The organism is Moraxella haemolytica (assembly GCF_030177935.1).
GTDB lineage: Bacteria > Pseudomonadota > Gammaproteobacteria > Pseudomonadales > Moraxellaceae > Moraxella > Moraxella haemolytica.
Map to the genome: position 1 here is coordinate 1211099 of NZ_CP089974.1, position 115343 is coordinate 1326441.

General features: G+C 42.0%; 103 protein-coding genes and 3 tRNA genes (2 of these 106 running past the window's edge). 44 read left to right on the forward strand and 62 right to left on the reverse strand.

The genetic code is table 11. From position 1 onward, the window contains the following. On the reverse strand, nucleotides 1-103 hold the start of the coding sequence (locus tag LU276_RS05715; RefSeq protein WP_284672918.1) for a two-partner secretion domain-containing protein. 4913 nt of this gene lie to the left of the window's left edge; the window shows 103 of its 5016 coding nt (coding positions 1-103); its start codon is at nucleotides 101-103; its stop codon lies beyond the left edge, outside the window. A 128-nt stretch (nucleotides 104-231) separates the two neighbouring features. Between LU276_RS05715 and LU276_RS05720 the strand changes: the two genes are divergently transcribed. The 4 genes from LU276_RS05720 (at nucleotide 232) to rimO (ending at nucleotide 4514) form a co-directional block, all read left to right on the forward strand. Next, nucleotides 232-2262, forward strand: a complete 2031-nt coding sequence (locus LU276_RS05720) for a ShlB/FhaC/HecB family hemolysin secretion/activation protein (protein WP_284672919.1) — start codon at nucleotides 232-234, stop codon at nucleotides 2260-2262. Between the two features lie 390 nt (nucleotides 2263-2652). Next, nucleotides 2653-2728 (forward strand) — tRNA-Val (locus tag LU276_RS05725). Between the two features lie 36 nt (nucleotides 2729-2764). Beyond that, nucleotides 2765-2841, forward strand: a tRNA-Asp gene (locus LU276_RS05730). Nucleotides 2842-3029: 188 nt separating this feature from the next. Next, complete coding sequence (gene rimO, locus LU276_RS05735; RefSeq protein ID WP_284672920.1) at nucleotides 3030-4514, forward strand: 30S ribosomal protein S12 methylthiotransferase RimO; 1485 nt, start codon at nucleotides 3030-3032, stop codon at nucleotides 4512-4514. 214 nt (nucleotides 4515-4728) lie between these two features. Here the strand turns inward: rimO and LU276_RS05740 are convergent, their stop codons facing one another. Both LU276_RS05740 and LU276_RS05745 read right to left on the reverse strand, forming a co-directional pair. Then, nucleotides 4729-6066, reverse strand: a complete 1338-nt coding sequence (locus LU276_RS05740) for a glyceraldehyde-3-phosphate dehydrogenase (RefSeq protein ID WP_418001260.1) — start codon at nucleotides 6064-6066, stop codon at nucleotides 4729-4731. Nucleotides 6067-6177: 111 nt separating this feature from the next. Beyond that, nucleotides 6178-7227, reverse strand: coding sequence for an NUDIX domain-containing protein (locus LU276_RS05745; RefSeq protein ID WP_284672921.1), 1050 nt, complete (start codon nucleotides 7225-7227; stop codon nucleotides 6178-6180). A 287-nt stretch (nucleotides 7228-7514) separates the two neighbouring features. On the opposite strand from LU276_RS05745, the gene hemP reads away from it, so the two are divergent. Then, nucleotides 7515-7676: a hemin uptake protein HemP gene (gene hemP / locus LU276_RS05750; RefSeq protein WP_284674596.1), complete on the forward strand. Its 162-nt coding sequence runs from the start codon at nucleotides 7515-7517 to the stop codon at nucleotides 7674-7676. Between the two features lie 198 nt (nucleotides 7677-7874). Here hemP and LU276_RS05755 read toward each other — a convergent pair whose 3' ends face one another. Continuing rightward, nucleotides 7875-12944 carry a translocation/assembly module TamB domain-containing protein gene (locus tag LU276_RS05755; protein WP_284672922.1) on the reverse strand — a complete coding sequence of 1690 codons (5070 nt, stop codon included), beginning with the start codon at nucleotides 12942-12944 and terminating at the stop codon, nucleotides 7875-7877. Nucleotides 12945-13010: 66 nt separating this feature from the next. Continuing rightward, a complete protein-coding gene (locus LU276_RS05760; protein WP_284672923.1) occupies nucleotides 13011-15821 on the reverse strand; it encodes an autotransporter assembly complex protein TamA in 2811 nt (936 codons plus the stop codon). 128 nt (nucleotides 15822-15949) lie between these two features. Here LU276_RS05760 and LU276_RS05765 point away from each other — a divergent pair, with 128 nt between their 5' ends. Both LU276_RS05765 and LU276_RS05770 read left to right on the forward strand, forming a co-directional pair. Beyond that, the gene (locus tag LU276_RS05765; RefSeq protein ID WP_284672924.1) at nucleotides 15950-17275 is read left to right on the forward strand and encodes an MFS transporter; all 1326 of its coding nucleotides are present in this window, start codon (nucleotides 15950-15952) and stop codon (nucleotides 17273-17275) included. Between the two features lie 146 nt (nucleotides 17276-17421). Further along, the gene (locus LU276_RS05770; RefSeq protein ID WP_284672925.1) at nucleotides 17422-18378 is read left to right on the forward strand and encodes a tetratricopeptide repeat protein; all 957 of its coding nucleotides are present in this window, start codon (nucleotides 17422-17424) and stop codon (nucleotides 18376-18378) included. 210 nt (nucleotides 18379-18588) lie between these two features. On the opposite strand, the gene hemE is transcribed toward LU276_RS05770, so the two are convergent. The 3 genes from hemE to cgtA form a co-directional block, all read right to left on the reverse strand. Continuing rightward, the gene (gene hemE / locus LU276_RS05775; protein WP_284672926.1) at nucleotides 18589-19656 is read right to left on the reverse strand and encodes a uroporphyrinogen decarboxylase; all 1068 of its coding nucleotides are present in this window, start codon (nucleotides 19654-19656) and stop codon (nucleotides 18589-18591) included. A gap of 66 nt (nucleotides 19657-19722) precedes the next feature. Then, nucleotides 19723-20835, reverse strand: coding sequence for a glutamate 5-kinase (gene proB, locus LU276_RS05780; RefSeq protein WP_284672927.1), 1113 nt, complete (start codon nucleotides 20833-20835; stop codon nucleotides 19723-19725). Between the two features lie 34 nt (nucleotides 20836-20869). Next, nucleotides 20870-22084, reverse strand: coding sequence for an Obg family GTPase CgtA (gene cgtA / locus LU276_RS05785; protein WP_284672928.1), 1215 nt, complete (start codon nucleotides 22082-22084; stop codon nucleotides 20870-20872). Nucleotides 22085-22496: 412 nt separating this feature from the next. On the opposite strand from cgtA, the gene LU276_RS05790 reads away from it, so the two are divergent. Genes LU276_RS05790 through trpC form a run of 3 tightly spaced genes read left to right on the forward strand, consistent with a single transcriptional unit; the run spans nucleotide 22497 to nucleotide 25165 of the window. Further along, a complete protein-coding gene (locus tag LU276_RS05790; protein WP_284672929.1) occupies nucleotides 22497-23120 on the forward strand; it encodes an aminodeoxychorismate/anthranilate synthase component II in 624 nt (207 codons plus the stop codon). A 56-nt stretch (nucleotides 23121-23176) separates the two neighbouring features. Beyond that, nucleotides 23177-24268 carry an anthranilate phosphoribosyltransferase gene (gene trpD, locus LU276_RS05795; protein WP_284672930.1) on the forward strand — a complete coding sequence of 364 codons (1092 nt, stop codon included), beginning with the start codon at nucleotides 23177-23179 and terminating at the stop codon, nucleotides 24266-24268. A gap of 60 nt (nucleotides 24269-24328) precedes the next feature. After that, entirely contained in the window at nucleotides 24329-25165 is an 837-nt protein-coding gene (trpC, locus tag LU276_RS05800; RefSeq protein ID WP_284672931.1) for an indole-3-glycerol phosphate synthase TrpC, read from the forward strand. Between the two features lie 133 nt (nucleotides 25166-25298). Here the strand turns inward: trpC and LU276_RS05805 are convergent, their stop codons facing one another. Both LU276_RS05805 and LU276_RS05810 read right to left on the reverse strand, forming a co-directional pair. After that, nucleotides 25299-25946 (reverse strand): MarC family protein, encoded by a 648-nt coding sequence (locus tag LU276_RS05805; RefSeq protein WP_284674597.1) that lies wholly within the window; start codon nucleotides 25944-25946, stop codon nucleotides 25299-25301. 100 nt (nucleotides 25947-26046) lie between these two features. Next, nucleotides 26047-26688 (reverse strand): MarC family protein, encoded by a 642-nt coding sequence (locus LU276_RS05810; RefSeq protein ID WP_284672932.1) that lies wholly within the window; start codon nucleotides 26686-26688, stop codon nucleotides 26047-26049. Nucleotides 26689-26835: 147 nt separating this feature from the next. Between LU276_RS05810 and queC the strand changes: the two genes are divergently transcribed. Next, nucleotides 26836-27564, forward strand: coding sequence for a 7-cyano-7-deazaguanine synthase QueC (gene queC / locus LU276_RS05815; RefSeq protein ID WP_418001290.1), 729 nt, complete (start codon nucleotides 26836-26838; stop codon nucleotides 27562-27564). Nucleotides 27565-27843: 279 nt separating this feature from the next. Next, entirely contained in the window at nucleotides 27844-28422 is a 579-nt protein-coding gene (locus LU276_RS05820) for a TetR/AcrR family transcriptional regulator (RefSeq protein ID WP_284672933.1), read from the forward strand. A 110-nt stretch (nucleotides 28423-28532) separates the two neighbouring features. Here LU276_RS05820 and LU276_RS05825 read toward each other — a convergent pair whose 3' ends face one another. Then, nucleotides 28533-29846 carry an NCS2 family permease gene (locus LU276_RS05825; protein ID WP_284672934.1) on the reverse strand — a complete coding sequence of 438 codons (1314 nt, stop codon included), beginning with the start codon at nucleotides 29844-29846 and terminating at the stop codon, nucleotides 28533-28535. Between the two features lie 282 nt (nucleotides 29847-30128). Here LU276_RS05825 and LU276_RS05830 point away from each other — a divergent pair, with 282 nt between their 5' ends. The 6 genes from LU276_RS05830 (at nucleotide 30129) to infA (ending at nucleotide 35714) form a co-directional block, all read left to right on the forward strand. Next, nucleotides 30129-30605 carry a peroxiredoxin gene (locus tag LU276_RS05830; protein ID WP_284672935.1) on the forward strand — a complete coding sequence of 159 codons (477 nt, stop codon included), beginning with the start codon at nucleotides 30129-30131 and terminating at the stop codon, nucleotides 30603-30605. A gap of 15 nt (nucleotides 30606-30620) precedes the next feature. Then, nucleotides 30621-31820 carry a glycosyltransferase family 4 protein gene (locus LU276_RS05835; protein ID WP_284672936.1) on the forward strand — a complete coding sequence of 400 codons (1200 nt, stop codon included), beginning with the start codon at nucleotides 30621-30623 and terminating at the stop codon, nucleotides 31818-31820. 409 nt (nucleotides 31821-32229) lie between these two features. Then, nucleotides 32230-33360: an aspartate-semialdehyde dehydrogenase gene (asd, locus tag LU276_RS05840; protein ID WP_284672937.1), complete on the forward strand. Its 1131-nt coding sequence runs from the start codon at nucleotides 32230-32232 to the stop codon at nucleotides 33358-33360. A 94-nt stretch (nucleotides 33361-33454) separates the two neighbouring features. Then, nucleotides 33455-34438, forward strand: a complete 984-nt coding sequence (locus tag LU276_RS05845) for an asparaginase domain-containing protein (protein ID WP_284672938.1) — start codon at nucleotides 33455-33457, stop codon at nucleotides 34436-34438. Next, entirely contained in the window at nucleotides 34435-35319 is an 885-nt protein-coding gene (gene truA, locus LU276_RS05850) for a tRNA pseudouridine(38-40) synthase TruA (protein WP_284672939.1), read from the forward strand. The genes LU276_RS05845 and truA overlap by 4 nt, the downstream gene beginning before the upstream one ends. A gap of 173 nt (nucleotides 35320-35492) precedes the next feature. After that, nucleotides 35493-35714 carry a translation initiation factor IF-1 gene (gene infA / locus LU276_RS05855; RefSeq protein WP_029102801.1) on the forward strand — a complete coding sequence of 74 codons (222 nt, stop codon included), beginning with the start codon at nucleotides 35493-35495 and terminating at the stop codon, nucleotides 35712-35714. Between the two features lie 262 nt (nucleotides 35715-35976). Here the strand turns inward: infA and LU276_RS05860 are convergent, their stop codons facing one another. Continuing rightward, the gene (locus LU276_RS05860; RefSeq protein WP_284672940.1) at nucleotides 35977-36669 is read right to left on the reverse strand and encodes an alpha/beta hydrolase; all 693 of its coding nucleotides are present in this window, start codon (nucleotides 36667-36669) and stop codon (nucleotides 35977-35979) included. A gap of 225 nt (nucleotides 36670-36894) precedes the next feature. On the opposite strand from LU276_RS05860, the gene ypfJ reads away from it, so the two are divergent. Continuing rightward, the gene (ypfJ, locus tag LU276_RS05865; protein ID WP_284672941.1) at nucleotides 36895-37791 is read left to right on the forward strand and encodes a KPN_02809 family neutral zinc metallopeptidase; all 897 of its coding nucleotides are present in this window, start codon (nucleotides 36895-36897) and stop codon (nucleotides 37789-37791) included. Between the two features lie 87 nt (nucleotides 37792-37878). Here ypfJ and LU276_RS05870 read toward each other — a convergent pair whose 3' ends face one another. After that, nucleotides 37879-38262, reverse strand: a complete 384-nt coding sequence (locus LU276_RS05870; protein ID WP_284672942.1) for a hypothetical protein — start codon at nucleotides 38260-38262, stop codon at nucleotides 37879-37881. Between the two features lie 50 nt (nucleotides 38263-38312). On the opposite strand from LU276_RS05870, the gene LU276_RS05875 reads away from it, so the two are divergent. Then, on the forward strand, nucleotides 38313-39185 hold the full coding sequence (locus LU276_RS05875) for an ATP-binding protein (protein ID WP_284672943.1): 873 nt from the start codon (nucleotides 38313-38315) through the stop codon (nucleotides 39183-39185). 84 nt (nucleotides 39186-39269) lie between these two features. Here the strand turns inward: LU276_RS05875 and LU276_RS05880 are convergent, their stop codons facing one another. Together LU276_RS05880 and LU276_RS05885 are read right to left on the reverse strand one after the other, a co-directional pair. Next, entirely contained in the window at nucleotides 39270-40559 is a 1290-nt protein-coding gene (locus LU276_RS05880) for an adenylosuccinate synthase (protein ID WP_284672944.1), read from the reverse strand. Nucleotides 40560-40652: 93 nt separating this feature from the next. After that, entirely contained in the window at nucleotides 40653-41882 is a 1230-nt protein-coding gene (locus LU276_RS05885; protein WP_284672945.1) for an ATP phosphoribosyltransferase regulatory subunit, read from the reverse strand. A 373-nt stretch (nucleotides 41883-42255) separates the two neighbouring features. Here LU276_RS05885 and corA point away from each other — a divergent pair, with 373 nt between their 5' ends. Beyond that, nucleotides 42256-43515 carry a magnesium/cobalt transporter CorA gene (gene corA / locus LU276_RS05890; RefSeq protein WP_373628698.1) on the forward strand — a complete coding sequence of 420 codons (1260 nt, stop codon included), beginning with the start codon at nucleotides 42256-42258 and terminating at the stop codon, nucleotides 43513-43515. On the opposite strand, the gene LU276_RS05895 is transcribed toward corA, so the two are convergent. From LU276_RS05895 to rsmG, 10 genes are all read right to left on the reverse strand, one after another. Next, nucleotides 43516-44310, reverse strand: a complete 795-nt coding sequence (locus tag LU276_RS05895; RefSeq protein ID WP_284672946.1) for a TIGR03915 family putative DNA repair protein — start codon at nucleotides 44308-44310, stop codon at nucleotides 43516-43518. It abuts the gene before it with no gap. 9 nt (nucleotides 44311-44319) lie between these two features. Next, on the reverse strand, nucleotides 44320-45576 hold the full coding sequence (locus LU276_RS05900; protein WP_284672947.1) for a putative DNA modification/repair radical SAM protein: 1257 nt from the start codon (nucleotides 45574-45576) through the stop codon (nucleotides 44320-44322). 234 nt (nucleotides 45577-45810) lie between these two features. Then, on the reverse strand, nucleotides 45811-46530 hold the full coding sequence (gene truC, locus LU276_RS05905; RefSeq protein ID WP_284672948.1) for a tRNA pseudouridine(65) synthase TruC: 720 nt from the start codon (nucleotides 46528-46530) through the stop codon (nucleotides 45811-45813). Further along, nucleotides 46530-47537 (reverse strand): DNA polymerase III subunit delta', encoded by a 1008-nt coding sequence (locus LU276_RS05910; protein ID WP_284672949.1) that lies wholly within the window; start codon nucleotides 47535-47537, stop codon nucleotides 46530-46532. Before LU276_RS05910 ends, truC begins: the two co-directional genes overlap by 1 nt. A 76-nt stretch (nucleotides 47538-47613) precedes the next feature. Continuing rightward, on the reverse strand, nucleotides 47614-48393 hold the full coding sequence (kdsB, locus tag LU276_RS05915) for a 3-deoxy-manno-octulosonate cytidylyltransferase (protein WP_284672950.1): 780 nt from the start codon (nucleotides 48391-48393) through the stop codon (nucleotides 47614-47616). Nucleotides 48394-48594: 201 nt separating this feature from the next. Beyond that, nucleotides 48595-49605, reverse strand: coding sequence for a tetraacyldisaccharide 4'-kinase (lpxK, locus tag LU276_RS05920; RefSeq protein WP_284672951.1), 1011 nt, complete (start codon nucleotides 49603-49605; stop codon nucleotides 48595-48597). Then, nucleotides 49602-51404, reverse strand: a complete 1803-nt coding sequence (gene msbA / locus LU276_RS05925; protein WP_418001261.1) for a lipid A export permease/ATP-binding protein MsbA — start codon at nucleotides 51402-51404, stop codon at nucleotides 49602-49604. Before msbA ends, lpxK begins: the two co-directional genes overlap by 4 nt. A 148-nt stretch (nucleotides 51405-51552) precedes the next feature. Continuing rightward, nucleotides 51553-52599: a ParB/RepB/Spo0J family partition protein gene (locus LU276_RS05930; RefSeq protein WP_284672952.1), complete on the reverse strand. Its 1047-nt coding sequence runs from the start codon at nucleotides 52597-52599 to the stop codon at nucleotides 51553-51555. Nucleotides 52600-52696: 97 nt separating this feature from the next. Continuing rightward, nucleotides 52697-53515, reverse strand: coding sequence for a ParA family protein (locus LU276_RS05935; protein ID WP_284672953.1), 819 nt, complete (start codon nucleotides 53513-53515; stop codon nucleotides 52697-52699). A gap of 84 nt (nucleotides 53516-53599) precedes the next feature. Beyond that, on the reverse strand, nucleotides 53600-54265 hold the full coding sequence (rsmG, locus tag LU276_RS05940; protein ID WP_284672954.1) for a 16S rRNA (guanine(527)-N(7))-methyltransferase RsmG: 666 nt from the start codon (nucleotides 54263-54265) through the stop codon (nucleotides 53600-53602). A gap of 482 nt (nucleotides 54266-54747) precedes the next feature. Between rsmG and LU276_RS05945 the strand changes: the two genes are divergently transcribed. Then, nucleotides 54748-57090, forward strand: a complete 2343-nt coding sequence (locus tag LU276_RS05945; protein WP_284672955.1) for a Lon protease family protein — start codon at nucleotides 54748-54750, stop codon at nucleotides 57088-57090. Between the two features lie 262 nt (nucleotides 57091-57352). On the opposite strand, the gene LU276_RS05950 is transcribed toward LU276_RS05945, so the two are convergent. The 19 genes from LU276_RS05950 to LU276_RS06040 all read right to left on the reverse strand — a co-directional run bounded on the left by LU276_RS05950 (nucleotide 57353) and on the right by LU276_RS06040 (nucleotide 73031). Then, nucleotides 57353-58705 carry a phage terminase large subunit gene (locus tag LU276_RS05950; protein WP_284672956.1) on the reverse strand — a complete coding sequence of 451 codons (1353 nt, stop codon included), beginning with the start codon at nucleotides 58703-58705 and terminating at the stop codon, nucleotides 57353-57355. Between the two features lie 35 nt (nucleotides 58706-58740). Then, the gene (locus tag LU276_RS05955; RefSeq protein ID WP_284672957.1) at nucleotides 58741-59151 is read right to left on the reverse strand and encodes a transposase; all 411 of its coding nucleotides are present in this window, start codon (nucleotides 59149-59151) and stop codon (nucleotides 58741-58743) included. Nucleotides 59152-59193: 42 nt separating this feature from the next. Next, nucleotides 59194-60180: a major capsid protein gene (locus LU276_RS05960; RefSeq protein ID WP_284672958.1), complete on the reverse strand. Its 987-nt coding sequence runs from the start codon at nucleotides 60178-60180 to the stop codon at nucleotides 59194-59196. Between the two features lie 141 nt (nucleotides 60181-60321). Then, on the reverse strand, nucleotides 60322-61104 hold the full coding sequence (locus LU276_RS05965) for a hypothetical protein (protein ID WP_284672959.1): 783 nt from the start codon (nucleotides 61102-61104) through the stop codon (nucleotides 60322-60324). A 271-nt stretch (nucleotides 61105-61375) separates the two neighbouring features. Then, nucleotides 61376-62884 (reverse strand): AAA family ATPase, encoded by a 1509-nt coding sequence (locus LU276_RS05970; protein ID WP_284672960.1) that lies wholly within the window; start codon nucleotides 62882-62884, stop codon nucleotides 61376-61378. A 17-nt stretch (nucleotides 62885-62901) separates the two neighbouring features. Beyond that, the gene (locus LU276_RS05975) at nucleotides 62902-63078 is read right to left on the reverse strand and encodes a hypothetical protein (protein ID WP_284672961.1); all 177 of its coding nucleotides are present in this window, start codon (nucleotides 63076-63078) and stop codon (nucleotides 62902-62904) included. Next, complete coding sequence (locus LU276_RS05980) at nucleotides 63078-63635, reverse strand: hypothetical protein (RefSeq protein WP_284672962.1); 558 nt, start codon at nucleotides 63633-63635, stop codon at nucleotides 63078-63080. Before LU276_RS05980 ends, LU276_RS05975 begins: the two co-directional genes overlap by 1 nt. 58 nt (nucleotides 63636-63693) lie before the next feature. Continuing rightward, nucleotides 63694-63897, reverse strand: a complete 204-nt coding sequence (locus LU276_RS05985; protein WP_284672963.1) for a helix-turn-helix transcriptional regulator — start codon at nucleotides 63895-63897, stop codon at nucleotides 63694-63696. A gap of 11 nt (nucleotides 63898-63908) precedes the next feature. Further along, nucleotides 63909-64103, reverse strand: a complete 195-nt coding sequence (locus tag LU276_RS05990) for a hypothetical protein (RefSeq protein WP_284672964.1) — start codon at nucleotides 64101-64103, stop codon at nucleotides 63909-63911. Then, the gene (locus LU276_RS05995) at nucleotides 64069-64479 is read right to left on the reverse strand and encodes an MreC domain-containing protein (protein WP_284672965.1); all 411 of its coding nucleotides are present in this window, start codon (nucleotides 64477-64479) and stop codon (nucleotides 64069-64071) included. The genes LU276_RS05990 and LU276_RS05995 overlap by 35 nt, the downstream gene beginning before the upstream one ends. A 10-nt stretch (nucleotides 64480-64489) precedes the next feature. Beyond that, a complete protein-coding gene (locus LU276_RS06000) occupies nucleotides 64490-64816 on the reverse strand; it encodes a hypothetical protein (RefSeq protein ID WP_284672966.1) in 327 nt (108 codons plus the stop codon). A 113-nt stretch (nucleotides 64817-64929) separates the two neighbouring features. After that, complete coding sequence (locus tag LU276_RS06005; RefSeq protein ID WP_335342677.1) at nucleotides 64930-65415, reverse strand: tyrosine-type recombinase/integrase; 486 nt, start codon at nucleotides 65413-65415, stop codon at nucleotides 64930-64932. Next, a complete protein-coding gene (locus tag LU276_RS06010) occupies nucleotides 65408-66274 on the reverse strand; it encodes a tyrosine-type recombinase/integrase (protein ID WP_284672968.1) in 867 nt (288 codons plus the stop codon). Before LU276_RS06010 ends, LU276_RS06005 begins: the two co-directional genes overlap by 8 nt. 186 nt (nucleotides 66275-66460) lie before the next feature. Then, nucleotides 66461-66537, reverse strand: a tRNA-Pro gene (locus LU276_RS06015). Between the two features lie 144 nt (nucleotides 66538-66681). After that, nucleotides 66682-68985 (reverse strand): site-specific recombinase, encoded by a 2304-nt coding sequence (locus LU276_RS06020; RefSeq protein WP_284672969.1) that lies wholly within the window; start codon nucleotides 68983-68985, stop codon nucleotides 66682-66684. 162 nt (nucleotides 68986-69147) lie between these two features. Continuing rightward, a complete protein-coding gene (locus tag LU276_RS06025) occupies nucleotides 69148-71181 on the reverse strand; it encodes a UvrD-helicase domain-containing protein (RefSeq protein WP_284672970.1) in 2034 nt (677 codons plus the stop codon). 270 nt (nucleotides 71182-71451) lie between these two features. Beyond that, nucleotides 71452-71670 (reverse strand): hypothetical protein, encoded by a 219-nt coding sequence (locus LU276_RS06030; RefSeq protein WP_284672971.1) that lies wholly within the window; start codon nucleotides 71668-71670, stop codon nucleotides 71452-71454. Then, the gene (locus LU276_RS06035; RefSeq protein ID WP_284672972.1) at nucleotides 71657-71950 is read right to left on the reverse strand and encodes a hypothetical protein; all 294 of its coding nucleotides are present in this window, start codon (nucleotides 71948-71950) and stop codon (nucleotides 71657-71659) included. The genes LU276_RS06030 and LU276_RS06035 overlap by 14 nt, the downstream gene beginning before the upstream one ends. 94 nt (nucleotides 71951-72044) lie before the next feature. Further along, a complete protein-coding gene (locus tag LU276_RS06040; protein WP_284672973.1) occupies nucleotides 72045-73031 on the reverse strand; it encodes a polyprenyl synthetase family protein in 987 nt (328 codons plus the stop codon). Nucleotides 73032-73341: 310 nt separating this feature from the next. Between LU276_RS06040 and LU276_RS06045 the strand changes: the two genes are divergently transcribed. The 5 genes from LU276_RS06045 to LU276_RS06065 all read left to right on the forward strand — a co-directional run bounded on the left by LU276_RS06045 (nucleotide 73342) and on the right by LU276_RS06065 (nucleotide 78401). Beyond that, complete coding sequence (locus LU276_RS06045) at nucleotides 73342-74421, forward strand: 3-deoxy-7-phosphoheptulonate synthase (protein ID WP_284672974.1); 1080 nt, start codon at nucleotides 73342-73344, stop codon at nucleotides 74419-74421. 117 nt (nucleotides 74422-74538) lie between these two features. Then, nucleotides 74539-75408: a DMT family transporter gene (locus LU276_RS06050; protein WP_284672975.1), complete on the forward strand. Its 870-nt coding sequence runs from the start codon at nucleotides 74539-74541 to the stop codon at nucleotides 75406-75408. A gap of 529 nt (nucleotides 75409-75937) precedes the next feature. Continuing rightward, nucleotides 75938-76783 (forward strand): hypothetical protein, encoded by an 846-nt coding sequence (locus LU276_RS06055; protein ID WP_284672976.1) that lies wholly within the window; start codon nucleotides 75938-75940, stop codon nucleotides 76781-76783. A gap of 250 nt (nucleotides 76784-77033) precedes the next feature. Beyond that, nucleotides 77034-77672 carry a DedA family protein gene (locus LU276_RS06060; protein WP_284672977.1) on the forward strand — a complete coding sequence of 213 codons (639 nt, stop codon included), beginning with the start codon at nucleotides 77034-77036 and terminating at the stop codon, nucleotides 77670-77672. An 18-nt stretch (nucleotides 77673-77690) separates the two neighbouring features. Further along, entirely contained in the window at nucleotides 77691-78401 is a 711-nt protein-coding gene (locus LU276_RS06065) for a Smr/MutS family protein (protein ID WP_284672978.1), read from the forward strand. 56 nt (nucleotides 78402-78457) lie between these two features. Here LU276_RS06065 and LU276_RS06070 read toward each other — a convergent pair whose 3' ends face one another. Together LU276_RS06070 and LU276_RS06075 are read right to left on the reverse strand one after the other, a co-directional pair. Further along, nucleotides 78458-79738, reverse strand: coding sequence for an ammonium transporter (locus LU276_RS06070; RefSeq protein ID WP_373628427.1), 1281 nt, complete (start codon nucleotides 79736-79738; stop codon nucleotides 78458-78460). 22 nt (nucleotides 79739-79760) lie between these two features. Beyond that, the gene (locus tag LU276_RS06075) at nucleotides 79761-80099 is read right to left on the reverse strand and encodes a P-II family nitrogen regulator (protein ID WP_284672979.1); all 339 of its coding nucleotides are present in this window, start codon (nucleotides 80097-80099) and stop codon (nucleotides 79761-79763) included. A gap of 224 nt (nucleotides 80100-80323) precedes the next feature. Between LU276_RS06075 and lpxB the strand changes: the two genes are divergently transcribed. Continuing rightward, complete coding sequence (lpxB, locus tag LU276_RS06080; RefSeq protein ID WP_284672980.1) at nucleotides 80324-81496, forward strand: lipid-A-disaccharide synthase; 1173 nt, start codon at nucleotides 80324-80326, stop codon at nucleotides 81494-81496. A 21-nt stretch (nucleotides 81497-81517) separates the two neighbouring features. After that, on the forward strand, nucleotides 81518-82264 hold the full coding sequence (locus LU276_RS06085) for a ribonuclease HII (protein WP_284672981.1): 747 nt from the start codon (nucleotides 81518-81520) through the stop codon (nucleotides 82262-82264). Between the two features lie 100 nt (nucleotides 82265-82364). Here the strand turns inward: LU276_RS06085 and der are convergent, their stop codons facing one another. From der to ndk, 8 genes are all read right to left on the reverse strand, one after another. Beyond that, a complete protein-coding gene (der, locus tag LU276_RS06090; RefSeq protein ID WP_284672982.1) occupies nucleotides 82365-83786 on the reverse strand; it encodes a ribosome biogenesis GTPase Der in 1422 nt (473 codons plus the stop codon). Between the two features lie 169 nt (nucleotides 83787-83955). After that, complete coding sequence (gene bamB, locus LU276_RS06095) at nucleotides 83956-85131, reverse strand: outer membrane protein assembly factor BamB (RefSeq protein WP_284672983.1); 1176 nt, start codon at nucleotides 85129-85131, stop codon at nucleotides 83956-83958. A 108-nt stretch (nucleotides 85132-85239) separates the two neighbouring features. Continuing rightward, nucleotides 85240-86055 (reverse strand): YfgM family protein, encoded by an 816-nt coding sequence (locus tag LU276_RS06100; protein WP_284672984.1) that lies wholly within the window; start codon nucleotides 86053-86055, stop codon nucleotides 85240-85242. Nucleotides 86056-86197: 142 nt separating this feature from the next. Continuing rightward, the gene (gene hisS / locus LU276_RS06105; RefSeq protein WP_284672985.1) at nucleotides 86198-87475 is read right to left on the reverse strand and encodes a histidine--tRNA ligase; all 1278 of its coding nucleotides are present in this window, start codon (nucleotides 87473-87475) and stop codon (nucleotides 86198-86200) included. A gap of 292 nt (nucleotides 87476-87767) precedes the next feature. Next, the gene (ispG, locus tag LU276_RS06110) at nucleotides 87768-88886 is read right to left on the reverse strand and encodes a flavodoxin-dependent (E)-4-hydroxy-3-methylbut-2-enyl-diphosphate synthase (protein ID WP_284672986.1); all 1119 of its coding nucleotides are present in this window, start codon (nucleotides 88884-88886) and stop codon (nucleotides 87768-87770) included. Between the two features lie 54 nt (nucleotides 88887-88940). After that, nucleotides 88941-89591, reverse strand: coding sequence for a hypothetical protein (locus LU276_RS06115; protein WP_284672987.1), 651 nt, complete (start codon nucleotides 89589-89591; stop codon nucleotides 88941-88943). A 28-nt stretch (nucleotides 89592-89619) separates the two neighbouring features. Further along, nucleotides 89620-90813, reverse strand: coding sequence for a dual-specificity RNA methyltransferase RlmN (gene rlmN, locus LU276_RS06120; RefSeq protein WP_284672988.1), 1194 nt, complete (start codon nucleotides 90811-90813; stop codon nucleotides 89620-89622). Nucleotides 90814-91035: 222 nt separating this feature from the next. After that, entirely contained in the window at nucleotides 91036-91467 is a 432-nt protein-coding gene (gene ndk, locus LU276_RS06125; protein WP_284672989.1) for a nucleoside-diphosphate kinase, read from the reverse strand. A 287-nt stretch (nucleotides 91468-91754) separates the two neighbouring features. Between ndk and ychF the strand changes: the two genes are divergently transcribed. The 4 genes from ychF (at nucleotide 91755) to LU276_RS06145 (ending at nucleotide 95389) form a co-directional block, all read left to right on the forward strand. Next, entirely contained in the window at nucleotides 91755-92846 is a 1092-nt protein-coding gene (gene ychF, locus LU276_RS06130; protein ID WP_284672990.1) for a redox-regulated ATPase YchF, read from the forward strand. A gap of 219 nt (nucleotides 92847-93065) precedes the next feature. Beyond that, nucleotides 93066-93530, forward strand: a complete 465-nt coding sequence (locus LU276_RS06135; RefSeq protein ID WP_284672991.1) for a hypothetical protein — start codon at nucleotides 93066-93068, stop codon at nucleotides 93528-93530. Nucleotides 93531-93697: 167 nt separating this feature from the next. Continuing rightward, on the forward strand, nucleotides 93698-94405 hold the full coding sequence (locus LU276_RS06140) for a TetR family transcriptional regulator (RefSeq protein WP_284672992.1): 708 nt from the start codon (nucleotides 93698-93700) through the stop codon (nucleotides 94403-94405). Between the two features lie 147 nt (nucleotides 94406-94552). After that, nucleotides 94553-95389 (forward strand): exodeoxyribonuclease III, encoded by an 837-nt coding sequence (locus tag LU276_RS06145; protein WP_284672993.1) that lies wholly within the window; start codon nucleotides 94553-94555, stop codon nucleotides 95387-95389. 85 nt (nucleotides 95390-95474) lie between these two features. On the opposite strand, the gene apt is transcribed toward LU276_RS06145, so the two are convergent. The 5 genes from apt to mtgA form a co-directional block, all read right to left on the reverse strand. Further along, nucleotides 95475-96008, reverse strand: coding sequence for an adenine phosphoribosyltransferase (gene apt / locus LU276_RS06150; protein ID WP_284672994.1), 534 nt, complete (start codon nucleotides 96006-96008; stop codon nucleotides 95475-95477). Between the two features lie 51 nt (nucleotides 96009-96059). Continuing rightward, entirely contained in the window at nucleotides 96060-97505 is a 1446-nt protein-coding gene (gene thiI / locus LU276_RS06155) for a tRNA uracil 4-sulfurtransferase ThiI (protein ID WP_284672995.1), read from the reverse strand. A gap of 95 nt (nucleotides 97506-97600) precedes the next feature. Further along, nucleotides 97601-98056: a YchJ family protein gene (locus LU276_RS06160; protein ID WP_284672996.1), complete on the reverse strand. Its 456-nt coding sequence runs from the start codon at nucleotides 98054-98056 to the stop codon at nucleotides 97601-97603. Next, nucleotides 98053-100188 (reverse strand): polyphosphate kinase 1, encoded by a 2136-nt coding sequence (ppk1, locus tag LU276_RS06165; RefSeq protein WP_284674602.1) that lies wholly within the window; start codon nucleotides 100186-100188, stop codon nucleotides 98053-98055. Before ppk1 ends, LU276_RS06160 begins: the two co-directional genes overlap by 4 nt. 184 nt (nucleotides 100189-100372) lie before the next feature. Beyond that, nucleotides 100373-101047: a monofunctional biosynthetic peptidoglycan transglycosylase gene (gene mtgA / locus LU276_RS06170; protein WP_284672997.1), complete on the reverse strand. Its 675-nt coding sequence runs from the start codon at nucleotides 101045-101047 to the stop codon at nucleotides 100373-100375. A gap of 96 nt (nucleotides 101048-101143) precedes the next feature. Between mtgA and LU276_RS06175 the strand changes: the two genes are divergently transcribed. From LU276_RS06175 to LU276_RS06185, 3 genes are all read left to right on the forward strand, one after another. Then, the gene (locus LU276_RS06175; RefSeq protein WP_284672998.1) at nucleotides 101144-101524 is read left to right on the forward strand and encodes a hypothetical protein; all 381 of its coding nucleotides are present in this window, start codon (nucleotides 101144-101146) and stop codon (nucleotides 101522-101524) included. 438 nt (nucleotides 101525-101962) lie between these two features. Continuing rightward, a complete protein-coding gene (locus LU276_RS06180) occupies nucleotides 101963-103720 on the forward strand; it encodes an L-lactate permease (protein ID WP_284672999.1) in 1758 nt (585 codons plus the stop codon). A gap of 236 nt (nucleotides 103721-103956) precedes the next feature. Beyond that, the gene (locus tag LU276_RS06185) at nucleotides 103957-105165 is read left to right on the forward strand and encodes an alpha-hydroxy acid oxidase (RefSeq protein WP_284673000.1); all 1209 of its coding nucleotides are present in this window, start codon (nucleotides 103957-103959) and stop codon (nucleotides 105163-105165) included. 203 nt (nucleotides 105166-105368) lie between these two features. Here the strand turns inward: LU276_RS06185 and LU276_RS06190 are convergent, their stop codons facing one another. Next, on the reverse strand, nucleotides 105369-107213 hold the full coding sequence (locus LU276_RS06190) for a peptidylprolyl isomerase (protein WP_284673001.1): 1845 nt from the start codon (nucleotides 107211-107213) through the stop codon (nucleotides 105369-105371). Between the two features lie 200 nt (nucleotides 107214-107413). Beyond that, a complete protein-coding gene (locus tag LU276_RS06195) occupies nucleotides 107414-107686 on the reverse strand; it encodes an HU family DNA-binding protein (protein ID WP_284673002.1) in 273 nt (90 codons plus the stop codon). A 544-nt stretch (nucleotides 107687-108230) separates the two neighbouring features. Here LU276_RS06195 and LU276_RS06200 point away from each other — a divergent pair. The 8 genes from LU276_RS06200 to fdx all read left to right on the forward strand — a co-directional run bounded on the left by LU276_RS06200 (nucleotide 108231) and on the right by fdx (nucleotide 114918). Next, the gene (locus tag LU276_RS06200; RefSeq protein ID WP_284673003.1) at nucleotides 108231-108911 is read left to right on the forward strand and encodes a hypothetical protein; all 681 of its coding nucleotides are present in this window, start codon (nucleotides 108231-108233) and stop codon (nucleotides 108909-108911) included. 278 nt (nucleotides 108912-109189) lie between these two features. After that, nucleotides 109190-109720 carry an Rrf2 family transcriptional regulator gene (locus LU276_RS06205; protein WP_284673004.1) on the forward strand — a complete coding sequence of 177 codons (531 nt, stop codon included), beginning with the start codon at nucleotides 109190-109192 and terminating at the stop codon, nucleotides 109718-109720. Beyond that, nucleotides 109717-110940 (forward strand): IscS subfamily cysteine desulfurase, encoded by a 1224-nt coding sequence (locus LU276_RS06210; RefSeq protein ID WP_284673005.1) that lies wholly within the window; start codon nucleotides 109717-109719, stop codon nucleotides 110938-110940. Before LU276_RS06205 ends, LU276_RS06210 begins: the two co-directional genes overlap by 4 nt. A gap of 288 nt (nucleotides 110941-111228) precedes the next feature. Further along, complete coding sequence (gene iscU, locus LU276_RS06215; RefSeq protein WP_284673006.1) at nucleotides 111229-111612, forward strand: Fe-S cluster assembly scaffold IscU; 384 nt, start codon at nucleotides 111229-111231, stop codon at nucleotides 111610-111612. A gap of 46 nt (nucleotides 111613-111658) precedes the next feature. Continuing rightward, entirely contained in the window at nucleotides 111659-111979 is a 321-nt protein-coding gene (gene iscA / locus LU276_RS06220; RefSeq protein ID WP_284673007.1) for an iron-sulfur cluster assembly protein IscA, read from the forward strand. 2 nt (nucleotides 111980-111981) lie between these two features. Then, the gene (hscB, locus tag LU276_RS06225; protein WP_284673008.1) at nucleotides 111982-112497 is read left to right on the forward strand and encodes a Fe-S protein assembly co-chaperone HscB; all 516 of its coding nucleotides are present in this window, start codon (nucleotides 111982-111984) and stop codon (nucleotides 112495-112497) included. 157 nt (nucleotides 112498-112654) lie between these two features. Next, nucleotides 112655-114511, forward strand: coding sequence for a Fe-S protein assembly chaperone HscA (gene hscA, locus LU276_RS06230; protein WP_284673009.1), 1857 nt, complete (start codon nucleotides 112655-112657; stop codon nucleotides 114509-114511). Nucleotides 114512-114579: 68 nt separating this feature from the next. Continuing rightward, the gene (fdx, locus tag LU276_RS06235) at nucleotides 114580-114918 is read left to right on the forward strand and encodes an ISC system 2Fe-2S type ferredoxin (RefSeq protein ID WP_284673010.1); all 339 of its coding nucleotides are present in this window, start codon (nucleotides 114580-114582) and stop codon (nucleotides 114916-114918) included. Between the two features lie 78 nt (nucleotides 114919-114996). On the opposite strand, the gene purN is transcribed toward fdx, so the two are convergent. After that, nucleotides 114997-115343: the 3' portion of a phosphoribosylglycinamide formyltransferase gene (purN, locus tag LU276_RS06240; protein WP_284673011.1), read on the reverse strand. 301 nt of this gene lie beyond the right edge of the window; the window shows 347 of its 648 coding nt (coding positions 302-648); its start codon lies beyond the right edge, outside the window; the stop codon is at nucleotides 114997-114999.

Here is a 115343-nt window from a genome sequence, read left to right on the forward strand (position 1 = left end):
GGTCTGTGGTGATGTTGGCAAAGGCGGTGTTGCTTACTGATAGAGCAATTAAGATGCTTGTGTATAGCGATGAGTGGGTAAAGAATTTGGCAGAAGATGACATACAAAATCCATTTGTAGATTGTAAGTGTTTTTTGTAAAGTATAGACAAACTACTGTAAGATTGCAAATTGATTTTATGTTATTATAACTATTTAGTATCATCTTGAACAAACTGAGCATTAACAACCCATGCGATTAACCAGCCTTGCACTTACCATTTTTACAGCAATCCATGCAACACAATTCAATATCATCTGGGCACAGACTCCTGTTATCAAATCAGGCATCTTCACACTCACTGATGATCGGCGTCAGGCAGCATTAGCACATTTGGCACAACAGAACCTACAAATCCCCACCAGCATTAATGCAAATGACAGTCAGGATAAACAAACCGATATTACCCATCCAGATTGGCAAAACCCCAATGGTGATGATTCATGTTTTATGGTTGATGAGATTGATTTTGTAATTGATGGCTCTGGGTTGGCATACAATGATTTATCCACCCTATTATCACCCTTACTGGATTGGAAAAAACCAACCTACGCTATTGGTCGTTGCATCAACAATCACAACCTATCCATTATTGTTGACATTGCACATAACGAATTACTCAAGCGTGGTTATTTGACCAGTAATATTAGTGTTGGCGAGCAAGATTTGCTCACAAAGAAACTCATCCTAACAGTCAATCTGGGCAAAGTGCGAGATGTTGTGTTAACTCATTCAATAAAAACACCCTTTTATATTCACAGTGCTATTTCTACCAAACCCAACCAAGCTTTTCGTTTAGCAGATTTAGAACATGGGTTAGACACTCTAAAACGCATTGATCCGACCGCGACAGTGCAAATTATACCAAGCAGTTCGGGTTTAGGTAATAGCGACATTGACAACCCAAGCTTAGTTTCAAAGAATACTCTTGGGTTTAGTGATCTTGTCATTAATATGAATCGCAGTCAAAGTGCAGTGTTCGGCATTAATATTGATAATAGCTTATCCAAAGATTATGGCAAATATATGATTGCTGCCAATGTTCGTGCTAATAATTTATTCCACATGAACGATGAATGGAATTTTTCTGCCAATTATCCACTGATACGCCTTATAGACCTCACCCAAAATAATCTTGGTGTACAGGTCAACAAAGATAGGCAGATTAATTACCATGTATCGTCATCCACCACTTACGGTCCTTTCAAATTCTCCATCACACACAGTTATCATCAATATAAACAATTTATTGAAGGATTGAATGCACCCTTGACTTATCACGGTACCAGTCAAACCAACACTCTTGGATTGTTTCGTTTACTTTATCGTAGTGGCACTCAAAAAACCGAAGGCTATATTAAAGCCAATCATAAACAAAGCAATAATTATATTGATGATGTCAATATTGAAGTTCAGAATCGTCGCACCACAGGCTACAATCTCGGCATTACCCATCAGCATTATTTCCGTCACGGTGGGTATCTTTACGCAAATCTAGATTATCAGCAAGGCACTGGAGCACTAAAAGCAAAGCCTGCTCCCGAAGAGCGTATCTATAACGCTTTTGGTCAGCAGCTGCCCAGCGAAGGATATTCTAGAGCACCCATCTGGTCACTATACACCAGCTTTCACAAGCCGTTTACAATTAACTCAAATAGCAACAGACAACTCCTAAATACAAACCAAAACTCAGACCAACAAACTACTTACACACCCATCTCACTATCCTATATTACCAAAATACAAGCACAATATGCCAAGCAACCACCTACACCATCCAACTTGTTCTATTTAGGTGGTAGAAACAGCATTAAAGGCATTAAAGAGGGGAATTATTTATCAGGAGAACATGGTTTTAGCTTATCTCAAGAACTTACTTGGCAACTGCCATCACAAAAAACCACGCACCACTTGAGTAAGCAATTACACAGTGCAGAGCTATACGCAAGCATTGATCAAGGATATGTTTATGGACAAAATACCATCAAGAACCAACGCTATATTCTAGCCGGTGCTATCGGCATGAGATACCACTTTCAAAGCAAACCAACACAAGTCGATCAAGAAAAACAGGATACTCTAAGCAATCCCTTGTCAAACCTTAGCTTAAACAACCAGCCCCTCACAGCACATCTAGACATCTTTGTTGGCAAAGGCCTTAAAGTACCCACTTTTATGAAGAAAGAAACAATTATTGGAGTAAGTGCAGGTTTTGATTTTTAATCATTGCCAACAAAGATTATAACTTAAAATGCACCACCTTATCACAGACCTAAAGAATAAAAGACTAAATGCGGCACCATGAATAATGATACAAACGACAATCAAAGATTGAACAGCAATAATTGTAATAATACAACAAATCAACATTTAAGCAGTTGCCCGTATTGTTTTGTGGTTAGTTGTGGCTTCATGGCAAAAATCTCAAGTGTGGTAGATTAGTCAATACATTTAAAAACACCCATAGCTTAATAATTTTTATTAAAAGAATCAGTATCTTACAAAATATTTTAAATTTTTATAAAAAATCATTTGACACTTTCCAAAAAATCTATATAATACGCATCACAACGAACGACATACAAAATAAAAATTATTTGGTCAGTTCAGTTTGGGCGGTTAGCTCAGTTGGTAGAGCGTCTGCCTTACAAGCAGAGGGTCAGCGGTTCGAATCCGTTACCGCCCACCATTTAATCTTTTATGGTAAAAAAGATAATAGACCTTAGCAGCGGTAGTTCAGTTGGTTAGAATACCGGCCTGTCACGCCGGGGGTCGCGGGTTCGAGTCCCGTCCGCTGCGCCATTTTTAATAAAACTCCAAATCATTAGATTTGGAGTTTTTTATTGATGGTGTTTCATTAAAATTTGATGGATTTTTAGCTCATAAGACAAGATGACACCACCAATATTATGCTATAATGACGCCTTATAACGCATCAGATGCGTCCGCCATCTTTATAGACAGCCATTTTAGAGAACCTAAGACATACAATGACCGTTCAGACTTTTAATCCCAATCAGCCAAACCCTACCGAGACTGGCTACCACCATAAAGCCAATCATAATCAAAACCGCAACATTGCCGAAAGCCAACAATTTACTCATGGCGATATCAATACATCAGCCCCTAAGATTGGCTTTGTCTCATTGGGTTGCCCCAAAGCTTTGGTTGATAGCGAACGCATTATTACCGAGCTTAGTCGTGAAGGATATCAAGTTGCCAAAGATTATGATGGTGCTGATTTAGTGGTAGTGAATACCTGCGGATTCATTGAAAGTGCTGTTCAAGAAAGCCTTGATGCCATCGGTGAGGCAATCACCCAAAACGGCAAAGTTATTGTTACAGGCTGTCTAGGCAAAGACGCCGAAAAAATTCGCACCATGCACCCTGCCGTACTAGCAGTAACAGGTGCTCATGCCTATCAAGAGGTCGTTCAGGCTGTTACTCATCATGTGCCAAAACCCATTAAGAACAAATCCTACGACCCAAAAATTGACCTAATCAACGAAGCTGGCATCAAGTTGACACCCGCTCATTATGCCTATTTAAAAATCAGTGAAGGCTGTAATCATCGCTGTACCTTTTGTATCATTCCGTCATTGCGTGGAGATTTGGTATCTCGCACGATAGACGATGTTCTAAAGGAGGCACACGCCCTAAAAAAAGCAGGCGTAAAAGAGCTACTCATCATCAGCCAAGACACCTCTGCTTATGGCGTGGATTTAAAATACAAAATGAGCTTTTGGCAAGGCGAGCCCATTCGGAGTAAATTCTTTGATATGTGCCAAGCCTTAGCCAAACTCGGCATTTGGGTGCGGCTACATTATGTTTATCCTTATCCGCATGTTGATGATGTGGTACAAATTATGGCAGATAGCATGACAGCAAGTGATGACATGGGTGGACTACTCCCCTACCTAGATATTCCTTTCCAACACGCTTCACCATCTGTTCTAAAAGCAATGAAACGCCCTGCTCACAGTGAGAATGTACTAGAACGCATCGCTAAATGGCGAGAAATCTGCCCAGATATTACCATTCGTTCGAGTTTTGTGGTAGGCTTTCCTGGTGAGACCGAAGAAGATTTTGAATATCTACTAGATTGGCTCAAAAAAGCTCGCCTTGACCGAGTTGGTTGCTTTACTTACTCCGAGGTTGAAGGTGCTGTTGCCAACACTTTACCCAATCCCATACCAGAACACATAAAACAAGACCGCTACGAGCGATTGATGACAGTTGCTCAGACCATCAGTGCTGAAAAGCTACAAGAAAAGGTTGGTAAAAGCATGGTTGTACTGGTCGATGACATTGATATCAAAGAGAATATCGCCATTTGTCGTAGTCATGCTGACGCACCAGAGATTGATGGTCATGTCTATGTGGATAACATTGACCATAGCGTAAAAATCGGTCAATGGCTTCGTGTTGTCATTGATGAAGCCAGTGAGTACGATCTGTTTGCAAGTTATCACTAACTTATGAGACTGGCTTATTGTTAAAGTGTGCGGCGTATTGATATACCCAAATAAGCCCATAAGGGTTTAATCACAAAAATTCATCAAAAATCATGGCTTAAACACTACCTATAGATTGTTAAGGTTCTTTGATAGATACTTTACATCTGCTTTAAATAATAAAAAAAACACCCAAAATTTTTTGAGTGTTTTTTTATTGTCTTGGTTGGCAAGGTTAGCTGTTGTTTGCCATAACTTCTGCCACACGAATGACCTGAGTACTATAACCCATCTCATTATCATACCACACATAAAGGGTGGCACGGTTATCGGTGGCGATGGTTGCTTTAGCATCAAAGATTGCAACTTTTTTAGAACCAACAAAATCAGTAGAAACCGCTTCGCTACTGTCTGAATAATCAATTTGTTCTTGCCACTGTTGGCTTTGCGACTTGTCTTTGATGAAAGCATTAAGCTCATCAGCAGAACCTACCGCTTTTTCAAAGTTGAGATTTAAAATCGCCAAAGATACATTAGGCGTTGGTACACGAATGGCATTGCCAGTCAGTTTACCCTTAAGCTCTGGAATGGCTTTGGATACCGCAGAAGCCGCACCTGTTGAGGTCATCACCATATTAAGTGGTGCAGCACGACCACGGCGGTCAGCTTTATGATGGTTATCCACTAGATTTTGGTCGTTAGTAAACGCATGGACAGTTTCCATATGACCATTGACGATACCATAATGATCATGCAATACTTTTAAGGTTGGTGTGATGGCGTTGGTGGTGCAACTTGCTGCTGATACGATAGAATCAGAACCGATGGTATCGTGGTTTACACCATAGACCACATTCTTAATCTCGCCTTTAGCAGGAGCGGTTAATAGTACTTTTTTTACGCCCTTACTTGCTAGGTGTTTACCTAGACCTGCTTCATCTTTCCATTTGCCTGTGTTGTCAATAACGATGGCATTATTGATACCATGTGCAGTGTAATCCACTTCGCTTGGGTCAGATGCGTAGATAACTTTAATAAAGCGACCACCCACAATGATGCCGCCGTTAGCAGTATCAATCTCAACAGACCCATCAAACCAACCATGCACACTATCACGCTCAAGAAGCGAGCCACGCTTAGCAAGGTCGCCTTCGCCAGCAGGACGCACTACGATGGCTTTTAATTGCAATCCTTTATCAGAAGCAGGACGGCTCATTAACAAGCGGGCTAGAATGCGACCAATGCGACCAAAGCCATATAGCACCACATCTGTTGCTGGCACTTCTTGACCACTTGCAAAGTCGTCCGCTGTTTTATCTGCCTTGATGGCTTGTCCTAGATCAATAGTAGTATTTGAGACATCTAGGCTTTGAGCCAACGCCAAAGTGTCAGCCACCTTTAAACCTGCGTTAGTATGCTTGGTCAGAATATCTGCCACCGACAGCGACAGACACTCACCAAAAAACAATACGCTGACATTTTTATTGGTCAATTTAGCAAGTGCAACAATCAGCTCAACCGCTGATGATTCGTCCGCTTGACGCTTAGCAAGATGATCTTGATAGATGCTCATGATGGTTTCCTTTAATAAACGAATGGAATATAGACAATAACAAATAGATGAATTTTAAAATAAAACACCCTGATTGTCTAGAATTATTTATTGCAAACATAGGTGTATGTTTTAAATAAATCCACGAATGCCTGCCACTGCCACCGCACCACTGGCCCACGCATCACCCAAATCATCGGGTGATAACCCACCTAAGGCAATCACAGGCACATCAGATAACTCTGCCAATGCCCAAAAATCCCCCCACCCTAAGGCAGGCTCGTTTGGATGGCTTTGGGTTGGCTTAACAGGCGACAACAACACCGCTAGCACAGGATGAACTCGTGCCAATGCATTGGCTTTTTGCAGGCTTTGCTTGTCATGACAGCTTGCGATGATGGGAGCGTTGGGCAAATCTAATGTTGATGAGTAAAACAAATCAAGGTTCATCAACTGCTCTTGGGTCAATCTATGTGCCAAGACTGTAGTGCCACCCATACCATGTGATGTACCAAATGGCACAACAAAGCGTAAATCTTTCCGTACTGATTTTAAAACATCAATCAGCTCATCATCAATCTGTACACCAGCCTGACTACGCACAACCAGCGTGCTGTTTTTAGGCAAAGTTGTATAACAATCCAACCAGTCGGTCTTATTATTAGACTGCTTAAAATATGTCAAAGCATGACTAACGATAAGCACCTCCGGTAAGGTCAACCACATCAAAATCGCTCTATTAGCATCAGGAAATCTCTTTGACTGACTAAGAACAAAACCTTCATCATAAAAACCCAATTGTTGTCCATCCAAGCCCACTGATTGATGACGACATACATCGTATTGACTTTTGGTCATTTTTACCAAATATACATGCAGGCACACACTCCTGCTGGCATAATCATGATAAATCCTACCCATCTTAGTGATGAGATTATCTGTGATGTCAAGCCCTATCTCCTCTTGAACCTCACGAACCAATGCCGTCATTGCCGTCTCGCCAATCTCAATCTTACCCCCAACAAATTCCAGTTTTCCACCTTGATGCTGATGGGCATGGCGAGTAGCAAGTAAATACTTTTTACCCTCACCTGCGTTGTATTGTAAAACCGCTATCGCCACTTCAATGGTTGGTTTGTTGGCATTTTCTACTAAAGCTGGTTGAATGCTACCGTTTGTCATTTTTTATATACCGTTTATCTGAAATTTGATAAAAATTCTTAATATTTGCAATTAATATTTGCAATCTTAGAAATTTTTGCTATGATAACAACAAATGATAATTATTGCTATTTAAAAATATTTAGCAGGTGTAAGTTAAAATCAACTTATAAAAATTATCATTTTAATTAGCACAGTTAATACATTTAATCTTTAGTAAATTTGTGCTTTTTTTGTTCAAAGTTTAAGCCAAAAGTGGCTCGGGAAAAAACCCGCAACCCACCAACAAAAGGAATATCGCCATGACTATGACAATCGCTCGCTATTTTAGCAATCGTGAAACCACTCGCCTACCAACCCTGCACTCACAAAATTTATTTGCAATGACCAAAGAAGTGCGTATTGAACATCAAGGCGAAGAATACCGCTTACGCTTAACTCGCAACAATCGCCTGATTTTAACCAAATAAGCAATAAAAGACACCATAAGTTTTTGGGTGGCAAAACACATATAAGACACATATTATTCAGCCACTCAAGCAAAATTTAATTTATGGTTATTGTCAGTTTTCTCCAAATCAATAACACCGCTTCATATGGCGGTGTTATTGATTTTTTATTTATGTTTAAGGCATGTCAATCATTCTTAAGACCCATTTTAGCCATGCTTAAAACTTCCATCGATAAATCACATCAACCGTGTTTTGTGCAGCACTGACCGCCTCAATATAAATACGACGGGTCAGCTGATATCGCATGGACAACTCAGACTCGGCATTAAACAGACCCACGCCATAGCGAATATACAAATCAGGGCTAAGATGACCGGTTACACTCACGATGGTGTCATTTGAGCTACCTGACGCATCAATGGTTAAGCTCTCAAGTCCAAATGCTTGACCGATTTGATTGGTGATATTTCTTGTGCCAGTCAGCCCTAAGCTTAAACCGGCTGCCGCTAGACTGTTGGTTACTTTTGAGCGAAAACCTTGTTCGGAGATTTGGCTGTCTGCCGATTCTGTGATACGCCCTGTTACCAAAGCATTCATTGCCTGCTGTTCAGTCAGACCTGCGTCATTAAATACCGTGATTTCAGGACTGCTGATTGTGCCTTTAACACGCACACCCACCGTCTGACCTTCAATTTGTTTTTCACCTTCAATAGATAGGCGTGGGTTTAACACATCTCCGTTAAAGCGAACCTGAGCATAGTTAAGTTCAAGATTTTGCCCAATGCCATCAATCTTTGTACGCTCAGATACCTGAATAACACCTTTGGCACGCATTCGCCCCTGTCCTGACTGAGTAAGATGCAACGCCCCCGCTAAAGGAAGTTTTGCTCCCAAGCCACGAAATACCACATCATCTCCCAAATCCAAGCCGATGTCAGCATTGATATCCCAAGGCTCAACAACGGCTAATACCTGCTCAATATCACCTGTCGCACGGCGGTCAAGCACAGTAACATCACTCGATTCACTCACGATACTGGCGGTTGACTCTGGCGGTCTGATGATGGCAGATGGTACAGATACCACACCTTGAATCTGGACATATCTTTCAGAAGGTCGAGCGATGATTTCAATATCTGGTGTCGCTTTGGCGGTCAAAAGGGGTGGTTGATTGAGTTCAAGATTCTCGCCTCGTACTCTCATATGAGCTTGCAAGGTCTTTGACCAGTCCAACTCACCCTTTAGTTCGCCTTTGCCTGAGCCTGCCATAAACTCACCCAACAGCTGTGCATTCGTGCCACGCACCTGCATATTGGCATTTATGCTAGATAGGCTAAGCGGTACACCGACCAACGCCAAATTCGCATCAGACAGATGAGCATTACCATAAAACAGTGGTTGTGTAAGCGTACCACCCAGACCACCACCAATGTTGGCAATGCCAGACAGACGCTGAATATTCGGAAAGAATGGACGCAACACCGCAAGATTGATGTCATTAATAAGCAATGCTCCAGAGATGGGTTTATTCTCACCATAAGGATCAACAATCACATCAGCATAACCACGAGCTGCCACCCCTGCCACATCAGCACGCAGCTTTAACCCATCAGCAACACTTTGGGCGATGACAGATACTCGCTCATAAGGCATCTCAATATAAGCACCATCTTGGTCAAGTCCCACACGCCCATTGTCTGAATACAAAACAGCATTAACGCTTGGCTTATCGCCCTGCTGCCAGTCTGCTTGTATTTTACCGCTTAATACCGATTGCCAATGAATATCACTAGGTAGCACCGCTGAAAATACCGAAGTATTGAGATTTTGCACCACCAAATTAACACTGCCTGCCGTCTGAGTATAGTGAAGCGTATCTTGCAAGCACAGCGAACCTTGTTGTTCGTGGTTATGCCCCATTGACTGCCAACAATGAGCCGCCACCGAGATACTCTTATCATTAATGCCGTAGCTAAATTCGGTTGGCTGTTTTTGAGTCAGTATGCCAAACTTACTATGCAATGCCCCATTACTTAGCACACCACGATAGCGACCACTCGCTCTATCAAGACTGCCTTCAATTTTAGCATTCACTTGGTTTTGGGCAGATTGCGTACTAATAGCAAGCGTATGATTCTGTTCTTGTCCATAAAAATCAAGACGAGCAGACTTCACCACACGACCCATTGCAATGATATCTTTAACATCAATAAGTAGCTGACTGTCGGCACTGCCTAGATTGATAATCCTGCCCAATGCCCTTGCCTCTTGAATAACCACATTGGCTGTACGCACACCACCTGCCGACACATCAATGTACAAAGTTGGCAAAGAGTTGCCATCATCCATCAAGATGATACCGCCTTTAATCGCTCCTTGAGCATCTGGTAAAATCTGGCTTAAATCCGTGATAGAAATAGTAGTGGTCAGGTTGGATTTGTCGCCATCTAGACGAATACCATTCTCACCCCAGCGTACATCAAGCTGATTGGCATCTAAGCGTTTGATGATATTTTGTGCCATCTTAGCACGACTATCAATTTGCCCTCTTAGAGCTAGGATTTCATCAATATTTTTAGGGGTTTGGGTTTTTAGTTGTCCAAAATACGCCTTTAAATCCTTAGGCAAAGACAGTTCAGCCGATAAAGATCCTTTGGCATCAAAAGGCTGATTTCGTACCATGCCCACAAGGTCTAGCTTATCAACATAGATGGTCTGCTGATGCTCCTGCCAATCACCACGCACCGCCACACTTCCTGTCAAATCACTTGGCACTTCTTTAAAGAATGCCCCAAGATCAAAGTGGTTCATATTCGCCATCATATCCCAAGAATAGCCATGCGTGATATCCAAATATCCTTTGGCATCAAACTCGCCTGCCACCCCATGATAAGCAAGCCTATTGATATGATATTTTTGCCCCTCGCCAGCAACATCTATATTAAAGCGACCCTTAGGCAACTTGTCATGACCTACCTCACCATCAAATCGCACCGCCACATTAGACAGCTGCTCATCATTGTAGTGTCCTGTGCTATTTAACCTACCTGTTATCACAGCATTCAGATTTTCTTGGTTGAAATGATGTGTATCAAGCTCATCTAAATCCGCCAAGACATCCCAACTGACGCCATCATCAAGACCGACCTTGCCTGATAACTTGACCTGACCTGCATTTGAACTGGCGTGAAGTTTATGAATATCAATGGCTTTAAGGTTGCCAGAGATATGCGTGTTAAGCGTCGTCTGTGTCATACTCGGCACAAAAGACTGATTTACTTTGCCATCAAACAACGCATCAAAATGACTCAGCTCGCCATCAGACACACGCACACTGGCACGACCCAAGCCTGCAATAGCAACCATCTGCCCATCATTAAGTTTGGCGGTCAAATCCGACTGCTCAATATTGACATCATGAGTGCTTAGTCCTTTACGCTTAGAATCTTGACGCATTCTGCCTGATGCTTTTAGTGTACCTACGATGCTTTGAAGTGGTGTTTTATTTGGCTCATCAAAATAAGCATTGGGTAACAGTCCAGTGGTCTTGGCATCTATCTGCCATGATAGTGGTTTTTGGGTGCTAGCAAGCTCAACATAGCCAGCCCCTGACAAATTGCCCATTGCTCCATCATAGACAAAATTACTTAAATGGATGCGTTCACCCCCATCAATCCTTGCTTTGACCGTATAATCCCCCATAGGGGCGACAGACAGCTCATTGATGCGTCCTTGTACATCAATGAAAACCCGCCCTTTTTCTAAACGGATATCTGCCATGCCTTGTGGTGAGCGAATATTGCCTAAATTTGGCACATCTTGGCGAATCAGGTTTTGCCAGTCGGCATGAATTCGCCAAGAGGCATTAGGTATATCTTGAGATTGACTTAATGAAACTTGTATCTGCTCGCCATCTTTTTGATTTAAATCAAAGTCAAAACGAGTCTTGCCATCTTCATCTAAATAAAAATAATCAAGGCTCAAATCACCCGTCAAGGTCTTTGGCAGATACGCTTGATAGTCTTGGTATTCACTGGGTATAATTTCACGAATCTTGTAGTTATTACCCGTTAAAGTAGCGTGCAACTCAAACTCATCTTTCCATGACATATCAGCTTTGGCGGTCAATGCACCACTTGGTGTGTCAGCACGCAAAAACGGAATCGCCATGCCACCATCACGCACCACACCACGACCACGATAACGACCAGACGGTATGTCTTTAGCCGATAAGTCTGTATTGATTCTAAGTTCAATATCGCTGATGACCCCATCGGCGGTGATGACACCATCTGTTAAAGTAATGCTTTGTTCGGTCGCATAAGGCAAGACCACTTTATCAAAGCCAATCTTAGCACTAAATGGCGAATTCTCATCTAGACCTTGTGCAATAAACTCCCCTTGAATGTCATAACCATGATATTTGGAGGTCAAAGTTCCAACCGTTCGTTTTAGCGTACCTGTAGCATGGGTGTTCAACACACCAAAATAAGCGTTTTTAATCGCCTGCACTTCCACATCTGCTGATACATTCAGTGGATAATCACCAGTCAGCTCAATTTGACCATCAATATTACTGACCGTTACGCTGTCATCGTAGCGGATTGTCGCTCCATTAAGCTTAATTTTGGTGCCTGTCCACAGACCATCATTGATGCGAATGTCATGTAAATAAATAGACTCTTTGGTAGCTTGATGATAAACAATGTGCTTAACTTGAGTATTTTCAAGTTTTAACGCAACAGGCAAATCAATGGTAGCATAATCAAAAGGCTCGTCTGTTGGTGGCTGTTTATTGACAACCTGCAAAGTGTCAATCTGGCTGTTCACCAAATGCACTTGGCGTGCCAACACCGCACGAAAGCCTAACTGAACATAGGCACGATCAATCTGAATCTGCATATCTTCGCCATGAGCAATGACAATATCAGACACCCACACACCCTGCCTTAGATTACCTTCAGAATACTTTAGGCTAGTGCCAGTTTCTAGGGCAATTTTTTCTAATAAAAACTTGGTGCCTGATTGTGTTCCCATCGCATAAAATAAGATGACAAACATCAATACCATTGCAACAAGTAATGTAACAATGGCACGAATCAGATAAATGAGCCATTTTGGCTTGTTATTTGGTTGATGGTTTGAGCCATTATTAGGCTGATTTGGGTGACTGCCTAATTGCTCGGTTGGATTTTGACCATGAGAATTTTGCACAGACGATTTTAAAGCGTCGGCATGATTTGTTGTTGTATCACTATTGGATTGATGAGAAAAATTATCAGTCATGGCAAAATTATCAAAAATTTATCAAATATTATATTACTATCACAAAAGTTAAAACATACAGCTCAATTAAAACGGCGTACCAATAAAGAAGTGTAGCTTAATTGGATTGCCTTTTTCACCCACCCCTGTCGCTACATCAACACGCACCTGACCCACAGGAGACGCCCAACGCACACCTACCCCAGCACCAATCTTGGTTGCATTGCTAAAATTCTTATCATAAGCATTACCAACATCGGCAAATGCAGCCAACCTAAGGCCATTCATTACTTCATAGTTGTACTCACCACTTGCCACTGCCAACGCCTGACCACCTGTCAAATAACCCTTATCCGAGATGGGAGATAAACTTTCATAGCTATAGCCACGAATGCTGTGATCACCCCCCGCAAAAAACCTAAGTTTATAAGGTACAGACTCAAAGTCATTTGCCCATAGATAGCCTGCATTGAGACTACCAATCAGCTGATGGGCACGGTCTTTGCCATAAGCATTATCCCCAAAGCTATAAATACCGCCCACACCTGCTCGCACAATCGCCATGTTTGTATCTGTAACCAGTCCTTTTGCACCCACTTCAACCGAATAGTTTTGACTGTAACCACGCATTGGATTGACAGGATTGTCAAAGGTGTTTTTATTGATGGCATAACCTGCCAACAATGCCTCCTGTCTTGGCTTGCCATCAATAAATCTCACCGGTAAATCCGACCACAGACCAATCGGCACGCCCGTCTCAAGCCCATCTAAACGATAACGAAGAGAGTAGCTCCTATTCCAACCTGATTCATTAATGATATTGCGACTGATACTCTGTTGCAATGTCTTAGCACGCAAATCAAAAGTCCCTACACTGCCACCAACCACTTCTTCATTATAGCTTAGTGACGCACGCAGTTTGTCGTTTAATGGGTGGGTCAAAGGTCTGGTAACATACAGCCCAACCCCTTTTTTCTCTTGGGATAAACGCACATCCGCCCCTGCTTGATACCCATCTTTATTGATGAGATTATGCTCAAACTTGGCAATCAAGCTAGCACCACCATCTGAACCCCAACCTAAACCGATTTGGGCATCACGAGGCTTATCACTACCCACAAAGATATAAAGTGGTACTTTTTTATCAGCGTGTACTTGCTGTGGGGTTTTTCGATGAGCAAGCGTTGGTATGCCTGCTCCTTGAAAAGAATCTGCCACATCACGACTCTCATCAGGCAAAATCATCTTTGCCACACTACTCACCGCATCACTAATCCGCCCCAAGATACTTTTTGATTGCCTATGCGTGTCTGTAACCAATAACCTATCCTCAGGCATACTATATAGCCTTTCTGCCTTTTGAGTAACTAACGCCAGCTTATCTTGGACTACCTGTGAAGCGGTAAACTCAATTGGAGAAACCTCTAATACAACGCCATCTCCCATATCCACAAGCTCGCTTTGTCCCACTTCGCCACTTTCAGCCTCAAGGGAGATATTTTGGTCGTCATCCGTACTAGCAGAATTGGCGGTAGGTAGTACAAGCTCAGTATTCACTGCATTAAAATAACCAGTTGCCAACAGATTGTTGCTTAAGTTACGCACAGCTGTACGATTATAGGCATCACCCATCTTAAAAGTTACCAGCTTTTTTAGTAGTTCAGCTTTGACAGGCAGTTTGCTAGGGTCGGTGGTTAATTGCTTGGTTTCTTCATCAAAAGTGAAAAACACCACCTCATCAAACTCATACTGCTCACCACTATCATAGATTAAGTTCACATCAGCCAGATTATCTGGCAAGATGACATCTGCTGAGTTACTCAGCCACCTACCATCAAAATAACCCTGTTCAGCACTCACTTCGGTAATAGCACCTTTTGCCGCTTCGTAATGACCATGATGAAAGGTGTCATCAAAGGATAGATTGGCTTTTTCGGTCGCTTTTTGATAGGCAGGGTTTTTTACTCCTTCACCACGCACTTCTAATACTTGAGATGCAATGCGTACTGGCTCACCAAGCTCGTGGATAATCACAGCAACCTTGCCAACTTCTCTCTTGGTGATGCCAAAATCCACTTCATAGTAGCCCACCGCTCTTGCTGCTGACTGTACTGTCTGCCTTAGGCGTGGCAAGGCACTATTAAAATCTCTGACGCTCTCGGCGGTTATGTCTTCAAGGGCGGCCTTAATGTTAGCAAACGGCTCTTGTTTTAGTTCGCCTTTTTTTAGCTTGATGGGTGTTTGCAGACTGTGATTTTGGCTATGATAAAACTCAGTATCAAGGCGTACTACCGTCTCTACACCATCATTGAACAGCCTGCTATATAGTCGTTTTACAATATTAGGTTGTTTAATCTCATCTTCTTCTATCACCACTTGCATGGCGTCATCAAGCTGAGGCTGTCTTTGTGGGATATAGGCTTTTGGGTCAATGCCAACACTTTGTCCATCTTCTGTTGTCAATCCAAGAGTTTGTAAGGTATCTGGAGTGGGAATCTTAGTAATACTATCCACATCAAGACCGACAGGTGTTTTATCATCATCAAGGCGTGAGATGAAATCGGCTTCTGCTTGTGCCACCAATAGTGGGTTTTCTTGGGCGGCATTTTCTAATCGTGCTTGGATTTGGGCTGGGGTATACAACGATATATCAGCGATGCTTTGGGCGGACTGCTCGATTTGCTCATTCAGTAAAGATTTACCATCTTTTAAGGTTTTAGATATGCTATCATCATAAATATCAGCAATGGGCGTGGAGTTTGGCAGCACATCTTGGGTGTCCTTGCTTGCCCACGCTTCGTACGACAGACCAAGCATCGCTAAAGATAGAGTGGTGCGTAACAATCTACCCTGACCGCCTTGAGTTATCTTATCATCTGCCTGCAACCGCTTTTTCATGCCACCGCCCACCAAAAACACCAATTCTTTTAAAAAGATAATACAATAAATATATAATATAAAATAAACACTAAAATAAAAATACCTGCTATTATAACAAACTAATTCATATTAACAATCCTTTATTTATGGCATCACAATTCTCCCTTTTTAAGCGTCGTCATTTTAGTGCAATGTTTTTTACCCAATTTTTAGGGGCATTTAATGACAATATCTTTAAACAGGCTCTTATTTTAATATTAACCTATACCGCTGCGACCAAAATGGGCATGAAAATCAGCCAACTGAATAATTTGGCGGCACTGCTTTTTATTCTACCTTATTTTTTATTCTCGGCATTAGCAGGACAAATCGCTGACAAATACGAAAAATCCATGCTAACACAAAGCATCAAGCTACTAGAAATCATCATCATGGCGATTGCAGCGATTGGTTTTTGGTTTGAGCTGTATTGGTTGCTATTTTTGGCGTTATTTTTAATGGGTGCACAATCCACTTTTTTTGGTCCAGTTAAATACGCCTACCTACCAGAAGTCATGCACAAAAACGAATTGGTCGGAGCCAATGGATTGTTCCAAACAGGTACTAGCCTTGCCATCTTAATAGGCATGATAGTAGCAGGTCTACTCACACAGCTAAATCACGCCAATATATGGCTGATTGGTGTTACTCTCATTGTTGCTATTTTAGGATATATCTCTGCTAAATTTTTACCTTATACGCCTGCTCGTACCACAGATTTAGCAATCAATTGGAATATCTTTAGCACCAGTTTTTCACTCATCAAGTACTTATATTCACTGCCTTTATTGTTTTTTGTCATTATTGGCAATAGTTGGTTTTGGTTCTATGGAGCGACTTTTTTAACCCAGATGCCTGAACTTAGCAAGATGATTTTACATAGTGATGAATCAGTGGTGATTTTGCTGTTAATACTGTTTTCTGTTGGGGTTTCTTTAGGCTCTTTGCTATGCAAAACCTTTACCAAAAATCAAGTCAGTCTAAAGCTACTACCCTTTGGTATGATTGGACTTAGTCTATTTGCCATTGATTTGTATTTTTCATTATCAGCCATCAATATATCCAGTGGTAGCATACATGACATCAGCTCAATATTTGGCGTACAAGGGGCATGGCGAGTATTTGCCGATTTGTTTTGTTTGGGGTTTTTTGGTGGCGTGTATATCGTGCCGATGTACGCATTCATGCAGGCTTACGCCCCCATCAGCCATCGCTCAAGAATCGTAGGGACAAATAATATTTTTAATGCCATCTTTATGGTTGGCTCGGCAATTTTTTCCATCATCATGTTATCTCAACTAGGGTTAAGTTTACCCATGCTGTTTTTTGTCTCAGGGATACTAAACGCCTTGTTTGGCATATTCTTATATCGCAAACTCATGAAGTATCGCCACACCATGGTCATGAATGATGATAACACAAGTACATTGTGATATTTGTGATTGTTAGTACTAATGTTACAACAACGCAACATTTTGCGACCAAATACTTGAAAAAATCTATCAACCCATTAAGATAAATCTGTTATCATTAAAAAAATATTCCACTTGATATCAAAGTTGTATTTAAGGAACTTATCATGAAAAAACTTACCGTATTAGCACTTAGCCTAAGCATACTGGGTCTAAGCAGCGCAACTGTTCACGCAGCCCCAAAAAACACCAAAACAACCACCACCAAAACATCTGCAAAAGCAAAACCTTCAGCCAAATCCAAAACCAATAAAAAAACCTCAAAAACCACCTCAGCACCAACCATTCAAGAGCTAACCGCAGGCACAATCTCTCCGCTAGCCCCACAAATGCGTAGTGAGATTACCACCACCATCATCAATAACAACGCCGCTAATCTTCTAGCCACCCCCATTGCAGGTCTGCCCACACCGGCAGTAACCATATCCGACATTCAAAATGTCCCAACGGTACTAACCCCTGCCAATCAATCAGGTAATATCCTAATGGATACCACCTTGATGGATGAGTTTATTGCAACAGTCTCACCAAATGCACGCCACTATCCGCCAAGTTTCCCAACGGTAACCGCCGAATATCTAACCACTCAAAATGTCAAACACTTGTCAGACTGGATTGAACCTTTTGCCAATGCTTCAGACGCATCTTTTGATATTGTCTTGCGTGCCGCCAAACTAAACGGCATCGCTCGCAACCTAAATGTCGGCACCGACTATTCTGTGCGCGCATCAAATCATATGCAAAAGGCCTTGCGTCTAAAACCAAACCACCCTGAAGCCAATTTTCTGTTGGGCATGATGATTAGTGAAGCAGGTGGTTTTAATGAAGGTAAAAAATATCTAGACAAATCAGTCTCGCTAGGCTACATTGAAGCAGAGCAAAGCCTTGCTCAAGCAGACCTATTAAATGACAAAAAAGATGCTGCCTTGTCACGACTAAAGGCATTGCAAGCCAAGCATCCTGACAACGCTCAAATCGCCAATCAAATCAAAATCATCAATGAAGGTGGTTACTATATTTGGCGTTCTGATGACAAGCCACTTAATATCAAACCTGTTAAGTAGTAATCAAGTATTTTTGATTGGCATAAGATTGCTTATAAAATAATGCTTTATAGAAAATTCTGTTTTTGGGCATCTGCACAGAAACAGAATTTTTTGTTGCTCATCAAGACTAATTTGGATAGACAACCATCAAATAATTGGTACAGCCACTCACCCAATAAAAAAAACCGTCCACTCGGTCGGTTTTTTTATTATAATGCAGTTAATACTTTACAGTTGAAATTCATGCACCGCATCAACAAACACTTTGGCATGATCTGGATTTGCCCACTGAGTGATACCATGGCCAAAGTTCGCTACATAACCTGTATGGATACCGCTAACATAGACATCGCTTAGCATATGTTGCACCGCTTGGCGGATACTCTCAGGCGTTCCGTATAGGGTAGCAGGGTCTAGATTGCCTTGAATCGCCTTGGTACGACCCAATGCCACACGAGCCTTATCTAATGGCATGGTCCAGTCAAAACCTAACGCATCTGCCTTGCTATCTGCTTGCACATCAACCCATAAACCGCCACCTTTGGTAAACATAACCACAGGTACATCAGGATATTTAGCTTTTAGGACATCGATGATACGGCGGTTATATTGATGGCTAAATTCAATAAACTGGCGATGACCTAACGCCCCACCCCAACTATCAAAAATCTGCACAAGGTTCGCCCCTGCAACAATCTGAGCACCCAAATACTCAGCTACTGCATCAGCGATTTTATCCAATAATGCGTGCAACAACTCTGGGCGTGCATACATCATTTCTTTGGCATGGCGATATTCTTTTGAACCACCACCTTCTATCATATAAGTCGCCAGCGTCCAAGGCGAACCACTAAAACCAAATAATGGCACTTGCCCACCCAAAGCATGACGAATACTCGTTACCGCATCAGTAACATAGCTTAGATCTGCCATGTTTAGCTTAGGTAGGGTGGCTATATCAGCTTCGGTGCGGATGGTTTTTTGAAATCTAGGACCCTCGCCTGCTTCAAAGTACAGACCCAAATCTAAAGCATCAGGTACAGTCAAAATATCACTAAATAAAATTGCCGCATCCAACTCAAAACGACGCAAAGGTTGTAAAGTTACTTCAGTAGCACGAGCCGTGTCTTTGCACAAGCTCAAAAAGTCACCTGCTTCAGCACGAGTTGCCTTATATTCTGGTAGATAACGCCCTGCCTGACGCATCATCCAAACAGGTGTGGTATCCACCTCTTCAAAACGCAATGCTCTTAATAGTCGATCATTTTTTAGAGTTGGAAAATTATTATTTGTCATAAAATATCCATCAAATTATTGAAATCAAATGATTTAAGATATATAAAATAAACACTTAGCGTATCATCAAAGAACCGCCATGTCATCACGATGCACCATAATGACTTTGTCATTATTTAAATTCAAAATTCGCACAATTTCATCGGTGTGCTTTTGAATGATGGCTTTGGCATCTTTGCTACCAAAACCTACCTGCCCCACCGCCAAACGCACTTTTTGGGTATTGACAATTTCCACCACATCACCTGCATCAAAATCGCCTTGAACCTCCACAACACCCACAGGAAGCAAAGATTTTCCTTGCTCGGTAATGGCATTCATCGCCCCATCATCAATCACGAGCGTACCCACCATACGAATGTGGGTAGCAAGCCATTGTTTTTTTGCAATCAGGCGGTCGGCATGATCGGTGGTCAGTCGTGTGCCAATAGATTCGCCGTCCACCAATCTTGTGATGACATTTTCTACCTTGCCATTAGCGATGATGGTTGGACAGTTTGCCATCGCGGCCAATCTACCTGCACGGATTTTGGTTAGCATACCACCACTACCCCATTTACCGCCATCACCTGCCACATCAAGCAAATAATCCGCCATGGCTCGTTCGTTTTGTATGAGTGTAGCATTGGGGTTGGTGCGTGGATTATCGGTAAATACACCCTCTTGGTCAGTCAAGATGATGTATAAATCCGCCCCCACCAGCGTGGCACTCATCGCCCCTAAAGTATCATTATCCCCAAATTTTATCTCACCAAAACTTACCGTATCATTTTCATTGATAACAGGCACGACACGCCACTCAATCAGCTGGCTTAAAGTTTGGCTAATATTTAGATAACGAGAACGATGAGCCAAATCATCATGAGTAAGCAAAATCTGTGATGACTGCACGCCTTTTTGGATAAGAGCCTGCCACCATGTCTCAATCAGCCCCATTTGCCCAATAGACGCACAAGCCTGCAAGGCGGACAGTTTTTTGGGGCGTTCAGGCAAGTTCATCCGAACCACCCCTTCAGCAACTGCTCCGCTAGAAACCAGTATCACCTCAATGCCACGAGCGTGGATTGTGGCGATTTGCCTTGCCCACTCATAAATGGCAGTGCGGTCAAGCCCACGACCATTATTCGTCAATAAAGACGAACCGATTTTAATGACAATACGCTTTGGTTGATTATTCATAAAACTCTCTCAATATTGCCAACAAAACCCTTGATTAATAAGGAGCATATTCCACCGCCACATCATAATCGTCATCATTCCAATCATCATCGTCATCATCCGACAAGCCTTCTCGCTCGGCTTTACGGCGGGCACGATAAGCCTCTTTTTGGATTTCGGTATTGTGACGAACCTCTTCTTCTAGACGAGCAAAGCGTTCAGCTTGTGCTTTGGCAAAATCACTATCTTCCGCTTCTCGTTCTTGTTCTGCCTCAATTTCGCTCATCAGGTGATATTTAATCTCATCAACACCTTGTCCACTGATGGTTGAAGTGCAAAAAAACTCACCCTGCCAGTCCAGCTCTTTGATGATGTGCTCGCACACATCGTTCACCTCGCCATCATCTAATTGGTCAATTTTATTTAACACCAAAATTTGTGGTAATTCACTAAGGCTTTTTGAAAATTTTTCAAGCTCATGCAAAATGATTTTGGCGTTATCCACAGGATCAGAGCCATCAATGGGCTTGACATCTACAATATGTAGCAATCTGCGAGTACGAGCAACATGCTTTAAAAAACGAATACCAAGTCCTGCTCCATCAGATGCTCCTGCAATCAAGCCTGGAATATCTGCCATCACAAAAGATTGGTGCGTACCAACATCCACCACGCCCAAATTAGGCACAAGCGTAGTAAATGGGTAATCAGCAACCTTAGGGCGAGCTGATGACACTTGGCGGATAAAGGTGGATTTTCCAGCATTGGGCAATCCAATCAAACCCACATCCGCCACAACTTTTAGTTCTAATTTGATATTCTTAGCTTCCCCAGTAAAACCTGGAATGGCTTTTCTAGGGGCTTGGTTGGTGGAGGTCTTAAAACGAGTGTTGCCAAAACCGCCATCACCACCTTTGGCAACCAATACCATCTGCCCAACTTCTGTCAAATCACCAATCACCACATCAAGGTCGGTGTCAATGATGGTTGTGCCAACTGGCACTTTTAGATAAATGTCATCTGCACCTTTGCCAGAGCAGTTTTTTGAGCGACCATTTTCGCCTCGCTTGGCTTCAAATTTACGAGTATAGCGAAAATCTACCAGCGTATTGGTGTTGTCATCAGCAACGACATAAACACTGCCGCCCTTACCGCCATCTCCGCCATCAGGACCACCTTTTGGGACGAATTTTTCACGGCGAAAGCTGACGATACCATTGCCACCATCGCCCGCCTTTACACTGATTACAGCTTCATCAATAAAACGCATGAGTTTCTCTTTAAAATTTTTTAAAATTAACTTAGCATTATAGCATAGTTTTGGGAAAATTTGATTTTATCTATCAAATCTCCGCCGAAAAAATAACCCAAAATATAGCGATAAACCTCTATTTATTCACAAAATTAGTCTATTTTTTCTCCCACTGTCTGATCAGAAAAGCCCATCACAGCCACCACCGAACAGACAGCATATATTGGTATTGTTATGGCATATGGAGTAGAATATTTAAATCACCTAAAGCGAAAATCTCAGTGCATCGGTGTTGTCATCAGTAGCGACATAAACACCACTGCCGTTGTTGCTTTGACAGATGTCAAAATAATGTTAAAATACCACCCATATCCACGATTAGATATTCATCACTTCATCTTAATAATCAAAATACGCACAAGGACATAAAATGCTTTTAATGATTGATAACTACTGCAGCTTTACCTACAATATTGTGCAATATTTTGGCGAATTGCAACAAAATATCCAAGTACTTCGTAATAACGAAACCACGCTTGATGAAATCCGCACACTCGCCCCCAAAGCCATCATCTTAGGCCCTGGTCCTTGTAGTCCAACAGAAGCAGGTGTTACCTTGCCCATCTTAAATGAACTATCAGGCGAAATCCCCATCTTGGGCGTATGCTTAGGTCATCAGGCAATCGGGCAAGCCTTTGGTGGTCAAGTCGTGCGAGCAGGTGAGGTCATGCACGGCAGACTTTCCCCCATTCATCATCACAACACAGGCGTTTTTGAGGGACTACCTAGCCCGTTTAATGCCATTCGCTATCATTCACTTGTGATTGATAAAAATACCCTGCCTGACTGCCTAGAGCTGACTGCATGGACAAAAAACACCGATGGCAACATTGAAGAAATCATGGGCGTACGACACAAAACACTAGCAGTAGAAGGCGTACAATTTCACCCAGAATCCATCTTAAGTGAACATGGCTATCGCATTTTTAATAACTTTTTGGCACGGCATGGACTATCAAAATTAGAACACAACGCCCTACCTCAGGTTGCTTAAGTTAATTGCAATCAGCCACCTATAGCCACCAACCAAACCAACCTGCAAGGATTGACATGATTACACTTGATAACATCCACTTACTTGACGATGATGAGATTCACAGTTTTTTAAGCCAAAGCCTTAATCAATTATTAAAACATCAAGACCTAGATGCCACTACCATGCGTGCGGTCATGCTTGCCATCATGCATGGACGCTGTCCTGATGCCTTGATGGGAGCGATTTTGATTGCTCTGCGTCTTAAAGGTGAGAGCATTAACGAAATCAGTGTTGCTGCTGATGTCATGCGACAACTGGCAGATAAGGTGGTGCTTGATGATTTGACTGGTGTGGTGGATATTGTCGGTACAGGTGGCGATGGAGCAAGTCTCTTTAATGTCTCAACCGCTGCTGCTTTTGTGGTCGCATCAAGCGGTGCTATTGTTGCCAAACATGGCAATCGTGGCGTTTCTACCAAATCAGGTTCTTCAGATTTATTACAATCGGCAGGAGTTCGCTTAGATTTAGATAATCAGCAAATCCACGCCTGCCTTCATGAACAACAACTGGGTTTTTTATTCGCTCCCAATCACCATAAGGCAATGAAGCACGCCATCGGTGTCAGAGCCCAATTAAAGGCACGCACTATCTTTAATGTATTAGGTCCACTGACCAACCCAGCTGGCGTGGTCAATTCGGTCATCGGTGTGTTTGATAAATCTTTATGCCACCCATTGGCACAGGTCCTAAAAAACTTGGGCAGTCGCCATGTCATCGTGGTGCATTCTACCGATGGTTTAGATGAATTTAGCTTGGCAGGTGATAACTTTGTTAGCGAACTCAAAGATGGGGTTATCACCGATTATATTGTTCGACCTGATGATGTTAATTTAGCCACACAATCTTTAGAAGGATTGACCGTTAGCTCCCCAAAAGACAGTTTATCTCTAATAAAACAAGCCCTACAGGGTACATCAGATGACGCACGCATCAAAAAAGCTCAAGACATCATCGCCTTTAATGCAGGGGTGGCAATTTATGTGGCAGGCAAGGCCGATAGCTTAAGACATGGGGTTGAGCTTGCCAAACAGCTCATCAATCATGGTCAAGGCTACCAAAAATTACAAAAATTCGCCGCTTTTACCCAATCGCTAAAATCCACCTAACTGACATTTACCCTAAATAAACAAGACTTCGCCATCTTAACAATATCATCGGAAGACGCCATGACTCACCCAAACACACCAAGCATTCTACAAAAAATAGTCGCAACAAAGCACCAAGAAATCATCAATGCAAAACAACAACTTAGTCAAGAAGCCCTGCTTGACATCATTCATCAAAACAAAGATACACCAAGGGGTTTTGCTGATGCCTTGCGTGCCATTGATACCAAGCGTGGCAACATCGGCGTCATCAGCGAAATCAAAAAGGCCAGCCCATCAAAGGGCATTATCTGCCAAAATTTTGACCCCATTGCCATTGCTCAAGACTATACCAAAGCAGGTGCTACCTGCCTATCGGTTCTGACCGACCGTGAGTACTTTTTGGGTCATGACAACTACATGAAAGCCGCCAGAGATGCCTGTGCATTACCTGTGCTTCGTAAAGATTTTATGGTGGACGACTATCACATCTACGAATCTCGTGCCTTAGGAGCAGATTGCATTTTACTCATCATGGCATGCCTTGATGATGAAATAGTGTTTCGCCTGCACGCACTTGCCATTGAATTAGGCATGGATGTATTGATTGAGATTCACACTCAAGATGAGCTTGAGCGTGCCTTAAAACTTCCCAAAAGCAAGCATAATATCTATGGTATCAACAACCGAGATTTAAATACTTTTAAAGTGGATTTAGCACACAGCATTCGCCTGTGCGAGCGTTTGTTTGAGGTGCTTGGTGATGATGCGTTAGTGGTGAGTGAAAGTGGCATTAATGATGCAGATGACATTCATCTTATGCAAAACAACCGCATTCACCATTTCTTAATTGGCGAGCAGTTTATGAAAACCGATAATGCTGGCGATGCTCTAGCCAAGCTATTATCTAGTATCTAACCCATCATTGATATTTTGATACAAGTTTTTATCACCAAAATTATCTACCAGTTTGATTAACCAACTGATGCCAGATAACAAAAAAGCGAATGAATTCATTCGCTTTTTTGTTATCAATCCATTAACAGAGCAATTATCCAAGTTGTGGAAATAGCGTTCTAAGACCATTGACCATAATCTCAATGGACAACGCCGCCAAGATAATACCCATCACACGATTGATGACATTAAGACCTGTATTACCCAACACCTTACTAATCCGCCCTGCCCCCATCAAGCATGCATAGCAAAACAGACTGATGGCAAGTCCTGATGCCAAAATCATCAAAATACCTACAAGACTGTTATACTCAGCAGCATAGATAATCACAGTAGAAATCCCACCAGGACCTATCATCATCGGAATGGCAATTGGCACAACTGCCACGCTTGCAAGACCGCCCACTTGACTTCGTTCACTGATCTCGTCATCGACATCTTTTTCTTGGGGCTTGGCAGGATTGTTACCAGCACTCATCATATTAAGAGCAATCAGCAATAGCAACAAACCACCCGCCATACGAAATGACCCTAAAGAAATGCCCAATACCTGCAATAATAGCTCGCCAAGCAATACAAAAAACGAAATCGTAATAAATACGGTCAAGCAAGCAGTGCGTGCCACTTTTTTCTTAGCATTATCCGAATGACCATTGGTAAAATGCAAAAACAGCATCAATGCCCCCAATGGATTGATTAATACCACAAATGCCAGCGTAATTTTAACTATATCAATTTCCACAACCATCACTCATCTTTTGCAAAAGACATCGTTCATTTAAAAACATCTTCATTCAAGAAGCAAAAACAATTCGTCAATTATCAAGCCTATCAATGGATTATCACAAACTGGTGGCGGCATAAATCACAGGCAACACCGCCTTGATACCACTAATGACAATCTCAACCGCCACTGCTGCCAAGAGCATACCCATCACACGACTCATGATACTAAGCCCTGTATCACCCAAAAATCGGCTAATCTTAGACGAGGTTAACAAAGAAATATAGCAGAACACCGAAATCAAAAATCCTGCCCCTACAATTGATAATTTTTGTGAAACCGATGGCATTTGACCAGCATAGATAATCACAGTAGAAATCCCACCAGGTCCTATCATCATCGGAATGGCAAGTGGCACAACCGCCATCGCCGCCAGTGGGCTATGCACACTAATACTATCGCCATCAGGCTTAACAGGGTTGCCACCACCATTCATCATGCTAATGGCAATCAAAAATACCAAAATCCCACCTGCAATCTGAAACGACCCCACCGAAATCCCCAAAAATTTCAGCAGATGATCGCCCATGAATGCAAAGAATGCCACAGTCGCAAATATGGTCAAGCAGGCAATTTGAGCGACTTTCTTTCGGTCTTTAGGGGTGTAACCATTGGTGATATTTAAAAACAACCCCAATGCACTAAAAGGGTTGATAAGCACCACAAAAGCCAAAATAATCTTAATCAGTTCAATATCCATAATTTTTCTTAACTACCATTGTTAATCTTTAATAAACAACTCGCAATAAACACCTATTGTAACATAAGGCAGATGAAATACTTACCAAAATCCGCACTTTATGGTAAAATTTTATTCTCTTTTTATCAGCAAAAGCACCTTACCAGTATGCAAAACACGATTGATAATAACGATTTTCAAGATAAGCACGCCATCGTTCTGTTCTCAGGCGGACTTGATTCAACCACTTGTCTTTACTGGGCAAAATCACAATTTAAAAGCATCACCGCCATCAGTTTTCGATATGGACAACGACATTCTAGCGAACTTATCGCTGCCAAAAAAATCACCGAAAATCTAGGTGTTGATCATCGCATTATTGATATTGACATCGCTCAACTTGGTGGCTCTGCTTTAACAGATCAAAACATCAGCGTACCTGATTATGACGCCCACTCCAATACCGTACCCATTACTTATGTACCTGCCAGAAATACCATTTTTTTGTCTTATGCACTGGCAGTAGCTGAGGTCATGCAGGCAAATCACATCGTCATCGGCGTCAGTTCGGTAGATTTTTCGGGCTATCCTGACTGTCGCCCTGATTTTATCGAAGCATTTGAAAACCTTGCAAACCTTGCCACCGTTGCAGGGCGTGCAGGCAATCATCTAAGCGTTCTTGCCCCATTGCAGTATCTCTCAAAATCTCAAACCCTAGAGCTTGGTCTGTCTTTGGGCGTGGATTATGCCAAAACAGTATCTTGCTATCAAGCAGATGACGACGGTCGTGCCTGCGGTATGTGCGACAGCTGTGCACTACGCCAACAGGGCTTTGCTCATGCAGGCATTGCCGACCCTACTCGCTATCAGCACTCGAAAGCACCAAAGCCACAGTGATTGCCTATGGCTTTGGTGCTTTTTAATCTTTGATTTTATTTAATGATTAACTTTTCTATACCTTTTCAATAAAATACCGACCAGTTGGTTTTTAAAAACTTTGGCTTCTTGTACAACTGTCCATTACCGCTTTATACCATCTTAACCGTGCTATTATATCAAAAAAAGCACCGAATTTACCCACCGAAATGGTATCAGCTCATCATAAGCATAATAGCCAATGGCTTTTTAAAATCAATGATTCATTCACGATTAGCCACCCAAAAATACAGGAAAACCATGGAAAATCAATTACTTGATTTATTTAACAATACCCAAACAAAACGCAAAAACAACCCTGAGCTACTAAAGCACAATCTACTTATTGCCGCCAAGACACTCATGCTAGAAGATGGCATTGCCAACCTTTCCATTCAAAAAGTCGCCACTTTGGCAGGGATAAGTAAAGGTGGGTTGTTTCATCACTTTAAGAATAAAGAAATGCTGATTGCTTCTGTATTTGAGCTATTCATCGCTCAAGTAAACACCGCCATTTTAGAAGAGATTGAGCAGCTTGGCGAAAGTAAAGGTGTGTTTACTCGTGCTTATGTGAATGTATTTTTTTGCAATGATAGCATTGGTCTATCTAGCGACTGGGCAGGCTTGATTCGCGCCATGAATGCCGAGAGCAAACTTGTTGTACTATGGTCAAATTGGCTAAATCACAAACTAAAAACCTACGCCCATACCGATGATGATGTGCGTCTTGCTAGCATCCGCCATGCAGTTGACGGGGCTTGGTTAAATGACCTATCTGATGACAATCTGCCCAAGATTCATGCTTACCTAAACAAGCTGATTGATGATATTGTGGCATAAAATACACCAAGTTGTACATTGGGTTATTTTAAGTGCTTGTTAAAACATAAAAAACACCGCCTTCGTTAAGCGGTGTTTTTAAAATAAGCGATCAGCTTGATGGATACAGCCTAGATAGCATAACCCAACGCATAGAACGCCACCAATACCACAGCGATAATCACTGTGCCAATGTTTAGTTTATGAAACTCGCCTGCAATGATGCGTCCAAGTACCAATGACGCAAAACCAAGCATGATACCAGTTACAATGTTTGCTGTTAGCACAATGAACACTGCACAAACCAGGCCACTCATCGCACCCACAAAGTCTTCAAAGTCAAGCTTTGAAACATTGCTTAGCATAAGCAAACCCACATACATCAACGCAGGTGCTGTTGCATAGCTTGGCACTAAGAACGCCAAAGGACCAAAAAACAGCATAAGCAAGAACAATGCACCCACCACAACAGCAGTCAGTCCTGTCTTGCCACCAACTGCCGTGCCTGCCGCCGATTCAATGTACACAGCAGCAGGTGCTGTACCAAACAGACCTGAGAAAATACTCGACACCGAATCAGCAGTCAATGCCTTGCCACCATTGATGATTTGACCATCTTTATCTATCAAGCCTGCCTGCCCTGCCACCGCACGAATCGTACCTGTGGCATCAAACACCGCTGTCATCACTAAAGCAAATACCGCAGGCAACACTACCGCATTTAATGCACCCATGATATCTAGGTTGAAAAACTGCGACTCACCATCAATCACTGGTAATTTAAAGATAGAGCCGCTAAATTGCACATTCGGATCAATAATCAGCCCAATCGCCGTGATGGCGATAATCACCCAAAGAATACTACCCTTGACTCGCTTGCGTTCAAGACCAATGATGGCAGCCAAACCAAGCAATGACATCAGCACAGGGAATGAAGCAAATTCGCCCATCTTGACAGGCAAGCCTGCATCATTTTTAATGACCAAACCCACACCATTAGCAGCAATGAGTAGCAAAAACAAACCGATACCAATACCTGCACCATGAGCGATGGCACTTGGCAAATTTCTCAAAATCCAAGCACGAATGCCCGTTACCGAAATCAGCGTAAACACCACACCCATCAAGAATATCGCACCCAATGCCACAGGAATGCCAATACCTTGACCCAAAACAAGACTAAACGCCGTAAAGGCAGTCAAGCTGATTGCACAACCAATCGCCATCGGCACATTTGCCCACAGACCAATTAAAATTGAGCCAAGACCTGCAACTAAGCAAGCAGCAATGAATACTGACTCAGCAGGAAAGCCCGCTTGCGACAGCATATTAGGAACAACAATGACCGAGTACACCATCGCCAAAAATGTCGTCAAGCCTGCAATGATCTCTTGACGCACAGAAGAGCCACGCTCTTCGATTTTAAAAAAAGAAAGCAAAGACATAAAACGCCTATTGAGTTTGCCAAAGTAACAATAAAGAAGAAAAAATTTACTAATTTTACTTGATGGTGAGTTTTTTTACAATTTTTAACGAATAGATTTTTGTAATTTTAGATAATTTTTTAAAAATTTAGAAAAAACACGGAGAAATTATGCGGACTTTTGCAAGTTTTTTAGGTAAAATGGTATGCCTTAATGAAAGATGATAAAGTCTAGCACTTTATACCTAGTACCTTATCTCAATCTTATTTTTCTTTTATAGCAACAGAACATTTAATATCATCCATGAAAAATACTCAAGAAGATATCACCCTACCTACTTTTCTGGTCAATCTAGTGGTAGGCGATGATGAACACACCATCAGCTTACCAAATTGGTTACAAGAATACAATCAAGGATTGATCTTGTATTTTTACCCCAAAGACAACACACAAGGCTGTTCAGTACAGGCGGTTGATTTTAGTCAGTTAAAACAAGCATTCGCCAACAAAGGCTATCAGGTCATTGGCGTATCTCGTGATGGCATCAAGTCACACCACAATTTTATCAACAAAAAAGAGCTATCCATCGCTCTTGTTAGCGATAGCAACGAAATGCTCTGTCAGCACTTTGATGTCATCAAAGAAAAGATGATGTATGGCAAGACGCATTTAGGCATTGTTCGTTCAACCTTTGTGTTTGATAGTGCAGGGCAGATGATTGCCAGCTATCGCAACATTAAGGCTAAAGATCACGCCCAAACGCTACTAGATATGCTATAAATTCATGCAAAACCCATGAAAGTTCTACATTTATCGTCATCATTAAAACATGATGAATCCGAGCGTGGCATCTACGCCATCACGCACGCACTCATGCGAGCAGGTCATGAATCTGTTGTCATTGGTGCTGCTCACGAAGATGAGGAGTTGGTTACTCGTCTTTTGCGTGATGGCACGATTTATCACCGCTTGCCCATGCCAAAAAAATCATGGTGGGCATTAAAGCATGTCTACAAACTAAGACAGCTCATCTGTGAATATCAGCCAGACATCATTCATGTACACTCTCGAACACCTGCATGGGTGCTACACTGGTCATTAAAACTCATCGCTAAGGACAAACACCCCAAAATAGTCGCTACCATGTATGGATTTTACCCGCTCAATTCATACTCTAGAGCACTATTTAATGCCGATATTATTATCACCGCTTCAAAAAGCATAGATAAATACCTAAAAGACAAACTTACCGACAAAGAAGAAGATTTACAACAATTACCCTTTGATATCATATGCGTCAAGCGAGGCATTGATGTTCGCACCTATCCCTACCGCCATCATGCTTCGGTGTACTGGCTGCATAATGTTTTTGCTCAGTATCCAGAACTTGAACACAAAAAATGGCTACTATTTCCCACACCCATTGGCACACAGTACGGTCAAGAATGGCTGGTAGATATTCTGGGAAATCTGCAAGACAAATTCCCTGACATTCACGCCATCATTGCTGAAGACTTAGAGTTCAACTTAACCGACCAAGATGTATCCCACGAAGAATTCATTCAAAGAATTCATGCATTAGGACTAGATGATAAAGTTACTTTCATCGGCAGACGACCGCCCGATATGAGAGAGTGGCTGTCATCCGCCAACATCGCTCTTGCTCTTGCTAATCATCCAGAGAGTATCGGCATCACCGCCTTGCAAGCCATTCATCTAGGTACGCCTGTCATCGGTTGGGCAAAGGGGGCATTTGCTGATATTTTATCCGCCACCTACCCACAAGGTTTGGTCAAAGAGCAGACCGCTACCGCTTTATGCAAAGCAGTCAAATCACACCTACAAAATCGCCTACGCCCCACCATGACACACGAATACACCATCGAGCAGATGACTGCTGAGACTTTGGCAGTGTATCAGTCGCTTATGCCTGAATGCAAACTGGTAAAAAATGACCGTCATGACAACTTGGTTTGTATTCGCATTGATGACTAATCCTATTTGTTCAGCCATTTATGGGCTACCACTCAATCTGGCACATCAACCGATACAAACACAACCAAACACAAAAAAATAACCCAGCTTATCTAAGCTGGGCGTGTGGGTAAATACCATCCATAGCAAACAGTCCTTTGGCAATCATTGCCGTGGCTAAAGCCACCCAATCTCCTTATCATCTATCCATGTGCATATTATAAAACGATACATGCAGACATACCATCAGCCATTACCGCCACAAAATGTAAGAAATCGCCGACAGATAACTTTATTCATAAAAATCACAAAAAGCACTTGATTTTTTATGAATAAAAGTGCATAGTTATAGGCTTATTTTTAACAACTTAACCAGTGTGATGATTGGTCGGCTTAGGCTAATAATCACACTCCATTAAAGGTAAATGCAATGGCAGAAAAATTAGTCGTAGGCTTAGTGGGTTGGCGTGGCATGGTAGGTTCTGTGCTGATGACTCGCATGACTCAAGAGGGTGATTTTGAGCATATCACACCTGTATTTTTTTCAACCAGCAACGCCGGTGGTCAAGCACCGAACTTCGGAGTTGATGCAGGTACACTAAAAGACGCTAACGACATTAACGAACTTGCCAAATGCGATGCCATCATTACCTGTCAAGGTGGCGACTACACCAAAGCCATTCACCCTGCCCTACGCCAAAGCGGTTGGCGTGGCTACTGGATTGACGCAGCAAGCTCTCTACGCATGGACGATGATGCAGTCATCATCTTAGATCCTGTGAATCGTGATGTGATTGATCAAGCTCTAGCCAACGGTCAAAAAGATTTCATTGGTGGCAACTGCACAGTGAGCCTGATGCTCATGGCAATTGGTGAACTTTTCCGCCGTGGATGGGTTGAATGGGTGTCTGCCATGACTTATCAAGCCGCCTCTGGTGCAGGTGCCGCCAATATGCGTGAGTTAATCACAGGTATGGGTGTACTGCGTGATAGTGTTGCTGACGAGCTTGCCAACCCTGCTTCTGCCATTTTAGACATCGACCGCACCATTGCTACCACTCAGCACTCGGACGACTTTCCAAAACAAAACTTTGGTGCAGTCTTAGCAGGTAGCCTAATTCCTTATATTGATAGTCAGCTTGATAATGGTCAATCTCGTGAAGAGTGGAAAGGTCAAGCCGAAACCAACAAAATCCTAGGAAAATCAGGTAATGAACTCATCAATATTGACGGCATCTGTGTGCGTATCGGTGCGATGCGTTGCCATAGCCAAGCCCTAACCATCAAACTAACCCAAGACATTCCACTAGAACAAATCGAACAAGCCTTGCGTGAAAGCGATAATCCTTGGCTTGATGTGGTTGAAAACGACAAAACTGCTAGCATGGAACGCCTAACCCCTGTAGCAGTTACTGGCACACTAAATGTAGCGGTTGGTCGTTTGCGTAAAATGAATATGGGTGGTGAGTACCTAACAGCATTCACCGTAGGCGACCAGCTATTGTGGGGTGCTGCTGAGCCACTTCGTCGTATGCTCGCCATCATTCAAGGTCGCATTTAATCCTTGTAAAGAATACAAAAAAGCATGCTATTTTGGCGTGCTTTTTATGTTATGATATGCATGATTTTAGCTTTGTTGTCTTATCAAAACCATCATGAATCACACCACCCACATCATCTATGCTGGCGGAACTTTTGGTAGTCATGGCACACCACTATCGCCCTTGCCTGCGGACGAATTTTTGCCAATTTTAAAAACACAATTCTCCGATAAATTACCAAACATCACCATTGATATTTTACCCAATTTACTCATCAAAGACAGTAGTACACTCACTCCAAGTGATTTTGTGCATTTATACAGCTTAATCTTGCAGGCTTATGCGGTCGGTGGTCGGCGTTTTGTACTAATTACAGGCACAGACAGCCTAAGTTTTTTGGCGGCATTTTTAGCCAATGCCTTTAGTGATTTTAAAGACATTAGCCTGATTATTACAGGCAGTATGCAACCATTGTTCATCGCTGACAATCCCATCTACACCATCAATGAGAGTTCAGATGCTTGGGTAAATTTATCAGCAAGCATCATGGCTACAACCGAACACACAGGGGTATTTGTGCAATTTTATCACAAGCTCATGTATGCCCTTGACACCCAAAAGTTAAATAGCCAAAATCACGATGCATTTATTGGCAAATTGGTAAATAATAAAAAAACCGACCAAACGGTTTTTAATCAGAAACCATTCAGCATACAGTTAGTGATTGATGACAGATTGGCTCACCTGCCAAAGCTAATCGCCAACGCCAAACATACGCACATCACTGCCATATATTGCCTTCCCAATGATGTTGCCAACTTAGAACATCAACTAAGGCATCTAAGCGGTAATACCAAGTCAGTCATCTTAATCGGCTTTGGTGCAGGCAATGTGCCATCATCACCCACACTAATTGACCAAATAGTAAAACTTACCCAACAAAATATCCGAATCATCTGCACCACCATGTGTGCTTTTGGTGGCACGACCGCCGACTACGCATCGGGGGCTTGGCAGTATGAATATGGGGTTGAGGCAAGCGATAAAGGCATTGCCGGTATCTATGGTCAGACACTTTGGCAGGTTTTACAACCATGACAGACAATCTAAAACAAACTGCACCAACGGTATTGGTCGTACAACCTAACCAAAAACAGGTGCAAACTTATGCCATTGGCATTGAGTTCATCGGTACAAATTATCGTGGCTGGCAAAGACAGCAAGAAGTAGACAGCGTACAAGCACGCCTAGAATCCGCCATATCCACCATCGCCAACGAAACTGTAGAAGTTATCGCTGCAGGTCGTACCGATGCTGGCGTTCATGCAGGCAATATGATTGCACACTTTACCACCACTGCAAACCGTACTGAGTACAACTGGATGCGTGGGGTAAACACCCTACTACCTGATGACATCGCCTTACGCTGGATTACCCCCATGCCGTCCGATTTCCACGCACGCTTTAAGGCGATTGCTCGTCGCTATCGCTACATCACACTCAATCAGCCTTACCGCCCTGCTATCTTGCGTCATCAGGTAACCCATGTTTTTGAGCCACTTGATATAGATCAGATGGTACAAGCCAGTAGACTTTTGGTTGGCACGCATGACTTTACTAGCTTTAGAGCAGCACAGTGCCAATCCAATCAACCTGTACGCACAGTCAGTCATACCCATCTATTTCAGCATGGAGCATATCTGGTGCTAGACATACAAGCTGATGGCTTCTTGCATCACATGGTGCGAAACATTATGGGAGTACTGTTTGCCATTGGCAAAGGCGAGCTTAAGGCAGATGATGTTACACGATTGATTCATGCCAAAAACCGTTGTCTTGCCCCACCAACCGCCCCTGCTGATGGGCTGTATTTCATCAATGCCTACTACCCCAAGCACTTTCAAGAGTTACTACCAAATGCACCATTGACACCATTATGGCTTGGGCTTTTAGATGATTTTCACATCAACCAAAGATAAGGTCATATAAAGATGGACCAGTCATGTTATTTTATCGCTTGCCTAGCCCATCAGACCGCACTGCACATCTCTAGCAGATACCAACCATCGCATTAAGAAAGCAAGGGTAAAACCTAGCTTTTCATAAAAATATCAGCTATAATACCCCTTTATTTTTTAACTTAATTTGACTTATGGCAAAAAAAGACGACATCATCGAATTTGAAGGCGAGGTAATTGACACCCTGCCAAACACTCTATTTAAAGTCCGCCTAGATAACGGACATGAAATCATTGCCCACATCTCTGGTAAAATGCGTAAGCACTACATTCGCATCTTAACAGGCGATAAGGTGAAGGTTGAGATGACCCCATACGACCTATCTAAAGGTCGCATCACCTATCGTGGTAAATGATCAAAACCCAGTCTTTTGACTGGGTTTTCTTTATCAATCACGATGGCTTGTCTGTGAACTTGGTTGAGTATGGCTTAAGTGAGTTTGTCGCTAGCCGTATGTTTGGCAAACCTTGCCAAACATTTAGCACATCATTGTACCACCCCAAACAGAAGGCTTTGCCATTAAAAACCACCCCAAAGGTTAGAGTTTAGATATCCAACTCCAACCCTTGGGGTGTAGTTCAACTTCGGTGGTTTCTTGTATTGGGTAACACTGACTTTTAAGTACACACCATAAACATCTCTTTTATCCATGCACCAATTGACTTAATTTGTGGCAAACACACCTGATGTGTCATTGGATAGGTGCTAAAAACAGGGGTTAGACCCAAGTTATCTAGCGAATTTTTTGCCTGCTCGCCTAAGATTTTTGGAACAATATCATCATAATCACCATGATCAATTTTTACCAAAATATCGCCGTTCACACCTGCATCTTTGATGCTGTCTTTAGTGGCAAAATAGGTGGATAACGCCAGTAAGCCTGCAATCTGGTATGGTGTGGTAAAAGCATGGTGATACGCCACCGCACCACCTTGCGAAAAGCCTGCAATGATGATATTTTGACTAGGCACACCTTTTTTAATCTCTTGCTCAATCAAATCATCAATAGCACGAGCAGACGATTCAATCTGTGCTATATCCACCTTTCTATCCAAACTCATCTCGATGATATCATACCAAGCAGGCATCACATAGCCACCATTGACCGTTACAGGAATTTGTGGTGCGTGCGGAAATACAAAACGCACTGATAAATCGCCTAAGTCAAGCTCAGGCACCACAGGTTCAAAGTCATGACCACTTGCCCCAAGCCCATGTAGCCAAATCACGCTGTGGCGGATGGGGGAATTTGTGGGATTATGTTCCACCATGACGCATGATAAAGGCTGATGCTTGACCGATTTGTTCATTTTATTATCCTAATTTTATCTTAACCAATGCACACTAAAACAATTTTAGTCGTACAGTACCCACTCATCAGTAGGTAGTAAATACCGCACCATCATATCACAAAGTCATCATATTTATCCAGATTTGCAAAAACCACATGGCAGGTGGTGAATTTTCCCCATTTTCAACAAAAAATCGTTATAATAAGCACCTTATATTTCATTTTATTTTTAAGGTCAAACATCATGCAGTGGAAAGGTCGCAGACAAAGCAGTAATATTGAAGACCGCCGTGGTAGTACACGAAAAGTCGGTGGTGTGAGTATTATTGGCTTGATTTTAGCACTCATTGTTTGGAAAATTTTTGGTATCAGTCCAGAGACCACCTTGGGCATTACCGAACAAATCACTCAAAATAGCCAAATCACCCAAGCCCCCACCCAAGAAACCGCTGAACAAGCTGAGACTCGTGCTTTCGTTGCCACCGTCTTGGCGGATACCGAAGATGTCTGGATACCGATTTTTAATCAGCTTGGTGGTACTTATCAACCGCCCAAACTTGTCATGTTTAGTGGCACGGTCCAGTCTGCTTGCGGTTCTGCAACTTCAGCCAGCGGTCCTTTTTATTGCCCTGCCGATCAAAAAGTCTATTTAGATACTAGCTTTTTTAAAGCAATGCGTACACAAATGGGCATCTCTGGCGAGAAAAACGCCACCGAGCTTAGCCAAAAAGACCAAGCAGCTGATTTCGCTCAGGCTTATGTCATTGCCCATGAGGTCGGTCATCATGTACAAACCTTACTAGGCATATCAAATCAAGTACGCCAAGCTCAAAGTCAAACAGATCAAGCGACCGCCAATAATCTATCAGTACGCCAAGAACTACAAGCAGACTGTTTTGCTGGGCTGTGGGCAAGACATAATCATGAACGCACGCAATTTCTACAAAAAGGCGACATTGAGGAAGCTTTAGATGCCGCCGAAAAAATCGGCGATGACTATTTACAACACAAATCACATGGGCACGCCGTACCAGATAGTTTTACACATGGCACAAGCAAACAGCGTCAGCGTTGGTTCTATCGTGGTTTTGAGTCTGGCGACATTAAGCAGTGCGACACTTTCGCTACTCGCCAATTATAATTATAAAAACGCCATCAACTTGTTTTGATAGCGTTTTTATGCTTTTAGTCATGTAGTTCATAAAATTGACAATATATAGCGTATTCCTTAAAGAATACTTTGGCAAAACTGCACTCTTTGATGATTATCTAATTGCCCCCTGATAGAATCAACTGCTTCACGCAAACCATGATACAATATCGTATTTTGTTTACCAGTTGAACAATAAAATGGTAGTATAACACCAGCTCTTTTGTGTTTAAAAACCAGATAAGTAGTACTACCATCTGCCGGTATCTGAAGTGCAAATGGTTTAATTATATATTTAATATCTGTGCCATTAAGATAGATTTCAATATCATAATTTCTACATATTTTAAATGTACACTTAGTATATTGCTCAGATAGTATTTTAACTTGTTGTTGCACTTTGTCAGATTGCATCTTTTGTCTTTGCATATACTCTTTAATCCCTAAATACCATGATTTCATTATTAAACCCCATCAATTATTAGTTCAGCTGTTAAAAGACTTGGATAAGCATGAATACACTAACCTTACCTGAACCACTAAGTTCACTATTAACTCAGTTTTTAACTCAGCATACCAACTCGCCCATCGTCATTGATCCAAATATTTTAGCTTATCGTTGGGTTGGTAGCAAGCATGGGCAATTAATACCACTTGATGTGGTTTTTGGAGTGGACTTAGATGACCTTATGGGCATTGAGACCCAAAAAGACAAGCTAATTACCAACACATGCCAGTTTCTATCAGGACTGCCTGCCAATCATGTGTTAATGACAGGCTCTCGTGGAGCAGGTAAATCATCATTGGTGCGAGCTCTACTCAAACGCTATCATAGTGCAGGACTGCGAGTCATCGAAGTAGCTCGTGATGATTTGGTACATCTGGATCAAATCCGTCAAGCCATCAAAGCATCACAACAAGCAGACAATACCAACCACTACATCGTGTACTGTGATGATTTGGCATTTAATACTCAAGATGAAAACTACCGCACCCTAAAAAGTGTACTTGATGGTGCTTTAGATAGTGAACAAGAAAGACTGCTTGTGTACGCCACCAGCAATCGCCGCCACCTACTGCCACAGATGATGAAAGACAACATCAATATCTACAACGGTCAGACTGATGAGGTCAATCCCTACGAGACCATTGATGAGACCGTCTCATTATCAGATAGATTTGGTCTATGGCTATCATTTTATCCAATGAATCAAGACACCTATTTAAACATTGTTGCAAACTATCTTACCAAACATGGCTTGGCATTTGACGAGATGGCACAGCAAGAAGCCCTAAAGTGGGCAAGCACTCGTGGCAGTCGTTCTGGTCGCATTGCTTATCAATTTAGTCGCCATTGGGCAGGCATGAACCAACTACAACAATAACCGCCATACTCATTAACCATACCAATAATAAAAAACACACCATTAAGATGTGTTTTTTATTATTGGTATGGTTAAAAAAGGCAATTATGCGTCATAAGGGTCTCTTAGCACAATCGTCTCCGCACGGTCAGGACCTGTTGAGATGATATCTACAGGACAACCAACCAACTCTTCAATACGCTTGATATAAATCTTGGCATTCTCTGGCAAATCTTCAAACTTGGTAATTCCAATGGTTGATTCGCTCCAGCCTGCTAAAGTTTCATACACAGGCTCAACTTTCTCATAGAACTCTGCATCATAAGCCCCTGCACATTCGCCCTCTGGCACACGGTATTTAGTAGCAATCTTAATCTCATCAAGACCATCTAGCACATCTAGCTTGGTTAAGCAGATGCCCGACATTGAGTTTAGCACCACCGCACGACGCAGGCTGACTGCATCAAACCAACCGCATCGGCGAGCACGACCTGTGGTCGCACCAAACTCATGACCTACTTTTGCTAGGTGCACACCCACTTCATCAAATAGCTCGGTTGGGAAAGGACCTGAACCCACACGAGTGGTATATGCCTTGGTAATGCCAAGCACATAATCAAAATACAAAGGACCCAAGCCTGTACCTGTCGCTACACCGCCTGCTGTCGTATTTGAGCTGGTAACAAATGGGTAAGTACCATGATCAATGTCAAGTAGCGTGCCTTGTGCTCCCTCAAACATTAAGTTTTCACCAGCATTACGGCGTTTTTCTAGTTCATCAGTCACATCAACAACCAAATCCCTAAGTTCATCTGCCCACACTTTGCACAGCTCAAGCGTTGCATCATAATCGATGGCCTCCACCTGATAATATTGAGTTAAGGAAAAGTTATGATATTCTAACAGTGCTTCTAGCTTTTGGGGCAAATCCGCTCTAAATAGGTCAGCCACTTTTAAGGCACGGCGAGCCACTCTGTCTTCATAAGCAGGGCCGATGCCACGACCTGTTGTGCCGATTTTGGCATCGCCACGCTTTAGCTCACGAGCTTGGTCTAGTGCGGTATGATATGGCATGATGAGTGGGCAAGCAGGCGAGATACGCAGACGCTCACGCACAGGCACGCCTTTTTCAATCAAGCCGTTCATCTCTTTTAACAATGCATCAGGGGCAAGCACAACACCGTTACCAATAAAACAAGTAACCCCCTCACGCAAGATGCCAGACGGGATTAAGTGAAGTACAGTCTTCTCGCCACCAACAACCAATGTATGACCTGCATTATGACCACCTTGATAGCGTGAGACTGCTGTTGCTTTTTCGGTCAAAAGGTCAACAATCTTACCCTTGCCTTCATCGCCCCATTGGCTACCCAATACTACGACATTTTTACCCATAATCTTTCTTCCTCAGTTAACAATCATTTTAATTCTGTTGTATCGCCAATCATAGCAATAATAAAAAATTATTCAATCGGTGCCATCAAGCCACTAGTCATCACCAACCAACTGTACCACCCACACTCCATCATCAAGGTGTAATACGCCATCAATCATTTGCGGTTTGTCATCAAAGGATAGTGGCTTGATAACGATACAGCCCTCATCTTGAAGTGTAGCAATTTGTTTGTCTAGGTCGTCTTTTTGGTCATTATCGGCACGGCACAAATCATCATAATCCACTACAATCACAGTATCTTCTTGTAGTTCAACATATTCAAGCAGGCGATTCATATCCATACTAAAACCTGTTGCCTGTCGCCCTGCTCGTGCACAAAAACGCCCACCACGCACCAAAGGTTGTGTCTGTGCGATGACCGAACGATTCAAATAAACATTAAACACAAGTCCTGTATGGTAGTGATAACCAGACAGCTCAGTAATATCAACACTAACGCTCATGCCCAGTGCTTTGATGTGCGATGACAAAGTGGCAATCTCAGTCGCCGCTTCAACAATCGGCGTGCTATCTTGAGCATTTTTGGATAATTTTGACAATAGATTGTTTGCATCAGGTATGGCATCTTGGGCAAGCGTGTGCCGAGCAAGCACCAAAAAATCTGCCCCACCTTCAATAGATAGGCACAATGTCTCAAGTTCGGGCAAATCTTTTTTGATATACAACGACATAAGCGTATCAATGACCGACTCTTCGGTATGATGTAGCGTGCATAACGCATCAAAAATCACCACATGACCAACATCAATATGCAGATTATCACGGCTCATGCCAATCTCATCGGTCAATGCCACCAATAGATCAATGAGTGCCATCTCGGCATTGACATGGCTTACCCCAAAAATCTCCGCCCCTAGCTGAAGTGGTGTACGCAGTCCAAACAGTCCATTAGGCAGCGTCTTAACCACCTGACCAATATAGCAGTAACGACTCACTCCATCGCCATGCTGTGCGTCAATACGAGTAATCTGTGGTGTAATATCCGCTCGCACGCCCATCATGCGACCTGTGAGCTGATCCACCATCTTGAAAGTCTGACGCTTTAAATCCTCATCAGCACCACCAAGCAAAGTCTCGGTATATTCAATCAAAGGCGGTGAAACCAACTGATAACCATTGGCAGTTAGAACAAATAGTAGTGCATCTCGCAGACTTTCTTGTTTTTGAGCATCTTTAAATAATACATCTACCACGCCATCTGGCAAAAGCCAGTTTTTGGCATCAGTACGCTGTAGGCTAGTAGCCATCGTGCAGGTCGGCACAACAAACCCCTATTCATTAGTGATGGATGAATAAATAAAAATAGCAAGTCATCACTTGCTAGAAAAAACACCCTACGCTTATAAAAAGACCATTAGGGTTTTGATTGGTTTTTTCCTCCTTAGTTTATCATTAAATTACTAATACGACTAGGCTAAATTATAAATTATTTTAACAAAGTATCACTCAAACAACGATTTTTTAGAATCTTTCTAAACATACAGCCCAATCAACCACTGGGTAATTTTATGGTATTTATACAATACCCACCTTTAATCATCATTACCAATTCGTTAATTTATGATGAAAAGTGGCGTAAATATTGCTATAATACGCCGATTTGCATCACATTATTTTACACCAAGGGGAGTAGCCATGCCGAATAAGCACCACACGGACGATATGAACACCCCCAAATGCGATACCATTGAAGAGTATCTCAATGCACCAAACGAACCATCAAGACACCCTACTACACCAACCGATGATGAACTGACCGAAGAGTATGATGAAGAGTTGTCATTAGACAGCCAAGACAGCTATATCTATGGCGATGCTGATGCCACCGATGAAGACACCATCGAAATCATGACGGTGTACGACCCAGATGCCGATCGCTTTGAAGACCTAGAAGACTCTGGCGATAATGAAACCATTGTCTGCTATTCTTATTCTAGAAAAACAGGCGAGCCCATAGAGCAGTTGCACATTGATGATGTCAGCCGTGCCTTAACCAACAACAATCAATTCATCTGGCTTGGTCTGTATGATCCTAGCATTGAGACCGTTCAAGAAGTCAAAGATGCCTTTGACTTACACGAACTTGCCTTAGAAGACGCCCTTGCTGAACACCAACGCCCAAAGGTTGAAAGCTATGGTCATGATATGATTTTTGTGGTGGTGCGTACCGCAAAACTTGAGGACAATCAAATCCGCTATGGCACAACAGCCATATTTATGGGAAAAAATTTCATCATTAGTATTCGCCGTGGTGCTTCCAACTCTTACGCACCTGTGCGTGAGCATTATCATCGCCGCCCAGAACGCCTAAGATTAGGACCGATTTTCGTCTTGCACGCCATCTTAGACTTCATTGTTGATAATTATTTACCAATCACTGACCGACTGGGGAATTATTTGCGTGAGCAAGAAAGAAATATTTTTTCATCAGAATTTAGCCGAGAAACACTAAAAAGTTTATACGAATTAAAATCTCAGCTCGTCCATATGCGTGCGGTCATTTTGCCCGTACAAGATGTCTGCAACTTTTTTATCAATCACAAAAAAAACGAACTTATCTCAGCATTCCCTGTTGCTGCTCAGCCCTATTTTCGTGATGTCAACGACCACCTACTACGCTCACTCGATGCGGTAAACGGATTAAATGAAATGCTCTCTGTCGCCATGAATACCTATACCACGATGGTAACCATGGGACAGAACGATGTCGTGCGTAAACTTGCTGCATGGGCGGGTATCGCTGCCGTACCAACAGCAGTGGCAGGCATCTATGGCATGAACTTTAAGTTCATGCCTGAATTGACTTGGCAATATGGTTATTTTATCGTCATTGGGGCGATTTTACTCATCTGTATTTATCTTTACTCTAAATTCCGCCGTGCTGGGTGGTTATAGTCAAAACCCTTTTTTCTCGGTAAGATACTGCCAATAACGGCGTGGCATTTGGGCGATGTGGTGCTTGGTGTTGATACGCTCTTTGATGGTAACATGGCGAAAATATGCCTGCCATAACCTTTGGTAAATTGGCTCTTTTTCGCCATGAATGGTGCTTGAATCGTCTAAAAGCCCTTGATCAATATCTACCACCTCACGCACACCTGCCTTAGGATTGGTGTGGTCATAAAATATCCCATAACCTCTCACCACATCAAAGATTAGCCAGCTTTGATCAGCAAACCGTTTAGCAAAAAAATCCCCAATTAACGGCAAGACATTAAAATCAGGATTAACCTTAGCAAAATACACATCATTATCCGTACATTCAAATCGTACGAATGCTTGCATACGATGCCTCTCCCGCCCAACTTTCTTGATGCACTGATGAACCGCCAAGACATCTGGGTGAGCATAATTTTGCATGACATTTTTGTTGGGGTGGTCAAGCTGATGCACCACCACTGATAAAAGATGTGTGTAGATTGTCGCATCTTCTGATAAAAATGCCCAAATCACTTGCCTTAAATCTAAAATTTGCCGAATTTTATCCAGTACACGCAAAGCTTTCTTTTCATCTGTTGGTACTTGTAGCGTGGTCAAAAAAAGATGGGGTATCTCATCATGCTTTGCAACAACAGTAATATGTCGCCCAATCAATCTATGCTCATAAGCATAAAACACCACCGACAGCCAACCCTCAAAACTCCCATCAAAGACCAACGCTACGCCATCATCACCGAACAAATCAACCACAGCCACACCTTAAAATAAAGACAACTGCCCAGTACGCTGTTCACCAAATTTTGTGGTGGTCTGCCCCATCAGAATCTCTCGAAAATTCTCACGAGTCAGTTCGTTTAAATAAGGATTGGGCGTATTTAATGCCACAAAATATCTGGCACGATTGACCGACGCTCCCATTTGTTTGAGATGTTCAAGGGTAAGCGAAGTAAACTTACGAGCCTTAATGATTTTTTTGGCGGTACACACCCCAATGCCTGGCACACGCACAACCATCTGATAGGGTGCTGTTTGGATATTGACAGGGAAGTGTTCACGATGACGAATTGCCCATGCCAGCTTTGGGTCAAATTGTAAATCCAAAAAAGGCTGACCGGCATCAACAATCTCATCTGCCTCAAAGCCATAAAATCGCATGAGCCAATCTGCCTGATACAGACGATTTTCCCGAACCAATGGTACAGGCGTATTGACAGCAGGCAATCTGTCATCAGCAAGCATCGGTACATAACCTGAGTAGTACACTCGTTTTAAATCATATTTTTGATAAAAATGGCTTGATAGTCGGATGATTTGATGGTCTGTCTCGCCTGTTGCTCCGATGATGAACTGTGTGGACTGCCCTGCTGGGGTGAATTTTGGGGTATGTTTATGTACCTTGCGTGAATCCTTGAACTGTACGATTTGTTCTTGGACGGTTTGCATGGGTGTTTTCATGTCGTCATGGTTTTTTTCAGGAGCAAGCAATGCCAAGCCTGACTTGGTGGGGATTTCCATATTCACTGACAATCTATCGGCATACAACCCAGCCTCTTTCATCAATTCATCAGATGCCCCTGGAATGGTCTTTAAATGAATATATCCATGAAAGCCATGCTCGGTACGCAAAGTCTTGGCGACACGCACCAACCGCTCCATTGTATAATCCGCACTCTTAAAAATACCAGAACTTAAAAATAGCCCTTCGATATAATTTCGCCGATAAAACTGCATGGTTAAATCTACAACCTCCTCCACCGTAAAAGCAGCTCTAGGGGTGTCATGGCTACGCCTAGAAGTGCAGTAGGCACAGTCATATATGCAGTAATTAGTGAACAAAATTTTTAATAAAGACACACATCGCCCATCTTCTGTATAGCTGTGGCAAATACCTGACTTTGAAGCATTTCCCAAGCCACCTTGATTTTTACGATTGCCACCACTTGATGAGCATGAAACATCATATTTGGCAGCATCGGCAAGAATGGATAATTTTTCTTCGATACGGATATGATTCATGGATTTATTGGCTATTATTCTAATTGCTGAACTAAAAATTATGTTATGTTTGATATTTGAACTTTTATTATTATCATTGCACCATCGTCATCACTTGATACATACCTGTGCGATACAAGATGATTACTTATTACCATAAATGGGTATCAGCACTCATGAATTAAAGCGGTTCATGAGAGTTTATTAGGTTATTTTTTGTTAAAAAATTATCATTATTATGAATTTTTGTTTTTATTAAGGGCAATTCCACCCAAAATCCACTAGCACCCTACCAAATCCATCATCAAGTGGAGCGACCACTTCTACCCTATTTCCCCTCATGTCATCAAATGCCAAACGATGAGCGTGAAGCAACAACCGTGATACGCCAGTAAATGCTGCCACCGCACGATTTTGGGCGGTATCGCCATGCGTAGTATCGCCCACAATGGGGTGAAATAGGTGAGTCATGTGCCGTCTTAGCTGATGCTTACGCCCCGTAATGGGAGAAAGTTTCATGAGTGAATAGCGAGAAGTTGAGTAGCGTGGCGTAGAAACAAAGGGCATCTGAGTGGTTGCCAAACATTCATAGTCTGTGATTGCCGCCTCTGCGACTTTATCCACCTTAGCAAATTTATCAGCAATTTTATCCAGTCGCACCTTTAAGGGATAGTCAATCCGTCCGTTACCCGTCAGATGACCACGCACCACCGCTAAGTAGGATTTATCCACTGTATGAGTCTCAAACTGTGCCGATAGCACTCGTGCCGTCTCGCTAGATTTGGCAAACAGTAACACCCCCGATGTTGGGCGATCTAGGCGGTGCACAGGATAAACATACTGCCCCAACATATCACGCAAAGTTGTCATCACAAAGACGGTCTCATGTTTATCCAACCAAGAGCGATGCACAAGCATGCCGGCAGGCTTATTGACAACAACCAACTCGTCATCTTGATATAAAATTTCTAACATCACAACCCCACCAACCGACAACACAGTGTATCATATGCCATCTTTTCTTGCACATTTTGCCCCACAGCCACCATCATCTCATCAAGACTGGCTAAAAACGCCTCTGTTGCAGGCAAGTTTAACACCTGCTGACTCATCAAGGCTTGAACATCAATATCAGTATGGCGACTGTCCAAACCCAAGCCTAATCGCACTAAGTCATTTAGCATCAGTCGTGTCAGCACCACAAAATCACCAAAACCCATCACACTCTGCCAATAATCACTTGCTGCAATGGGCGTTCTTGTTCCACTTCTAAGAGCAAGCCAAGTTTTTAACCAAAGCGTCCGTTGATTAAACCATGCCGTCTGTGGCAATTTTACCGCCTTTAACACCGCCCCATCTGCCAAATCCAGACATAAGCGTGAGAGTGATTCATCACCCAATTCATCAGTTACAAACTCCAATGCCTGTCCATAATCAATACGATTTAATGGCAGATTTTGCACACGGCTTTTGATGGTGGGTAGCAATCTGGCAGGATTGTCGCTAATTAACATTAAATGTACGCCAGCTCGTGGTTCTTCTAAGGTTTTAAGCAGGGCATTAGCCGCCCCCACTGACAGGCTTTCTGCATGGTCAAGTACAATAAGTCTCACACCTCGACCTTTGATATGGCTATACTCTTGTAAGTCTCTCACCTCATCAATCTTAATAGAAGCTCCATCCACCTCCTCACTTGTTGGCAAGCTCCCTGATGGAAGCACCATCAAATCAGGGTGCGTACCAGCAACAAGCCAAGTACAGCTCTCACATAGCCCGCACGCCCCACTTTCATGCTTATTTTGACAAAGTAGCCATGCCATAAATCGCCAGACAAATGCACGCTTACCAATGCCTGCCATACCACTTGCTAAAAGTCCGTGTGGCAGTTTACTATCATAAAACTGGCGAGTAGCTTGTTCCCAAGCCTGTTTTTGCCAAGCAAGTAATGGGGTAAAATAAGGTAGCTGTTCCTGCTCATTCATGAGATGACATCCATATAGGTTTCTTGATGAAATCTTAATATCACACTCTTAAAGTCAAACATCATTACCCCACTCCTTAAAACTTCAAAAGCTCATCTACCGCCATCGCATTTAACCTGTCCAAATCCTCTTTTGTATCAACCCCTAATGGCAGGGCAACTTTGGCAACATCAATGGCAATTCGCCCCCCATTTTCTAAAATACGCAGCTGCTCTAGACTTTCTAACTTTTCAAGTTTGCCTTGCTCCCATCCGCTAAATTCTTTTAGCAGTCTGACACGATAGGCATACAACCCCAAATGGCGATAGGCGTTTTTTGGCACATTGCCAAGCTCACCTGTCAAACTACCATCTCTATCGTACGGAATGGGACTGCGACTAAAATACAAGGCTTGATTACCCGCCTTAACCACTTTAACCACTGAATTTTTATAAAAATTCTCAAGATTATCAATGACCTCGCACAAAGTTGCCATCATACAATCAGGATTTTTTAATAAAAGATTTTTGGTTTGCTCTAAGAGTAAAGGTGGAACAAGCGGTTCATCGCCTTGCATATTCACCACAATGTCATCATCTGCCAGACCCAAAAGCTCTACCACCTCGCTTAATCTGTCCGTGCCTGATGCGTGCTCACCTGTCATCACAACAGGCACGCCTGCATCTTGACACACTTGATAAATCCGCTCATCATCAGTCGCCACACACACGCTATCAGCAAAAGTCGCCTTCATCGCTTTATCCACCGTCCACAAAATCATTGGTCTACCATGGATTTCTAGCAAAGGTTTGGCAGGCAGGCGAGTAGATTGATAGCGAGCAGGAATGACGATATGGGTTTTTGGATTGGCTTGCACGAATAACTCCTTAAAGTCATGTTAGATTTTGTTTAAAACAACTTTTGATCATGTGTATTACGGCTATCTTTTAAAAGATTTGATGAATTGAATTGGGCGTTGTTTTTAAGACAGTGTATTTTTTTATAAGGATAACTTATGATGGCAGCTCTTGATAAAAATGCGTACAACTTTTGATTTAAAAGCAACCTTTTATCATAATCATGCAATATCAAATCTATCCAATACCGCATCCATCTGCCGATAGACACTCTCTGACAGCACCATTTGCACAGGCAACACCCAGATATTATCAAAAATAGCATGGGGGATATCTTTAGCAAGTTCACGCAGTTTGACAGCGTCTTTGGTGGTGGTGATAATCGGTAAATCAGTCAAATCCAACAGGTCATCAATATCAAAGGCGTGATGGTCACCAAATGGCTTCTCTACCACTTCAAAACCCAAATCTGACAAGGTTTTAAAAAATCGTACAGGATAACCAATACCACTCACAGCATAGATTTTTTGGGGCATTAAAGATGTATCGCTCGCCAATAGTGGCATGGGACGACCAGAGATTAGGTGCATGAGTAGAGCATCGTCAGCATACCGCTCGGCTCGGCTATCATGATAGATAATGGTCGCTCCTGTCAGTCGGTCAAGCGGTTCACGCAAAAATCCCTGTGGAAAGAGTTTGCCATTACCAAACCCACGCATGCCATCAACCACAATCCATTCCACATCACGGTGTAAGGCATAATGCTGTAAGCCATCATCACTGATAATCAGCTGTAAATCAGGATAGCTTTCCATCAGTAAGTCAATCGCCTGTCCACGATTTGCCCCCACCGCCATCGGCACAAAGGTTTCATTCACAATCAAACATGGTTCATCGCCCACCTCTTTAGGGGTGCTGTTTTTTTGCACAAGGGTGGGATTCTTAGATTCTCGCCCATAGCCACGACTAATCACACCCACCTTTATGTCTTTTTGTTGCAAATAACGCACAAGTGCGATAATCAGTGGAGTCTTACCACTACCGCCTACTGTGATATTCCCAATCACCATCACAGGAATTGGGGCGTGATATTTGGTAAGTGTATGATTATCATACAAGGACTTACGCACACGACCCACCACGCCATACAATGACGACAGAGGGGCAAGGGTATTTAACCATGGGGACTGAGTCTGCCACGCCTGCGTGATAAGAAGTTCGGCTTTTTTCATGCCAGACCGCCCTGATTCACTTCGCTTATTTGCTCATCAAAGGTGCGTTCATACATGGTGCGATACATACCACCTTTAGCAAACAGCTCATCATGCGTACCCATCTCCACAATCTGCCCATTATCCATGACAACAATGCGGTCAGCATTGGCAATGGTAGATAAGCGATGGGCGATGACCAGAGTTGTCCGCCCTGCCATGACTGTCTGCAGTGCCTTTTGGATGTAGTATTCAGATTCGTTATCCAAAGCAGATGTCGCTTCATCTAAAATAAGAATCGGAGCATCTTTTAATAAAGCCCGTGCGATAGAAAGTCGTTGACGCTGACCACCAGAGAGCTGAAGACCATCGGCACCAATAAAACTGTCGTAGCCGTTAGGCAGTGCCATAATAAAATCATGAGCATAAGCATCTTTACTCGCCTGCACTATGTCATCAAGTGGCTTATCAGCGAGCAAACCATAAGCAATGTTGTGAGCGATACTGTCCAAAAATAGCGTAACTTGCTGATTGACTGTCGCAACCTGCTCGCGCAAAACAGACAGCTTAATCTCGTCAATGGGTATGCCATCTATCAAAACCTGACCACTTGTAGGACTAAGCGTACGAGTCAGTAAATTCACCAGTGTGGTTTTGCCAGAACCTGACCGCCCCACAACCGCCACCGTCTCGCCTGCCTTAATAGATAGATTTAAGTTTTTAATCGCCTGCGTACCACTGTCATAAGTTAAATTAACATCACAAAAATCTATATCACCCACAATGGCAGGGGTTAATAACCCTGCATCATGCTCTTCTGGAGTATCTAATAATTCAAAGATAGACAGTCCTGCAGCAATACCCCTCTGAAGTTTTTGGTTGACATCAGTCAAAGCCTTGACAGGGCGAGCCAATAGTCCTGCTGCTACTAAGTATGATGCAAACTCACCTGCACTGGTATCACCCAACACTTGTGGACGCAAGGATAACCAGATAACAAAGCACATACCCACCGCCATGAGTAACTGGATAAGCGGTGTGTTAATGGCAGCTAAAATGGTGATTTTTAGCCCCTTATTTAAGTTTTCTAAAGAAGCCTTCTCAAATCGCTTAGATTCATAAGCCTGACCGCCATAGTTTTTGACCACCTGATAACCTGTAATGGCTTCATTGGTGATGTGGCTGACCGCACTCATCGTATCTTGAATGTCTATAGATAAAGTAGCAAAACGCCTAGAGACTTGCTTAATCAACCAAAAAATCGGCGGAACAATCACCATTAACACCAGCGTAAGTCGCCAATTGGTATAAAATAAAAAGCCAAACAAAGCAATAACTGTTAGACCATCTTTTAATAGCGTTGTGATGGATTCGGTGGTGGCCGCAGTTACCTGTTCCACATCAAAGATGAGTTTAGAAGAAATTGTACCAGCAGGGTTTTTTAGATAAAAATCAGCAGGTAGCTTGAGTAGCTTTTTAAATACTTCCACTCGCAGACTATATACCAAACTCCTTGCCATTACCGCTGCATAATAGCTACCCAAAAATGCCCCAACCCCACGAAATACAAACAATAAAATTACCAAAAACGGAAACCAAAACTTGCGTACATTATCGTTGTTATTAATCGCCTCAATAATGTATTCAAAAAGCTTGGCACTCGCCACCTCACTACCCGCACCAATGGCAAAACCAATCACCACCAAAACAAATGCCCACCAATATGGTTTTAGATACGACATCAGTCGGACAAAGATGGCAAACTTATCAGCACGCTCAAAAACTTGCGGTTTAGCGGATTTTTCTAAGGCAGTATTCATGGTATGTTTGCTTGATTAGGCGATGGATTTAGGTAGGGTTGACCAACTGGCTTGGGATAAATTTATTAACTCAGCTGACCCAAGCCAACCAGACAAGAACATAAAAAAGTGGTAGGCGACCGATTAAGGCAGTGGCATAAGATGACAATTACTGTAAGCCAAAATGGGTTAATAATCCTTGTAATTCATCATCGTCATGGAAAAATATTTCCACGCTACCACCACCATTTTTGCTTTGTTTGAGTTTGACCATTGCCCCTAATACCTCAGACAGCTTTTGATTGAGTAGGATAATCTCATGATTATCAGCATTGGCAGGCTTAGCAGGCTCTGGGTTTAAGATGGATTTGACTAATCTTTCAGCATCACGAACCGTCATCTTAGCATCAATGATTTTTTTGGCGATGATGGGCTGTTGTTTGGCAGACAATGACAATAAAGTGCGTGCATGACCCATATCAAGCAGACCTTCTTGCATATATTCTTTGACTGTGTCGTGCAGGTTGTTCAATCGCAGTAAATTAGATACAGTAGCACGAGCTTTGCCGACCACATCAGCAATCATTGCATGGCTCATGCCAAATTCGGTATGAAATCTCTGTAAAGCAGCGGCTTGCTCTAGGACATTTAGGTCTTCACGCTGAATATTTTCAATCAGTGCTAAAGCAATCGCCACCTCATCAGACAGCACCCGCTCAATGGCAGGAATGCTATCAAGCCCTGCCATTTTTGAAGCTCGCCACCGGCGTTCGCCTGCAATAATCTCATGGGTAACGCCCTGCTTTTTTTGCTCACCTGCCAACAATGGACGAATGACAATGGGCTGCATGACACCATGTTGACGAATAGAATTGGCAAGCTCGCTTAGCGTCTCTTCGTTCATCTTTTGGCGTGGCTGATATTTGCCTGATTGTAAACAAGCAGGGTTGATTTGAATTAAGGCGACTCGCTCAATATCATCGGTTATGCCACTTTTTTTAGCCTTGGCTTTTTTCTTGGATTTTTTGATTTTATTCAAACCAGCGGATTTGCCCTTCGTCTCATCATCAAGCAAGCTAAAATCTACTTTATCCGTAACTTGCTCTTGATTAGGCGTGGCTGTAGTAGGTGCAGATTCAATAATCTGCCGTTCTTGCTTAATCTTGCCCATCAGGACATCTAATCCACGCCCTGTACTAAGTCCGCGTTTTTTCATGCTATTTTCCAAGTCAAACCACATGGCACGCCTACGATGCCACTACTAAAATCAGCCCAAAGTTGATATTCTAGCACAGTTTTTGGCTGTTTGTCATTTACCAGTCAAACTGGGCTCGTACTTTAGCTTGGAACCGTTCAGGTTCTTGTGTCTGCTCCACCACTTCATTCATCAGATGATGATAAGCGATTGCCCCTTTTGACGACTTTTCGTAGCCAAAAATTGACTGTCCAAAACTTGGTGCTTCAGCAAGACGCACGCTTCTTGGGATTGCCGTTTTATATAAAAGCTCACCAAAATAATTTTCAAGTTCTACAGAAACATCTTGAGCAAGCGTATTTCGCCCATCATACATGGTGCGAACCACACCACGCACCTGCAAATCAGGATTGATATCTTTAAGTCGTTTGATGGTGTCAATCAAATCCACCACACCCTCAAGAGCATAATACTCACACTGCATGGGAATGATGACATTCTTAGCGACAGCAAAGGCGTTAATCGTCAGCATGCTAAGGCTTGGAGCACAGTCCATAATCACATAATCATAGCCAAATTTTCCACTTTTTTTAGCGGTTTTAAAGGCTTTTTTTAATAAAAACGGTGCATCTTCCACATCAGCAAGCGATACATCAATACCTGCCAAATCACGGTTTGATCCCACGACATCAAAGCCTGCTGGTGCATTTTTTTGTATGACTTTATGTAGTTTTACACCATCAAGCAACACATCAACAATACTCGCCTCCAACTCATTCTTATCAAGCCCTGCCCCTGTGGTGGCATTGCCTTGCGGGTCTAAGTCAATGAGCAATACTTTGTATTTGCCAATCACGGACAATGCCGCTGCCAAATTGACCGCCGTAGTGGTTTTACCCACTCCGCCTTTTTGATTGGCAATTGCGATAATTTCCATACGATACCTTAAAATCTACCTGTTGTATTATTAAGCTGATGCTGTTTAATTTTTGATATGATGCAACTTTAAAATGACTTGGTATTATACCCTGCTTAGATACACCACACACCGCTCATCGCTCATCTGTGGCACACTGATGGGCTTAATCTGAACCTGCCAATCAACCAAGCGTGCCACCTCATCATCGGTTGGCATCTTGCCTTTCATGGCATATAAAACACCGCCCACCTTTAGATAGGGATTGGCAAGCTGTGTAAAGTCATCAAGACTGGCAAAGGCTCGAGAAGTAATAACATCAAACACACCTTCAAAATCTTCAATACGCCTTGCCACAGGCGTGATATTATCAAGCCCCAGCTCACCTGCCATCTGACGGATAAAACGCACTTTTTTGCCATTACTATCAAGTGCAACAACCTGCCAATCAGGTCGCATGATGGCAATGATTACCGCTGGCAAGCCTGCCCCTGTGCCAATATCTAGCACACTGACATCTGATTTGTCGGCAAATGGCAAGCCGGCAATGATTGCCAAACAGTCTAATATATGCTTAATAAAGGCTTCTTTTGGTACGGTGATGGCGGTCAGATTGTACACCTTCGTCCAAAGCAATAAATTATCCAAGTATGCCAAAAGCTGATGGAGTTGTGTCTGACTAAAAGTCAAGTTAAGAGCCTTGGCACTTTGCTGCAAGTCTGCAATAAAGCCATCAGCATGGTTAAATATTTTATGGTAGGTATTGTTCATGACATCATTAAATGGTTGTGGTAAAAGGTGAAGTTTATCAAATTTTTAATTTTTAAACAGGTTTTATGCCATCGATTGACGAATAAGGGCAAATTTTTCATGCCTTGATGTCTCTATAACGACCGCCAATTCGCCCAATAAGGCAGTGGGTAAAACACCTATATTTACTTACCTTACCCTTTATGTGCATTAATTATAGCCTTAGTACATCATTAACATGCCTAACAACACAGCGAAAAACCCAACTGAATTATCATCAATCTTTTTTTGATTATTTTAACATTAAATGAACAATCATTGTACCACTTTGCCATTATTCCAAACAACAACCGCTAAAAAATGCGATTGATATTCGCCAGTAGTGCAGGATTTGGGTTACACCTAATGAATAACAATCAATTGCTAGCCCATTTCATCAAGTCCCTATTTTGTCGCAGGATTATCTGTTAAAATACACTTTTTTGGATTAGATAATAGCACCAATGACCAATCAATACCCCTACCACTTACCTCACACCGCTCTTACTCACACCACCAACCCCCAAACCCTGCCAGACACACCCCCTGTCTTTGACCCTTATTTTGGACAGAATCGTGCCGTCAAAGCCATACGGACTGCTCTTGATATTAAAGCCAGTGGTTATCATATCTTTGCTGTGGGCGAGAATGGGCTAGGCAAACGCACACTCATCACTCGCCTTTTGCGTGAACGAGCCAAAAACGAACCGACCCCATGTGACCTTGTATTTGTGCATAATTTTGACAATCCACGCCTACCCATTGCCATACAGCTTCCCACAGGGCTTGGCAAGACATTACATCACGACATCAACAAACTTTGGCAAGCCTGCCAAAAAAAACTTTACCAAAAATTCAACAGCCTTAATTATCAAAAACAGCTTGCCACTCTAAAAGAGCAATCTCAAGAGCAAGAAAAAGCACTCATTCGTGAATTTAATATCCTTGCTGCACCTTTTAACATCGTATTAACTTCCGCCATTTTACATGATGAAAAAACTCCTGCCTTCGCCCCACTAGACCATCAAAAACCCATAGATGATAAGGCTCAAAATAAACTACACAAAAAACTCATCAATCTTAATTTTACCCTAGATGAGCTAGAAAACACCACCAATGATAAAATTGACGCTCTAAACGAAAGCCTTGCCAATAAATTATTAATACCATTATTTGAACCATTACTGAGCAAATATCAAGGCATCATTAAAGATAAAAATGAAAAAAACAAAGTTTTAACCCACCTAAAAAATACGCTAGCCGATATGGTTATGTATTCTTTGGAGATTGTAGATAAAGAAGGGGAATTTAATGGCTCTAACACCCCTGCCAAATACAGCATTAATGTCTTAGTATCACACACACCAGATAGCGGAGCACCGATTGTATTTGAGGAGCTTCCTACACATCTTAATCTACTTGGACATATTGAGTACACCACCGAGCTTGGCACAGCATATAGCGATGTATCCATGATACGAGCAGGTGCATTAATGCAGGCAAATGGTGGGTATTTGATTTTAGAAGCATTAAGTTTATTGGAGCATCCTTACGCATGGCAGGGGCTAAAGCGTGCCTTGCAGTCAGGACAGATTAGATTGTCCAGCCTAGAACAAATGCTCACCTTGACAGGTTCTTTATCACTAGAACCAATGAGTGTGCCATTATCAGTTAAAGTTATCTTGCTTGGAGAGCCAGATTTATATTATGAGTTATTAGAATTTGAGCCTGAATTTAATGCCGTTTTTAAAATTAGAGCCGATTTTAATGATATGGTCGCACGCAATGTTGATCACGAATGTCAAATGATTGCTAAAATCAATGACATTGGTCAAAAACATCAGTTATTGCCATTTGATAATACCGCCCATGCCAAACTCATTGATATCTTATCATTATATTGCGATGACCAATATAAACTAGATTTACATAGCGACCGATTAACCCAACTTTTACTAGAAAGTCATCGTAACGCATTATTAGACAAACAAAAAGTCATTACCGACAAACACATCAAAAGCACCCTAAATGACATAAAAGATAGGCTTGGGCTACTAAAAGAGCTGTATTGGCAAGAAATCAAAAATGGACAGCAACTCATTAGCACCACAGGAACAAAAGTTGGACAAGTTAACGCTTTAACTGTGATTAGCTATGCTGATAGCGAGTTTGGAATGCCAGCTCGCCTAACCGCTGTCATCGCCCCTAAGTTTGGAACAGGCGAAATCTTAGACATTGAGCGAGATGTGGAACTGGGTGGTAGTTTACACGCCAAAGGAATGATGATCATGACCAGTTTTTTGCGGTCGGTATTTAGCCAGTTTGGGCAAATGAATTTTTCAGCAAGTCTTGCTTTTGAACAAAGTTATGGGCAGATTGACGGCGATAGTGCCACCCTTGCTGAGTGTTGTGCATTACTATCCGCCCTAGCAAATATCCCCATCAATCAATCGCTTGCCATCACAGGCTCCATGAATCAACTGGGGGAGGCTCAAGCAATAGGTGGAGTCAATGCCAAAATTACCGGTTTTTTTGAAGTATGCCAAGAGCATGGCTTGACAGGCAAACAAGGAGTCATTATCCCAAGAGCAAACCTAAATAATCTGATGCTCAACGATGATGTAATCACAGCTGTCAAAAATGGGGAATTTGCCATTTATGCAGTGGACAATATTTATGAGGCATTGCAATTATTAACCGATATGCCAGTCAATGACAAAAATAAAAAAGGTAGTTACAAAAAAGGCACGCTGTTTTATCAAGTGATTAAACGCTTGGCAAGCTGGGAGGATAAAGATGAAAAATAAATCTTTCAAAAGCTATCCCACCCATAAAACCAAGGGCTATCGCACGATTGCGGACAGCCCTAGATTGTTATATGGAGTGGCGTACTACAAACAGGTAATTTAAATGATTGATTTTATTATATTTATTTTTTAAATTTTTTTTCAATACCAACAATAATACCAACAAAATTCAAAGTAACCCCTTATTTTACCATTTTTACCCACCTTTTTTTGTCATTCCAAGCAGATAAAAAAGAATGGTTTTTACACCATTCTTTTAAATTTACCAACCTATAAGCCCACTACCACCGCCCCAGTGATAAGGTACAGTTATGGGAAGTTGCTCTCTTCTCAACACGCCATATCTTAACGCATCAGCTCCGTGGTCTGCTCTATCACTTGCCATATCTTCAGGGCGTTTATCATCTCTGCATTGAATTGGTAAAGTTTCCCATAAATATTTACAGTTAGCACAAATATATAAACCAGCTCTATCAGGTTTGCCAGCATCAGCTAATAATCGCCTTAATACATTCCAACCTGTTATCCTGTCTGCTTTTTTTGCCCTGCTAAAATATACACCCTCCTTACTAAATTCATCAGCGATTGAACCGCTGGCGTGTCCACCCTTAGCAAATATCGCATCATCAGCAACGCCCCTAGCGTTTATCTGCCAATAATTACACATCTTTTTAATTTCTTCTGCCAGTGTTGGTACTGTCCAGCCCAAGCCAACATTTAAATTATTATGCTTGTGTGTTACCAACTCATCAACCACCACTATTGAGCCTTTGGGGTAATATCTGCCATTCACAGTATCGCCAAAACTTTCACACATAACCAAAGTTGCAGACGGTGCAGACGAACCAAAATCATGAGATAACCACCAATTCCAACCCTCTGGAATTTCTTTCCATTCTTCAATCATTGAGCGTTTTTCATCAAGCACATTGGCAAAATACGCCCCACGATTAACCGCCCAATTACCATTTAACCATGCTTGCAATAATTCAGGGTCATCAGGGCAAGCCGCTTGTAATTGCTCTTGGTATTGTTCACGGTCAATAAATTGATTATCCAAGAAAGTACTACTTGCCGTTATCCAAGTGCGTTTGCTTTTTGGCTCGTGATAGGGTTGCCAGCTCTGATTACCATTAAATACATATCTTTTAGCTATCCAGTGATGCCCTACGCCAGCAGGGTTTGCACTTAGCACCATTCTAATGGGGATTTCTTCACTACCACGCAAATTTGAACGCATCAAATCTAATAACTTAAGGTCGGAATATTGCCCAGCTTCATCAACAACCAGTAAATTAAATGAACGCCCTTGATATTTTGAATAATCTGCAAAGCTCTCTAGTTGTCCAAGCTCCAAATAACCACCGTTCGGAAAACGCCAAATATGTTCGGTTTGGTTGTATCTGGCACTTGTGCCATAAACCTTGCCAAACAGTTCACGACAAATCAACTCAAAATCCGCCAAGCCCTTATAAGTTTTTCTCAAAAACAATACTCGTGCTTTTTCCTTGTATTTTTCAATATGGCGTAAAATTAAAATAGCAATGCCGTACGATTTGCCACCGCCACGCCCACCCAATAAGGCAATATCCACATTCTCGGGAATTAGTAACATTTTATGTTGGAAATTATTTAGCTGTATGCCGTCCATTATTCAAGCTCCTTTGGATTAATCACTTTCATAAATTGCCCCAAGTCTTCAGCGGGTGCAGGAATGTTAAAAGTAATTGCCACTTTGTTTTGTTGTTCGGTTTGGTCGTATTCTTTATAGCCATGCCGTGCCTTTAACAAGAATATGGCGGCGGTTGTGTTACCTTTTAGGGTTGCTTGTTCAAATAGTGCATTATGTAGGGCGTATCGCTCCTTTTCTAAGCCTAATTTGTAGGCTTCTTCCACTTCTGGGAACTTTTCACGCCATGCATAAAATAAATCTTTGGATATTTTACAAGCCTTGCAAATACTAGGGATTGAATGTCCTTTACTGGCGTATTCTTCAATAAGTTGTAAATGCTGTTCGTTTGGTTGTTTTCGTGTTGCCTTAACTGCTGGATTTCGTGCCATTGTATTGCTCCGATAAAATAAGGGCTAAAAAGCCCCTATTTGTTATTTGCTGATTAAGAATGCTAAAGGAATGTTTTTGCGGTCGGTTACACGCTTCCAGTGTTCGGCTTTTGCTAGTTCTGCAATGGTTGGGCTTTCGCCTTGTAAATCGGCTTCCACCCAGCTAAATCCAAGCGGCTGGATTGCCACATTTAAGCGACTATGTAAAATCTGCATACCGCCACCATAGCCAGCACTTTCAATCACTTCTACGGCTGTTGCATTGCTATGTTTAGGTGGTGCAATGCCATAACCAAACGCCCCACGCCCCAAAAGCACCGTTAAATAATTGCCTTGCTCATCAGGTGTTAAGCCGTCATCAATAATAACCATCAACCCCCTAAATGTTTGAAATGGTTTGCCGCTGCTGTCTTGTATGGTTTGGATTAGGTCATTTTTGAGTGCATCAAAGTAAATTTTTGAGTGCATTGCGATGGCTACAACATCCCCAAAACTATCGCCAAGTGTAGCAGCGGTGTCAATAACTGCAATGCTTGAAAAGCCGTTGTTTTTTGATAAGGTGCTAATGTCATGAACCATATCGCCAGCATCATTTACCTTGTTGCTTGCCAAAACACCTTTTAGACTGGCAATCAGTCGTTTTTGTAGCTGTTGTTGCCAATAGTCTTTTACTCGCTCTTGAATGGCTTCTAATGGGTTACTTCCTGCAATTTCAGCAGATAACCCCATAGACGACCAAGAATTATGCAAGTAGGCTTTGCGTGTTACTTGCTTATAGCTTGTGATTTTCTTTGGGGTTGAGTGTTCTTCGGGATTGTCCGAGATAATATCAGCTTCATCCCCATTTGCAATATCACGCCAAAACGGAATATTAAACGAAGTTGAGCCACTTTGTAGCATTGTTGAGATTTGGGCATTTGGCAATAAAAGCCCACTTTTGACAAGATTTGATTTTGTCGCTGTATTTTCTAGGATATAGCCTGTGAATTGTTCAGGTGCGATAATATCGCTTAATTGAGTGGTTGCCATGTTATATTCTCCAATAGCAAATTAAAGTTATTGATGAATATTTTGCATAACAAAATAGGATAGGTCATAAACCTGTTTTGAAAAAAGATTAAAGCCCTGCATAGCAAGGCTTTAGCCCATTTACGGAAGTTTTATTATACACTATTGTAAGCCAAATTGTATAGGGATTACGCTGTTTTCTGCCTTTGCAATTTGTTTTTTATGCTCTTCTAGTGCGATAATTTGTCTTTGGTAAAACTCAATACTATCTTGGCTGTTTTTGATTGATTTTTTTGCTTCTTGTAAATAATTCTCTGCAATCGCAACCGTTTTAACGCCATCTAAATTTACTTCTTTTTTACCATATATATTATTGTAGGCAAAAATATACCTAGCATATTTATTTTGTAATTCTCTTAACTCTTCTTCGCCCACCAATTCCCCATTAGGATTTAAAAATGCATATCCAGTCATTTGCACTTGGTCATAAGCCCTATCAATAATTTTAGTGCCAATCTTTTTTGGCGGTTGTTTTTGAAGCACAATTCCATCAACATAACCGACCTTGTAACCCTGCTTCTTTAACTCAAACTGCATATAATCCATATATTCAGGGATAACATTTAACGCATATAATACCATCATTTCATGTTGTGCTACTTTGTAGTCGTCCAATTCTTGTTTAATATTTCTTAATTGTTCAAGCTCTGTTTGCAAATTCTCCATTTCGGTTTTGGTTTGCAAATGGGCGGTTTTTTCAGCTTTTAATTTGCCAATAACTTCAATTTTTTTATTGTTTAATTTGTCAATTTCTATGGCTAAATCTTCAGCCGTTTTTGCTTGATTTTCGGTTGGGTTTTCTTCAGGTGCTGGCGGTGTTTGCTCGTCCACCTGCTCCATATTTTCGTTTAAAACTTCTTGATTTTGTAAAGTCTCATTAGTCATAAATATTGCTCCTTTGTGTCTAAAATTACAAATTTTAACGGTAAATTTTAAGATTTTTGCCCATTACTCTATTTTATATGAACAAGTTGAGCATCTTGGACAAGTTGCCCTATTTATAAGGGTTGTAGCGTTTTTTGTCTTGAACAACTTGATTTTAACTTGTTCATCAATAAAACCCCTGCAAGCCTTGATTTTGCTTAAACTTGTTCAACTTGCTCAACTTGTTCATTATTATTTGTCATAATCATAAAAATTGATTGATATTGTAAAGTTATGTAAACGGAAAAGGTTCGCCATAATCTACCAAATTAGCATTGCTTGACTGGATTTGATAACCGTGTTTTAGTCGCCAATACCAGCCATCAGATTTTTTATAAGGTCTATCACAAACAATCTCCCTTGCTCGTCTTAGGGTAATTGTTGTAATATCTGCTTCTTTGGCTAATCTTTGCACTTCACTTGATTTCATCTCTTTATGTTCTCTTAATAATTCAACCAAGAATGCTTTGGCTTCATCAAGCAATGTTGGTTCTTTTTCCTCCTGTTCGTCTTGTTCATTTAATAGCTCTTTGGCTGTGCCATTTTGAAAATTACCCCATTCAATTTTTGTAGTAGATATGCCGTCCACTTCACAAGGGGTAATGTGATATTCAAAACCACCGTCTAGCTCTGATATGTTACTTTTGGCTCTGGTAAAGATGCAAGGCTTTTCAGGCTCGTCAGGTCTATTAGCAACCCAACTCATGCGACTTAATGCCGTAAATGCCTGCGAACCAATAATCCTATCAGCAGGGCTTGCCCCTTTTGAGCCTTTGGCAAAGTGTGTAATGCCAACAACTGCACAATTAAAATCCTGTGCAAAGTCCACAAGAATTTGTAAGCCATTTCTCACATCATTGGCTTTGTTCATGTCCTTGTCAATGGCGGATATGATGGGGTCAATCATAAGTAGTTTAATATTTTTACCCTGTGCATAGTCATACAGTAAGGGCAAATCTTCTGATGCTGTGAACGCCACAAGCTCGCCTTTTTCATCAGTCTTAGCAGTAATAAAATTGATATTTGCCAAATTTGCACTGTTCGCCATTAAGCGTGGTTTGATGGTATCTGATATGTCGTCTTCGGTGCTGTAAATGATGATTTCGCCTTTGTCTGTGCATTGTGTTCCATCTGGAAATACACCGCCATTACTGATTGTAGCAATCAGATTTAACAAAATGTTGGTTTTGCCAGCACCGCCAGCACCAGCAAAAACGGTTAATTTACCCAGTGGTAGCCAATCTTGCCATAGCCATTGAATGGGCTTAGCTTCAATGTCATTAGCATTGGTTAATACCAGCTCTTTTGTACCGTTGATTAGTGATAAAATACGCCCTTTGGTCGCACCTTGTGGAATGTTGATTAAATGCTTTTTAAAACCTAGTCTTAAATCGCTTGTGCTTGCGATTTTAAAGGGGATTTTGTTTTGTTCGGCTGTTAGTACTAGGCTGTTAATATCGTTGCTATAAACGCAATCTACGCCCATTTCAAGCAGTTTTAAAAACAAGGCTTGATTATCGGTCAAAATGGGTATGCCATCGCACACACCCATAAAGTCGCCATCATTGCCAAAAATAAAACCTGTTTTGTCTTTGGTGATGAGCTTATAACCCACTTTGGCAAAAGTAAAATCAAGTAGGGGCAAGGCATACCCACCCCCAAAGTCCACACCATCAATCACACAATTTTTAAGCCTAGAACTTCCGTTTAGGTAGGTTTCTAGCTCTGTGATGGTTGTCATGGTTTGATTGTTTAGTATCATTGCACACCCTCCCAACTGTCAAAAGTTTGGGTTAGCTTGTAGCGGTCAATATGGGCGGTTGGATAGTCTTGTGCCAGCTGTGTGGCAAAAGTATGGGCGGTGTCAAAGTCGCTAAATTCTTTGTAAATGCCAAATTTTTGCACACGGACGATATAAATAACACTCTTTTGCATTACACACCCCCAAATAACGCTGTAATGCGTTCTGTGATGGTTTTTGGCTTAGGTGGTACATTTGCCCCATCTTGTGCATTAAGTAGCTTTACAAGCTCATTCATGGCGTTGTAGATGGCATTGGCTTTATCGCCATGTCCTGCATGGGGATTTTGGGTGTGTAGTTCGCTATGGCGGTGGTATTCGTCTGCTAGGACGGTTAGGGAATGGTGTAGAAATGCGGTCATGATTGACGCTCCTATTAGTTTAGTTAGTTTTGCCAACCACAACAAGGGTTGGCGGGTCTCAACTACCGCTAATAGACGGCTGTACATATTCCCCAAAAAGGGTATTGTATTCTGCACTATCAACCCGCCATAAACTGTTAGTACATTGTCTGTACTTAGTAATGACGATATATTTACACCTGTGGAATGTGTAGGCGTAAAAATAGCCAATGAATGACGGTTTGGCTTTACCGCTATTAGATTAGTAGTGGCGGTATTATTGTCCACGCCTACACTTTTTGCAAGTGAAATATTTTTAATAAATTCTTGTTTTAATGAAATTTCTTTCATGTTATAATTACCTTGTCAAGTTTTAGTTTCAAAAAGCCCTGCCATTGTGCGGGGTTTTTTATGCACTATATTCATTCAACCATTGATGAATATCGCTGTTACGCCATACGGTAACGGTGGCTGATAGCTTGATGGGTGGTGGAAATTTGCCAGCCTTTACCCACGCCCACACAGTAGATTTACCAATGGGCAAAAATGGTAGGATTTGACTAATACGGCTCATGCCGTCTTTGGGTAGGGTTGTTGGCTTGTCTTGGGTCATGATATACGCTCCTAGATGGAAATGGATTTAGGGCGTATTGTAGGGGGTGCATATACCGTTACGGCAATACCATAACGGGTTACGGTTCGCACCGTTACGGTGGTGTTACGGTAGTTTTGGGCAATAAAAAACCCTTGCAAATCAAGGCTTGCAAGGGGTAACGGTAAAAGTTTATTTTTGGTCTTGATGGCGTATGATTTTATCAATCCATAACGCCTTACTTGGGTCAATACTGGGGTATTTTTCAACTATCCATTTTTTGATAAATTCCTGTTTTGGTGGTGTTTTTGGGTTTTGCCAATGGGTATTCATCACATCAAACAAGGCGGTTAATGCGGTGTTGGTGTGAATTGGTTTTTCTACATTAGCAGGCGTGCTGTTTTGCGTGGCAAGCTGTTGTTCAAGCTCTGCTATGCGTGCTTGTAGTCGTTCATTTTCTTGTTGTAGGTCGGTTGGTTGGTTAAAAATTGAGTCCAGTTGGGTGGTTGGCTTGTCATTAAACGAAAAATTAGGGTCAAATTCTCTAATGATGTTTAAAATTTCAGATTTTTTAAAACCTACTATGTTTGCTAAATAACTCATATTTTTCCCCTTAAAATGGTACATTTCTGTGATAACGCATACTCATAATGGCTTTTTTGATAATATCTATTTTGTAATAAAAAGTTTGCCCATTTTTAAGGGTGTAAATCTCTTGAAAACCCCCTATTCTTTCATCAATTGGTTGCCAAACTTTATATTCATTTTCATAAATGGTTATATCGCCTTTGTTTTCGTCTATATGCTTTTCTAAAATATCAATTAAAATGGCTTCGGCTGTTTCTATTTGTTCATCTAGTCCAATGTGCTGATGAATAGCATTCACAACTTCATCAATGGATATATAACCAATATCATTTATTAAGCTCTTTAAACTCATCTCATACCTTATCCATACCTTAACCAAATAAAATGCAAGGCGTGGCGGTCTAAGGTATGAAAAATAACCGCCGTTCGGGTAATTACTCCTAGCCTTGCAAAACTTTTCAATAATTATTGCATCAACTCTGTCATTTCCAATCTATGCACCGCCAATTCATCAACGATTTCATGGTCTTTGTATCTAAGTGCTTTTAAAAAGCTAATAAATGCCTGCTCGCTGTGGTCGGTCATGCGTTTGTTTTTGTAGCTGTCAAAATTGCCGTGTTTGATTTCATCAACGATATTTGCCCAGTCGTTCATCATTCTGGTGCGTGCTGGCAATAGATTGGCTTCATTGTACGCTCTTACCGTCTTATTACCCTGCACATGGGATAATTGCAATTCTATGGCTTGTGGTGGGTATTGCATTTCATAAAGGCTGGTACTTGCCAAGCCACGAAAGCCATGTCCAGTCATACGCCCTTGATAGCCCATTGTTTTTAGTGCTTTGGTAAAGGCGTTTTCTGATAGGATTTCTTTTTTTCTGCTACGGTTGCTACAAAATACAAATTCGTCATGTAGCTTCATGGCTTGAATGTCTTTTAAAATTTTAACCACTTGTGGGGCAAGCGGTACAATGTGGGGGTAAGCCGTTTTTCATGCGGTCGGCTGGAATGTGCCATAAATTATTTTCAAAGTCCAATTCTTGCCATCTCATGCCCCTAAGCTCTTTGGTGCGAACAAAGGTATAACACATCACATAAAAGCCATATTTGGTTAATAGCTCGCTGTTACTGCTGTCAATGTCTGCTAGAAGCTGGGGAAGTTCGGTTATCTTAATGCGTGGGTAATGCTTAGTCTTGTGTTCGCATAGGCTTTTACCAATGTTTCTTGGAATGGGATTGTATAGGTTTTCTGCCAATCCCTTTTCTATGGCATAATCATAAATAGCAGTTATCCAGCCAATCACTCTATGGGCGGTGCTGGTCTTTCCTACGACTGCTAAGCGGTCATGCACCGCCATAATGTCAGGCAATCGCAAGGCATAAATGTCTTTATTGCCAATGATGGGATAAATGTGGTTATGGTAGGCACTCTTATCCCGTTTGAATGTGTGGGGCTTAGTGCGTGTTTCGTGGTGTTCTAGCCACTTTTGAGCAAATACATCAAAACAAGTATCAACCTGCACGGCTTTGGCTTGCTTGGCGTGTTCTTTGGGGTCTATGCCTTGTGCTAGCAGTCTTTTAAGCTCTGCAAGCTCTTCCCTTGCTTGTGCTAAGCTGATTTGTGGGTATTGCCCTATGGATTGGTTGGCTTGCTTTCCTTGATAGCGATAAGCAATAACCCATGATTTAACACCTGTATATCTAACCCATAATTGCAAGCCGTTCATGTCGCTGTACTTGTCAGGAACTTTGGTATCAATGCTCTTTTGTGTTGGTACTAGCTTTTTGATTTTGGTATCTGTTAAAGCCATAATTGATAAGCCTTTGGGTGTGATTTGTTGGTATTGAAAGAATGTGAACTACAATACCAACAATAATACCAACAAAATTCATGGATAGCAATAGACTATAACGGACTACATAAGACAATAAAACCGCCTAAACCCTAGAAAAATCAAAGGCTATCGCACGATTGTGGATAGCCCTAGATTATAATATGGTCGGAGTGGCGGGATTCGAACTCGCGACCCCTTGCACCCCATGCAAGTGCGCTACCAAGCTGCGCTACACCCCGATTGAATTGCTATTTTACTAAATTTTTTAAATTTTGCAAGCGTTTTTCTTATTTTATCATCAATCACCGACCCCAACTCAACATAGCACTATTTGCATAAAAAACCCCTGTTAAAAACAAGGGTTCATCATGATAATCAATGGCTTACTTAGGTAGCTTAGGAGGTTTATCTGGTTTGGGTAGGGGTGTCGTGTTTTGATTCTCTTCTATCACTTCAAGCCGAACTTCCATACCCTCATTATGATGCTCAGTAACTACTTCTTGAATACCTTGCGATTCATCGGTCACCACCCCTTCTTTATTATCCTTAGGCTTTCTACCCAAGCGACGCACAACATAACTATCTGTAAGGACACGCACACTAGGCTCTTTTTCATCAGCAATGTCTTCATAGATGACCTGCCCTTCACTGTTAATCTTAGCGTATTTAACCGACTCGCTTCGTGGAAAGAAAAAATCCCATGGCGTCGCCAAAAAATGTCTCCACACCAACCCAGATAATTTTTTCCATTCAAAGAATTCCACTTCTTTAGAACGCAACGCAACAAATAACGCCAAAGAAAAGCTCACCATTAAGTTCACCGCACCAATGAGCAGTACACCGATAAAAGATAGTATCACAAGCCCCCAACTTAGGTCCTGTGGCGATAGATAAAATAGCCCATGCACAAAGTTGGCAGAAGCAAAAGCGATATGACGAATATCTAGTGGCAATCCAAGCATATAGCCAATGGTTGCCGTACTGCCTAAGAAGCAACCAAAGATAAAGTTACCCATGATTGCCCCAAGATTCGCTTCAATAAAGTTACCTAGCTTTTCTTGCCAAGCACTTGGTAAGATATGCGACAACAAGCGATGGCGACGGATACGCTCACCAATCTTATTGTAAGCTGATAGATTATCATAATAACCTGCAATAAGCCCCGATAAGAACAAAAACACACCTGCAATTGCCGCATGTGGCAAAGAGAGCGAACGAATAGGATCAAGCTCATGCAATAGATGTGCCGCCTTATAGCCATCAATCATGGGCGTGCCTGTGATTGATGGCCATGCATAAGCAATTAAAAGAGCCACTGGCATAGCAATCGAGATATTACCCAAAATCGCTACAAACTGCGTCCGTAAAATATCTACAATCAGCTCAGATAATTTGGTCAGCTGTTGGGTTTTTTTATTGCCCGAGCCATCTGAAATGGTTGATGCAATAGCGGCGGCTGTCATGGCTGGCTGCTTGGTTGCAACCGTACCGCCTGCAATATGAATGGCAACAAAGCCCAAACCATAAATCATGCTATTGATAAAAGCCCTACCGACTGGAGCTAACACCAATGATGAACCCAAAATTTTTATGGTCGCCATAAATGCAATAAGCAATCCGCCAATCGCTGCTTTTTTATACATCTTGCGATAGCCTGTGCGGTCAGTGCTGATGTAGTGCTCCCCTACTCGGCTAGCATTTTCAGTAACCTTGCGAGATAACAGCTTTGTATTATTTTCAATCAAATAACTAAAGCTATAACGAGTCTTTGCTGTACGCACAATCTGTGCGGTCAATTCAACAATTGCCTTATCACGGTTTTTTTGGTTGTCCGAAACCAGCTCAATAAGCACCTGCATTCTATGCAAGCTTTGCTCAAGTCGCACAAGCATATTGGTCAGACGAATTGAAATACCAGTCTTATAGATGCGTTTTCGCACATTGGTAACTATCTCGTGGCATTGCTCTAGCATGACAAGCAGTGGTGCAGGACTGATGTCTTCATCAGGCGTGATGTCCGTCATCAAATCTAGCTCATGTGTCTTTCGGTATTGATTGACATACAATACAGCTTCTTGGTTTTGTGCCACAAAAGCTGCTGAATGATTCAGCATCTGCGGATAAGCTGACATTAAATCAGGGTGCAGACCCATACCACTAATACGGTATGATAAGATAACTATGGCATTTAGAATATTATTTTTAGCGGTTGCCACTAAGGCTAAGTCTTCATCATCAACATGAATCAGCTCAATTAGCCTATCCCATTTAGCACCATCAATCATGCGTACCCAACGCAAGTCATTGCGTTTGTTAAATAAAAAACTAGCAAGCTCAACAACCGAATCTTCTTCGGGTAACAGTGGTAAAAAGCGATGCCCAATTAGCCTGTTAACGCTATAAGAAAAACTTTGGTCAGAAGCGATACCCGTATCCGTATAAAGCGTTACTTGATTATATTTATTCGTCAATCGCAAAATAAACGCCGCCAGCCCCGAGCCATACTCAGGGTTTTGCTCAACCAAGGCAATCAGCTGACTTATTTTTTCATTGGCAGCGTCTTCATCACCCTCGTCGACACGCAACTCATCAACCAATTGCTTTAGCACTTGGGTTTCAGGCAGTTCTTTTAGTGCTAAGATACGCTGTAAAATATCTTTTAACTCAGCATTATTAGGATTTTGCAACAGTTTCTCCAAGTTTTTTATTTTATTAAAATCAGCAAAATTAGCTTAACAGTCCAAAAGTTCAAAAAATCTTACCATCAATGCCAAGTCTGGCAAAGTAGCTAAGTATTCATAAGAATATACACATTGTCCATTTATGCTTACGCACAGCATTGGTATAACCTAACCATTGCGTTTAGCATTTAACATCGCTTGAATATTGGTCAGATAGTCTTGAGAGATCTGCTTGGGGTCTTTGTTGCTTGGACGCTTAGCAGGATAATCAACATGATCGGTTGGTAACTCATCTAAGAACCGTGATGGCGTGGTGGTTTTAAAATCCTTACCCATACGGCGTTTTTGAGCAAAAGTTAAAGTCAGCTCAAGCCTTGCACGAGTAATGCCCACATACATCAAACGGCGTTCTTCTTCAATATCATCTTGCAACAAAGAATTGCGGTGTGGCAAGATTTCCTCTTCAACACCAATGATATAGACATGATCAAACTCCAGACCCTTTGCAGCGTGTAAGGTCATCAAGTTGACCTTATTGGTATTTTCCTCTTCTTGTTGTTGCTCTAGCATATCTAATAGCATCATCTTACGAACCACAGCTTCAATGGTCGTGTCTTCGTCATCTTCGGCACGGTTAATGAGTGTGGCGATACTCTGATACAGCGTTTCAATGTTATCAAGTCGATTCTTTTCTTGCTGGGGGGTTTTGCTATCTTCTTTGATATAATCAATATAGCCTGTTTCAATAATCATCTGACGCACCAGTGGCATGGGGTCGGCGTTGTCATACAGCTCACGAGTATAATATTCAATAAACTCAGCAAAGGCATATAGCGTGTTGCTCGCTTTTGCTCCCACCGTTGCTTTTAGCCCTGCGTGCGAACAGGCGGATAGTAAAGATATGCCATACTCTTGGGCAAGTAGGCCTAGCTTTTCTAGCGTAGCAGAACCCATACCACGCTTTGGGGTATTAATGATGCGTAAAAAAGCTGCATCATCATCAGGATTTAGAATGATACGCAGATAACTCATCACATCCTTAATCTCCGTGCGAGCAAAAAAGGATGTACCGCCTGAGAGCTTATAAGGCACATTCAGCTGACGCAACTCAGTCTCTAATACTCGTGCTTGAAAATTGGAACGATATAGTACGGCATACTGCTCCCATAGGTTGCCATGACGCAGACGATGGGCGACGATTTCTTTAACAACTCGCTCCGCTTCATCTAGATCTGTTGGGCAAGTAATCACACGGATATAAGCCCCCTCGCCTTTATTTGACCACAATGCCTTATCAAAGATATGTTCATTATTGGCGATGACGGTATTTGCCGCACTTAAGATGCGATTGGTAGAGCGGTAATTTTGTTCAAGTTTGACCACATGCAGATTAGGGAAATCCTGCTTGAGCAGTGCCATATTTTCAGGTTTTGCTCCACGCCATGTATAGATGGATTGATCATCATCACCCACTACCGTGAAACGAGCAGTTAGCCCAACCAAGAGCTTAACCAGTTCATATTGAGCGGTGTTGGTGTCTTGATACTCATCTACGAGTAAATAACGAATACGGCGTTGCCATTTTTCACGCACCATCTCATTTTCTTTTAAAATACGGACAGGCAGAACAATCAAATCATCAAAATCCACCGCATTATAAGCCCTAAGATTGCGTTCGTACAATCCATAAAGATGGGCAAAAATCATGTCCTCTGGGTCCGATAAAGTGGTCGCTGCATCTTCAGGAGCAATCAAATCATTCTTCCAATCTGAAATAAACTTCATCGCCTTGCCTGCAAATTCACGACTCTCAGAACCGCTCATATTATCACGCATCATTAGTTCCATCAGCAGTCGTTTTGCGTCATCTGCATCCATGATGCTAAAATTGCTTTTTAAGGGCGTATGAATCAGCTCATAACGCAAAAACTGCAAGCCAAACTGATGAAAGGTAGAGACCGTCAAACCACGAGTTTTTTCATTCGGCAAAAGTTTGCTCACACGAGCCTTCATCTCTCGTGCCGCCTTATTAGTAAAGGTCATGGCAGTGATTCGCTCAGCAGGAATATGGCAGTTGGTAATCAAGTGGGCGATTTTTTGGGTGATGACCGATGTCTTACCCGACCCTGCCCCTGCCAGAACGAGCAAAGGACCTGACACATGGGCTAAGGCTTCTTGTTGGCGGGGGTTTAGCTGACTCATACTCTAAATTCTTTGGGCAAAATGGGGACTCATTATAAAGGATTTTGGTAAATTGGGCAAAAGTTTGTATCAAAACTTGCAATGAAAAAAGGTAGTATTTTGCAATATTACCTTTTTTCATTGCCCATGAACAGTTCTGTGATTGCCTACAGCAAAGTTTTGGCTGTAGGTTAATTTTGCCAAAAGTAAGGTGGGTAAGACCAAGCAAGATTGATATTTAATGCCCAATAACATCATAAAAACACCGCTTGTCTAGCTAGTATTTTTTAATTATTTTAAATAAAATAAACACCACACCGCACAAATGCCCAGTACAATGCCCATGCCATTGATTTTTGAAATCTTTTCTTTAAAAGCCAATAAGCCCACAATCGCACCCAAACACATCACCCCAATATTCATACCTGCAAACACCAAGGTGGGGTCATCTTTAAAGGCTTGATAAGCTTTGATATAAAATAAGATATTAGCAAAATTAAGACCGCCCAATATCACCCCACTTGCCAAACTTTGACCATGCCATTTGGTTTTTTTGATAAGCAAATAAGCTAGGCAATAAAATACCCAATGTCACAAAAACAAACACCTTACCAAACGCCACATTACCAATGCCATCAAAGCTCAGTTTCAGTAACGCCATGCACAGTGCCATGGCGGTCATATAATTCACCAAAATAGATTGGATGATGTCAAGGCGTTGTTGACGAGCAAACTTTAAAAATACAGACACCAGTACGCTAGCACAAATAGCAAGAATCAAAAAAATCATGGTTATTCCATCACACCAATTTGAAATATTTTGTTACAAAATGTGTGATATATAACCATGAATGGATGATTGTCAAGATTTTTAGTGTACAGTTTTACACCAAACGAGAGCTTGCCAATGCGGTCAGCTGATACAGTCCTTCACGATATTTATTGACAGGCAATACTTCTAAATATTGTTGAGCCTGTTTGGTTTCGTCTAAGGCTTTTGCCTTGCAGTAGTCCAATGCCCCAGATTGTTGCACCAAGGCAATCAGCTCACCTACATCATCAACCTTCCCTGTCTGCACAGCGATGCGTAACTTGTCATAATTGATGGCATCGGTATCCTTTAGAATTTCTAGGGTTTTGATAATCGGTAAAGTCGGCTTACCCTCCGCCAAATCATCGCCTAGGTTCTTACCCATCATCGCTGTATCGCCTGTAAAGTCAAGCACATCATCAATCATCTGAAAGGCATTACCAAAGTGATAAGCAAACTTACCCAAAGGCTCAAGCAAATCGTCACGACCTGCCAAAATCCCTGCCCCTTGCGTTGCCATCATAAATAATCTTGAAGTTTTTCCATCAATAATTTGACGATAGTCTTCCTCGGTAGTCTCTGGGTTGTGCTGATGCTGTAACTGCAACACCTCTCCTTCTGCAATATCGCAAGTGCCATCAGAAAATAGCTGAAGCAACGGCAAATTACCAAATCCAACAAGCAAATTAAACGAACGAGCAATCAGATAATCTCCCACCAGTACAGCTGTGGCATTATTCCAAGTGGCGTTAGCAGTCGGTCTTCCCCGTCTAAGCCCTGATTCATCAATCACATCATCATGTACCAGTGTGGCAGTATGAAGCATCTCAGTAATCGCCCCAAGCTCCAATGCCTGCTGACTTTGTTCATCATGTAGCATTCGTGCAGTCAGCAGCGTAATGAGTGGTCGCATCCGCTTACCACCTGCATCAATGACATGCTTAGATACCTGCATAACTAAGCGTACTTTGGAATTTAAACTGCCAAAAACCTGCTTATCCATGATGGCAAAATCATCAGCAACGATGGCTTGAATGTCTGCATAAGTGGGCGTAATCATTATTTTTCTCACACTTTTAAAAAATTTATTTATCATATCATAGCCCATATATTTCTAAAAGAGCATTCGTCAAATTCAACCAACAGTTGCATTCATCTGACACCCTCGCATAACTTTTTCTTATGTTTTTTTATTATTAACAAACCAATACTTAATTTTTTGGTATTTTTGTGCGTGATACGCTTGTAAAATGGGCGGATTGTGTGCATAATGTTAGTATTTTTATCTGATGCGACTGCGTTCAGTTGGTAGCATCCTTATCTCCATCTTTATTTCTATTATAAATCCAAGCCATCCTAAAGGTAGCCTTATGTCATTTTTAACTCACCATACCGAAATTGATGATGTGAATATTGAAAAAATCACCCCTTTAATTACCCCCACAGAACTAAAACGCACCTACCCCCTATCAAGCCAAGCCTTTAACACCGTGCTACATGGTCGTCAGGTTATCCAAGACATCTTAGATGGTGTTGATAAACGCATTTTGGTCGTTGTTGGTCCTTGCTCCATTCACGATACCGTCGCTGCTCACGAATATGCCGACAAATTAAAAGTTCTGGCAGATGAGTTAAAAGATGAGCTGTTTATTGTCATGCGTGTATATTTTGAAAAACCTCGCACCACCACAGGCTGGAAAGGTCTTATCAATGACCCTAACATGGATGATAGTTTTGATATTGAAAAAGGGCTTGGCATGGCAAGAAAGCTCCTTTTAGAACTGAACGAAAAAGGTCTGCCTTGTGCTACCGAAGCATTAGATCCCAACACCCCTCAATATATGCAGGATTTAATCAGTTGGTCAGCCATTGGGGCAAGAACCACCGAGAGCCAAACTCACCGTGAAATGTCCTCTGGTCTGTCCTGCCCTGTTGGCTTCAAAAATGGTACAGACGGCTCAATGACTGTTGCTGTCAATGCCATGCAAGCAGTTAAATCAGGGCATAGCTTTTTAGGCTTATCGTCAGATGGTAAGGTTTCTATCATCAAATCCAAAGGCAACCGTTACGCCCATGTTGTCTTGCGTGGTGGCAATGACCAGCCCAACTATGATAAAACGGCCATCGCCTTAGCAGAAAATGAACTTGCCAAAGGCAAAACCAACGGAAAAATCATGGTAGATGCAAGCCACGCCAACTCTGGCAAAGACCCTTACCTACAACCCATGGTTATCCAAAACATCGCAAGCCAAATCCAAAACGGCAACAAGTCCATCATGGGACTGATGATTGAAAGCCATCTCAAAGGTGGTCGTCAAAATATCCCAGCCGACCTAAGTCAATTAGAATATGGCAAATCAGTAACCGATGGTTGTCTAGACTGGGACGCTACCGTTGATATCTTGCGTCAGTTCGCCAAGGCAGTCAAAGAGCATTTACCAAATCGTTAATTGACCACAAATTTAGGTTGTGCCGTTCGTAGAGAACCTGTCAAATCATGATGATAAAACCATCACTCTTTCGACAAACTCAAGGCGAACGGCTTTTTGATTACCCAATAATACACCATGCCAAATTCACCCACCAATCCCAATCAAGGTTCATTCTTTGGCTCATTTTATATGGTCTTTGCGTGCTTGTGTTTTGCACTTATGCTTGTCTCCATTAAGATGGCAGGACAAAAATTTGCCATGCACACTTATGAACTTACCTTTTGGCGAGTACTATCTTCATTGGTTATTTTAGGTGGTTTGTCTTGGGTTAAAGGGCAGGATTTTCGCACAGCTTATCCAAAGGAACACTTTTGGCGGTCATTGTCAGGTTTGGTTGCCCTACTGATGAATTTTTATGTGGTGCTACACCTGCCACTTGCTACTGCCAGCACCCTACAAAACACCTCTGTCATTTTTTTAGGGCTACTTTCCATCATCATTTTAAAACAAAAGCCATCTGTTATCAGCTGGATATCGCTCATCTTAGGATTTTTGGGCGTGGTGATTTTATTAAAACCTAGCCAAGGGGGTGATATCTTTGCCATGTTTATCGGATTGACAAGCGGAGCAATTAGTGGTTATGCCTATTTACAAGTGCGAGAACTTAGCTTGCTTGGCGAACCTGCATGGCGGATTGTATTTTATTTCTCACTTTTATCTGCCATCATCTCAGGAATATTGGCGGCATTTTTTGGTTTTACGCCCATCAGTTGGGCAAATCTACCCTATATCATCGCCATTGGAGTGACTGCTTTGGGTGGACAGCTTCTCATGACTTATGCCTATCAAGTGGGACAAAAATTTGTCGTGGCGGTATTGGGTTATTTAGGCGTGGTGTTTTCGGTCATTTTTGGGGCGGTGTTGTTTGGTGAACGGCTTGACTGGCTAAGCCTGCTTGGGATTGCCATCATCGTCATCAGTGGTATGATTGGAACAAAAAAATAAGATTGGTTATCAGCCCATCTCAATAATATAATGTATAATAAGCATTCAACAATCATAGATTTTTTAGTATAACTACCAATACACTTGTATTGACTAATTTTTATGTTATAATAATGCTTTATTAATAGCAGGATTATTTCATGTAAATGGGACAACCCTGCTACATTTCACGGCTGTATTTTGCAAAAATACTAGAGTATATTAACTCCCATAGCACCATTTACATTTATTGATGGTCTGAGCAAAAATCGTACAACTGTATATGAAAAATGGTCGTCAACCGCTTAATCCCATGGGTTTTGCTTAACTTCAATCCCACAAATCAAGTATTTAGGTGATTTTATCATCAAGCCCTGCTATGCACTTATGTTAACCAAGTGGGCTTTTACAAAAATGTGGATCCAATCCATTTTATGGCAAATACATAAATACGATAGCAAAATAACTCTACTTCTAGTATATATCACTAATCTTGCAAGACATCAACAATCAGCCAATGGCATTTTACATTGATTTAATTGAGGTACCTATGCAAAAATTTATTATCGTATCGCTAATGACAAGTGGTTTATTATACACATCTCTAGCACACGCCAAAAAAGCAGTAGAAACCAACTTAGGTATTGAACGCTATCAAGAAACATACCGTGAATACACAAATGGTGAGCGTTTCATGCAACAGCAAGGTAGCTTGAATGCACTTAATGGGTCAATTAAGTATCGTTTTAATGAGAAAGATGCGATAAAATTAGAGGGTAGATACGCCAAAGGCAAAGTTGATTATACAGGTGGTGAAAATCCTAGCGAAGAAAATCCTGAAGGATCTCCTTATGGCTCAATACACCTAAAAGGTGCACCTCGTCTCTCTTATGACATCCGCTCACTGTATATTTATGAAAAATCAATTCGCCCAAACTTAAGTATCATTGGTGAAGCAGGCTTAGGATATCGAGTCCTAAGAGATTTAAGCTCCCGCATAGATTCAGAGGATTACGATAGAAAAAATAAAACTGCTTACACACAAGTAGGCTTGGGTGCAAAAATAGCTTTGGCTCACGGATTTGAATTTTTACCACGAATTGCTTACAATCAAGGTATTTATGGTCGTCAGTACTCCTTCTTAGGTGATCACGGCACCATCACACTCAAACAGCACAATGCTCGTGGTATTGAAATAGAATTACCCATCAGTAAGCAGCTTGCTAACCAAACCAAAATTAGTTACACCCCTTATTATCGTGGTTGGAATGTCCCCACTTCCAATACTTTTGAACGCATTGAAACAGGCGAAGATGGTAGCCAAGGTATAGCAAGCTACAGCGAACCAGAAAACAAAACCAAAGAGATAGGCTTTAAACTGCAATACACATTTTAATCTACCTTAAAGCCAACTCTCAAGTTAAGCCATGTAATTTAAAAAATAAATGGCCACTCATCACCCCCCCTTATTGATTTCAATATCAGTAAGGGGTTTTATTAACAAACCATAACCTACTTATTATTCCAAAGCACCACTCACCCCAAGTACAAAAATCTCTACTTTAGATTTTGTTAGTCGCAAAAAACCAACATTGAACAAATATGCTATAATACGCAGATTTATTTTATATTTATGGTCTTACGACATGGACATCATTTTACAACTCATTGATCTCATCGTAAATATCGATAAGCATTTGACGGTATTTTTAGCAGACTATGGCATGTGGATTTATGGGATTTTATTCTTAATTATCTTTGTTGAGACAGGTCTTGTGGTCATGCCATTTTTACCAGGTGACAGCCTACTCTTTGCAGTAGGGGCGTTAGTAGCCTTTACAGGAAAGCTCAACCCCGCCCTACTCATCGCCTTGCTATTTATCGCAGCGGTACTTGGCGATACACTAAATTATCATATTGGAAAATATATCGGACCTAAAGTATTTGCAAAAAATTACCGCTTGATTAACAAAGACCATCTCATCGCCACTCAGACTTTTTTTGAAAAGCATGGCGGTAAAACCATTATCTTTGCCAGATTTCTGCCTTTTATTCGCACTTTTGCCCCTTTTGTGGCGGGAGCAGGCAGTATGAATTATAAGCGATTTATCAGCTATAATATCATCGGTGGTTTTTTATGGATTGCATCTTTTGTTCTGCTTGGCTATTTTTTTGGCAATCAGCCTGTCATCAAGGATAATTTTACTTATGTGATTTTTGGTATTATTGGATTTAGTATACTACCCATCATCATTAGTTTTTTGCGACAAAAAATAAACCCATGACTTAAAATAGGTTAAACCATGACAACATTTAAAGATTTACTCTCAAAAGATACCCAAGCTCAACTCAAAGAAATGGGTGGCAAATCCTCAACCAAACCTGAGACCGACAACAACAAAAAGCCCGCCAGTGCCACTGTCATGAGCAAAAAAGAAGTCTCTCAACAAGTTAAACGCTTTAATCATGAGAGCATTGATGAAGACAAGGTGCTATTCATGCAAGCAATGAGCGGTGTCCGCCCCTTAAAACATGAGCAGTCCATCAGCCATGCCCAAAAAACCAACCCCAAAGACCCCACCACCCTACTTCGCCGTGCCAATGCCGAAGGCGGTGAAGAGCTAGCAGGTGCTAAATTGTCCGATATGCAAGCCTTGTTAAATCCTGTGGCAGGCGAAGCGTTTTTAAGCTACAAAAACCCAACATTACAAAACAAAGTATTTGAGCAACTAAAACAAGGTAAATTACGCTGGTTTGATGCAGTTGATTTGCATGGCTCAAGCATTGATGAAGCTCGAAATGCTGTCCAGACCATCATCGCCAACGCCCTAAAAAATGGCGAAACAGTCGTTAAAATCGTACATGGCAAGGGTACAGATGCCATCATCAAAACCTGTGTGAATGGTTGGTTACGCCAAATCCCTGATGTGATGGCGTTCGTCTCTGCTCCTGCTAATGATGGTGGTACTGGGGCAGTACTTGTACTACTAAAACGCAATAAAATCAATATGTAATAAGTCATTCATAATAAAAAAACCAATCATTAAGATTGGTTTTTTTATTACAGTCATCAATCTGCAATTTTTTCACCATGAATGGCAAGGTCAAGACCTTGATATTCTTCTTCGGCATCTACACGCAGTCCCATGGTTTTTTTAATAATCACGCCAATAATAAATGTCATCACCGCACCATACATCAAGGTGGCAATTACCCCCTCAATCTGTAGCCAAAGTTGCTCCAACAACGGCACATTAGCGACCTCAGGATACAAGGTAGGACTTACAAAAACACCCGTTAAAATTGCACCAATGACACCACCTATACCATGTAGCCCAAAAGCATCTAGTGCATCATCTACACCTAGGCGTTTTTTTACATAATAAATCATCACAAAACACCCCAAAGCGGTCAGCACACCGATCGCCATCGCACCAAATACATCCACAAAGCCTGCCGCAGGTGTAACCCCAACCAGACCTGCTACCGCACCAGATGCCCCTCCTAACGCAGACGCCTTGCCACGCTTCATGTATTCTGCCATCAGCCAAGTGATTGCACCAACTGCCGCAGCTACCTGAGTGGTGATTAAAGCCATCACAGCATGACCATTAGCACCCAATGCCGAGCCTCCATTAAAGCCAAACCAACCCACCCAAATCAAACCTGTGCCAATGAGCGTCAATGTTAAGTTTGCAGGAGCAAGATTGCTTTTGCCATAATCACGGCGACTGCCCAATAAATAGGCCAACACCAGACCACCCACACCAGCATTGATATGCACCACCGTACCACCTGCAAAATCAAGTGCATCGCCGGTCAGCCACCCACCGCCCCACACCCAATAACATACAGGCACATATACCAGCAGTGTCCAAGCCCCAGCAAACACCATAAATGAGCCAAATTTAATGCGCTCAGCGAGCGAACCTGCCAAAATTGCCATGGCGATGATTGCAAATGTTAATTGAAACATAACCATTAGTAATTTTGGGATACTACCATCTAATTCCTCCAACCTAATGTTATGCAGCATCACATAATCAAGCCCACCAATAAAAGCATTCATAGAGTCTTCTGAGAATGCAAGCGAATAACCTATCACAACCCACACAACAGAAACGACCGCTGCCGAGCCTAGACTGTGCATCATGGTAGATAAGATATTTTTCTTACGCACCATACCTGCATAAAATAATGCAAGCCCTGGAATGGTCATCATCAAAACTAAGGCGGTCGCTGTCAATACCCAAGCTGTATCACCGGTATCAAGCATAGGCTCACTCGCCATGACCACAACAGGCAACACCCCCGCAAACCCCAAGCCAAATTGGCTGATTAATTTTTTCATTTTTACCACCTTTTGCTGATTTTTATAAAGCCTCTTCACCCATTTCGCCTGTGCGAATACGCACAATCTCATCTAACGACTGCACAAAAATTTTACCATCGCCAATCTTTCTTGTATTGGCAGCACCTGCAATGGCACTGACCACATCATCAACCAAACTCTCACTCACAGCCACCTCTATCTTTAGTTTGGGCAAAAAATCCACCACATATTCAGCACCACGATACATTTCGGCATGACCTTTTTGACGCCCAAAACCCTTAACCTCCGTGATTGTCATGCCATGAATACCCATCGCCATTAACGCTTCTCTAACATCATCTAGCTTAAATGGCTTGATGATTGCAATGACTAATTTCATAATATAATCCTATGATGATACAAGTAAAACTTATAATTTAGTTGTAGTATGCCAAAAAACACTCAAAATAAAAAATGGTTTATTTTAATAAAAAAAAGACTATTTATTATTTTTTATTATGATAATATAATATTTTCAAATATTTAAAAAATCACCAATCTATTTACAAGCATCCATAGAAATTCGTAAAATACAGCTTTTATTCTTAATTATTTGGATAGTTTATGACAGACACTCTGACCATCGGCATCGTTGCAGGTGAAATCTCAGGTGATGCACTGGGTGCAGACTTTATGCAACAAATGAATAAACTACACCCAAACATTTGCTGGGTCGGCGTGGGTGGTCATGGCATGATACAAATGGGATTAAAGCCCATCATTGATATGGAACGCTTATCCGTCATGGGTTTGGCTGAAGTACTTAAACATTTGCCCGACTTATTTCGTGCCAAAAAAGAGATTCTTCGTGCCTTTGATAAAAATCAGATTGATATCTTTATTGGTATTGACGCACCAGACTTTAATCTAAGATTGGGCAAGACCCTAAAACCCAAAGGCGTATTCTGCGTGCAGATGGTCAGCCCAAGCATCTGGGCATGGCGTGAAAATCGCATTCACAGCATCAAGGCAGCGACCAATTTGGTATTGTGCCTATTTCCTTTTGAACTGCCTGTCTATGCCAAACATCATCACCCTGCAGTGTGCATCGGACATCCGCTAATCCATCACACACAACCCAAAAACTTCACCAAATCCACCAACACACTATGCTTGATGGCAGGTTCACGCTTAAGTGAGATTCGTGCCATTTTACCAACTTTATTGGCAAGTTTTGATGCGTTATGCCAGACTCATACGGCACTGACTGCCATTTTGCCACTTGCCAAAGATGAACATCGAGTGATGGTGCGGGCAATCATCAATGAGCAAGCACCTCATTTATCATCACGACTGACGACCTTTACTCCAAGCGACTGGCAAGATTGTAGCGAGTACGACAGTAATTACACCGCCAGTCAGTATGCCATGCAGGTGGCAAAATTAACCATTTTAGCCAGTGGTACAGCAACCCTAGAAGCACTCATGCTAAACACTCCGATGGTGGTCGTGTATAAGGTTAACGCCCTAACCTACGCCATTGCCAAACGCTTGATTAAGACCCCCTATGTTTGCCTGCCCAATATCCTAGCATTTGAACGCACAGGCAAAAGTATCGTGCCAGAGCTAATACAAGGTAACGCCACCGCTCAAAATATCGCTCATGAAGCAAACTGCATTCTTGCCAACTCCAACGAACAAAAAAACAAACTCATCAACACAGTACAACTCATTAAACAAGCCAGTAGCCAAAACTCTGCCGATACGGTACTAAGTTACTACACCAAGAACAACTAAATACACCTAAGCCTAAAAACCATGCAACCTTCAAAAGCACACAGTCAAAACACTCACACATTGCATTGCACAGCCATTAGCCATAAAAATCACAAGCTGACATCCGATACCATCGTCATTGGCATTGATGAAGTTGGTCGTGGTTCGCTATTTGGGCAGATGACGGTAGGGGCGGTGATTTTAGATAATGCGTTGACAGGGGAATTTGGGCAAGTGGATTTATCAAGCACATCAATCATGCTCATTAACGACAGTAAAAAGCTATCAGAAAAAAAGCGAAATTTAGTTGTTGAACCCATAAAAAATACCTGCCAAAGCTATGCCATTATTGACATACCGGCATTTGTTATTGATGAGATTGACATTTATCAAGCCACTTTGCTTGGTATGCGACTTGCCATTGAGAAGTTGATTGACATCAATCACATCACATCTAGCCATGATTTAACCATCATCATAGATGGCAATGCCACACCGATACTATCCGATGGATTTGCCGAATTTCAACCATGCATCCATACACTCATCAAAGGTGATAGCATTCACACATCCATTGCCTGTGCCAGTATTCTAGCCAAAGTACACCGTGATACAGCAATGAATGATTTTGCCAAGATCTATCCAAACTATCAAATCAACAGGCACAAGGGTTATGCTAGCAAAGCCCACACACAAGCCATTTTTGAATATGGAATACTACCAGAACACAGAAAAAGTTTTAACCCCATGCGAACAATACTAGCAACTTCGCAAGGCGTGCTGCTCTAACATAACGCCGAGCCAATCAGCCCCTAATTCTCAATACCACCCAAAAACAAACAAACCCTAAATTTGATTAGGGTTTGCTCTTTGATGGCCAGATGGTTAATTACTTGCGTTTTTTGTCACGCTTTTTAAACTCAGCGATGCGTTTGCGTTCACGCATGACTTTGGCTTTATTTTTAATTTTTGGATTTTTTTTGCCTTCGTATGGGTTGGCATTTTGCTTAAATTCCACATGCAACGGCGTACCTTCAAGTTTAAAGACATCACGATAAATATTCTCAAGATAGCGTTGGTAACTTTTGGGTAATGCACTCGTCTGGTTGCCATGGATAACAATCACTGGTGGATTATGCCCACCCAAGTGAGCATATCGTAGCTTGATACGGCGACCCCCTACCATTGGCGGTTGATGATTTTCTACCGCATCTTGTAGAATTTGAGTAAGGCGACTGGTTGACACCTTAAACATAGATGCGTCATACGCCTTATGGATAGATGGATATAGATTACCCACGCCATTGCCATAAAGGGCGGAGATAAGGTGAATCTTTACCCATGGGACAAAATTAAAACGACGATCGATTTCTAGCTTGATAAAATCTTTTTGATCTTGGGTTAGCCCATCCCATTTATTGATGGCGATAACAATAGCACGCCCTGCATCTAAGGCATAGCCTAGCATATGCAAATCTTGATCAACAATCCCTTCTTTGGCGTCAATCACAACCACGACCACATTGGCATCTTTGATTGCCTGCAAGGTCTTAACAACAGAAAATTTTTCTACCTTTTCATCAATGCGACCACGACGACGCACGCCTGCAGTATCAATCAGTGTATACTTTTCTCCTTCTCGCTCAAATGGAATATAGATACTATCCCTTGTCGTACCTGGCATATCAAACACCACGACACGCTCCTCGCCAAGTAGGCGGTTCACCAGTGTTGATTTTCCAACATTAGGACGACCGATGATGGCAAGTTTAAGCGTCCGCTCAGCATCTTCATCCTCCACCTCATCTTCTGGCATATCAGCAGTTAATACCTCAAGCAGACTAGTTACGCCCTTACCATGACTGGCGGCAGTTGGAAATGGCTCTCCAAAACCTAGGGCAAAAAACTCTGCTGATGACGCATCATGCACACCATCCATCTTGTTTGCCACCAGATACACAGGTTTGCCTAATGTATGTAAAAATCTGGCAATCTCGCTGTCTGCCCCAATCAGACCCACTCGTGCGTCCACAACAAAGACAACAATATCTGCCTCATGAATGGCGGTATAGGACTGTGTTGCCATATAGTCATCAATATTACCCTTACCATCATCCATTTCACCAATGCCACCCGTATCAACCACGATAAAGGACTTATTTTCAAAATGTGCATCGCCATATTGACGGTCTCGGGTTAGACCTGCCAAGTCAGCAACTAGGGCTTGGCGAGATTTGGTAATTTGGTTAAATAGCGTGGATTTTCCAACATTAGGACGACCAATCAAGGCCACCACAGGTTTAATACTCATAACTTCTCAAATAATTTTAACGATAAAATTGATAACACAACGATTAAAAACAAAAACATCAAGTGCAGATGGTAAGTTTTTTGTCGGTTTTTTTAGCATTATAAGAACACCAAGATTCCTTTGCCATCAAAATGACAAAGGAATCTTCATAAGCGAGTCAAATAAGCAATTAAAACTGCCAAATACTCACCACACCTGTAGCACTTTGAGTATATAGACGATTACCGACAACTTGTAAGCTAGTCAACTCACCTTTGGTCTGGACACGATCAACGATATTACCAGTTACATCCAATAAATGAATAACCCCCTCGTAATCGCCCACAGCGACATGGTTGCCAACAGCAATAGGGTTGGTTAGCTTACGATTTTTTAGCTCTTCATTCAACCACAGCTCTTCGCCTGTCAATCGGTTGAACGCCTTCACATCGCCATTCACCCCTGTGGTAATTAGTGCATTACCCAAGATGGTTGGCGACTTGGTACTGGCAATCTTAGCAGCGAACATCGCTCGCCCTGTAGACATATCAAAGCCCACTAACTGCCCGCTAAAGCTAGTAACATATAGATATTGACCTACGACCAATGGCGTGCCATCAACATCACTCATGCGTTCTACCGCACTACCGCCAGTCGGCAAGCCCACTCGTCTTGCCCAAAGTGGAGAGCCTGTAGCAGGATTGATTGCATGGATACGACCATCTGCCATGCCAAATAAAGCCGTTTGCCCATCCAAATGAAGTGGCTTGGAAGCACCACGGACACTGATATCGGCTTGTTGCGTACCAAACTGCCAAACCACCCGACCTGTACGCAAGTCTAGACCATAGATAATGCCATTATTGGCAGAAAGCAACACACGATCATCACTGATGAGTGCTGGGGTTTGGCTTGAAGTTGGTAGTGATACTTCCCAAAGGCTTGCACCTGTAGCAATATCTAATGCCACCACCTTGCCAGAACGAGTACCAATAACAGCAACTTTACCTGCCTTGCTGGTCGCCACACCACTTGTGATGGCATCTTTTAAATCAGCCGACCAAAGCGGACGACCCTCTTTCATGGCACTTACAATACCGCCACGACTTGCTGCTACTAATACATCGTCCACCTCAGATACTTGCAAATCAACAATATCTTTTTTGCTGACACGCTCGCCCTTTGATAAACTACGCCCCTGCTCAAGCGATGCTTGGAAGATAGGCGATAGCACGCCTATAGGTGCATCAATCTTAATGAGTTTTGCAGGTTTTTTATCTTCGCCTTTGATGCCTGTGGCACAGCCTGTTAGTGCAATCGCACCCAAAGCACATACCAAAACAGTTTTTGTAAAACGAGCGTGCATATTTTATCCTTCTTATGTCCAGACAAACCCTTAAAAGTCTGCCCATCTTATCACTAATGTATGAATTAAACAATTTGCATGGTTATTATAAAACCAATTTAATAACCCCTAATTGCCGTTTTGTGTAGTTTGTGTTTCTATACTCACACGCTCAGCTGTAGCATTATCCATAGTAGCAGAAACATCGTTTGGTAGCGTGTTGGCAATCACAGGCTCTTTTGGTGTAATCGACTCAACCTGAACGCCCAAAGACTGTAGCTTTAGACTTAAAACTGCACGATTTTCTTGACGCTCACGCAATGCTTCCCATGCTGTCAGATAGGCGGTTTTGGCTTGTTCAAAGTCATTTTTGGTAACATAAATATCACCCAATACCTCTTGGCGAGATGCTTCAAAAGCTTTTGGCAGCTCTTTATTTGCTATGGTTAATGCTTTATCTATCTCATTATTATCCAACAACACACGAGCCAATCTCAACTCTGTCAATGCCAACAACCCTACATCATCAAGTTTTAATTTTTGAGCCTGCTCTAGTGTTTCAATGGCATCAGACAGCTTATCTGCATCTGCTTGATGGCGTGCTTTTAGCATGAGTGCTTGCCATGCATAGACTGTATTAGGATGCTCTGCAACCAGCTTATCTATCTCGGCGAATAAGACCGATTCATCCTTAGCCAGCGATGCTTTAGCGTCCTTGCCCAAATCAGGATTTTGAATTGCTAATTTTAAAGCATTGTTACGCTCATCAATGGCGGTGTACATATCTGCCGCCACCGTGTCAATTTTAGCATAGTTTTTTTGATAATACTCCCAGCCAAAATAGCCAGCCAGCACCAAGATAATCGCCCATACGATTTTATCGCCATGCTTTTTTAAGGCACCCATGGCTTGTTTATCATTTACTACCAATTCATCGCTCATCATCAACTCTTTAAAATATTTTTAGTGTTAAATAAATGGTGTTGTTCAATGAATTTTAACATAAACCGCAGACGAATAATTAACCAAAGCAGTTATATTGTCAAACAGCACCAACCATCTTAATCCTATAGACTAATGATACCAACTAATCAAAATTAAAATCCGTCATCGCACGACTGCTTTGCTCTCCTGTGGTCATATTTTTCACTGACACAGTTTGACTGACAACTTCCGATTCACCAATAATCAAGGTATATTTTGCCCCCGATTTATCTGCTTTTTTCATTTGTGATTTTAGGCTAGTGGCGGACGCCATTTTAACACGCAAATCAGGGTTTTGTGTGCGTAACTCGTTGGCGTACATCACAGCATTCATATACACGCTTTCGCTAGCCACAACAAAGACATCACAGTCAGCCTTTATCTCAATAGGATTCACCGCTTCAATAAGCAACATCAAGCGTTCAAGCCCCATCGCAAAACCAACGGCAGGCTCGGATTGCTCAAGATTGCCTTTTAATATACCCACCAGTCCATCATAGCGACCGCCACCGCAGACAGTTGCTTGTGAACCCAATTTGTCCGTTACCCATTCAAAGACGGTCTTATTATAATAATCCAATCCACGCACAAGTTTTTCATTAATCGTAAACTCAATCCCCAACGCACGCAGATAATTTTGCACCTGCTCAAAGTGTGTACGACTCTCCTCTCCTAGAAAGTCAGAAAGTTTGGGTGCATCTACCAAAATCGCCTGTGTTTGCTCATCTTTACTATCAAGCACTCGCAACGGATTCGTAGTTACTCGTCGCTGACTATCGGCATCAAGCCTATTAAGATGCTTAGTCAAATACTCAACAAGGGCATTTTTATAAGCCAAGCGTTCATGTGCTTCACCAAGTGTATTTAGCTGTAAAACAACATGCTGATCAATACCAAGTCGTCTCCACATCATCGCCGTCATCGCAATCAGCTCGGCATCAGCATCAGCCAAAGCAGAACCAAAACTCTCTACCCCAAGCTGAGTGAACTGACGATAACGCCCCTTTTGTGGTCGTTCGTAGCGAAACATCGACCCAAGATACCACAGCTTTGGCGTGTCGCCACGAGTCAGATTATGCTCAATAATCGCTCGCACGCACCCTGCTGTTCCTTCTGGGCGTAAGGTAAAAGATACCTCTTTTTCTTCTTTGCCTGTGTTTTGATTGCCATGCACCACACCAAACATTTCTTTTTCAACAATGTCGGTCGCCTCGCCCACCCCACGAGCAAACAACTCCGTTTGCTCAACAAATGGCAAGCGAACTTGGCTATAGCCATAACCATCTAATACTTGGGTTAAAATCGCCTCCACTTCACGCCATTTGGCAGTTTCGGCAGGCAAAATATCATTAAAGCCACGAATGGCAGTAATTTTACTCATCTTTTAAATCCTTTATGATTCAAATTGAACAATTTACTTTCAATACTTATTACTTAAAGTACTCACTACTTAAAATATCCACCAAATTCATCAATTGGTCGGATTTTATTCACTTATTCAAAAACCTTTTGATATTTAACACCTCAAACTCAATAACGGTTTTTGGATATTCTTTTGGCTTATTTTACCGATTACAAATGTTCTTTTTTGGCAAATCAGTCATTGCTTATCAAGTGATGTTTGGTGGTTTTTTTATTTGAACTCAGCTTGCCTTGATTTTACACTCAGCAACTCACTGAGCCACCCTGACAATCTCATTTGCCCTTTTTTCTGCCAACGCTTTTGCTTTTTCACGCACCATCGCTTCAATTTCATCAACCAATCTGGCGGTATCAATCAAATGACTTTTGTCGCCATTTTTATAGACCAATGAATTAGGATTTGCCCCCACCACACCAATATCAGCTTCTTTAGCTTCGCCAGGACCATTGACTTTACAACCAATCACTGACACATCCATTGGCTCACGAATGTCTTCTAGTCGTGCCTCCAGCTCAGTCATCACCTTAATGACATTGAATTCTTGACGACTACAACTTGGACAAGCGATAAAATTCACACCATTTGAACGGATACCTAAAGATTTTAAAATATCAAAACCAATCTTAATCTCTTCTTCTGGCTCTGCCGCCAAAGAAATTCGCATCGTATCGCCAATACCTTCCAATAGCAGTCCACCAAGTGCAATCGCTGACTTAACCGTTCCTGTGCGGTACACGCCTGCTTCGGTTACACCAAGATGCAGTGGACAATCCACCTGCTGACTAATCAAACGATAAGCATCTAGCGTCAAAAAGACATTGCTCGCCTTGACTGAAATTTTATAATCATGAAAATTATGGTGGTCCAAAATATCAATATGCCTCATTGCCGACTCAAGCATCGCCTCACCGGTTGGCTCACCATATTTTTTTTGCAAGTCTTTTTCTAATGAACCTGCGTTAACACCAATTCGGATAGGCAGACCATGATGCTTAGCACAGGCGATGACCTCACGGATTTTGGTTTCATTACCGATATTCCCTGGATTGATTCGCAAACAATCCGCCCCAGCTTCTGCTGCTGCCAAGGCGATTTTATAATCAAAATGAATATCGGCAATGAGTGGCACAGAGACACGCTTTTTGATTTCGCCAAAGGCTTGCACACTTTCCATCGTCGGTGTGGACACACGCATCAGGTCAGCCCCTGCATCCACACACCGCTGAATCTGAGCAACGGTTGCCATCACATCGCAAGTGTCTGTGTTGGTCATAGACTGCACACTAATAGGGGCATCGCCACCAATGGCAACATTGCCAACCATAATTTTACGAGTAAAACGGCGTTTGATGGGGCTATGATGAGTCATGATACTTTCCAACAGTCAATATTGTTATATTATAAGTCTGGCATTAAGCCGATGCTACTTATCCTGAGTTTGTTTATCTTTTTCTATATTTAGGTATAATGCTTGAGTGAGTAAATCCGCATTTAAGCTTCCCGCCTTAACCGCTCGGTTAAATGCCGATACCGCCAAATCCAAATTTGTCTTAGTGGGTAGATTTTCCCATAAGATATTACGAATATAGGCAATGTTTTCAATCGCTGCCAGCCGTCCATCAAAACCAATCTCTCTAGCCGCTCTCTCAAAATGCTTAAGTGCCAATGAATATTCTTGATTACCTGTCAGATACACGCCATAATCATAATGCGTCTGCATATCCCTATCATCAAGCGATAGTGCCTTTTGGTAATAAGTTTTGGCAAGTTTGTTATGCTCATGCTCGTTGGTTGTCTGATACACTCGTGCCAAAGTGCGATAAGCCGCTGCATGGCGATCGCTCGCTTGTATCGCCAGATCCAGCTGTCTTTTGGCATCATCTATTCTACCTAGTTGCAAATACTGCTCGGCAAGCTGTGTATAAGTATGTGCAATTTGGTTTTTAGCAACAACCCTTCCCATGCTTTTTTGCATTGGCTGTGTATGCTGACAAGCGACCATCAGCATGGTCATGAACAAAATGGCAATTTTACCAAATCTGCCTGCCGTGTGATGGCGGATACTTTGTTTCATTCTAACAGCCTTTAAACACTTTAGCAAATCATCTGGATACTTTGGTTTTATCCTGTCGCTTTTCAATACTCTCTTGCCATTTTTTGGCACGGCGAGTGCGATCGGCAACCTGTCCCACCAACTGCCCACACGCTGCATCAATATCATCACCACGAGTCTGACGAATAGTACATACAAAGCCTGCGTTATTCAAAATGTTGCTAAACGCATGAATGCGGTTATTACTAGAACGATCGTAAGGAGCGTGCGGAAATGGATTAAAGGGAATAAGATTGATTTTGCTTGGCAAATCCTTTAGCAATGCTACCAATTCATGGGCGTGCTGATCGGTATCATTTACGCCTTGCAACATGACATATTCAATGGTTACATGCTTTTTGTGGCGTGGATTTTCATCATAGACATATGCTTTGGCGGCAGCGATCAGCTCAGATAACGGATATTTTTTATTGATGGGTACAAGCTCATTACGCAACGAATCATTTGGGGCATGCAAACTGATGGCAAGTGCCACATCGATGTCTTTGGCAAGTTCATACATTTTTGGAACAACGCCTGATGTTGACAGTGTAACACGACGCTTAGACAAACCAAATGCATGGTCGTCTAGCATAAGCGACATACTGGCTACAACAGGTTCATAGTTAAGCAGCGGCTCTCCCATTCCCATCATGACGACATTAGTTACTCGGTTTTCACGCTCGGTAGGAGCAACATCTTCCATATAAGACTGATTAGCAACCCACAATTGACCGATAATCTCACTTGCTGTTAAGTCTCGCTCAAAACCTTGTTTTCCTGTACTACAAAAAGAACAATCAAGTGCACAGCCCACCTGTGATGAAATACACAAAGTCTTTCGTCCAAATTGCTTGCCGTCTTCTGCAGGAATCAGCACCGTCTCAACAAGCGAACCGCCCGCCACTTCAAACACCCATTTACGAGTGCCGTCATTGCTAAATTCTTTAAATTTTACCTTCGGTGGCACAATGCACGCTACTTCATTCAGCTTTTCTTGTAACTTCTCGGAAATATTAGTCATTTCAAAAAAGTCCACCACCCCAAATTGGTAAATCCACTTCATCACTTGGGTAGCACGAAATGGCTTTTCGCCAAGCGACACAAAAAACTCACCCAATGCCTCTTTGGACATACCAAGCAGATTGATTTTATTGGAAGTGATGTCTAATGAACCATCTTGATGTACAGGGATTTTACTCATGGGCTGTGCTGGCGTCATTGGCTATAAAATAATCATAAAAATGGCACATTATACTAAAATTTTTTAATAAAGTCATGAACTTTCAATATAAACAAATCCCCACCAACCTACTCATGGCAAAGCAGTTTGTAAATACGATTTATAAGCAATCAAAAAAACAGCTTACCAATCGGCAAGCTGTTTTGTGCAATGTATATCGGCAGATAAACTGCCCAACATTGATTAACGAGTGCGTGGGAAAATCTCGTCCGCACCAAAGAAGTAAGCGATTTCACGCTCAGCAGAAGCGATACTATCAGAACCGTGAGCAGCATTCTCATCAATACTTACAGCAAAGTCTGCACGGATAGTACCAGCAGCAGCTTCGGCTGGGTTGGTTGCACCTAGAATATCACGATGAGCCAAAACTGCGTTTTCGCCTTCTAGTACAGATACCACCACAGGACCTGAAGTCATGAATGCCACTAAATCATTAAAGAAACCACGCTCTTTATGCTCTGCATAAAACCCCTCTGCTTCTTCACGAGTTAGGTGCTTGTATTTCACAGCAACAGGCTTAAGACCTGCTTTTTCAAAGCGAGCAATGATGTCGCCGATGTGATTTTTACCAACTGCGTCTGGCTTGATGATAGATAAAGTGCGTTCGATTGCCATGATAAACTTCCTTACTATTGATAAAAGGGGAAAGATTTTACGAAAAGTTGTAAAATTTATTGTATTATAGCAAGCAAAATCAGATTTTGCATCTTTTTTATGCAAGTTTATTCGCCCCTTGTATCGGCAATTTATTGATGCCGACCTTATAGGCATGGGTATACCTTTGGCGGGTCTGCGATAAGCCAGTATGACAATATCCTTAAACTCCAGACTTAAAAAGCAAAGCATTTTTTATGAAAATCTGCTAAACTAAGCAGAATTTTTTTATTTGTAGAGAGTTTTTTATGGGCTTTAATTGTGGTATTGTCGGACTGCCTAATGTGGGCAAATCTACGCTGTTTAACGCATTGACCAAAGCAGGCATCGCTGCCGAGAACTTCCCCTTTTGCACCAAGGATCCAAACACAGGCATCGTTCCTGTGCCAGACCCTCGTTTAAAAGAATTATCCAAGATTGTCAACCCCGAAAGAGTTATCCCAACCTCTATGGAGTTTGTGGATATCGCAGGACTTGTGGCAGGTGCTTCTAAAGGCGAAGGTATGGGCAATCAGTTTCTCGCCAATATCCGTGAGACAGACGCCATCGCTCATGTCGTACGGTGCTTTGATGATGACAATGTCATTCATGTGGACGGACGAGTCAATCCCTTATCAGACATTGAAACCATCAACACCGAACTTGCTCTTGCTGACTTAGAAGCGGTAACACGAGCCATCACCAACCTTAGCAAAAAAGCCAAAGGTGGAGACAAGGACGCCCAAGCGATGTTGGCTGTCTTTAACAAAGTTGAGCCACTACTAGCAGATGGTAAACCTGCACGAATGGCAGGGCTTGATGATGATGAAAAGAAACTGATTAGAAGTTATGGACTGATTACCTTAAAACCAGTCATGTATATCGCTAATGTCAGCGAGGACGGCTTTGAAAATAACCCATATCTTGACCAAGTCAAAGAATTTGCCAAATCGGATAATGCAATAGTCGTGCCACTATGCAACCAAATCGAAGCAGAGATTGCCCAACTAGACGAAGACGAAAAGGCAGAGTTCTTAGAAGGCATGGGCATGAGTGAAGCTGGGCTTGACCGTGTGATTCGAGCAGGCTATGAACTACTCAAAATGCAAACCTACTTTACCGCAGGGGTTAAAGAAGTGCGTGCGTGGACAGTACCAATTGGAGCAACTGCACCGCAGGCAGCTGGCGTCATTCACACCGACTTTGAGCGAGGGTTTATTCGTGCTGAAGTCATCAGCTATGCTGACTTTATTGAGTATGGTGGCGAAAAAGGAGCGAGTGCCGCTGGTAAGAATCGCTTGGAGGGCAAAACCTATGTTGTCCAAGACGGCGATGTGATGCACTTTCGCTTTAATGTGTAAGCAGGCTTGATGTATTAGTAATGTTATTAAATAAGGGGGGGGTATTTGGATACACCCCTTATTTAATAGTAGAATCGGCAACAAAAACGACCAGTATCATTGCTAATTTGTCATTGAGAGCTGTTGCCATTTTGGGAAATTTTGTTACAATATAGCTATCGGTGATGAACCATCAATGAGCGATGGGACCACTTATTTTTAATCAATTAAGGTAAAAACATGAAAAAAATCATTCTACCAACCATGATGCTCGCCCTTGCTCTGACTGCCTGCGAACAAAAACCTGCTGAGCCTGTCACAGACAGTGAAGTTGCTGTAACCGATATCCATGATAAAGACCACTCTGATGATGAGCACGCTCACGATGAACATGCTCATGATGAGCATTCTCACGACCATGCAGGTCATGACCACCATCATCACGAAGGCGATCAATTCCAATGTGGCGATCAGACTGTACACATTGTCGTACATGAACACGAAGGAGAGATGGAAGCTCATCTCACTGCTGATGACATCGTCTATGACCTTAATCAAGACGACAAAGACAAAAAACGCTTTAATACCAACGAGGGTATCGAAGGCAACAATAAACCAATGACACTGGTGCTAGACGGCGACAAAGCTCAAATACTAAAAGCAGACAACAGCGCACTGCTTGACTGCACCAAGATTCACTCTTAATCGCTGTCATACCGCCAAGCCTACTTACTAGGCTTGGTTTTTTATTGTCTAATGTGTGTGCAGAATGCAATATTTTATGAAATTGATTGAAAATTATCACAATTTTATTCATAATACAGAATTTAAAGGCAGCCATCGCTTTTTATCTAATTTTAATGGATATACCCATGCACCAAGAAAAACCTGCAACCCGAGAGCAAAAAAAACGCCAAACCCGCCAAGCCTTTTTTAACGCTGTATTAGACTTGTGCATGATGGGACAAGGCTATAGCTCCATCAGCTTACGCCAAGTCACCCGTGAGGTAGGTGTAGTACCAACTGCTTTTTATCGTCATTTTGATGACATGGAAAGTTTGGGCAAGGCTTTGGTTGAAGATGAGCTTGGCTCAGCGATGGCACTACTGCGTGAGCATATGCAGCTAGGGAAAAAACGCAGTTTTGAAAGACAGATTGCCAAAAGTGTACAGCTATTCTTTAAGGCAGTAGATGCACAACCTAGATACTGGCAATTCATCGCCAGCGAGCGATTTGGTGGCTCAGAGGCGGTTCGTCATGCCATCAGTGAGCAAATTAAATACTTTGCCAAAATCATGGGCGATGATTTGGCGTTACAGCCTGCCTTTGAACACATCGGCAAAGAAGATCGTTATCTGTTGGCAGAGATTGGTGTCAATTTGTCTTTTTCTTGGATTATTGATTGGCTTGAACTTACCTATACACCAAACCTAGACGAAGATGGTGAACAGACTTTCACCCCCATAAACCTAGAAGAACAAAAAAACATCATGCTCCACCGTTGCACTCGTCAGATGCAAATACTCCTATATGGTGCGTATAATTGGAAATCGCATGAAGAAACGATTATCGGCGATTGATCAACCAATAGCCCGACCGCCGACTACTCTTTTATAGATTTGTACATAAAAATGACCGTGTTGCAACCGAAAATTTTAGGTTCAAAACCGCTTTAATCATCTTAATTTTATGCTAAAATAGTCAATTTTAGCATAAAATTACCTACCATGCCCTATTTACACCGACCTAAATCCCATCACAATCTCAAGAGCAATCAACTACTTCGTGTCATCTCTATCAATGTTAATGGTCTAAGAGCAGCCGAGAAAAAAGGGTTGTTTGACTGGCTAGCACAGTCCGAAGCAGATGTGGTATGTATGCAAGAAACACGCATTACACACGAACAATGGACGGATAAATTCAAACCAGACGGTTGGTATGCCCACCTATTTCCTGCTGAGCGTGCAGGTTATGCAGGCACCGCCATCTATAGTCGCCTACCTATTATCTCAATTAGTCGTGGGCTTGGCTTTGAGCTGGCAGACTCGCAAGGTCGCTTCATCACAGCAGAGTTTGATTTAGGACTTGATAAACCTGTATTCATCTCATCACTATATTTGCCTTCTGGTTCATCAGGCGATGACGCCCAAGCTCGCAAAGACTTGTTTTTAAATAAATACAAAACCATCTTAAAGAACTGGCGTGATGAGGATAAATCTGTCATCATCTGTGGCGATTACAACATTGTACATAAACGCATTGATATCAAAAACTGGTCTGGCAACCAAAAGGCTTCAGGCTGCCTACCGCACGAACGAGCATGGCTTGATCATATCTATGATAGGCTTGGTTATGTTGATACTTTTCGTGTGGTTCGTAAAGAGTCCGAGGTCTATTCATGGTGGTCAAATCGTGGGCAAGCTCGTGCCAAAAATGTAGGCTGGCGTATTGACTATCAAGCCTGCTCACCAGACTGGAAAGACCGAACGGTTGGTGCGTGGGTATATAAAGACACTTGGTTTTCCGACCATGCTCCTGTAGTGATTGATTATTTGATTGGTTAAGCCAGCCGTACAAATATCTCAAAAAAGACGAATTAAAAGGCGGATTATCACCGCCTTTTATGTTACAATAAACTTAGGTTCTTGGTTATTCTTCAAAACTCACCAATGAGAAAGGCTGAATATCCAAACCTTTTAGTCTGACATCACCACCCAATCCATTGAGCCAAATCACAAAGGCGGCGTGTTGCACTGTACCACCCAGCTTACGAATCAGTTTGGCAGTCGCCTCGACCGTACCACCTGTTGCCAACAAGTCATCAATAATCAAAATACGATCATCACTTGTAATGGCATCAGTATGAATTTCTAGCTTATCCTCACCGTATTCTAGGGCGTAGGATTGAGCGATGGTCTCTCTAGGTAGCTTATTTGGTTTACGCACCAGTACGAATGGGACCCCCAAAACTAGGGCGATGGGAGCACCAAATATGAAACCACGAGATTCCGTACCAACAATCTTGGTAATCCCCTTATCTTGATACTGTACCACGATGGCATCAATGGTCGCTTTAAACGCAGCAGGATTTTCTAATAGTGATGTGATATCACGAAAAGTTACACCTGCTTTTGGGTAGTTGGGGATTGATTTGATGGATGATTTAATAAGTTCATTAGTCATGTTTATCGCCTTAATAGTTGCCAAATTGGCTTGTTGATTTTTGATGGTTGGTTAATTGGTTAACTGTAGCACTTTGATGTTATGAAAGCCTTTTTGTTGCAGATGCACGGCTTGTAGTCGGCTCATCACACCACGCTGGCAGTACAAAAGATAAATTTTGCTTTGGTCAAGCTCGCCAAAACTGCTAGATAATCGATAAAATGGCATTCGTATCACACCTGATAGATTCAGCGGATTATCCTCACTCTCATCAGTGGGGCGGATGTCTAGCACTATCTCATCAGACCGTACAGACGACACTGTCTCAATCGCATATTCCTGCTGACTATCATTGGCAATATCTCGAATATCAATAGAGATGGCTGTATCAATGGCACGGTCAAGTACCGAAAAATCAAAATTCGCCTCCGTTGCCAACACCTTATGTTCCACCGCCTTAACGTTTGGGCTTTTTGAGATGACACCACAAAACTCAGGCATGGACTTAGCAATATCTGCCACACCGATTTGTTCAGTCATACTGATGATGTCAGGTTTATTGTGCGTAATCAATGGTCTTAAAATCAGCACCTCACTTGCCTTATCAATCATATGTAGATTGGTTAGCGTCTGACTGGCAACCTGCCCAAGTGCTTCACCTGTTACCAATGCCTCAATGCGATGATGCTTGGCAATGGCACTGGCCACACGCACCATCATGCGTTTTAGCACCACGCCCATTTGACCATCGTCAATCTTGGTCAAAATTTCAGCGACCACAGGCTCAAAGTCCACCGTGATAAAACGCACCTTATGCGAGCTGCCATAGCGTTGCCACAGCTGGTACGCCATTTGTTTTGTTCCTATCTCATGTGCCTTGCCACCTAGATTAAAAAACACATAATGAACACGACTGCCACGCTTGGTAAACAGATGGCTTGCTACCGCAGAATCAAAACCGCCAGAGATGAGCGACAATACATCTTCTTGGGTACTAATGGGAAAGCCACCAATCCCTTCATGGCGACTTTTGATGAATAATAACTTGTCATTATCAATTTCAAGTCGCACCACGACATCAGGATTTTTTAACTGCACTTTAGCACTTGCAATGTGCTGATTAAGACCGCCACCCACATATCGCATGACTTCCATTGAGTCAAATTCATGACGACCTCGACGCTTAACACGCACACAAAAAGTCTTATCTTGCAAATCATCGCCAAACTTTGCCAAAGTCTGCAAGAAAATATCATGCAAATCGCTAAATGGTGATTCTTCCACTGTCAAAATGTGATGAATACCCGGAATACGCATGAGTTCATCAAGCAAAACTTCTTGCAAATCGTCATCATCAAAACATACTTCTAAAAAGTCCCAATGGCGAATCACGCGAACACATTCATCATGACGAGTTAAAATATTTTTGATATTTCCTGTCAATACTTTCACAAAACGCTTGCGAATTGAATCGCTTTTCATGATGATTTCAGGAAATAACTTAACGATAAACTTCATACTGTTGTTTAGGCTTGCACAAAAAAGCTATTATTATACACATTTTTAATAAGAAAAACGCCACAACCCATCAACAAATCTCACTTTTAAGCAAATTATCTAAAAAACTGACCGCAACACGCCTTAAATTTTTTACCGCTGCCATACAAACAAGGCTGCTTATTGGTAGGTATAGGCACGGTTGGATCAAGAAAATACCACGCACCATCTATCTGCACAAAGGTGGATAGCTCATCATGAGTTTGCTTACCTTGCCCATTATCAAAATAAGCATAAAAATGCACTTGGGCATGGCGTTTACCAACTTTAGGGGTATGGCTGATGATATCAAGACCCAACCAATTCATCTCATTTGCCCACTCCAATAACACCGCCCTGTCTAGCAAGCCCTGCTGATTGGGGGCGGTCGTCTTGATGATATAGTCCACATTTTTTAGATACAATGCTGCATACCGAGATTGCATGAGCTGCTTGGCATCATCAGCAGGTCTGCCGTCATGCAAGGGTTTACAGCACTCATCATACAGCCCACCACCACAAGGACAGCTCATAGACAAATTTTCTCCAAAAGTAACTGCTGTGCGTCATGGATACACTCTGCATGATGTACCTGATTCCACTCGCCACGCCCATCAAGCTCCCACGCCTGCACATTGTCATTGAGATAATTGATTAGCCCATCTTCATAAATGCGTTTAAACAACTTAGCGTTCAAGATAGGAAATGCCACCTCCACACGGTGTAGCAGGTTTCTATCCATCAAATCAGCACTTGCACAAAACAGGCGTTCTTTACCATCACCATCCTTATCATTACCAAAATAATACACTCGGGTATGCTCCAAGAACCTTCCGACCACCGAACGCACCCTAATGTTCTCAGACAAGCCTTTCACTTGGGGACGCAAGCAACAAATAGACCGTACAATCAAATCAATCTCAACACCAGCAGCACTCGCCTCATAGAGTTTATTGATGATTTGGCGTTCTGTGATGGCGTTGCATTTCATAATAATGCGTCCTTTTTTGCCATTTTTAGCATGATGAATCTCATCATCTATCATTTGCATCAGTCCATCATGCAGGGCAAAAGGTGCCTGCAAAATCTGATGCGAAGGCATTGGTCTGCCCATGCCTGTCAGCTGAATAAATACGCCATGCACATCTTCACAAATCTGCTTATTGGCGGTAAACAACCCATAATCAGTATAAGCCTTTGCATTGCCTGCATGATAGTTACCTGTGCCTAGATGAGCGTAACGGCGGATTTTATCTCCCTCACGACGCACAATCAGCATGAGCTTAGCGTGAGTCTTATAGCCAACCACGCCATATACTACCACCGCCCCTGCATCGGTAAGCATATTGGCAACAGCAATGTTACTCGCTTCATCAAAACGGGCTCTTAACTCAATAACAGCTGTAACCTCTTTGCCATTGCGGGCAGCAGCGGCTAAGGCTTGAACAATCTCCGAGTTTGTACCCGAACGATAAATCGTCTGCTTGATGGCAAGTACATTTGGATCGTTTGCTGCTTGCCAAAGCAGATTGACCACCGGAACGAACGATTCAAATGGGTGATGCACCAACACATCTTGTTTTTTGATGGTGCTAAACATTGATGTATCATCTTTGGCAACTCGCACCGCCTCCATGCCACGAAATGCCTTAGGAACGGTGTGTACGAACGGTGTGAACTTAAGTTCGGGTTTATCAAAACTTGTCAGCATACGAGTTAAATTTACAGGTCCATTAACTCGATATAATTGATTTTCTTCTAGCTCAAACTCTTGAAGCAAGAATTCATAAATCTCTTTAGGGCAATTGGTTGTCACCTCCAGACGCACTTTATGCCCAAAACGGCGGTTATCTAGTTCGCCTTCTAGTGCCTTCGCCAAGTCTTCAACATCATCAGACAACGCCAAATCAGCATTTCTAGTTAAGCGGAACTGATGACACCCAGTTACTTTCATGCCCAAAAAAAGCTCGCCCACATGTTCATGAATCACGGCAGACAGCATGATGTGATGATCTTTACCACCTGTTAATTCATCTGGCAGACGAATCACACGAGGCAATGAGCGAGGGGCAGGCACAATGGCACGGTTAATATCACGACCAAAGGCATCTTTGCCCTCTAGACTGACAATGAAGTTTAAAGACTTATTAACCACTCTGGGGAATGGGTGTGCAGGGTCAATACTAATTGGGGTTAGCACTGGCAGCACTTGATTGAAAAAATATTCTCGCATCCATGCTTTTTGAGCATCTGTCAGCTCATGACGCTTAAGGTAGCGAATATCAGACTTAGCAAGCTCTGGAAGGATGTCTTCATTTAAGATACGATATTGCTCATCAACTGCACGATGAGCCACCTGACTAATCTCCGCCAAAAGCTCAGATGGCTTGCGACCATCTAAACTGCTTGACTTATCTCCATTATTCATCTTTTGTAGCAGTCCTGCCACACGAATCTCAAAAAACTCATCCATGTTTGATGAAAAAATCGTCAAAAACAACATTCGTTCAAGTAATGGGTGGCGAGGGTTCACCGCCTGAGCCAACACCCTCAACTGAAATCTTAGGGTGGATAAATCACGATTAATATAGCATTCAGGAGCAAACCCACCCACCTCATTGACAAGAGATTGAATCTCGGTAAGCTGTGCAGGCGGGGGAGTCATACCCAATACACTTTGCATTGCTTGCTGTTCGATGCTGTATTCAGCAGATGATGCTTTTGTTTTCATGTTCTATCTTTCACTTTGTTGATCTTAGTGTTTTTATCTGATATGCCAATCTTCATTGACCCATTACAACAATATGATCTTGACTGTATATTGATACGCCCAATTGTGTCATTTTAGTCTAATTAGGCAGTATTGCCGAGTTCATGCGAGCTAGTATAATTCGCTGTTTGCTACGCAGTCGTTTGGCATTGTTGTTTTTTTGAAAGTATTTTGGATTAGGAAGCATACTAATCAGTAGTGCCGCCTGCTCACGACTCAGCTGTTTGGCAGATTTACCATAATAATGCCGTGCCGCCGCTTCAATGCCATAGATGCCATCACCAAACTCCACCACATTCAAATACACCTCCAAAATTCGCCTTTTATCCCAGATACCCTCCATCATCACCACAATGATGGCCTCTTCCGCCTTTCTGATGTATGACCGATGCGATGTCAAAAACAGATTTTTGGCAAGTTGCTGACTGATGGTTGAACCACCGATTGAAATCGCCCCTCGTGCTTCGTTCGTCTTGATGGCTCGTTCGATACTCTCAAAGTCAAAACCATGATGTTGGCTAAATCTAGCATCTTCGCTGACGATGGCTGCCTGCTTAACAGACTTAGCGATATTGTCATAATCCACCCAAGTTTGCTGAACACTGCCCCCACCCACACGGTGTGCCATCATAAATGCCGATTCTGTAACAGGCATGAATTTACCTGCACCCAGTAAAACTGCCACCATAGCATGAAAGCCAAGAAAAATAGCAAGAACCAATACAAACGCCCAACGAATGATTTTCTTTAACACCTTATCAGCCTTTTTAAGTTATAATGACAGCTGTGATTTTTACCCACACCATCGTTATTTTACACCATTTTTGACTTTTTTCTGTATGAATTCTTTATGAATAATGACAATTTTATCAAGCAATTAAACCACCTTGCACACAACCGATTTGCCCTAAACAGTGTCAACATCAATGAATATCAACAATTTCGTCAACAGCTACTAGCTCTCTTTGATATTACCAATGTAGATGCCACATGGTATTTACTTGGCACAGACGGCTGTCATCTGTGCGATGATACCCATCGCCTATATCATTATGCCAATCAAGTTAGGGCATTACCGACCTTACAGGTGCTTGACTTAGCAAACATAACCAACCCAAATCATAAAGCATTTGAAGTGTTAGGCATGATGATTCCCATACTGATGACACCCACACGCCTTTTATGCTACCCTTTTGGAGTGATGGACATCGCAAGCCTACCCATACCATAAGCAATAACAACCCAAACCAACAGCTAACATTCAATCAATAAACAACCTTTTTCTCAAAAAAAATCATCAATCACTGCCCATTTAAGATTTAAAGACAACCACCAAAACCTAGATTTTCCTAAAACTTTTACAAAAGCACCCCTGTTTACCAATTTTATTGATGACTTGGGTGTCAATTAACATATATTGTTAGCAAAAAAACTTAGAAATTTTCATACAAAATATTTATTTTTAATCAAAAAGTAAGTACAATAGCAATCGATTGACAACAATCTTACCTTTTCTTTTTTTACTACAGATAATAAAAATTACACAGTCATCTTTTTATATCAGCCCTTTGTTATCGCTTATTTAGTACTAACAATACCTTTAAGCCTAAAGCTTGTATTTAGAGTGCTGTAATTTTTATGTTTTTTTTGGTTACATGGAGTGTTTGATATGTATACCTTTTTGGCAATGCTGCCAATCATCATTGTTTTTGTACTGCTGGTTGTCTTGCGACTACCCGCCAAGATAGCTATGGCGGTCGCTTATTTGGCAACAGCAACCTTATCTTTTTTTGTGTGGCAAACCAGTGGTAACCAAGTTGCTGCTGCCACCATTCATGGTGTTTTAACCGCAGCCAATGTACTATTTATCGTATTTTCGGCGATTTTGTTGCTCAACACCATCAAAGAGAGCCAAGCCATTGTCGCCATTCGTCAAGGCTTTATGGGTATCTCTCCTGATCGCCGTGTGCAGATGATTATCGTTGCTTGGTTGTTTGGCTCACTCATCGAAGGCTCAACTGGTTGGGGTACGCCATCAGCCGTTGGTGCACCCCTACTACTGGCACTCGGTTTTCCTGCGATGGCGTGCGTGATGGCCATTCTCATCATTCAGTCCACGCCTGTGTCTTATGGTGCAGTCGGAACACCCATTCTAATCGGTGTTAATTCAGGTCTTGAAAATAAAGAAGATGTCGGTACTGCCATCGCTGAAAAAGGCATTGCCTTTGGCGACTATATTGTACAAATCGGTGCAAATGTCGGCTTTATCCACTCTGTTATTGGCTTCTTAATTCCGCTCATTTTGTGCTGTTTCTTGACCAAATTCTTTGGTGAAAAGCGTTCTTTCCGCCAAGGTTTTGAGGCGGCACCGTTTGCTATTTTTGCCGGTCTTGCCTTTACCATTCCTTATTTCTTGACCGCCAAATTCATCGGTCCTGAACTGCCATCATTAGTTGGTGCTATCGTTGGTATGGCGATTGTCATTCCTGCGGCAAAAGCAGGCTTTTTAACCCCAAAAAACACCTTTGACTTTGGCACTCATGAACAATGGGACGAAGAATGGAAAGGGTCGCTTGCCGCCACTAATATTGATGTCAATGAAAAAGCCAAATACTCTGTGTTGCGTGCTTTCATGCCATACCTACTTGTTATTGGCATCTTGATAGCCACACGCACCATCAAGCCACTAAAAGCATGGTTGAACGAAAACCTTGTAATCACTTTTAGTAATATTCTAGACACTTCCATCACCAACAAAACTCAGCTTCTATATTCACCAGGCACAACACTGCTACTTGTCTCCATCTTATGTATTTTCATCTTTGGCATGAAAGGCGATATGGTGAAAAAAAGCTGGGGTGCGTCATTTAAGACGATGTTAGCAGCCGCTCCTGCCCTGCTCTTTTCCATTCCAATGGTACAAGTATTCATCAACTCTGGCACGCCTGCCGATGTTGCTCAGCCGATACTTGCCATGCCAAGAGTGTTGGCAATCGGTGCAGCTGATGTATTTTCTGGAATGTGGCCAATCGTGTCGCCTTGGATTGGAGCACTTGGTGCATTCATTGCAGGTTCGAACACTGTTTCAAACATGATGTTCTCTCACTTCCAGTGGAGTACTGCCGCCCAAATTGACCTAAACGCCATTGAAGCTGCCAAAGTCGTTGCTCTGCAAGCTGTTGGCGGTGCTGCTGGTAATATGATTAGCGTACACAATGTTGTTGCCGCCTGTGCGGTTGTGGGCATGGTAAACCGTGAAGGCTTTATTATTCGCAAAACACTCATTGCAATGACTTATTATGTCATCCAAGCAGGTCTTGTGGGTATGGCATTCATCTTTAACCCCATTTGGTGGATTGGAGCGGTTATCTGGCCTGTGGTGTTCTTTGGCACCATGAGCCTAACAGACAAGAAAAAGACCGCTTAAGACTTGCCTTTTGTTGTATTATTTTAAAAAAGCATCCATTTGTTAAATGGGTGCTTTTTTGGTTAATAAGTTAATGAAAAACACAATTTTTCATGTCTTATTGAACACTTTTTATAATAGTAGCTTATTTATCTATATGTTAATAATGAAAAATGGTGTAAAATAAATGGTATTTGATTATTTTTGTATTCACGATTTTTAGCAACTCTTTTTAACAACTCTTTAAGGGTATAATTATGGCTGATTTAAGCAAAATTACCGAAATTGAAGACCTACGCCGTATTGCTGAGCGTAAAGTCCCTCGTATGTTTTATGACTATGTAGACTCTGGTTCATGGACACAAACCACCTATCGCAATAACGAAACCGACTTCGACCGTATCAAACTACGCCAGCGTGTGCTAGTGGATATGGAAGGTCGTTCACTTGCCACAAAGATGATTGGACAAGATGTACATATGCCTGTAGCAATCGCTCCAACAGGATTTACAGGCATGATGTGGGCAGATGGCGAGATTCATGCCGCTCGTGCTGCTGAGAAGTTCGGCATTCCTTTTTCACTCTCCACCATGAGCATCTGTTCAATTGAAGATGTGGCAGAAAATACCAATAAGCCGTTTTGGTTTCAGCTGTATGTCATGCGTGATAAAAAGTTCATGGAAAACCTTATTCGCCGTGCTAAAGAAGCCAAATGCTCTGCGCTTATTCTAACGGCAGACTTACAGGTTCTAGGTCAACGCCATAAAGACATCAAAAATGGCTTGTCCGCCCCACCCAAGCCAACCCTAAAAAACATTCTTAACCTAATGACTAAGCCTGAATGGTGCTTTAATATGCTAGGCACCAAACGCCATACCTTCCGTAACATTGTAGGTCATGCTGAAGGTGTAGGCGACCTATCTAGCCTGTCATCATGGACAGCCGAGCAGTTTGACCCTAGTCTAAACTGGGATGATGTCGCTCGCATCAAAGAGCTATGGGGTGGTCCACTCATCATCAAGGGCATTATGGAACCAGAAGATGCCATCTTGGCGGCTAAGTCAGGAGCAGACGCAATGGTCATCTCCAACCACGGTGGTCGTCAGCTAGACGGTGCACCTAGCTCCATCTCTACCCTAGCCGACTGCGTACAAGCAGTACAAGCCGAGAACAGTGCTTGTGAAGTATGGCTAGATAGCGGTATCCGCTCAGGTCAAGATGTACTAAAAGCCATTGCATTGGGAGCAAAAGGCACAATGATTGGTCGTTCATTCTTGTATGGTTTGGGGGCATATGGCGAAGATGGTGTCCGCCGAGCTCTGGAAATCATCTATAAAGAATGCGACATCACAATGGCGTTCTGTGGTCATACCAACATCAACACCGTGAATGAAGACATCTTTGTCAAGGGTACTTATGAGAACTTAAAAGCCTCCAACCCTCACATCACACCAATTCGCTGGTAACCCAACCAATAAAAAAGACCTTATTAATATAAGGTCTTTTTTATTGCCATCAATTACACAACAAACTACCAAACGGATATCATGGTGGCTTTTAAATGAATGGCAGTTCACTAATCTCACCACCCAATAAAACAGCCCTTCAATTAAGGGCTGTTTTATGACTAAGGTTTTGCAGATTTCGTAAGCATACCAAAACCTTGCCATCATCTATCCAAGACACTACGATTGACAGTAACTTTCGTATTGTCTTTTAGATAATGCAAATAGTCAGACCACTGGTCATCACCAATATTATCACGAATTATCATCGCTGCCTGCATACGCTCCACTGCCGAAATCTGTTCTACGGCTTGGTTGCTAACAGGTCCACCAATGATGACACTTGCACCCTGCTCAGTCTGCACTGACCAAATGTCATTTTTACCCGATTTATGAATAAATAAACTGGCTCGTTCTTGGATACTAAGATTGGGGCTTTGGCGAGTAGCGATACCAAAATTTGCCCCAGATGTCATCAGTGACTGAACACCAGAGACTTTAGCCTGCTCCGCCAATTTACTGGCAGCTGCCAATGCCAGTTCGGTCGCTGCTTTTTTGTGAAGCAACTCTTTAATCTGTGGCGTTGCTTCTGGCAATGTTAAAGGTCTAGCCTCTTGGTGATTGGTTGATTGCACCCAGACAGTCTTGGTATCACCCAAAGTGATATTTGCACTCACTGCTTGATCTTGAATATTAAAATCATCAAATGCGGTATCAATCACCACAGGCTGTGATAATTCGGTGGTATTATTATTTTTTGGATAAGATTTAATAGATTTGGCAGGCAATGAAACTGTAGCAGCGATATCACTGATGCCCATGGCATCATTTGCCATGTTGTTAATCTTGGTGATCAACTCATGATAAGCTGCTTCACGCTTTTGCTTTAGTGCCATCTGCACAAGCTCATCACGCACACCATCAACTGTGATACTGCCCGCTTTAACCACCTTAAAAATCTGGTAACCAAAACTCGTCTGTACAGGTTGACTCACCCCACCGACTTTTAGCCCCACTAAAGCAGCATTAACCTTGCCAGCGTCATTACCAAATACCGAAGGGTTGTATTTACCGATATAGCCACCTGACTCACCACTTGGATCATCAGAATATTGCTTAGCAAGCACCTCAAATGACTCACCCTTATCAAGTTTTGCCCTAATCTCGTTAGCTTTAGCTTTGGCATCTGAACCTGATAGTAGAATTTGTGATAGTTCACGACCATCACTCAAGCCATTTTTTTGTAGATAATTTGCAAATTGAGACACAATCTCCTCTTCGGTCGGTGCATCAACTTTTAACTCATCCATCGTCAGCTCAATATAGGCCAAATCCACCGATTCTGGGCGTATCAAAGACTCTTTATGTTCATTAAAGTATGCTTCGATTTGAGATTGAGAAACGCTTACTTGGTCGGCATAATCCTGCCAAGCAAAACGATGCACCCAAACCTCACGAGCCTCAAGTTGCAAATCAAGCAGGCGACCCACTTGAGAAGTAGGATAAATCGCCGTACCTAATATGCTTGCGGTTAGTTGTCTTATGCTAAGCTGTGTGCGAAATCTAGCGAACAACTCATCTTTAGTCAATCCGCTATAATCTAAAAATTGAGCGAATAACTCATTAGAAAATCTACCATCTTGCCAAAAGCTCTCATCTTGGGCTATCATCTGGCTGATGACCTCATCGGACACCGACATACCAAGCACTTGTGTTTGGTTTTGGAGTAACACACGATTAATGAGATCATCTAGCACCTCATCTGCCATTGCACGCTCGTTAATCATGCTTGCGTCATTGTTTTGTAAAAGCTGTTGGCGGTAGTTATTTAGCTCAGATTGATACACGCTCACATCAATAGTGCTATCGCCTGCCTTTACCAACTCATTTGTCCCAATGTGTGTCCCGCCATTCATGCCCTGCACGCCTAGAAACACCATTGGTAGCATGATTAGACCCATCGTGATGCGACCAGGCCAGCCGTGTAGAAAATCACGCAATTTATCCATAAAATTTCACTTACCGATTAAATTTTGATTAAAAAACTAGAACCTTACTATAATACGCTAAATCACAAAAATACTCAAAATGTTTTGCAAAATTTTGCCAAATATTCACAATACTCACCAATACCTGCACAAAAAACACCCTTTGCTGAACAAAGGGTGTTTTGATTGGCCAAGCCAATCGTCTAGCTAAGCAAGGTAAATTAGTTCACTGCGTCTTTTAGACCCTTGCCTGCTTTAAATCCTGGTACTTTGCTGGCAGCAATTTGTAATGTTTCACCAGTTTTTGGGTTGCGTCCAGTGCGAGCGGCACGCTCTTTCACACTAAAAGTACCAAAACCAACCAACACCACATCATCACCACGCTCAAGAGCACCTTGTACGCTTGCAGTAAAAGCATTTAGTGCTTTAGTGGCTTGATCTTTAGTTAGACCTGCTTCACTTGCGATCGCATCTATCAATTCTGACTTATTCATATCAAGTTCCTCATGTGTTGAGTTAATAAAAATGATTCAATCACAGCGCCTAAAAATACTTCAAGCCTGTTAATTGTCATGCTCTTAGTATAGGGCGATTGTTGATGTGTGCATTGTATGACTATCAACAAGCATTTACAAGTAGATAAATGCAAAATTTCTCAAAATTTTACAAAATTGTGAGAAATTTTGCAAAAAATCACTCAAAATACCCACAAGTTATAGTCAATATACGCACATTTCGTTGTTTGTTAGCACAAACATTACTTACCATTTATAACAATACTTGGCTCAATATGCAAGATAATTTACATAATTTTATGTAACACGGTCAAAATTTTACCCAAAACAACCTTAAATTCAACACAAGCCCACAAGATTGTGCGTTTTTTAGTATTGATTTTGTGTTTTTAATGATTTTAGGATACAATCACATCAATTAGGTCCATAGACGAAGTGCATCAATCACACCAATCATCAATAGGGTTAAATCGCATTCGTCAGCACCACAATCTTAATTTTTAAATTAACTTAGGATAGATTTATGGCAGAAATCAATCATTCGCAACGCAGCACCCCCAGTCAACAAAAAAATACAGGTACTATCTCACATGGCTTACTTAATGTTTTACTTGTATTTTTAGAATCCGCCATCACACTCATGCTAAGACTAAACCCAAAATTACGCCAACTCACATATCCACTAGCACAAGAAGAAGTGTTGGTATCAATACGCACCTACCTTCCCCATGTGCAGATATACGCTTCTTTTAGCCATCATGGTGTACTATTGGACAGCGAACTGCCCGCCCATAAAGAATCGGCGAACATTACTGTTAATGCCTACAGCTTTCAGCTTGCCCATATTCTGACCAATCACAGCATTCACACTGTAGATAAGCTACAAATTCGTGGCGATGCCATTCAAGTGGCTCAATTCAAAGAATTTTTAGTACAACTTGGTATCGGTGGCGTCATTGATCATTTGCTTCGGAAAACCAAAAAGGCAGAAAAGCCAGCGCCTGAGCAAAAAGCTGAAAAACTAGATGAATTAAAAAACAAAATCACCGAACAATCCCAAAAAATCAATGAGCTAACTACCCAAAATGCCAGACTCAGCACTCAACTGGGCGAAGCCAAAACCAAACAAAAAAGTACCTTTACAGGCTTTATTGTCGCAAGTTTAATTGCCATAGTCGCCCTAATTTCTCACTTTTTTGTATGATTTTATGCCATCGTTTCATTCATCATCCATGAGTTATGTTGCGTTGCGTTTGTCATCGGGCAAGTTTCAATATTTTAAATAGAATTGGAGCAATGTTTTATCATCTATCATCATTCGCTTCAATTCTATTTTGATTGATTTTTTAAATCGTAGGATTTAAAAATAACAACAACAAAGTTTATAAAATAATCTTGACCTATTTACTCGGAATTATTATAATAAGCAAAAATTTTATAACTGATGTTCATTTTGCGAACTAGGCATTCTTAGGTATTTTTATGCGCTTAACCACACGCGGCAGATATGCAGTTACCGCCCTACTTGATTTGGCAGTACAAGAAAATCGCCATCAAGGTGCCATTTCTTTGTCCGACATCGCAAAACGCCAATCCATCTCAATTTCTTATCTCGAGCAACTATTTTCAAAGCTACGCAAAAAAGGCTTAGTAAATAGCACTCGTGGTGCATCAGGCGGTTACCACCTTGCCAAACCCTTGAATGAAATTGATGTCATGAGTATCATCACCGCAGTCGATGAAAGCGTGAATGCCATGCAATGTGGGGGTAAAGGTGATTGTCAAGATGGTGCCATGTGCTTAACACATGATTTGTGGCACAACCTATCTGCCCATATCGAAGCTTATTTGAGCCAAGTAACTCTTGCTGATTTACTACACTCAAAAAATACGCAAAATATCGCCGATCGTCAAGAACACAAACGCCAAGAACATAAAGTTCAAAGCATTAAAAGTGACAAAAAAGACCAACAAATTAATACCATTAACTTACTTGGGGTAAAACCAGTATGAGCCAAAATTCCTTAATTTATTTAGATTACGCTGCCACCACACCAATTGCACAAGAAGTGGCTGACAAGATGGTCAAATACATGACCTTTGATGGCATATTTGGCAACCCTGCCAGTCGCTCGCACGGCTTTGGTTGGCAGGCTGAAGAAGCAGTTGAAAACGCTCGCCTACAGATTGCCGAAACTGTAGGTGCAGACCCTCGTGAAATCGTTTTTACCAGCGGTGCGACCGAGTCAGACAACCTAGCTTTAAAAGGCGTGGCACACTTCTACCACACTCAGGGTAAACACATCATTACCAGTCAAATTGAGCATAAAGCCATTTTGGACACTTGTCGCCAGCTAGAACAAGAAGGTTTTGAAATCACCTACCTAACTCCACAAGAAAGCACAGGCATCATCACGCCCGAACAAGTCGCTGATGCCATCCGTGAAGACACCATCTTGGTAAGCCTTATGGCAGTAAATAACGAGCTTGGCACCGTTACTGATATCGCAGCCATTGGTGGAATCACTCGTGAAAAAGGCATACTTTTCCATGTTGATGGTGCACAAGCAGTCGGTAAAATTAAAATCAATCTGGCTGAATTAAAAGTAGATTTGATGAGTTTTAGCGGTCATAAGATTTATGGACCAAAAGGCATTGGTGCCTTGTATGTCGGTCGTAAGCCTCGTGTGCGTATTAAAGCCGAACAGCACGGCGGCGGTCATGAGCGTGGCATGCGTTCTGGCACACTGGCAACTCATCAAATTGTCGGCATGGGTGAAGCATTTGCCTTGTCTGCCAAGCGATTTGATGAAGATCTTGCACACATCACACGCCTAAGAGATAAGTTGTGGAATGGCTTACAAGGCATTGAAGAGACTTATTTAAATGGTAGCTTTGAGCATGGCATTCCAAACATTTTAAATGTTAGCTTCAACTTTATCGAAGGCGAATCTTTGATGATGAGCCTAAAAGATTTGGCAGTATCATCAGGTTCTGCTTGTACCTCTGCCACACTTGAGCCATCTTATGTCCTTCGTGCCATCGGTCGCCCTGATGAATTAGCACACTCAAGCATTCGCTTTAGTTTTGGTCGCTATACTACCGATGAAGACATCGACCGTGTACTGGCTCAAATCACTGATGCAGTAAACAAACTGCGTGAACTATCGCCACTATGGGATATGTTTAAAGAAGGCGTGGATTTTAGCAAGGTAGAGTGGCAAGAACATTGATTTAACTTGTTAAATTCTGTGGGTCATTAGCCCACAAGCAACAAATATTGGTTATATTGATAATGATATGTTCATTTGCTAATGTTGTATTGGCAAATGAACACTATCTATCTTAGTACAAAAGCCCATGTTAATGTATTAAGCACTATATAAAAATGATTTAACCAAACCGATTTTATATTGATCAGCATGGCAACATCTATCCAACCGCTGATTAGCTAAAGATAAAGACCAACTTTTTTTATTTAAGCCAAGCAAATTATTTGCTAGCAACAAAGAGAGAAAACTATGGCATATTCAGACAAAGTCATTGACCATTACGAAAACCCTCGCAATGTAGGCAATCTTGACAAAAACGCCAAAAATGTTGGCACAGGTATGGTGGGTGCACCTGCGTGTGGTGATGTGATGCGTCTACAAATCCAAGTAGGCGATGATGGTATCATTACCGATGCCAAATTCAAAACCTATGGTTGTGGTTCTGCGATTGCATCAAGCTCGCTTGTTACCGAATGGCTAAAAGGTAAAAACCTAACTGAAGCCGCCGCCATCAAAAATAAAGACATTGCTGAAGAATTGGCATTACCACCTGTAAAAGTACACTGCTCTGTATTGGCAGAAGACGCCATCAAGGCAGCGATTGAAGATTATCAATCAAAATCCAACGCCTAATACATCACTATAATCATTGTGATACAACAAGCACACAGGAGAAGTTATGATTACACTAACCGAACGAGCGACCAAGCATGTCAAAGATTTTTTAGAAAATCGTGGAAGTGGTCAAGGTATTCGTGTGGGTGTACGAACGGCCGGTTGCTCGGGTCTTGCCTATGTGCTTGAGTTTGTTGATGAGCCAAACGATACTGACCAACGATTTGATAATGATGGCGTGAGCATCTTTGTGGATCAAAAAAGTTTGGTGTATTTAAATGGCTTGCAGATGGACTATGTGACCGAAGGTCTAAATTCTGGTTTTAAATTCATCAACCCTAACCAAACAGGTGAATGCGGTTGTGGTGAATCTTTCACGGTGTGATCATGGATACCAATAACTTTTTTGTTTTATTTGGGTTGCCAATTAGCTTTGATATTGATAAGAACAACCTAAAACAAGGGCTGCTATCTCTACAAAAGCAATATCACCCTGACCAAACAGGTCAAGACACAAAGCTGGCTTCCTTAATCAATCACGCCTATGACACCTTGTATCATGATGATAAGCGAGCTGCACATCTACTTAGCCTTTCAGGTATAGAGTGTAATCTAAACGCCTCCATTAACGATTGGGAGTTTTTAGATGAGATGATGGAATTTCGCATGGCACTAGACGATCTACAAAGCAGTAGTGAAATCCAAAATCTACTTGACACAATCAATAATCAAAAGGTGCAATACAATACACAGTTTAGTCAATGCTATCAAGCACACGATTGGCAAAATGCACAAAATACCGTACAAAAAATTCAATTCTTAGAAAAATTAGCGACTGATGTGCAACATAAACTCACCCAAAGTCTAAATACACATACCGATGATGGTGATTTGTATGTATAATACGCTTGTCCACATCATACTAAAGTTACAATCGGTGCGACAACAACTATTTTATTGTGGTGCTTGATCATCGGATACAAATTGGTCATCTAAAAGTCAGCCACCTTGTTTATTTATGCCTATTTTTGGGCAAATTAGCCAGCTTTTAAGAGATATCATGTCTTTATTGCAAATCAGCGAACCCAACCAATCCAAAAACCCCCATCAACACCGTTATGCACTGGGAATTGATCTAGGCACAACCCATTCGTTGATTGGTGTGGTGCGTTCTGGCAAAGCCGATGTGTTGCGTTTTGGCGATACGCCACTTTTACCATCAGTCGTGTACTATGGCGACAAATCTCCACGCCCTGTGGTTGGACTGACCGCCTTAACTTATGATGACGATAAAAATACCATCATCTCCGCCAAACGGTTCATGGGTCGTAGCAAGGCAGATATTAAGTTTTCCCACCCTTACACACTGTCTGGCAATAAACACACCATGCCTGCTTTTGTTACCGCACAAGGTGAAAAGTCTCCTGTGGAAACATCAGCACACATCTTATCACACCTAAAACGCCATGCTGAAGCCACATTGCCACCTGACAGCATTGCAGGGGCAGTCATTACCGTGCCAGCATATTTTGATGATGCTCAGCGTGCCGCCACTAAAGATGCTGCAACCGCTGCAGGCTTGACCGTGCTTCGCCTATTGAACGAACCTACCGCTGCTGCCATCGCTTATGGTTTGGATAAGAGTACATCAGAGGGCATCTACTTAGTATATGACTTAGGCGGTGGTACTTTTGATGTATCCATTTTAAGATTGTCTGATGGTGTGTTTGAAGTCTTGGCGACAGGTGGTAATAGTGCTTTAGGCGGTGATGATATAGACCGACTGATTGCCAACTATTTTATCAAAACAGCCAATCTTGACCCTGCTCAAATCAGCAGTCAAGAAAAAGCTCGCCTTGCCAGATTGGCTAAAACTTATAAGCAAGCCTTGAGTAATAATCATGCCACCATGGTGGATATTGAGATCGCAGGCACACCATTTCAGAGTATGTTAAATAACAACACTTTGGTTCAAATCATAGAACCTGTTACACGACGCACACTGCAAATTTGCCAACAAGTGTTACAAGATGCCAAGATCCAACCGTCAGAAGTTTGTGAGGTAATACTGGTGGGCGGTTCAACCAGAATGCCAATCATTCAAGATGCCGTCCAAGCATTCTTTCATAAAAAACCCCTATGCACACTAAACCCTGATGAAGTCGTGGCACTGGGTGCAGCTCGTGTCGCTGATCAACTCATCAATAAAAAAGAAGACAATCTACTACTGCTTGATGTCACACCGCTGTCCTTAGGACTTGAAACGATGGGTGGTTTGACCGAAGTTATTATCCCAAGAAATACGCCAATTCCTGTGGCACGCCGTCAGGTATTCACCACACATCAAGACGGTCAGACAGGCATGGTCGTTCATGTTGTACAAGGCGAGCGAGAAACAGTTGCAGACTGTCGCACTTTGGCACGCTTTGAGCTACACGGCATTCCACCCATGAAAGCAGGTCATGCACGCATTGAAGTCAGTTTTCAGATTGACGCCAATGGGCAACTAACCGTCTCTGCCCAAGAGACCACGACAGGGGCACGCAGCCAGATTCAGGTCAGCCCAAGCTATGGACTTAGTGTTGAACAACAAGAACAGCTACTACAAGCAGGATTCTTGTATGCCAACGAAGATAAACGCCTGCGTATGCTAATTGAAGCAAAAGTTGAAGCAGAGCGTGAGCTGATTGCATTGGATTCAGCATTGACTGAGTTTTCTAGCTTGATGACAGATGATGAAAAATCTTGCCTGCTATCTGCCATGCAAGCACTTAAAGACGCCATCAATGGCGATGACAAAAAAGCCATTGATACCGCTAACGCCAACCTAAAACCACTCAGTGATAATCTGGCTGCCATCATCATGGATCAAAACATCAAATCCGCTCTAAAAGGCACAAATACAGCCGATTGGTAATGGGTTAATTTAAACTGGTGTTTAAAAATTTAATACATTTAAAAAATCAACACAAATTGAGAGAATTTATGGTAACCGTAACCGTCCTACCCCATCATGAAATCTGCCCAGAAGGTGCTACTGTTGAACTAAACGAAGGTGAAAACCTATGCGAAGGTCTGCACAAAAATGGCATCAAAATTGAACACGCCTGTGATATGTCAAAAGCATGCACCACTTGTCATGTGGTCGTTCGTCAGGGCTTTGACAGCCTAGAAGAGATGGATGATATTGAAGGCGATTTGCTTGACAGAGCATGGGGGCTTGAACCAAATTCACGCCTGTCTTGTCAGTGTATCATCGCCAATGAGAATCTTACCATTGAAATCCCAAAATACACACTCAATCACGCTAAAGAAAACCATTAAGGCGATACCCGCCCAAACTTGGCAGTCATCAATAAGAACCCAACCAAAATCTGGCTGGGTTTTTTTTATTCATCTTTATCAGTCCAAATAAAACTTAAATGGCAATGGCAAACTGCTTACAGCACCTACATTGCCAAGCCCTATCAAGTCTTTAACAATCAACTCAATCGTCAAAGGCAAAACATAATGCTCTAATTTTTGTACACGCAACCTTAAAGATTCTATCGTATCTGATGGCGACACAAACAGCACCGCCTGCGTTAGCACCTGTCCTGCATCAAGCTCAGTTGTTACCATATGCACGCTACAGCCATGCACAACATCGCCAGACTTTAGCACCCTTTTGTGCGTATCCAAGCCTTTATAATTGGGTAGTAGCGATGGGTGTAGATTAATCATTGGACATGACACGCCATCAATAAATT

What these genes read in the sequence shown, in the direction of transcription:
- trpC (WP_284672931.1), top strand. Translation starts at nt 24,329, where the DNA reads ATGACTCACCCAAACACACCAAGCATTCTACAAAAAATAGTCGCAACA.
- LU276_RS05870 (WP_284672942.1), bottom strand. Translation starts at nt 38,262, where the DNA reads ATGAAATCATGGTATTTAGGGATTAAAGAGTATATGCAAAGACAAAAG.
- LU276_RS06040 (WP_284672973.1), bottom strand. Translation starts at nt 73,031, where the DNA reads ATGATTACGCCCACTTATGCAGACATTCAAGCCATCGTTGCTGATGAT.
- LU276_RS06055 (WP_284672976.1), top strand. Translation starts at nt 75,938, where the DNA reads ATGCAAAAATTTATTATCGTATCGCTAATGACAAGTGGTTTATTATAC.
- lpxB (WP_284672980.1), top strand. Translation starts at nt 80,324, where the DNA reads ATGACAGACACTCTGACCATCGGCATCGTTGCAGGTGAAATCTCAGGT.
- iscU (WP_284673006.1), top strand. Translation starts at nt 111,229, where the DNA reads ATGGCATATTCAGACAAAGTCATTGACCATTACGAAAACCCTCGCAAT.
- LU276_RS05955 (WP_284672957.1), bottom strand. Translation starts at nt 59,151, where the DNA reads ATGGCACGAAATCCAGCAGTTAAGGCAACACGAAAACAACCAAACGAA.
- iscA (WP_284673007.1), top strand. Translation starts at nt 111,659, where the DNA reads ATGATTACACTAACCGAACGAGCGACCAAGCATGTCAAAGATTTTTTA.
- ypfJ (WP_284672941.1), top strand. Translation starts at nt 36,895, where the DNA reads ATGCAGTGGAAAGGTCGCAGACAAAGCAGTAATATTGAAGACCGCCGT.
- LU276_RS05930 (WP_284672952.1), bottom strand. Translation starts at nt 52,599, where the DNA reads ATGAAAAAACGCGGACTTAGTACAGGGCGTGGATTAGATGTCCTGATG.
- queC (WP_418001290.1), top strand. Translation starts at nt 26,836, where the DNA reads ATGCAAAACACGATTGATAATAACGATTTTCAAGATAAGCACGCCATC.
- rsmG (WP_284672954.1), bottom strand. Translation starts at nt 54,265, where the DNA reads ATGAACAATACCTACCATAAAATATTTAACCATGCTGATGGCTTTATT.
- LU276_RS05760 (WP_284672923.1), bottom strand. Translation starts at nt 15,821, where the DNA reads ATGAAAAAGCGGTTGCAGGCAGATGATAAGATAACTCAAGGCGGTCAG.
- LU276_RS05950 (WP_284672956.1), bottom strand. Translation starts at nt 58,705, where the DNA reads ATGTTACTAATTCCCGAGAATGTGGATATTGCCTTATTGGGTGGGCGT.
- LU276_RS06045 (WP_284672974.1), top strand. Translation starts at nt 73,342, where the DNA reads ATGTCATTTTTAACTCACCATACCGAAATTGATGATGTGAATATTGAA.
- infA (WP_029102801.1), top strand. Translation starts at nt 35,493, where the DNA reads ATGGCAAAAAAAGACGACATCATCGAATTTGAAGGCGAGGTAATTGAC.
- LU276_RS05995 (WP_284672965.1), bottom strand. Translation starts at nt 64,479, where the DNA reads ATGAGTTATTTAGCAAACATAGTAGGTTTTAAAAAATCTGAAATTTTA.
- LU276_RS06085 (WP_284672981.1), top strand. Translation starts at nt 81,518, where the DNA reads ATGCAACCTTCAAAAGCACACAGTCAAAACACTCACACATTGCATTGC.
- LU276_RS06140 (WP_284672992.1), top strand. Translation starts at nt 93,698, where the DNA reads ATGCACCAAGAAAAACCTGCAACCCGAGAGCAAAAAAAACGCCAAACC.
- LU276_RS05945 (WP_284672955.1), top strand. Translation starts at nt 54,748, where the DNA reads ATGACCAATCAATACCCCTACCACTTACCTCACACCGCTCTTACTCAC.
- LU276_RS05830 (WP_284672935.1), top strand. Translation starts at nt 30,129, where the DNA reads ATGAAAAATACTCAAGAAGATATCACCCTACCTACTTTTCTGGTCAAT.
- LU276_RS06185 (WP_284673000.1), top strand. Translation starts at nt 103,957, where the DNA reads ATGGCTGATTTAAGCAAAATTACCGAAATTGAAGACCTACGCCGTATT.
- thiI (WP_284672995.1), bottom strand. Translation starts at nt 97,505, where the DNA reads ATGAAGTTTATCGTTAAGTTATTTCCTGAAATCATCATGAAAAGCGAT.
- LU276_RS06010 (WP_284672968.1), bottom strand. Translation starts at nt 66,274, where the DNA reads ATGGCTTTAACAGATACCAAAATCAAAAAGCTAGTACCAACACAAAAG.
- cgtA (WP_284672928.1), bottom strand. Translation starts at nt 22,084, where the DNA reads ATGCGTTTTATTGATGAAGCTGTAATCAGTGTAAAGGCGGGCGATGGT.
- LU276_RS05910 (WP_284672949.1), bottom strand. Translation starts at nt 47,537, where the DNA reads ATGAATGAGCAGGAACAGCTACCTTATTTTACCCCATTACTTGCTTGG.
- LU276_RS05985 (WP_284672963.1), bottom strand. Translation starts at nt 63,897, where the DNA reads ATGACCCAAGACAAGCCAACAACCCTACCCAAAGACGGCATGAGCCGT.
- LU276_RS06065 (WP_284672978.1), top strand. Translation starts at nt 77,691, where the DNA reads ATGACAACATTTAAAGATTTACTCTCAAAAGATACCCAAGCTCAACTC.
- lpxK (WP_284672951.1), bottom strand. Translation starts at nt 49,605, where the DNA reads ATGAAAAAAGCCGAACTTCTTATCACGCAGGCGTGGCAGACTCAGTCC.
- LU276_RS06200 (WP_284673003.1), top strand. Translation starts at nt 108,231, where the DNA reads ATGGCAGAAATCAATCATTCGCAACGCAGCACCCCCAGTCAACAAAAA.
- LU276_RS06050 (WP_284672975.1), top strand. Translation starts at nt 74,539, where the DNA reads ATGCCAAATTCACCCACCAATCCCAATCAAGGTTCATTCTTTGGCTCA.
- hisS (WP_284672985.1), bottom strand. Translation starts at nt 87,475, where the DNA reads ATGAGTAAAATTACTGCCATTCGTGGCTTTAATGATATTTTGCCTGCC.
- LU276_RS06195 (WP_284673002.1), bottom strand. Translation starts at nt 107,686, where the DNA reads ATGAATAAGTCAGAATTGATAGATGCGATCGCAAGTGAAGCAGGTCTA.
- LU276_RS06075 (WP_284672979.1), bottom strand. Translation starts at nt 80,099, where the DNA reads ATGAAATTAGTCATTGCAATCATCAAGCCATTTAAGCTAGATGATGTT.
- msbA (WP_418001261.1), bottom strand. Translation starts at nt 51,404, where the DNA reads ATGAATACTGCCTTAGAAAAATCCGCTAAACCGCAAGTTTTTGAGCGT.
- LU276_RS05820 (WP_284672933.1), top strand. Translation starts at nt 27,844, where the DNA reads ATGGAAAATCAATTACTTGATTTATTTAACAATACCCAAACAAAACGC.
- hemE (WP_284672926.1), bottom strand. Translation starts at nt 19,656, where the DNA reads ATGACAAATAATAATTTTCCAACTCTAAAAAATGATCGACTATTAAGA.
- LU276_RS05770 (WP_284672925.1), top strand. Translation starts at nt 17,422, where the DNA reads ATGAAAAAACTTACCGTATTAGCACTTAGCCTAAGCATACTGGGTCTA.
- LU276_RS06180 (WP_284672999.1), top strand. Translation starts at nt 101,963, where the DNA reads ATGTATACCTTTTTGGCAATGCTGCCAATCATCATTGTTTTTGTACTG.
- LU276_RS05765 (WP_284672924.1), top strand. Translation starts at nt 15,950, where the DNA reads ATGGCATCACAATTCTCCCTTTTTAAGCGTCGTCATTTTAGTGCAATG.
- LU276_RS06070 (WP_373628427.1), bottom strand. Translation starts at nt 79,738, where the DNA reads ATGAAAAAATTAATCAGCCAATTTGGCTTGGGGTTTGCGGGGGTGTTG.
- proB (WP_284672927.1), bottom strand. Translation starts at nt 20,835, where the DNA reads ATGAATAATCAACCAAAGCGTATTGTCATTAAAATCGGTTCGTCTTTA.
- LU276_RS05745 (WP_284672921.1), bottom strand. Translation starts at nt 7,227, where the DNA reads ATGACAAACGGTAGCATTCAACCAGCTTTAGTAGAAAATGCCAACAAA.
- LU276_RS06190 (WP_284673001.1), bottom strand. Translation starts at nt 107,213, where the DNA reads ATGGATAAATTGCGTGATTTTCTACACGGCTGGCCTGGTCGCATCACG.
- LU276_RS06135 (WP_284672991.1), top strand. Translation starts at nt 93,066, where the DNA reads ATGAAAAAAATCATTCTACCAACCATGATGCTCGCCCTTGCTCTGACT.
- corA (WP_373628698.1), top strand. Translation starts at nt 42,256, where the DNA reads ATGCCGAATAAGCACCACACGGACGATATGAACACCCCCAAATGCGAT.
- LU276_RS05845 (WP_284672938.1), top strand. Translation starts at nt 33,455, where the DNA reads ATGAATCACACCACCCACATCATCTATGCTGGCGGAACTTTTGGTAGT.
- bamB (WP_284672983.1), bottom strand. Translation starts at nt 85,131, where the DNA reads ATGCACGCTCGTTTTACAAAAACTGTTTTGGTATGTGCTTTGGGTGCG.
- hemP (WP_284674596.1), top strand. Translation starts at nt 7,515, where the DNA reads ATGACAATCGCTCGCTATTTTAGCAATCGTGAAACCACTCGCCTACCA.
- LU276_RS05975 (WP_284672961.1), bottom strand. Translation starts at nt 63,078, where the DNA reads ATGCAAAAGAGTGTTATTTATATCGTCCGTGTGCAAAAATTTGGCATT.
- LU276_RS05825 (WP_284672934.1), bottom strand. Translation starts at nt 29,846, where the DNA reads ATGTCTTTGCTTTCTTTTTTTAAAATCGAAGAGCGTGGCTCTTCTGTG.
- LU276_RS06205 (WP_284673004.1), top strand. Translation starts at nt 109,190, where the DNA reads ATGCGCTTAACCACACGCGGCAGATATGCAGTTACCGCCCTACTTGAT.
- LU276_RS05980 (WP_284672962.1), bottom strand. Translation starts at nt 63,635, where the DNA reads ATGAAAGAAATTTCATTAAAACAAGAATTTATTAAAAATATTTCACTT.
- hscA (WP_284673009.1), top strand. Translation starts at nt 112,655, where the DNA reads ATGTCTTTATTGCAAATCAGCGAACCCAACCAATCCAAAAACCCCCAT.
- der (WP_284672982.1), bottom strand. Translation starts at nt 83,786, where the DNA reads ATGAGTATTAAACCTGTGGTGGCCTTGATTGGTCGTCCTAATGTTGGA.
- ispG (WP_284672986.1), bottom strand. Translation starts at nt 88,886, where the DNA reads ATGACTCATCATAGCCCCATCAAACGCCGTTTTACTCGTAAAATTATG.
- ndk (WP_284672989.1), bottom strand. Translation starts at nt 91,467, where the DNA reads ATGGCAATCGAACGCACTTTATCTATCATCAAGCCAGACGCAGTTGGT.
- LU276_RS06210 (WP_284673005.1), top strand. Translation starts at nt 109,717, where the DNA reads ATGAGCCAAAATTCCTTAATTTATTTAGATTACGCTGCCACCACACCA.
- LU276_RS05755 (WP_284672922.1), bottom strand. Translation starts at nt 12,944, where the DNA reads ATGACTGATAATTTTTCTCATCAATCCAATAGTGATACAACAACAAAT.
- asd (WP_284672937.1), top strand. Translation starts at nt 32,230, where the DNA reads ATGGCAGAAAAATTAGTCGTAGGCTTAGTGGGTTGGCGTGGCATGGTA.
- LU276_RS06000 (WP_284672966.1), bottom strand. Translation starts at nt 64,816, where the DNA reads ATGAGTTTAAAGAGCTTAATAAATGATATTGGTTATATATCCATTGAT.
- rimO (WP_284672920.1), top strand. Translation starts at nt 3,030, where the DNA reads ATGACCGTTCAGACTTTTAATCCCAATCAGCCAAACCCTACCGAGACT.
- LU276_RS06175 (WP_284672998.1), top strand. Translation starts at nt 101,144, where the DNA reads ATGAATAATGACAATTTTATCAAGCAATTAAACCACCTTGCACACAAC.
- rlmN (WP_284672988.1), bottom strand. Translation starts at nt 90,813, where the DNA reads ATGAGTAAAATCCCTGTACATCAAGATGGTTCATTAGACATCACTTCC.
- LU276_RS05790 (WP_284672929.1), top strand. Translation starts at nt 22,497, where the DNA reads ATGCTTTTAATGATTGATAACTACTGCAGCTTTACCTACAATATTGTG.
- LU276_RS06145 (WP_284672993.1), top strand. Translation starts at nt 94,553, where the DNA reads ATGCCCTATTTACACCGACCTAAATCCCATCACAATCTCAAGAGCAAT.
- ppk1 (WP_284674602.1), bottom strand. Translation starts at nt 100,188, where the DNA reads ATGACTCCCCCGCCTGCACAGCTTACCGAGATTCAATCTCTTGTCAAT.
- LU276_RS05935 (WP_284672953.1), bottom strand. Translation starts at nt 53,515, where the DNA reads ATGGAAATTATCGCAATTGCCAATCAAAAAGGCGGAGTGGGTAAAACC.
- LU276_RS05860 (WP_284672940.1), bottom strand. Translation starts at nt 36,669, where the DNA reads ATGAACAAATCGGTCAAGCATCAGCCTTTATCATGCGTCATGGTGGAA.
- apt (WP_284672994.1), bottom strand. Translation starts at nt 96,008, where the DNA reads ATGACTAATGAACTTATTAAATCATCCATCAAATCAATCCCCAACTAC.
- LU276_RS05810 (WP_284672932.1), bottom strand. Translation starts at nt 26,688, where the DNA reads ATGGATATTGAACTGATTAAGATTATTTTGGCTTTTGTGGTGCTTATC.
- LU276_RS05835 (WP_284672936.1), top strand. Translation starts at nt 30,621, where the DNA reads ATGAAAGTTCTACATTTATCGTCATCATTAAAACATGATGAATCCGAG.
- ychF (WP_284672990.1), top strand. Translation starts at nt 91,755, where the DNA reads ATGGGCTTTAATTGTGGTATTGTCGGACTGCCTAATGTGGGCAAATCT.
- hscB (WP_284673008.1), top strand. Translation starts at nt 111,982, where the DNA reads ATGGATACCAATAACTTTTTTGTTTTATTTGGGTTGCCAATTAGCTTT.
- trpD (WP_284672930.1), top strand. Translation starts at nt 23,177, where the DNA reads ATGATTACACTTGATAACATCCACTTACTTGACGATGATGAGATTCAC.
- LU276_RS05740 (WP_418001260.1), bottom strand. Translation starts at nt 6,066, where the DNA reads ATGAGCATCTATCAAGATCATCTTGCTAAGCGTCAAGCGGACGAATCA.
- LU276_RS06115 (WP_284672987.1), bottom strand. Translation starts at nt 89,591, where the DNA reads ATGAAACAAAGTATCCGCCATCACACGGCAGGCAGATTTGGTAAAATT.
- LU276_RS06100 (WP_284672984.1), bottom strand. Translation starts at nt 86,055, where the DNA reads ATGATGAGCGATGAATTGGTAGTAAATGATAAACAAGCCATGGGTGCC.
- LU276_RS05720 (WP_284672919.1), top strand. Translation starts at nt 232, where the DNA reads ATGCGATTAACCAGCCTTGCACTTACCATTTTTACAGCAATCCATGCA.
- LU276_RS05970 (WP_284672960.1), bottom strand. Translation starts at nt 62,884, where the DNA reads ATGACAACCATCACAGAGCTAGAAACCTACCTAAACGGAAGTTCTAGG.
- LU276_RS05960 (WP_284672958.1), bottom strand. Translation starts at nt 60,180, where the DNA reads ATGGCAACCACTCAATTAAGCGATATTATCGCACCTGAACAATTCACA.
- LU276_RS05875 (WP_284672943.1), top strand. Translation starts at nt 38,313, where the DNA reads ATGAATACACTAACCTTACCTGAACCACTAAGTTCACTATTAACTCAG.
- LU276_RS06035 (WP_284672972.1), bottom strand. Translation starts at nt 71,950, where the DNA reads ATGATTTTTTTGATTCTTGCTATTTGTGCTAGCGTACTGGTGTCTGTA.
- fdx (WP_284673010.1), top strand. Translation starts at nt 114,580, where the DNA reads ATGGTAACCGTAACCGTCCTACCCCATCATGAAATCTGCCCAGAAGGT.
- LU276_RS05965 (WP_284672959.1), bottom strand. Translation starts at nt 61,104, where the DNA reads ATGACTAATGAGACTTTACAAAATCAAGAAGTTTTAAACGAAAATATG.
- truA (WP_284672939.1), top strand. Translation starts at nt 34,435, where the DNA reads ATGACAGACAATCTAAAACAAACTGCACCAACGGTATTGGTCGTACAA.
- LU276_RS06025 (WP_284672970.1), bottom strand. Translation starts at nt 71,181, where the DNA reads ATGAGTCAGCTAAACCCCCGCCAACAAGAAGCCTTAGCCCATGTGTCA.
- truC (WP_284672948.1), bottom strand. Translation starts at nt 46,530, where the DNA reads ATGTTAGAAATTTTATATCAAGATGACGAGTTGGTTGTTGTCAATAAG.
- LU276_RS05900 (WP_284672947.1), bottom strand. Translation starts at nt 45,576, where the DNA reads ATGAATCATATCCGTATCGAAGAAAAATTATCCATTCTTGCCGATGCT.
- LU276_RS06060 (WP_284672977.1), top strand. Translation starts at nt 77,034, where the DNA reads ATGGACATCATTTTACAACTCATTGATCTCATCGTAAATATCGATAAG.
- LU276_RS06160 (WP_284672996.1), bottom strand. Translation starts at nt 98,056, where the DNA reads ATGAGCTGTCCTTGTGGTGGTGGGCTGTATGATGAGTGCTGTAAACCC.
- LU276_RS05880 (WP_284672944.1), bottom strand. Translation starts at nt 40,559, where the DNA reads ATGGGTAAAAATGTCGTAGTATTGGGTAGCCAATGGGGCGATGAAGGC.